The following is a 115,343-nucleotide window of genomic DNA, read 5'->3' as shown; positions in this document are numbered from 1 at the left end:
TGGAGGCAAGTCCAGTCACTCCCGCCTGAACACATAGGGCGGGTAGAGGGAACGTGGGGAAGTGAAACATCTCAGTACCCACAGGAAGAGAAAGCAACCGCGATTCCGTGAGTAGTGGCGAGCGAAAGCGGAAGAGGCTAAACCGATCATGTGTGATAGCTGTCAGGCGTTGCATGGTCGGGGTCGTGGGACTTTTCGGTCAGGACTGACATCCTGACATGGAGTCAAAAATTCGCGTTATAGTCGAAGGGCATTGAAAGGCCCGGCACAGAGGGTGCGACCCCCGTAGACGAAATGACGCGAACTCCAGAGAAGTATCCCAAGTAGCACGGGGCCCGAGAAATCCCGTGTGAATCTGGCGGGACCACCCGCTAAGCCTAAATATTCCCTGGTGACCGATAGCGGACAAGTACCGTGAGGGAAAGGTGAAAAGTACCCCGGGAGGGGAGTGAAATAGATCCTGAAACCGTTTGCCTACAATCCGTTGGAGCCTCCTTGTGGGGTGACAGCGTGCCTTTTGAAGAATGAGCCTGCGAGTTAGTGCTCAGTGGCGAGGTTAACCCGTGTGGGGAAGCCGTAGCGAAAGCGAGTCCGAATAGGGCGATTTAGTCGCTGGGTCTAGACCCGAAGCGGAGTGATCTACCCATGGCCAGGTTGAAGCGACGGTAAGACGTCGTGGAGGACCGAACCCACTTAGGTTGAAAACTGAGGGGATGAGCTGTGGGTAGGGGTGAAAGGCCAATCAAACTCCGTGATAGCTGGTTCTCCCCGAAATGCATTTAGGTGCAGCGTCACGTGTTTCTTACCGGAGGTAGAGCTACTGGATAGCTAATGGGCCTCACCAGGTTACTGACGTTAGCCAAACTCCGAATGCCGGTAAGTGAGAGCGTGGCAGTGAGACTGCGGGGGATAAGCTCCGTAGTCGAGAGGGAAACAGCCCAGACCACCATCTAAGGTCCCTAAGCGTGTGCTAAGTGGGAAAGGATGTGGAGTTGCATTGACAACCAGGAGGTTGGCTTAGAAGCAGCCACCCTTTAAAGAGTGCGTAATAGCTCACTGGTCAAGTGATTCCGCGCCGACAATGTAGCGGGGCTCAAGCACACCACCGAAGCTGTGGCATTGACACTTTGCCCGGCCGTGACATCTGAGGATCCACGGTCCAAGCGTGTTGATGGGTAGGGGAGCGTCGTGTGGCCAGGGAAGCGGCGGAGTGATCCAGCCGTGGAGGCCACACGAGTGAGAATGCAGGCATGAGTAGCGAATGACGGGCGAGAAACCCGTCCGCCGAATAACCAAGGGTTCCAGGGTCAAGCTAATCTGCCCTGGGTAAGTCGGGACCTAAGGCGAGGCCGACAGGCGTAGTCGATGGACATCCGGTTGATATTCCGGAACCGGCGAAGAACCGCCCATGACGAACCTAGTGATGCTAAGCGCCTGAAGCTCGATGACGTCTTCGGACTGATTCGAGTGGAGCGCGCGACCCGATCTAGTACTAGTCAAGCAATGGAGAGACGCAGGAAGGTAGCCTCCGCGTGGCGATGGTAGTCCACGTCCAAGGGTGTAGGGAGTGAGGTAGGCAAATCCGCCTCACACATATCCTGAGACCTGATAGTGACCGCGTATGCGGGAAGAGGGTGATCCTATGCTGCCTAGAAAATCTTCTAGCGAGGTTCGAGCCGCCCGTACCCCAAACCGACTCAGGTGGTTAGGTAGAGAATACCAAGGCGATCGAGTGAATCATGGTTAAGGAATTCGGCAAAATACCCCCGTAACTTCGGGAGAAGGGGGGCCCTGATCGTGACGGCACTTGCTGCCCGAGCGTGATCGGCCGCAGAGACCAGGGAGAAGCGACTGTTTACTAAAAACACAGGTCCGTGCGAAGTCGCAAGACGATGTATACGGACTGACGCCTGCCCGGTGCTGGAAGGTTAAGAGGACCGGTTAGTTCTTCGGAGCGAAGCTGAGAATTTAAGCCCCAGTAAACGGCGGTGGTAACTATAACCATCCTAAGGTAGCGAAATTCCTTGTCGGGTAAGTTCCGACCTGCACGAATGGCGTAACGACTTCTCCACTGTCTCAACCATGAACTCGGCGAAATTGCACTACGAGTAAAGATGCTCGTTACGCGCAGCAGGACGGAAAGACCCCGGGACCTTTACTACAGCTTGGTATTGGTGTTCGGTACGGCTTGTGTAGGATAGGTGGGAGACTTTGAAGCCGGCACGCCAGTGTCGGTGGAGTCAACGTTGAAATACCACTCTGGTCGTTCTGGATATCTAACCTCGGTCCGTGATCCGGATCAGGGACAGTGCCTGGTGGGTAGTTTAACTGGGGCGGTTGCCTCCTAAAAGGTAACGGAGGCGCCCAAAGGTTCCCTCAGCCTGGTTGGCAATCAGGTTTTGAGTGTAAGTGCACAAGGGAGCTTGACTGTGAGAGAGGCATCTCGAGCAGGGACGAAAGTCGGGACTAGTGATCCGGCGGTGGCTTGTGGAAGCGCCGTCGCTCAACGGATAAAAGGTACCCCGGGGATAACAGGCTGATCTTGCCCAAGAGTCCATATCGACGGCATGGTTTGGCACCTCGATGTCGGCTCGTCGCATCCTGGGGCTGGAGTAGGTCCCAAGGGTTGGGCTGTTCGCCCATTAAAGCGGTACGCGAGCTGGGTTTAGAACGTCGTGAGACAGTTCGGTCCCTATCCGCTGTGCGCGTAGGAAACTTGAGAAGGGCTATCCCTAGTACGAGAGGACCGGGATGGACGAACCTCTGGTGTGTCAGTTGTTCTGCCAAGAGCACGGCTGATTAGCTACGTTCGGAAACGATAACCGCTGAAAGCATCTAAGCGGGAAGCGTGCTTCAAGATGAGGTTTCCATGGACTTCGGTCCGAGAGGCTCCCAGCTAGACTACTGGGTTGATAGGCCAGACGTGGAAGTGCGGTAACGCATGTAGCTGACTGGTACTAATAAGCCGATAACTTGACTAACAAAGATGTTACGCGTCCACTGTGTGGTTCCCGAGATACGGTCGGGAATCGATTGAAATCTCCATAGAGTTTCGGCTGTCATAGCGAAGGGGAAACGCCCGGCTCCATTCCGAACCCGGAAGCTAAGCCCTTCAGCGCCGATGGTACTGCACTGGTGACGGTGTGGGAGAGTAGGACGCAGCCGGACATACTTTCAAAAGGGCCATCCCACTCGGGATGGCCCTTTTGCATTGTCTTTTGCGAGGCATTGTCTTTTGCCAGGCACTGTCGAATGCAGTGTCGGAAAGACAGTGCCGCGGTCGCGCCGTGGTGCCGGCTGGCGCGGACCACGGTGTCCCGGCACAGCCACAGTCCGTAGACTGCACACGATTACTGCACAGCGAGGAGCAAACGTGCCCGAGAACCAGCCAGGCCGAGGTGGCCAGAACCGTCGACCCGCATCGGGTGGTGGTCGTCCTCCCGGTGCAGGTGGTGGGCGCTCCTCCGGCCCCCGTCGAGACGGTGGCGCGAGCGGCCGCGGTGACGGCCCGTCGCGTGGCGGTCGCGGTGGCTCGGGTGGTCGACCGGAGCGCGGTGGCGCCGGACGCGGCGACCGGCGCGATGGCGGGCCCGGCGGCGGCGCCGACGGCAGGACGACCGGTCCGCGGCTGGCACCCAAGAAGCCCAAGCTCCCCGAGCCGCGGATCGCCGACGGCGTGACCGGCAAGGAGCTGGACCGCTCGGTCCACCAGCAGCTGCGCACCCTGAGCAAGGAGAACGCCGAGGGGGTGGCCCAGCACCTGGTCATGGTCGCGGCGCTGCTCGAGGTCGACGACCTGGAGAGCGCCGAGGCGCACGCCGAGACGGCGGTCCGTCGGGCCGGTCGGGTGCCCGCAGCCCGCGAGGCCCTCGGTCTGGTCGCCTACCGCAAGGGCGAGTGGGCCCGGGCGCTCAGCGAGTTCCGCACCGCGCGCCGGCTGAGCGGTTCCTCGCACCTGCTGGCGCTGATGGTCGACTGCGAGCGTGGCCTGGGCCGTCAGGAGCGAGCCCTCGAGCTCGCGATGTCGCCCGAGGCCAAGACGCTGGCCGTCGAGGACCGCGTCGAGCTGGCCATCGTCATCTCCGGCATCCGTCGTGACCTCGGGCAGCTCGAGGCCTCCCAGCAGGCCTTGCAGATCCCGCAGCTCAAGGGTTCGGCCCGCAAGCCGTGGTCGGCCCGGTTGTCCTACGCCTACGCCGAGGCCCTGCTGGCGCTCGGGCACGACGACGACGCGCGCGACTGGTTCGCGCGCGCCGCGGACGCCGACGACGAGCTGGAGACCGACGCCGCGGAGCGACTGGCCGAGCTCGACGGGGTGATCCTCACCGACCTGCTCGACGGCGAGGAGGACGACGACGAGGGCGACGTCGCCCCGGCCCAGGGCGCCGCGCCCGGTGGCGATGCCCGCTAGCGGGCCCCACCTGGTCGACCGGTATGCCGCGGTGGTCTGTGACCTCGATGGCGTGGTCTACCGGGGTCCGGACGCGGTGGAGCATGCCGTCTCGGCCCTGTCCGCCCTGACCGTCCCGATCGTCTACGCCACCAACAACGCCTCGCGACCGCCGGACGAGGTCGCGGGACACCTCACCGACCTCGGGTTGCACGTGCGGGCGCGCGATGTCGCGACCAGCTCGCAGGCCGGCGCGGCGGTCCTGCGCGACCTCGTGCCGGCGGGCTCGAAGATCCTCGCGATCGGGGGGATCGGGGTGCGGGAAGCGTTGCAGCACCAAGGGTTCGAGGTCGCCACCCCCGAGCAGACGCGCGAGGCGCTCGACCACGTCGTGGCCGGCGTGCTCCAGGGGTATGGCGCGGCCGTCACCGCCGCTGACCTGTCCGAAGCGGCGTATGCCGTGGCGGCCGGCGCCGTCTGGGTCGCCACGAACACCGACGCGACCCTGCCGACCCACCGGGGCACCGCTCCGGGCAACGGCACCCTGGTGGCCGCGGTCCAGCGGGCCACCGGGCAGGAGCCGAGAGTCGTCGGGAAGCCGTACGCCCCGCTCTACGAGCTGTGTGCTGCCCGGCTGGAGGAAGCCCCGGCCCGGGTGCTGGCCGTGGGAGACCGGCTCGACACCGACATCGCCGGGGCGGTGGCAGCAGGCATGGACTCGGCGCTCGTGCTGACCGGCATCGACTCGGTGACCACGCTGGTGTCCGCGCCGGCAGCGATGCGACCCACCTACCTGCTCGAGGACCTGCGGTCGCTGTCCGCCGCATACGTCCCCGCCGAGACCGACTACTCCTGGTGGGTCTGCGGGCAGGACCGGCGGCGCGTCGTCGATGGAGCCTGGGAGGTGGCCTCGAAGGGGACCACCATCGAGGCCGCCCGCGCTGGCGTGGCGTGCCTCCACGAGGCCCTGGACCTCGGCGACCTGGACGACGACGCGGTGCAGCGGCTCGTTCCCGAGATCGACGCATGGCAGTAGCGTGAGGGGCGCGAGCGACCCCCCGCCGCTTCATCGAGGAGGACCTACCGTGGCTTTCGAATCCGTGCGCAGCTACATCCAGCTCGCCAGCGGGCTGGGCGAGATGACCAAGGCCAAGGCGATGGACGCAGCGCAGGGCCTGCTGGCCCTCCCCGGCGCGGACGAGGTGACCCGGCGGGCGGTGCAGGCCTCGACGCTCGCCGACCAGCTCCTCGAAGCCGCCCGGGCCAACCGGGCCAACCTGCTGACCCTCATCCAGAGCGAGGTCGAGTCGGCACTCAAGAAGGCTGACGTCGCCCGCGTCGCGGACGTCGATGCGGCCCGCACCGCCCTGACCACGGTCACCAAGGAGATCGCCGAGCTGCGGGCGCTCCTGCTGGCGACCGGCGCCTCCGCCGTGGCCGGCGCGTCCCGCAGCTCGATCGGCCGGGCGGTCGGCGGCTCCGGAGCGATCTCCACCAGGGTGCGGCCTTCCGCCCCCGCAGCCGCACCGGCGGCACCCGCCACGAACTCAGCCCCTGCGAAGAAGGCGGCGGCGAAGAAGGCCGCCCCTGCGAAGAAGGCGGCGGCGAAGAAGGCCGCGCCGGCGAAGAAGGCTGCACCTGCGAAGAAGGCTGCACCTGCGAAGAAGGCTGCACCCGCGAAGAAGGCTGCACCCGCGAAGAAGGCTGCACCCGCGAAGAAGGCTGCAGCCACGAGGGCGGCCAAGAAGACCACCGCCACGAAGACCACGGCGAAGAAGGCAGCGCAGTGAGCGACGAAGACCCGACCAACGACCCCACCGTGGACGACGACGCCGTGGACGAGCAGGCTGCCCCGTCGTCGGGTGCTGCCGTCGCCCACGCCTCCCGGCACGACAACCCCACCGACCGGGCCGAGTCGCTCGGCACCGGTCTGGGTGACCAGGCGACCGGCGACATCGTCATCGACTCGGCCCTGCAGGACCTGCAGGACGCTCCCACCGACGACCTCGATGCGCAGATCGACGCAGGTCAGCGCGTGCAGCAGACCCTCCAGGCCCGGCTGTCCGACCTCGGCGGCGAGTGAGCGACTCCACACCGCGCGACCCGACGCCGCGCGACTCCGCGCCGCGTGACCCGGTCCGGCTCGATCTCGAGCTCGTCCGGCGCGGCCTGGCCCGGTCGCGGGGCCACGCTCGCGCGCTGGTCGACGCCGGTGACGTCACCGTCGACGGCAAGCCGGCCCCGAAGCCCTCGCTCCCCGTCACCCCCGGCCAGGTCGTCGAGGTGCGCGAGGAGGGGCCGCGCTGGGTGAGCCGCGCGGCATACAAGCTGCTGGGGGCGCTGGAGACGTTCGGGCCCCGGGGACTGGTGGTCACCGGCAGGCGCTGCCTCGACGTGGGCGCCTCGACCGGTGGGTTCACCCAGGTGCTGCTGCACCACGGGGCGTCCCACGTCATCGCCCTCGACGTCGGGCACGGTCAGCTCGTCCCCGCGCTGGCCGACGACCCACGGGTCACCGACCGGTCGCGCACCACCGTCCGCGACCTGCGGGCCGGTGACCTCGGGGGAGCGGTGGACCTGCTCGTCGCGGACCTGAGCTTCATCTCTCTGACGCTGGTGCTCGAGACCTTCCGAGGCCTGCTGACCGACGAGGGTGACGCCGTGGTGCTGGTCAAACCCCAGTTCGAGGTCGGCCGCACCCGACTGGGCAAGGGCGGCATCGTCCGGGCGCAGGGTGACCGCGCGTGGGCGGTCACTGAGGTCGCCCGTGCGGCGGTGGCCGCCGGCCTGCACCCCCAAGGCCTGGCCCGCAGCCCGATCGAGGGCGGTGAGGGCAACGCGGAGTACCTGCTCTGGCTGACCCCCCGCGACGCGCAGTCGATGGGATGGGAGGCTCTGGTGAGGGCCGCCGACGACGTGACCGAGCCATGACTGACCTCGAAGGGACACCAGACCGTGGGGAGAACACCATGAGTTCAGGGAGCACCGACCCGGGCAGCAGCACGCCGGGTCGCAGGATCCTGCTCGTGGCGCACCCGCGCCGCCAGGAGGCGCAGGACCTGGCGACCGCCGTGGTCGAGCGCCTGCACGCCGCAGGCATCGAGGTGGTCGTCCAGCGGGACGAGGCCACCGCCGTCAACCTGGCCGAGCACCCGGGCGTCACGCTGGTCGACGACGGGGACGCTGCGGCGGAGGGCTGTGAGCTGGTCTGCGTGCTCGGCGGTGACGGGACCATCCTGCGCGGCGCCGAGGTGTCGCGGGGGACCGGCGCCCCGCTGCTGGGCGTGAACCTGGGCCACGTGGGCTTCCTCGCCGAGGCCGAGCGCGAGGACATCGACGCCACCGTCGAGCACATCGTCGCCAAGACCTACTCGGTCGAGGAGCGGATGACCCTCGAGGTCACGGCGCACGTCAACGGCGACCCGGTCTACACGAGCTGGGCCCTCAACGAGGTCACCGTCGAGAAGGCCAACCGCGAACGCATGCTCGAGGTCGTGGCGGAGATCGACGGCCGACCGCTGACCACCTGGGGTTGCGACGGCGTCGTGGTCGCCACCCCGACCGGGTCGACCGCCTACGCCTTCTCGGCCGGTGGCCCGGTCGTCTGGCCGGACGTCGAGGCCCTCCTGCTGGTGCCGATCAGTGCGCACGCCCTGTTCGCCCGACCGCTCGTGCTCGGCCCCAGCTCGCACCTCGCCCTCGAAGTGGTGCCCGACACCTTGGGCACCGGCGCACTCTGGTGCGACGGTCGCCGCGCGGTGGACCTGCCCCCGGGCGCACGGATCGAGGTCGTGCGCTCCCAGACGCCGGTGCGGCTGGCCCGGCTCAGCACCTCACCGTTCACCGACCGGCTGGTGGCCAAGTTCGACCTGTCCATCCACGGGTGGCGCGGTGAGGCCCGTCGCGAGGACGCGGCCCGGGTCGCAGAGGTCCCGCCGCCGGCCTGACCGCCAGCCGCACTGCCGGCCGCACCGCCAGCCTGACCGACCCGGTCGGCCCTGCGTGAGAGGCTGTGCCCGTGCTGTCCGAACTGAGGATCCAGGGACTCGGCGTCATCGACGACGCCGTGCTCGACCTGCACCCGGGGCTCAACGTCGTCACCGGCGAGACCGGCGCAGGCAAGACCATGGTCGTCACCGGACTGGGGCTGCTCCTGGGTGCCCGGGCCGACGTCGGCCTGGTGCGGTCCGGTGCCGGTAGTGCCGTGGTCGAGGGCCTCGTCGACGTCGCCAGCGACCACCCCGCCGCCCTGCGCGCGGCCGAGGCGGGCGCCGACGTGACCGACGGGCTGGTCCTCGTGCGCTCGGTCAGCGCCGAGGGCCGGTCCCGCGCCCACGTCGGGGGCCGCTCCGCCCCGGTGGGGGTGCTCGGCGAGATCGGCGAGCACCTCGTGGCCGTGCACGGCCAGGCCGACCAGTGGCGCCTGCGCCAGAGCGACCAGCACCGCGCCGTCCTCGACCAGTTCGGCGGAGCACCCCTGCAGAAGGCCCTGCTGGCCCACACCGACGTCTACGACGCCCACCAGGCCGCGGCCGCCGAGCTCGCCGACCTGCGCGAGCAGGCCCGCGACCGCGCTCGCGAGATCGAGGTGCTCCAGCACGGCCTCGAGCAGCTCGAGCAGGTGGACCCCCAGTCGGGGGAGGATGCCGAGCTCCGCGTCGAGGACGAGCGGCTCGGCCATGCCGAGGGACTGCGCGGTGCCGCCGCACTGGCGCACGACCACCTCGCCGGGGCGGGGGAGTATGCCGCGGAGCCGGCGCCCAGCGTCGTCGAGCTGATCGCCTCGGCCCGCCAGGCCCTCGCGGGCGAGGTCGACCACGACCCTGCGCTGCGCGAGCTGGACCGCCGGATGGCGGATCTCGGCTACCTGGCGGCGGACCTCGCGGCCGACCTGAGCAGCTACCTGTCCGACATCGAGGTCGACCCGGCCCGGATGGCCTGGGTCCAGCAGCGCCGGGCCGACCTCACGGCCCTGACCCGCAAGTACGGCGAGACCATCGACGACGTGCTGGCCTGGGGCAAGGCGTCGGCCCAGCGACTCGACGCCCTCCTCAACTCCGACAGCCGGATCGAGGCCCTCGAGCCCGAGGTGGCCCGGCTCGACGCCGAGCGCAGCACCACGGCGCAGGCCCTCGGCAAGGCCCGCCGCACTGCGGCCAAGCGGCTCGCCTCCGCGGTGACCGGTGAGCTCGCCCACCTGGCGATGGGGCAGGCGACCGTCGACGTCGCCGTCACCCCACGGCCGGCCGGCCTGGCCCGGCACGGCGGCGACGACGTCGAGATCCTGCTCGCGGCCAACCCCGGGAGCCCGGCCCGCACGGTCGCCAAGGCGGCCTCCGGCGGTGAGCTGTCCCGCGTCATGCTGGCGCTCGAGGTCGTGACCGGTGCTGCCGGCGGCAGCGACGTCCCCACCTTCGTCTTCGACGAGGTCGACGCCGGGGTCGGGGGAGCGGCAGCCCTGGACGTCGGCGCGCGGCTGGCCGCGCTGGCCCGCCACGCGCAGGTCGTCGTCGTCACCCACCTGCCCCAGGTCGCGGCATACGCCGACCGCCACCTGGTCGTCCGCAAGGCCAGCGACGGGCACATCACCTCCAGTGGGGTGCACGCGCTCGACGGCGAGGAGCGGCTGCGCGAGCTCGCCCGCATGATGGCCGGGGTCGACTCGGGCACCGCCCTCGACCACGCCCGCGAGCTCGTCGAGGAGACCAGGGCCCGTCGGGCCACCGCGGTCCACACCTGATCGGTGCGCACCCGTCGCCGGTGGGTGCGCGCATGACGCAGGTCCCACCCGCGTGGGCCGTGCGGCACACCCCTTGCCCCATGGGAGGATGGCCAGGATGCCTTTGAAGTTCACCCGCCAACGTGCCCGCGACCCCGAGACCCCGGGGGTGCGCGGTGTGGTGCGCGTGGACGCCCGCACCAAGAACCTCACCAAGCGGCTCAAGCCCGGCGAGATCGCGGTCATCGACCACCAGGACATCGACAAGGTGAGCGCGGAGGCCCTGCTGGCCTGCCGACCCGCCGCCGTCATCAACGCCGCTCCGTCGATCTCGGGTCGCTACCCCAACCTCGGTCCCGAGATCCTGGTCGACGCGGGGATCCCGCTGATCGACGACGTCGGCAAGGACGTCATGCACGACCTCGCCGACGGCCAGCTCGTGCGGATCGACGGCGACCAGATCTGGGTCGGCGACGAGGTGGTGGCCAAGGGACAGGCCTTCGACCACGAGCTCGTGCAGTCCTCGATGACCGAGGCCAGGGCCGGACTCGCGGTCCAGCTCGAGGCGTTCGCGGCCAACACGATGGAGTACCTGCGCCGGGAGCGCGAGCTGCTGCTCGACGGCGTCGGCGTCCCTGACATCACCACCAAGATCGATGGTCGGCACGCGCTGATCGTGGTGCGCGGCTACCACTACAAGGAAGACCTGCGCATGCTCCGCAGCTACATCCGCGAGTACCGCCCGGTGCTCATCGGGGTCGACGGCGGTGCCGACGCCCTTCTCGAGGTCGGCCTCAAGCCCGACATGGTCGTGGGCGACATGGACTCGGTGTCCGACGCGACCCTGCGCTGTGGTGCCGAGATCGTGGTGCACGCCTACCGCGACGGCAACGCCCCCGGTCTGGAGCGCGTCCACCGGCTCGGGATCGAGCCGGTCGTCTTCCCGGCCACCGGGACGAGCGAGGACGTCGCGATGCTCCTGGCCGACGACAAGGGGGCCGAGCTGATCGTGGCCGTCGGCACGCACGCAACGCTCGTCGAGTTCCTCGACAAGGGCCGCAGCGGCATGGCCAGCACCTTCCTCACCCGGCTGCGCGTGGGCGGCAAGCTCATCGACGCCAAGGGTGTCAGCCGGCTCTACCGCTCCCGCATCTCCAACCTCGCCCTGACGCTGATGCTGCTGGGGGGACTGAGCGCACTGTTCGCGGCGCTCTGGTCCACCACCGGTGGGCGCGCGTTCCTCCAGGTGCTCGGCGCCCGGTGGGACGACCTCTGGTCCTTCGTCGTAGGAATCGTCACGTGATCGACTTTCGTTACCACCTCGTCTCCATCGTCTCGATCTTCATGGCCCTCGCCGTGGGGATCGTGCTCGGTGCCGGTCCGCTCAAGGAGGACATCGGCAACACCCTCACCTCCGAGGTGAAGAACCTGCGCGCCGACAAGGCCTCCCTGCGCAGCGAGCTCGACGCCGCGGAGAAGGGGACCGCGGCTCGCGACGAGTTCACCTCGGCCAGCAACCGGAGCCTGCTCGCGGAGCGGCTCAAGGACACCACGGTGACCCTGGTCGTCCTCCCCGGCGCCGACCCCAACCTCGTGAAGTCCACGCAGGGCACGCTCGCCTCGGCAGGCGCGGTGGTGGGGTCCACGATCTCGGTGCAGGACAACTGGGTCGACCCCGAGAAGGCAGCCTTCCGCGCCACCCTCGGCCAGCAGCTGGCCAGCCAGGTGGGGGTCCCCATCGACCAGACCGGGAGCGACGTCGTCGATGCCGTGCTGGCCCGGTCGGTGCTCGCCAAGGCCGGGTCCACGGCCGCGGGTGCCGCGTCGGCGCTCGAGGCGCTGCGTACCGGTGACCTGATCCGCTACACCCCCGACAACGTCAAGGTCGCCTCGATCGCCGTGGTCGTGGCCGGGGCCGTGACCGGCTCGGACGCCGCCGCGCGCGAGGACCGCGCGACCGGCCTGAGCCACCTCGCGGGGGCGCTCGACGAGGCCGGGGCGGGCGCGATCCTGGTGGCCCCGAGCGTCAGCCCCAGCGCCACGAACACCACGTCCGTAGTCACCACCTCGCGCGACGACAGCGACCAGTCCAAGGTCCTGTCCACCGTCGACGACGCCGAGCTCCCGATGGGGCAGGCGAGCATGGTGTTCGGGCTGCTCGAGCAGGAGGCGGGCAAGTCCGGGCAGTACGGTCTCGCCTCCGACGCGACCGCGGCCTTCCCCCAGCTGGCGACCAAGTAGCCGCCGTGCGCGCACTCGTGTCCGGTGCCGTTGCCGGGGCGCTCGCCGCCTCCGCCCTGCGCCTGCTGCGGGACCGCCCACCGGGCGGCACCGACACGTGGGACCGCACCAACCATGCGGGTCGCACGGTCACGCTCCTCGAGGGTCCCGCGTATGCCGTGGGGGCCGCCGGTGCCGCGGCGCTCCTGGGTGCCGGCCCGGGGCCGGTGGTGGCGGCCGGGTCGTCCGCGGCGTTCGGCGCGCTGGACGACCTCAGGGGCGACTCGAGCAGCAAGGGCCTCAAGGGGCACCTCGGCGCGCTGGCCCGCGGTGAGGTGACGACCGGTGCGGTCAAGATCCTCGGCCTCGGGGTGACCGGACTGGTGTCCGCGGCCCTGATCGACCGCCGGGACCCCAGCCGTACCGCGGCGGACACGCTGGTCGGTGGTGCGGTCATCGCGGGGTCGGCCAACCTGCTCAACCTGCTCGACCTGCGTCCCGGACGGGCGCTCAAGGCGACCATGGTCCTCGGCGCCCTCACCGCCACCTCGTCCCGGAGCGCACCGGCCGCCGGCGCCGCCGTGGGTGCAGCGGCCGGCCTGCTCGGACCCGACCTGGCCGGGGAGGCCATGCTCGGCGACACCGGCGCGAACAGCGCCGGCGCGCTGCTCGGCGCCGCCCTGGTGCAGCGCACCGGCCGGCGCGGTCGATGGGTCGCGCTGGCCGCCCTGACCGCCCTGACGCTCGCCTCGGAGAAGGTCTCGTTCACCCACGTCATCGAGTCCACTCCCGGCCTGCGCGAGCTCGACGCCCTGGGTCGTCGATGACCGCGGTGTCGTCGGTAGTGCGGTGTCGTCGATGACCGCGAGGACGGTCGGCACGTCGGTCGCCAAGGCCGCTGCGCTCATCGCCGTCGTGACGCTGTTGGCCCGGCTCGCGGGCTTCGGGCGCACCATCGTGTTCTCGCGCACCGTCGGTGCGGGCGGGGTGGGTGACACCTACCAGACGGTCAACATGCTCCCCAACGTCGTCTACGAGGTCGCCGCGGGTGGCGCCCTCGCCGCCGTGGCCGTGCCGCTGATCGCGAGCCAGCTGGGCGCGGGCCGCCGTGCGGATGCCGACCGGACCGCCTCGGCCCTGCTCACCTGGGCAGTCGCCGTCCTGGTGCCGCTGTCGGTGCTGCTGGCGCTGACCGCGCCGTGGCTCAGCGACGCCCTGCTCGGCGACTCGACCGTCCCCGGAGCCGCCGAGCTCGGGACGACGATGCTCCTCGTCTTCGCGCCGCAGGTGGCCCTCTACGGGGTCGGGGTCGTGCTGGCCGGCGTGCTCCAGGCGCACCGCAAGTTCCTCGCCGCAGCGCTGGCCCCGCTGCTCTCGAGCCTCGTCGTCATCGCCGCGTACGTCGGCTACCGGCTGGTCGCCGAGCCGGGGACGTCGCCCGCCGACCTCTCCGCCAGCGCGACCTGGGCGCTCGCCGGCGGCACCACCCTCGGTGTCGTCGTGCTGAGCCTGCCGCTGCTGGTGCCGGCGGTGCGGGCCGGGGTCCGGCTGAGGCCCACGTTCAGCTTCCCCGAGGGGGTGGCCCGCCGGGCCGGCTCGCTGGCCGGCGCCGGCGTCATCGCGCTGGTGGCGCAGCAGGCCGCCGTCGCAGCCACGCTGTGGCTGACCCACGCCCCGCGCACCGTCGACACCGGCGTCGTCAACGTCTACACCTACGTCCAGGCCGTCTACCTGCTCCCGTACGCCGTGCTGGCCGTCCCGATCGCGACGTCCGCCTTCCCGGCACTGGCGCACACGAGCGCCGCCGAGGAGCTGAAGAAGCAGGTCGGGACCTCCGCGCGCGACACCCTGGCCGCAGCGCTGCGGGGGATCCTGCTGCTCACCGCGGGGGCGGCCACCGTGCTGATGGCGGTCTCGCGGCCGGTGGGGGTCTTCTTCTCCTCGTTCGACAGCGCGGCCCGCTCCGGAGGGGGAGCGGCGCTGGCCGCCCTGCCCGGGGCCCTGTCGGCGTACGCCCCCGGCCTGGTCGGGTTCTCGGTCGCCGCCCTGCTGACCCGCGCTCTCTACGTGCGGGGTCGTCCGATCCACGCCGCGCTGGCCGTGGCGGCGGGCTGGTCGCTGGCCGCCCTGATCCCCGTGGCCCTGATCCCGGAGGGCTCGGTCGCCGGCACGACGCTCGGCATCCTCGGTGTCGGGTCGACGGTCGGGATGACCGTGTCGGCCGCCGTGCTCGCCCTGCTGGTGCGCAGTGCCTGGGGGCCGGAGGCAGTCCAGGGGTCGGGCCGCACGCTCGGTGCGGCCGTCGTCGCCGCCGCCGTGGGGCTCGCCGTGGGTGACACGGTCGCCCGTGGCCTCTCGCCGGACACGCTCTGGTCGGCGCTCGGCAGTGGCCTCCTGGTCGGGCTGGTGACCCTGCTGGCCTACCTCGGCGTGATGATGGTCGCCGACCGCAAGGCCATGACGGCGCTGCGCGAGCGCGGCCGGGCCCGGCGCAGGGGGACCTCCGCGTGAGGGTGGTGATGCTGCTGGGTCGCAGCGCGGGCGGGATCGGCACCCACGTGGCCGACCTCACCGCCGACCTGCGCGCCCTCGGCGACGACGTCACCGTGGTGACCGACGCCTCGACCGCCGCCCGGTTCGACCTGCCCGGGGCGCGACCGTGGTGGCCGAGCCGGGCCTCCGGTGTCCTCGGCTCGCTCCGGGACCTGCGTCGGCTGCGCGGACTCGCGCGTGGGGCGGACGTGCTGCACGCCCACGGCCACCAGGCGGGTCTCGTCGCGGTCGTCGCTGCGGCGGGCACGGGCACGCCGGTCGTCGTCAGCCAGCACAACGCAGTCCTGGGTGGTGGGGCGCGACGCCGCGTCCTCGACCTGGTCCAGCGCCTGGTCGCCCACGAGGCCACCTTCGTCACCGGGGCCAGCAGCGACCTCGTCGCCGAGGCGCGACGGCTGGGCGCCCGCGATGCCCGCCTCGCCGAGGTGCCCTCCCCGCGGGTCCCCGACCTGCTCACCGCGACGCCACTGCCTGACGCGGAGCGGCGTTTGCTGGTCGCAGAACTGTTGCAGGAGAACGGGATCGGGCCGTTGACCTCCGACACGCCGCTCGTGCTGACCATCGCCCGGATCGCCCCGCAGAAGGACCTCGACACCCTGGTCGATGCGGCGCGGGTTTCGTTCCAATGGGGTGAGAAACCTGCAGGAGGGGCTGTGTGGGTGGTCGTCGGGGGTGGCGACGAGGGCCTGCGCGCAGCCCTGATGCGGCGGATCCGCGACGACGGACTCCCCGTGCACCTCGTCGGCCCCCAGCCCGACCCTGCCCGGTGGCTGCGCGCGGCCGACGTCTTCGTCCTGCCGAGTCGCTGGGAGGCGCGGGCCCTGGTCGTCCAGGAGGCGATGGCGGCCGGCCTGCCCGTGGTGGCGACGGACACCGGGGGACTGCCCGACCTCGTCCGCGGGATCGGGACCCTGGTGCCGGTCAACGACCCGACCCGGCTCGCCGAGGCGGTCGAGGCGTTCCTGCGCGACCCGGCCGCGCGGCATACCGCCTCGGTGAAGGGGCGCGAACGCGCCACATCGTGGGACGACGGCACGGCGACGGCGCGTCGCTGGCACGAGTGGTACTCAGGCATGCTCGGAATGACGTAGGCTTGAACCCCGTGGTGGAGCAGACGAAACACATCTTCGTAACCGGGGGCGTTGCCTCCTCACTCGGCAAGGGCCTGACGGCCTCAAGCCTCGGACATCTGCTCCGGGCCCGCGGTCTGCGGGTCACGATGCAGAAGCTCGATCCCTATCTCAATGTGGATCCGGGCACGATGAACCCCTTCCAGCACGGCGAGGTCTTCGTGACCGACGACGGTGCGGAGACCGACCTCGACATCGGTCACTACGAGCGGTTCCTCGACAGCAACCTCGTGGGCAAGGCGAACGTCACGACCGGGCAGATCTACAACCAGGTCATCGCCAAGGAGCGGCGGGGGGAGTACCTCGGCGACACCGTCCAGGTCATCCCGCACATCACCAACGAGATCAAGGAACGGATGCGGGCGCAGGCCGCCGGCAGCCCCGGGGTCAAGCCGAGTGAGGCTCCCGACATCATCATCACCGAGATCGGCGGCACGGTCGGCGACATCGAGTCCCTGCCGTTCCTCGAGGCAGCCCGGCAGGTGCGCCACGACGTCGGGCGGGACAACGTGTTCTTCCTGCACGTCTCGCTGGTGCCCTACCTCGCCCCGAGCGGCGAGCTGAAGACCAAGCCCACCCAGCACTCGGTGGCCGCGCTGCGCCAGGTCGGCATCCAGCCCGACGGCCTCGTGCTGCGGGCCGACCGTGAGATCCCCGACGGCATCAAGCGCAAGATCTCGCTGATGTGCGACGTCGACACCGAGGCCTGCGCCGCGGCGGTCGACGCCCCGAGCATCTACGACATCCCGAAGGTGCTGCACAAGGAGGGCCTCGACGCCTACGTGATCCGCCGGCTCGGGCTCAACTTCCGCGACGTGAACTGGCACGACTGGGACGAGCTCCTGCGTCGCGTGCACAGCCCGGAGCACACCGTCGAGATCGCGTTGGTCGGCAAGTACATCGACCTGCCCGACGCCTACCTCTCGGTCACCGAGGCGATGCGCGCCGGCGGGTTCCACCACGACGCCAAGGTCTCGATCCGCTGGGTCGCCAGCGACGAGTGCCAGACCGAGTCCGGCGCGCAGAAGGCGCTCGGCGGGGTCGATGCGGTGCTGGTGCCCGGTGGGTTCGGCGTGCGTGGCATCGAGGGCAAGCTCGGGGCCCTGAAGTGGGCCCGCGAGCGCCAGGTGCCCACGCTCGGCATCTGCCTCGGCCTGCAGTGCATGGTCATCGAGTACGCCCGGAACGTCGCGGGCATCGAGGGCGCCAGCTCGACCGAGTTCGACCCGAACACCCCGGCCCCGGTCATCGCGACCATGGAGGAGCAGAAGGCCTTCGTCGAGGGGGCGGGTGACCTCGGTGGCACCATGCGGCTCGGTTCCTACCCGGCCAAGCTGACCGAGGGCTCGGTCGTCGCCGAGGCCTACGGCGCGGTCGCCGTCGACGAGCGGCACCGGCACCGCTACGAGGTCAACAACAGCTACCGCGAGGAGCTCGAGGCCGCCGGCCTGGTCTTCTCCGGGCTGTCCCCGGACAAGAACCTCGTCGAGTTCGTCGAGCTGCCCCGCGAGGTGCACCCCTACTACGTCTCGACGCAGGCCCACCCGGAGTTCAAGTCGCGCCCGCACCGGGCCCACCCGCTCTTCGCCGGCCTCGTGGAGGCCGCGATCGACGCCCAGCGCGCCGCGCGCCTCGTCGAGGTGGAGCGCCCGCGCAGCACGGCGGACGCCACGGCGTGACGCAGGAGTCCGAGGGGGAGGAGCTGGCCGACCGCTACGCCGACCTCCCCGTGCGGCACTCCGAGGTGGCGATGCACGGCCTCGTCTGGGACGTCGTCCGCGACCGCGTCGACCTCGGCGCAGCCGGCGAGGTCACCCGTGAGTACGTCCGGCACACCGGCGCGGTGGCCGTGGCGGCCCTCGACGACCAGGGCCGGATCTGCCTCATCCAGCAGTACCGCCACCCCGTGCGGGCGTACGAGTGGGAGATCCCCGCCGGGCTGCTCGACGTCCACGGTGAGCCGCCGCACGTCGGTGCCGCTCGCGAGCTGCACGAGGAGGCCGACCTGGTGGCCGGCACGTGGCACGTGCTCGCCGACTACGTCAGCTCGCCCGGCGGCCTCGACGAGGTGCTGCGGATCTACCTGGCCCGCGACCTCACCGCGGTGCCCGACCACGATCGCCATGAGCGTGACGGCGAGGAGCTGGGTATGCCGCTGCGCTGGGTGAGCCTCGAGGAGGCCCGCGACGCGTTCCTCGCCGGACGGGTGCACAATGCCACCCTCGGCATCGCCGTGCTCGCCGCCCTCGCGGCGCGGGACCAGGACTGGGCCACCGTGCGACCGGTGGACGCGCCCTGGCCCGGCCACCGCGCGTAGGGTCGGTCGCATGTTTCTCGAGAACCTCGTCTTCGATGCTGCCCAGCCCCAGGTGCGGGGGCACTTCTGGGAGCAGGCCCTGGGCACGCAGACCCTGACCGACGAGCCCGACATCGTCGAGACCCGGCTGTCGGTGGACGGCGGGCCGACCCTCGACCTCTGCTTCCAGCAGGTCTCCGACCCACGGCTGCCCTCGCCCCGGCTCCACCTCGACCTGCACGCCGGTGGCGACCAGGCCGCCACCGTGCAGCGGCTGCTCGACCTCGGCGCCACCCCCCTCGACATCGGTCAGGGCGACGCGCCCTGGGTGGTGCTGGCCGACCCCGAGGGCCACCCGTTCTGCGTGATGGAGGAGCGCGAGGCCTACCGGGACACCGGCCCGATCGCGGCGATCCCGGTCCTGGGCGACGACCCGGCGCGCGACGCGGCGTTCTGGGCGGGGCTCACCGGCTGGCAGGAGTACGCCGGCACGGCGCCCCAGTCGCTGCGTGACCCCTCGGGCCGCGGTCCGATCCTGGAGTTCCTCGTGGCCGACGAGCCCAAGGCGGGCAAGAACCAGCTCCACCTCGACCTGCGGCTCGAGGCCGGGGACGACCTGGCCGCCGTGCTCGAGCGGGTCGAGGCCCTCGGCGCCGTGCGGATCGACCACGACTGGGGCGACCTGCCGTGGACCTCGCTCCAGGACCCCTCCGGCAACGAGTTCTGCTTCCTCCCGTCGAGTTCGTCGTGAGCGCGTTCGGGGTGGTCGCCCACGACCCCGCCTGCGCCGACGCCTGCCCGTGCGGCACCGGCCTGACCTACGCGGCGTGCTGCCGTCCGTTGCACGAGGGTGTGGCCCACGCCGACTCCGCGGTGCGGCTGATGCGCAGCCGGTACAGCGCCTACGTCGTCCACGACGCGGCATACCTCCTGCGCACGTGGCACCCGCGCACCCGGCCGAGCGAGCTGGACGCGTCCGGCGGCCCGGCCTGGCAAGGACTGACCGTGCTCGAGACCGCGGACGGCCGCGACAGCGACTCGGTCGGGGAGGTGGAGTTCGAGGCGGCCCACGCCGACGGCGTGCTGCACGAGCGGAGCCGGTTCGTGAAGCGAGCCGGGCGCTGGGTCTATGTGGATGGCGACGTCGGCTGACGCCCTGAGCGCACCGACAACCGATTCGTATGCCGCGTGGGCCGGTCCGTAGGATGGCCGGGTTCACCACCCGACTGAAACGAAGGATCTCTCGTGCTCCGCACCCATGAGGCCGGCACCCTGCGTGCCGACCACGCCGGTCAGACCGTCACGCTCACGGGCTGGGTCGCTCGTCGGCGCGATCACGGCGGAGTGGCTTTCCTCGACGTGCGCGATGCCAGCGGGATCGTCCAGGTCGTGGCGCGGGACGAGGTCCTCACCGGTGCGGCGCACGACCTGCGCAACGAGTACTGCATCCGGGCGACCGGCGAGGTCGTGGCCCGCAGCGAGCACAACGTCAACCCCGACCTGCCCACCGGTGAGGTCGAGGTCGTCGCGAGCTCGATCGAGGTCCTCAACGCCTCGGCGCCGCTGCCGTTCCAGATCGACGAGCGGGTGACGGTCGGCGAGGAGGCGCGTCTCAAGCACCGCTACCTCGACCTGCGTCGCCCCGGGGCCTCCTCGGCGGGCGCGGCCATCCGGCTGCGCTCGCGGGTCAACGCGGCCGCTCGGTCGGTGCTCGGCGCGCGTGACTTCGTCGAGATCGAGACGCCGACCCTGACCCGCTCCACGCCCGAGGGCGCCCGCGACTTCCTCGTGCCCGCACGCCTGGCGCCCGGCTCCTGGTACGCCCTGCCGCAGAGCCCCCAGCTGTTCAAGCAGCTGCTCATGGTCGCCGGCATGGAGCGCTACTACCAGATCGCGCGCTGCTACCGCGACGAGGACTTCCGCGCCGACCGCCAGCCCGAGTTCACCCAGCTCGACATCGAGATGTCGTTCGTCGAGCAGGCCGACGTGCTCGAGCTCGGCGAGGAGATCGTCAAGGAGGTCTGGAAGCTGATCGGGGTCGAGCTGCAGACGCCGTTCCTCCAGATGACCTATGCCGACGCGATGCGCCGGTTCGGCTCCGACAAGCCCGACCTGCGGTTCGGGAACGAGCTGGTCGAGTGCACCGACTACTTCGCCGACACGCCGTTCCGGGTGTTCCAGGCCGAGTACGTCGGCGCCGTCGTCATGCCCGGTGGGGCCTCGCAGCCGCGCAAGCAGCTCGACGCCTGGCAGGACTGGGCCAAGAGCCGCGGCGCCAAGGGCCTGGCCTACGTGCTGGTCCAGGAGGACGGCACCCTCGGTGGCCCGGTCGCCAAGAACCTCAGTGACGCCGAGCGCGACGGCCTCGCCGGCCACGTCGGTGCCCAGCCCGGCGACTGCGTCTTCTTCGGCGCCGGCCCCACCAAGTCCTCGCGCGCCCTGCTCGGTGCGGCCCGGCTGGAGATCGGCCGTCGCTGCGAGCTCATCGACGAGGACGCCTGGTCGTTCCTCTGGGTGCTCGACGCCCCGCTGTTCGAGCCGTCGTCCGAGGCGGTCGCCGCCGGTGACGTGGCCGTCGGTGCCGGCGCCTGGACCGCGGTGCACCACGCGTTCACCTCGCCCAAGGCCGAGTTCCTCGACAGCTTCGACACCGACCCGGGTCCGGCGCTCGCGTACGCCTACGACATGGTCTGCAACGGCAACGAGATCGGTGGCGGGTCGATCCGTATCCACCGCCGCGACGTGCAGGAGCGCGTGTTCGCGGTGATGGGCCTGTCCGAGGAGGAGGCGCAGGAGAAGTTCGGCTTCCTGCTCGACGCCTTCGCCTTCGGCGCGCCGCCGCACGGTGGCATCGCGTTCGGCTGGGACCGGATCGTCTCGCTGCTCGCCGGCACCGAGTCGATCCGCGACGTCATCGCCTTCCCCAAGTCCGGTGGCGGCTACGACCCGCTGACCGCGGCACCCGCGGCGATCACGCCCGAGCAGCGCAAGGAGGCCGGCGTCGACGCCGAGCCCGAGCCCGCCGAGGCGAAGGTTGGCGCCGGGGCCTGAGCCCCACCACACCCGATCGGTATGCCGCCCGCTCGCCCGAGCGGGCGGCATACCCATCTCTGGTTGGCCGGGAAGTCGGCCAACTGCCCGAGACCACGGGACGCGGAGGCTCGTGACCACTCGGAAGTCGGCCGATTGGCCGAAATTCGCGGCGAGCCACGGTGGACTGGGTGGAACCGCCGCCAGGACCGGCGCCCGAAAGTTAGGCTCCGCGCATGGTCCGGACGCCTGTCCTCATCCCGAGCCCCGAAGGTCGCCATGCCGTGCGCAAGGACATCACCCGGGTGGCGGTGGACGAGGTGCCGATCCTGGGCACCGGCGGTGCTGCGCCCAAGGGGTTGCTCGGTCGCGCGAAGACCGCGCCCGTCGCCGTCGAGCGTCGCTACGGGCTGTGCTACCAGCTGTGGGAGGTCGACCCGGCCAGGTTCCTCGGTCGGGTGGTGGTGGCATGGCTGTCGGTCGAGGACATGCCCGACGCGATGGGCTACTTCCGCGGCGCGGACCGCCGGTACGCCGTCGCCCAGCGGCAGGCGCACTGGGACGCGATCGCCTACACGCTCCTCGAGCACGGCGGTGGTCCGGAGGACGACGGGCCGCCGCCCACGGCCTACCCCGCGTGGTTCCAGGGGGACGAGCGGATGGTCCGTGCGGCGGTGGACGACCTGGACTCCTTGGCGGACGGCTGGGCCGACTTCGCGGCGTGGCAACCCGATGGCCAGGCCTTCTGGGTGCGGACCAACGGGTTCCACACCTGTGTGGGACTCGACGGGTCCGCGTCGCCCCGGCTGTGGCTGGAGCGCAAGGGCCTGATGCCCAACACGTGGGTGCCGTGCGCGGAGTACACCCACCACCTCGAGGGCCTGCCGGACCGTCGGGCCCGCGAGACCTTCGGCGACGGCGCGGCGATCCTCGACGGCGCACCGTCGGTCGAGGTGATGCACCCCGCCATGGTCCCGGTCGAGCGCGACTGCTGGGTCCCCGGCCCGGCAGCGACCCAGGGCGCGGCGGCGACCCACGGCGCGGCGGCGAGCCAGGGCGTGCCGGCGAGCCAGGCCACGCCGCTCGCCCCCGGCGCTCCGGTCGGTCCGGCCGGACCATCGGCCGGCGAGCGCAGCAACCTGATCACCATCACCGTCCCCGCGTGGACCATCGCCGGCGTGACGGAGGCGATCCACGCACTCACCGCCGAGCTGACGCCTGACCTCGCGGAGCGCGCGGAGGACTCCGCGATCGTGCTGCGCTTCGCGGTCGAGGGCCGGCTGATGACCGAGGGCGAGTTCTTCGACCGCGTCGGACTGGAGCTGCCGGCCGCCCTCCCGGCGCTGCGGCACCTCGTCGAGACGGCCGCGGACGCGATGGCCCGCAGCGCGTTCCTCTACTCGGACAGCGCCGCGGGAGTCGGCCTGCTGTCGCGGGCGGTGCGCTGGCTCGGGGTGCTCGACACCAGCACCCTGCCGACCCTGATGGCCTACGGCCGCGTGGTCGACAGGGAGCACGAGTACACCTTCGTCGGCGAGACCGTCCCGGGCATCGTGCGGGTGCACGGCTGGACCGACGAGACGATCGACTTCGTCTTCTGGGTGCTGATCCGCAACTTCTTCAACGGCCTCCAGGACTTCGACGAGGTGTGGTCGGGCCTGCACCTGCGCGGCGCCATCACCCAGCGCGACCCCGTCGCGGTGGCGCACCGCGTGGTGGAGCTCAACCGCGACGACCTCACCTCCCGGCGCTACGCGGTGCCGGGACGGCCGGGCGGGCTCGAGCAGCTGGCCGCAGACATCCCGCAGCCGCACGAGCCCTGGGCCGTCGCCTTCTTCGCCGCGGCGCAGGAGGCCCTCGCCCGCTCCGGCGCGGTCCGCTAGGGAACGGCGCTCGCTCTGGTCAGCCGATCGGCGTCTTCTTTCCGAGGACCGTGCCCGACACCGAGAAGGTGAAGCCGTCCTCATCGGTGTCACTGAACCAGAAGGTGCACCACTGGGCTCCGGCTGCGTTCGCGGACTGCCCCTTCGCAGCTCCGGGGTCGGTCCCCGAGTCGACGACGACGCCGTTCGGGTCGGTGACCGTGAAGGTGCTGGGCCCGAACGCCAACGGGATGAGCGTGCTGGTGCTGCCGAGGTCGTGGGCAGGGGTGAACGCGCCGTTTCCGTTGACCCAGGTCTGGTAGAGGGTCGACCCGCACTGCACGGTGACGAGCCCGGCCCGGGCCGGAGCTGCGGAGGCAGGCACGACGGAGACGACGGCAAGGGGGAGGGTGAGCGCGGCTGCAACGGTCAGGCGGGCAGATGATCGCATCGGACGTCCTTTCGAGCCCCCTGCGAGCAACTGGGTGGGTGAGGACGAGCGTAGGAGCCGGGCGGGCCGGGCAGATCCGGCGTTCTGCCTAGTCTGCAAACGGCGCAGTCCACCACCGGCAGAATGGGCTCGTGGGTGACCAGGCACTGCGGGCTCCGGGCGACGTGCTCGTGCACCTGCGCCGAGCGCGCGACCACGCCGACCGGTGCTACGCCGAGCAGGTCGACGTCGACTCGCTGGCGGCCGTGGCCGGGCTCAGCAAGTACCACTTCCTGCGACTGTTCAAGGCCACCTATGGCGTGACGCCGGGGGAGTACCTGTCGCAGCGGCGGATCGAGCGCGCCCAGGACCTGCTGCGCGCCACCAACCTCACCGTCACCGAGGTGTGCCACGCGGTCGGGTTCACGAGCCTCGGCTCGTTCAGCAGCCGGTTCCGGGCGGTGGTCGGCGAGAGCCCGAGCGACTTCCAGCGCCGGTATGCCGCCGGGGCGCCGCACATCCCCGGGTGCTTCGTGTTCATGTGGGGCCTGGCGGAGAAGCGGGACCCCGCAATCGAGGAGAAGCACGACGAGCCGACCCCCTCCTAGGGTCGACCCATGATCACCAACATCTCCATCGTCAGCGTGTTCGTGAAGGACCAGGACGAGGCCCTGGCCTTCTACACCGACGTCCTCGGCTTCGAGCCCAAGGACGACATCACCCTCGGCGACGGCTATCGCTGGTGCACCGTCGTGCACCCGAAGCAGCCCGAGCTGAACGTCAACCTCGCGGTGCCCGGTCCGCCCCTGGCCCCGGAGATGGTCGAGGCCATCAGGCGCGCGCAGGACGAGGGCGGCATGAACGGCCTCGGCCTGAGCGTCGACGACTGCCAGAAGACCTACGAGGAGCTCAGCGCCAAGGGCGTCGAGTTCATCCAGCCGCCGTCCAAGCGTCCCTACGGAACCGAGGCGCTGTGCCGGGACAACTCCGGCAACTGGCTGGTGCTCGTCGAGGAGAGCAGCTACACCCCGGAGGACTTCCGGGCGTAGCAGGACAGCGACCCTTCGCCTGAGCCGAGCGACGACGTGGGGCTACTTCGCCAAGAAGCCGACGAGGGCCGCGTTGAACTCCTCGGGGTGGCTGGTGATGATGCCGTGCGGACCGTCCGCGACGATCACCAGCTCGCTGCCGTCGACCTCCTCGTGGGTCTTCCGCCCGGAGACCTCCACGGGGACGATGGCGTCGGAGTCGCCGTGGATGACGAGGGTCGGCACCGTGATCCGGGCCAGGTCAGCGCGGAAGTCGGTGAGCCATGACTGGATGCACGCCACCGCCGCGTGCAGGTCGGCCTGGGCGGCGAGGCCCAGGGCCTCCTGGCGTTGCTCCTCGGTGACCTTGAGCACGCCCCCGGCGGAGAAGAAGTTGGTCATGAACCCGTCGAGGAAACCGGCACGGTCCTGGCTGAGCGCCGCCTGGAAGCCGGCCGCCGTCTCGCGGTCGAGGCCACCACCGGGGTTCTCGTCCTCGTCCTTGAGGAGGAACGGCGGGATCGCGCCGGCGAAGACCACGCTGTGCACCCGCTCCTCGCCGTGGGTGCCGACATACCTGGCCACCTCGCCGCCGCCCATCGAGAAGCCCACCAGGGTCACGTCGGTGAGGTCCAGCTCGCGCAGGAGGGCGTCGAGGTCTGTGGTGAGGGTGTCGTAGTCGTACCCGGAGGCCTCACCGGGCTTGTCCGACTCCCCGAAGCCGCGCCGGTCGTAGGTGATGGTCCGGTAGCCGGCCTCCGTCAGCGCGGGGGCGACCAGGTTCCACGAGGCACCGCTGAGCGGCCAGCCGTGGACGAGGACGACGGGGCGGCCCGAGCCGCCGGTGTCCTCGTAGTGGATCTCGACGTCGCCGTTGGACAGGGTGGGCATGTCAGTCCTCTCGCCGGGGGTGCAGGGTCAGCGGTGTTGGTGGGTCAGCACGAATGTAGGCACAACGTGGCCGTTCCCGCAGGTCGGGGTGACCTGGCTCCGGCGCACCGGGCCACGCCCGCGTGACCTCAGTCGGAGAAGCGGCGGCTCGACCACTCGTGCACGTCGCCGTAGCCCAGCCCGAGGTAGAGCCGCCGCGCGACGGCGTTGTGGGAGTACATGCCGAGCGTGCAGACGCCGTCGTCCTCGACCGCCCGACGGGTGAGGTGTGCCGTGACGGCCAGCCCCAGCCCGAGTCCCCGCTGCGCGGGGTCGACGGTGATCCCGGACAGCATCGGGTGACCGGCGAGGCTGCGCTCCCGGACGCCGCAGGCGACCAGCCGGCCGTGGTCGTCGCGCACCCCGACCCAGTGCTGTCCGGGGTCGTGGAACGGGCGGGCGTCGCTGCGGGGGTTGGCAGCGGCCAGCAGGGCTTCGATCTCCTGCTGGTGGCCGCTGGTCAGGGGCAGCAGCCGGGACTCGGCCGCGACCTCGGGCGGGGCAGTGGTGGTGCAGAGCCACTCCCACTCGGTGCCCTCCTGCAGCCGCACGTGGCGGGCGACCGCGTCGAGCAACCCGCGCTGCACGGTGACGGACCGCACCTCGGGGTCGAGCAGGTCTCGTCCGAGGATGGCGCCGACCAGGGGATCGACGTCCTCCGGCGGGCCGAGCACGAGCAGCCCGAGGCGTCGGGTGCGGGTGCGGCGGGGGAGGGCCAGGGCCCGGCCGAGGGCGAAGCCGTCACCCTCGAGCGGCGAGGGCACGTCGTAGCGCACGAACGCGCTGCCGCCGCTCGCCTCGAGCGCCGCCTCGTGGGTCCGGAGCAGCCGCAGCGCCGCGGTCACTCGGTGATCCCGAACCGCGCGTGCAGGCCGCGCAGCCGCGTGGGTGCCCACCAGTTCCAGTCGCCGAGGAGAGTCATGGTGGCGGGCACCAGCAGCATGCGCACGAGGGTGGCATCGAGGGCGACGGCGGTGGCCAGCCCGACGCCGGTCTCCTTGATGATGAGCAGCTGGCCGGCCACGAAGCCGGAGAACACGATGACCACGAGCAGGGCGGCCGAGGTGATGATGCGACCCGAGCGCTGCAGCCCCACGACCACGGCGTCGTCGTTGGAGTAGCCCCGCTCGTGCAGCTCGACGATGCGCGACAGCAGGAACACCTCGTAGTCCATCGAGAGCCCGAACCCGAACGCCAGCACCAGCAACGGGATGGTGGACTCGACGGCTCCCACCGAGGCGAACCCGAGCAGCCCCTCCAGGTGGCCCTTCTGGAAGACCAGCACGACGATGCCGAGCGACGCCCCGAGGGAGACCACGTTGAGCAGCAGTGCCTTGACGGGGATCACGACCGACCCCGTCATCAGGAACAGCAGGACCAGGGTGGCGAGGGCGACCAGGGCGAAGGCGTAGGGCGCCCGATCCCACATCGAGTCGGTGAAGTCCTTGAGGCCGGACGCCGGCCCGACCACGTAGGTGTCGAAGGCCGGGCGCTGGTCGCGGAGCTGGTCGACCAGGTCGCGCGCCGGCTGCTCGAGAGGACCACCCGGCACGTCGATCCGGACCAGGCTCGGGGCCGACCCGCTGCGGCCGGGGCCCTGCAACGTCGTGACGTCGAGGACCCGGCCGCCCTCCGGGAGCCGCAGGTCCGCGGCATACCGCTGCGCCTGGGCGAGCGGCGCCTTGGCGACGACGGTCACGTCGGCCCCACCCAGCACGGGGTAGTCCTCGGCCAACCCGTCGAAGAAGACCCGTTCGGGGGCCGACACGGGGAGCAGCTGCGCCCCCGACGAGGTGAGCCGCAGGTCGAGCGCCGGAGCAGCGAGCGCCAGCAGGGCGGTCGCGACGACGACGATGATCGGGACCGGGAACCGGTGGACCCACTGCGCCAGCCGCGAGAAGACCCCGTGCTCCGGCGCCTGCTCGGTGCCGCGGCGCAGCAGCCGACGGGCCCCGAGCACGCACAGGGCGGGCACCAGGGTGAGCGCGACGAGGACCGCGATGACGACGACCGAGACGCCGGCCGTGCCGATGCCCTTCATCAGCGGCGACTGGAAGACGAGCAGGCCACCGAGCGAGATGGCCACGGTGAGGCCCGAGAAGACCACGGTGCGGCCGGCCGAGTCGACGGTGCGGGCCACGGCGTCCACCACCATCGAGCGGGGGATCTGCGCGACCGGGAGGCCGGCCGCCCGGGCCCGCAGCTCCTCGCGGAAGCGGCTGACGACGAGCAGCCCGTAGTCGATGCAGAGGCCGAGCCCGAGGACCGTCACCACGTTGACGGCAGTGGTGTCGAGGTCGATGAGGTAGGAGAAGCCCAGCAGCGACGCGAGCGCTCCCGCGATGGAGGCGATCGCCCCGAAGATCGGCATGCCGGCGGCGACGAAACCACCGAACACGACGATCATCACCAGGAAGCTCACCGGCAGGGCGATGCCCTCACCGGTGCGGAGGTCGACCTCGAGCTGCCCGGTGATCGCGTCGACGAGGTCGCGGACGCCCCCCGACGTCACGGTCGCCCCCTCGCCGGCCGTGGCCGTCCGGACGGTTGCGGTGACCTGGTCCCCGAGCGCGTGGAAGGCCGCCTCGTCGGGCAGGTTGTCGACCGTCACCACGGTGACGTAGCCGTCGGAGGCGGCGGAACCGTCCTTGAGCATCGTCGCTGCCGCCGGCGACCTGAGCCCGCCCGGCACGACGAACGGCGAGGCCACCCGCGTCACCCCGGGCAGCTCGCCGACCTGCTGGGCGGCGCGCTGCGCCGCCTGCCCGACCGCAGGGCTGGAGACGTCCACCCCGTCGACGCGCACGGTGATGGTCTGGAACCCCGAGCTCCCGGAGTCGGCGATCAGGTCGCGCCCGGTCTCGTTCTCGCCCGGGACGGTCGGCTCGCCCGCGGTGAGCCGGTCGAACAGCCGCTCGTTGCCGAAGGCCCCGCCCGCCGCGGCGAAGCCGAGCAGCACCAGCAGCACCCACGTGACCACCACGACCCCGGGGCGCCGGCCCAGCGCGGCGCCGAGGTGACTGAGCGCCGAGCGCGACCGGTCCGGGTGGGGTGCGCCGTGAGCAGGGGCGTCCTCCTGCTGGACGGTGTGGTCAGCGGCGTCGGGCACGGGGGATAGCCTGCCAGTCGTGGGAGTCGACGCCGGAGGTGACCTGTTCGAGGCAGCCACTGCTGCCAGGGACGGGGACGGCATGCCCACGGGTGCCTCCCTCCCACCGCTCGCCGTCCGCATGCGGCCCAGGTCGCTCGAGGAGGTCCGCGGGCAGTCCGACGTCCTGCGGCCCGGCAGCCCACTGCGGCGGCTGATCGAGGGGTCCGCGGGAGCGGCCGGCCCGTTGTCGGCGATCATCTGGGGCCCGCCCGGCACCGGCAAGACCACGCTCGCCCACCTCGTCGCGACGGCGGCCGACCGCCGGTTCGTCCAGCTGTCCGCGGTCACCGCTGGGGTCAAGGACGTCCGCGCGGTCATGGACCAGGCCGCGCGGGACCGCGACCTGTACGACCGCCAGACCGTGCTGTTCCTCGACGAGATCCACCGGTTCACCAAGGCCCAGCAGGACGCGTTGCTGCCCGGTGTCGAGACCCGGCAGGTGATCCTCGTGGCGGCGACCACCGAGAACCCGTCGTTCTCGATCATCGCCCCCCTGCTCTCCCGGTCGATGCTGATCACCCTCGCGCCGCTCTCCGACGAGGAGGTCCGCGAGGTGCTGGCCTCCGCGGTGACCGACGAGCGCGGGCTGGCCGGGGAGTACGTCCTCGCCGACGACGCCACCGACCACCTGGTCCGCATCGCCGGCGGCGACGCGCGGCGAGCCCTCACCTCGCTGGAGGCCGCCGCCGGGGTGGCGCAGGACGGCATACCGGCCGGCTCCTCGCACGAGGGGCCCGTGGAGATCACGCTCGCGCACACCGAGCAGGCGGTGGCCTTCGCGAGCGTGCGCTACGACAAGACCGGCGACCAGCACTACGACGTGGCCTCGGCGCTGATCAAGTCGATGCGCGGGTCCGACGTCGACGCCGCCCTGCACTACCTGGCCCGGATGCTCGAGGCCGGCGAGGACCCACGGTTCATCGCCCGGCGCATCGTCATCTCCGCGTCCGAGGACGTCGGCATGGGCGACCCCACCGCCCTGCAGACCGCGGTCGCCGCCATGCACGCGGTCGCCCAGATCGGCATGCCCGAGGCGCGGATCATCCTCGCCCAGGCGGTGGTGCACAACGCACTGGCACCCAAGAGCAACGCTGCCTACACCGGCATCAACGAGGCGATCGCCGACGTGCGGGCCGGCAAGGGCGGCCTGGTGCCCCCTCACCTGCGCGGCAGCGGGTATGCCGGCGCCACCCGGCTCGGGCACGGTGACGGCTACGTCTACGCGCACGACCAGGCCGACGGGGTCGCCCAGCAGGACTACCTGCCGGACGACCTGCAGGGAAAGACCGACTACTACCGGCCGACCGACCGCGGGTTCGAGGAGCGCCTCGGACCGCGCTGGGAGTGGCTCAAGGCGCGCATCCGCCGCTCCTGACCTGCGGCGCCACGGGGTAGGGTGCCCGCATGGATTCAGTGAGTTTGGGCGACATCGCGGGCATGATCGCGGCGCTGGCCTTCGCGTTCCTGGTCTTCCGACTGGGCAGCGTCATCGGCAAGGCCGGCAAGATCCTCGACGAGACGAGGGTCAGCCTGCGCAGCACCACGGAGAACGTGCAGCCGACCCTGCTCAAGCTCACCGACACCGTCAGCCTGACCAACGAGCAGCTCGCGCGGGTCGACGGCATCACCACCAACGTGTCGGCGATGACGACCAACGCCAGCGCGCTCACCTCGCTGTTCGCGGCCACCCTCGGCTCGCCCGTCGTGAAGGTCGCGGCGTTCACCTACGGAGTCCGCTCGGCGCTGAGCGCCAGCGGCACCAAGAACGCAGGCGGCCGTCGCCGCCGCAGGGGCTGATCACCGTGGCACGTCTCTTCTGGGTGGCGCTGGGCGCCGCAGCCGGTGTGTATGCCGTGCGCAAGGTCAGCAAGGCGGCCGAGGCCTACACGCCGGCCGGCGTCGCGAACGGCCTGTCCGACTTCGGCGAGGGCCTGCGCGAGCTCGCGGCCGCGGTGCGTGAGGGCATGGCCGAGCGTGAGGGCGAGCTGCGCCTGGCGCTGGGCATCGACGCCGCCACGGCCGACGACCCCGAGGCGAGCGCGGCCCGGCTCGACGCCGCGTCGGCGCGCGCCCTCCTCGACGACCCCACGGGCCCGCGAGCTCGGTAGGGGCGCTGGCGCACCCGCGTCGCCGCCCCGGCACACCCCCGTTGTTTGCCCGTACGATTCGTCATGCCGGCCCGTCGGTGGCCCCGCATGCGCCTAAGGACTGAGTACTTCATGGAAACCGCCGAGATCAGGCGCCGCTTCCTCTCGTTCTACGAGAGCAAGGGCCACACGATCGTCCCGTCGTCACCGCTGGTGTACGACGACCCCAACCTCCTGTTCGTCAACGCCGGCATGGTGCCGTTCAAGCCCTACTTCCTCGGCCAGCAGGAGCCGCTCTGGGACCGCGCCACGTCGGTGCAGAAATGCGTGCGCACCGGTGACATCGAGGAGGTCGGCAAGACCTCCCGCCACGGCACCTTCTTCCAGATGAACGGGAACTTCTCGTTCGGCGACTACTTCAAGGAAGGCGCCATCCGGTTCGCGTGGGAGCTCATCACCACGCCGCAGGGGCAGGGTGGCTACGGCCTCGACGCCGACAAGATCTGGCCCACCGTCTACGAGGACGACGACGAGGCCTACGAGCTGTGGCACAAGACCATCGGCGTGCCCGCGGAGCGGATCACCCGCCGCGGCAAGCTCGACAACTACTGGCACATGGGCGTGCCCGGTCCCGGCGGGCCGTGCAGCGAGCTGTACCTCGACCGTGGCCCGGAGTACGGCCGCGAAGGCGGCCCGGCCGTCGACGAGGACCGTTACCTCGAGTTCTGGAACCTCGTGTTCATGCAGTACGAGCTGTCCGCCGTCCGCGCCAAGGACGACTTCGACATCTCCGGTGAGCTGCCGAAGAAGAACATCGACACCGGCATGGGCCTGGAGCGGATGGCGACCCTGCTCCAGGGTGTCGACAACCTCTACGAGATCGACGAGGTCTACCCCGTCCTCGAGCGGGCGGCCGACCTCACCGGCAAGAAGTACGGCGCCCACTCCGGCCATGCGGCCAGCGAGTCCCACCCCGACGACGTGCGGCTGCGGGTGGTGGCCGACCACGTGCGCTCCAGCCTCATGCTCATCGGCGACGGGGTGACCCCCGGCAACGAGGGTCGCGGCTACGTCCTGCGCCGGATGCTGCGCCGCGCGGTGCGCTCGATGCGCCTGCTCGGGTTCGACGAGCCGAGCCTGCCGCTGCTGCTGCCGGTCTCCGTCGAGCGGATGAAGAACTCCTACCCCGAGCTCGAGGCCGGCTTCGACCGCATCTCCCAGATCGCCTACGCCGAGGAGGAGGCGTTCCGTCGCACGCTCGCCTCGGGCACGACCATCCTCGACACCGCGGTCGCGCGGACCAAGTCGTCCGGGGGCAGCACGCTCGCGGGTGACGAGGCGTTCGCCCTGCACGACACCTACGGCTTCCCGATCGACCTCACCCTCGAGATGGCGTCCGAGCAGGGGCTGGAGGTCGACCGCGAGGGCTTCACGCGACTGATGCAGGAGCAGCGGGAGCGTGCCAAGGCCGACGCGAAGGCCAAGAAGGGCGGGCACGCGAACACCGAGGTCTGGAAGGAGCTGCGCGCGCTCGGTGCCACCGACTGGCGGGCCTACCAGGAGCTGACCTCCGACGCGAAGGTCCTCGGCCTCGTCGTCGACGGCGCCGCCGTCCAGGAGCTCGAGCCGGGCCAGCGGGGTCAGGTCGTCCTCGACCGCACCCCGTTCTACGCCGAGTCCGGTGGCCAGGTCGCCGACGAGGGCCTGATCACTGCCGACGGGGCGCTCCTCAAGGTGGTCGACGTCCAGCGTCCGGTCAAGGGACTGGTCGCGCACACCGTCGAGGTCGTCACCGGCCCGCTTCGGGTGGGGCAGGACGTCTCCGCCGCCGTGGATGCCGACTGGCGGATCTCGGCCTGCCAGGCGCACTCCGGCACCCACGTGGTCCACGCCGCGCTCCGCCAGGTGCTCGGCCCCACGGCCCTGCAGTCCGGCTCCTACAACAAGCCCGGCTACCTGCGCCTCGACTTCGCCTGGGGCAAGGGCCTGTCGCCCGAGACCCGCAGCGAGATCGAGGAGGTGGCCAACCTCGCGGTGCGCCAGGACCTCCCGGTCTCGGCGCAGTACATGACGCTGCCCGAGGCGCGTGAGTTCGGCGCCCTGGCGCTGTTCGGCGAGACCTACGACGAGCAGGTCCGCGTCATCGAGATCGGCGGCCCCTGGTCGCGCGAGCTCTGCGGTGGCACCCACGTCGGCCACTCCAGCCAGATCGGCGCCCTCACGGTCACCGGTGAGTCCAGCGTCGGCTCCGGCGTGCGTCGCCTCGAGGCCTTCGTCGGCATGGAGGCGTTGCACTACCTCGCGAAGGAGCGGGCGCTCGTCGCCGAGCTCACCGACATCGTCAAGGTGCAGCCCGGCGAGCTCAAGGAGCGGGTGGCCGCGCTGGTGACCCGCGTCCGGGACGCCGAGCGCGAGCTCGAGAAGCTGCGCCGCGAGCAGGTGCAGGCCGCGACCGGCAAGCTCGTCGAGTACGCCCACGACGTCGACGGGGTGCGGGTCCTGACCCACGACGCCGGCGACGGCACGACCGCCGACGACCTGCGCACCATGGTGCTCGACCTGCGCAACCGCCTGGGTGATGCGGCACCGTCCGTGGTCGCCCTGACCGGGATCTCCGGCGGTCGCCCGGCGATCGTCGTGGCCACCAACCCCGGCGCCCGCGACCGGGGGATCAAGGCGGGCGCCCTCGTGCGACTCGCCGCGCAGACCCTCGGGGGCGGCGGAGGCGGCAAGGACGACCTCGCCCAGGGCGGCGGCACCGACGCCACCCGCACGGGTGAGGCCCTCGGCCAGGTCGACCGGGCCGTGCAGGCCGCCAGCCAGGGCGCTGGGTGAACCAGCCCACCCCCACCTCGATGCCCACCCGCCCCGGACGGCGGGTGGGCATCGACGTCGGCAGCGTGCGGGTCGGGGTCGCCGCGAGCGACCCGTCAGCCCTGCTGGCCACCCCCGTGCGGACCGTCGCGCGGGATCCCGACGACGCTGCCGCCCACCCCACCGACCTCGAGGAGGTCGCGGCCCTCGTCGCCGAGCTGGCGGCGGTGGAGGTGGTCGTGGGCCTCCCGAGGACGCTCGCTGGTGACGAAGGTGCCGCCGCGGAGGCCGCTCGCACGTATGCTGGGCGGCTGTCGGAGCGCATCGCCCCCGTGCCCGTCCGTCTGGTCGACGAGCGGCTCACGACGGTCGATGCCCACCGCAACCTCCGTGCGAGCGGGGTCGACGGCCGGCGGCAACGTTCGGTGGTCGACCAGGCGGCTGCAGTCCTCATCCTGCAGACGGCGCTCGACGCGGAGCGTAGTTCCGGGCGGCCGCCCGGCGAGCTGGTCAGGACAGGTGGGCGCAAGCCCCGGACGAAAGACAGGCGGCGATGACCGAGCCCCATCTGGAGCACTCGATCTTCGGGGGGCACGAGGACGCGCGCGAGAGCACGCACGAGGCCGAGCAGCCGATCCGCACCCGGGCGGACCGCCACCGCAGCGCCCGCCCGAAGAAGCGCAGGGGCCGGCGGATGGGATGCCTGTCCATCGCCCTGGCGATCGTCGCAGTCGCGGCGTTCGCGGCATACACGGTCCTGCGGCCCGTCGTCGACGGCTTCTTCGAGAGCAACGACTACCCCGGTCCCGGCACCGGTGAGGTGCAGATCGTCGTCAACGACGGCGACACCGGCAGCGCCATCGGCGCGACGCTCGAGAAGGCCGACGTGGTCAAGAGCGCCAGTGCCTACCTCGACGCCGCCGCAGGTGACTCGCGCGCGGCCGCGATCCAGCCGGGCACGTACACGATGAGGAAGCAGATGTCCGGCGCTGGTGCGCTGGCCATCCTGCTCGACCCGAAGAACCGCACCGTGCCCCGCGTGACGGTGCGGGAGGGCCTGTGGAAGAAGGAGGTCTTCGCCGCGCTGTCCAAGGGCACCGGCGTGCCCGTCGCCGAGTACACCGCGGCGATCAAGGACGCGGCTGCGATCGGCCTGCCGTCCGTCGCGAAGGGCAACGTCGAGGGCTACCTCTTCCCGGCGACCTACGAGTTCCCCGCCAAGTCGACCGCGACCCAGCAGCTCAAGATCATGGTGGCCAAGGCCGTCGACGAGCTGCAGAAGGCCGGCGTGGAGGAGGCCGACTACCAGAAGACGCTCATCGTGGCCTCGATCGTCGAGGGCGAGGCCGGCGTGGCCGACCGGGGCAAGGTCGCCCGGGTGATCGACAACCGGCTGGAGAACCCGTCGGGTCCGACCGTCGGGCTGCTCCAGATGGACTCCACGGTGAACTTCGTGCTCAAGAAGCGGGGCAACCTCACCAAGGCCGAGTACGACTCGGCCAAGTCGAACCCCTACGACACGTACACCCACAAGGGCCTCCCGCCCGGCCCGATCAGCAGCCCGGGTGCGGCCGCGATCGAGGCTGCGGCCAACCCGGCCGACGGCCCGTGGTTCTACTTCGTGACGGTCAACTACGACACCGGCGAGACGTTGTTCGCGACCACCCAGGCCGAGCACGACCGCAACAACGCCCAGCGCCAGGCGTGGTGCGAGGAGAACAAGCCGAAGTGCGAGGGCGGTGGCTGAGCCGCGCCGGGCGGCGGTCCTCGGGTCACCAGTGGCGCACTCGCTGTCCCCGGTGCTGCACCGGGCGGGCTACCGCACCCTGGGGCTGACCGGCTGGTCCTACGTGGCGCAGGAGCTGACCGAGGCCGAGCTCCCCGGGTGGGTCGCGGGCCTGGACGCCACCTGGCGGGGCCTGAGCCTGACCATGCCGCTCAAGGAGGCCGCGTTCTCGGTGGCCACCACCGTCACCGAGACGGCCAGGGTCACCGGCTCGGTCAACACGCTGGTGCGGCGCCGGGACGGCGGCTGGGACGCCCACAACACCGACGTCCGAGGGCTCGAGGCGGCGCTCGCCGAGGCCGAGCACGACGGCACCGCCACGCTGCTCGGGGGCGGGGCGACGGCTCGGTCGGCGGTGCTGGCGCTCGGGTCGCTCGGGGTGCAGCGGATCCGGCTCGTCGTCCGCGGCGACGCCCGCCCGGAGACGCTGCGGCTCGCGGTGCACGCCGGGATCGCGGTCGACCTCGTGCCCCTGGCGTCGTGGGGGTCGGCCCACCCCGGTGGGCTCGTGGTCAGCACCCTGCCGCCCGCGGCCGGTGAGCTCGCCGCCCGGGCGCTCGGCACGCGCAAGCGCCGCGGGACCCTGATGGACGTCGTCTACGCCGACTGGCCGACCCCGCTCGCCACGGCTGCGGCGGCGACCGGCATGCACGTGGTGTCCGGGCTGGACATGCTCGTCTACCAGGCCGCGGAGCAGTTCCGGCTCTTCACCGGCCAGCAGCCACCCGTCCAGGCGATGTATGCCGCCGGGAGACAGGCGCTGGGCCGATGAAGGAGTCCGGGTCGACCAAGGGACGAGCCCGGTGATCGAGCTGGCCGACGGCGCCGGGACCGCACCCTGGGCGCTGGTCCTGCTCGCGCTCGCGGGAGCTGTGGTGGGCGGGCTGACCGGACGAGCCCTCGCGACCGGTGGCTACCGCGTCGAGTCCGACCAGGCCGGTGCCGTGCCGCGGCACTGGTGGTGGCCGGCGGTGGTGCTGGCCGCCCTCTGGGCGGTGCTGGGCTGGCGGATCGGCGACTTCGCCGGCTGGGCCGCCCTGCCGGCGTTCCTCTACTTCGGCTGGCTGACCGTGGGCCTGGTCTGGATCGACGCCGACGTGCACCGGCTGCCCGACGGGCTGGTGCTGCCGTCCTACCCGGCGGTGCTGGTGCTCGTGGTGGTGGCGACCGCGGGGCTGGGGGACTGGTGGGCCCTCGTGCGGGCGCTGGCCTGCCTGACCGCCATGTACGCCGTCTACTTCGTGATGATGCTCCTGTCGCCGAGCTCACTGGGCTTCGGCGACGTGAAGCTCTCGGGGCTGATCGGCCTGCTGCTCGGATGGCTCGGGGTCAGCGAGGCGGTCGTGGCCCTCATGGCCGGCTTCCTCGCGGGCGGCCTGATCGCCCTCGTCATGCTCGTCGGCCGCCGGGTGGGGATGCGCTCACACATCGCCTTCGGGCCGTCGATGCTGGTCGGCGCCTTCGTCGGCGTGCTGGTTCAGTACCACGTGGTGACCTAGCGGAAGACGTCGGTGACCTGCGTGGGAGGATCGGCACATGCTCCGTTGGTTGACCGCAGGTGAGTCCCACGGCCCGGCCCTCCTCGCGACGATCGAGGGTCTGCCGGCCGGGGTCGAGGTGACGACCAAGGACGTCGCCGCCGCGCTGGCCCGACGTCGGCTCGGGTTCGGCCGGGGTGCCCGGATGAAGTTCGAGCAGGACGAGGTCGAGTTCCTCGGGGGAGTGCGCCACGGTGTGACGATGGGTTCGCCGGTGGCGATCCGGATCGGCAACACCGAGTGGCCCAAGTGGGAGACGGTGATGTCGCCCGACCCCGTCTCCGACGAAGCGTACGCCGCGGCCGACGACGTCAACGCCGAGAAGGAGGTCGCCCGCAACCGGCCGCTGACCCGACCGCGCCCGGGGCACGCCGACCTCGTGGGCATGCAGAAGTACGGCTTCGACGACGCGCGACCGGTGCTCGAGCGCGCCTCGGCCCGCGAGACCGCCGCCCGCGTGGCCCTGGGTGAGGTGGCGGCCCGCTTCCTCGACCAGGCCTACGGCATCCGGCTGGTCTCGCACACCGTGGCGATCGGTGCGGCCGGCGTCGGCGAGGACGCCCCGCTGCCCACCCCCGACCAGGTCGAGCAGATCGACGCCGACCCGGTGCGCACCCTCGACGCCGCTGGCTCGGCGGCCATGGTCGCCGAGGTCGAGGCGGCCAAGAAGGACGGCGACACCCTCGGTGGCGTGGTCGAGGTGGTGGCCTACGGGCTGCCCCCGGGTCTCGGCTCGCACGTGCACTGGGACCGCCGGCTCGACGCCCAGCTCGCCGCGGCGCTCATGGGCATCCAGGCCATCAAGGGCGTCGAGGTCGGCGACGGCTTCCGCACCGCGGCACGACGGGGTTCGGCCGCGCACGACGAGATGGAGCGGGATGCGGCCGGGGTGATCCACCGGCGCACCGGTCGGGCCGGAGGCACCGAGGGCGGGATGTCCACCGGGGACGTGCTCCGCGTGCGGGCCGCCATGAAGCCGATCTCCACCGTGCCGCGCGCCCTCGACACGGTCGACACGACCGGGGCCGAGGCGGCCAAGGCGATCCACCAGCGCTCCGACGTGTGTGCGGTCCCCGCGGCCGGGGTCGTGGCCGAGGCGATGGTCGCGCTCGTGCTGGCGCAGGCCTGTGTGGAGAAGTTCGGCGGCGACTCGGTCGCCGAGACGTCGCGCAACCACGCGGCATACCTCGCGGCCATCCCCGAGGCGATGCGCACGTGGTGAGTGGCACGACGACTCCCCGGCTGGTCCTCATCGGACCGCCCGGGGTGGGCAAGAGCACGATCGGCCGACGGCTGGCCCGCGCGCTCGACCTGCCCGCCCACGACACCGACCGGGCCGTCGAGGTGGCTGCCGGCCAGTCGATCCCCGACCTGTTCGTCGACCACGGCGAGGCGCACTTCCGCGAGCTGGAGCGCGCCGAGGTGCTGCGCGCGCTGGCCGAGGAGGTGGGGGTGGTGTCACTCGGTGGGGGTGCCCCGATGGACCCCGAGGTGCAGGCCGCCCTGGCCGGGCACACCGTGGTCTTCCTCGACGTCGGCATCGCCGATGCCGCGCGACGCATCGGCTTCGACGCCAGCCGTCCGTTGCTGATGGTCAACCCCCGCGCCAGCTGGACCAAGATGATGAACGAGCGACGCCCGACCTACGAGCGGCTCGCCACCGTGCGCGTCGACACGGCGGGCCGCAAGCCGGCCGCCGTGGTCGAGGAGATCCTGGCGTTCCTCGGCGCACCGACCGGAGACAGCACATGAACGGACCCACCGCATGAGCACCACCCGCATCAGCGTCGGAGGCGACTACGACGTCGTCGTGGGCACCGGTCTGCTGGGAGAGCTGCCCGAGCTCCTCGGAGCGGCGACCCAGCGCGTCCTCGTCGTCCACCCGCGCGCTCTCGCAGCGACCGGTGAAGGCGTGCGAGAGGCGTTGGTGGCCAAGGGTTTCGAGGCGTATGCCGCGGAGGTGCCCGACGCCGAAGAGGCCAAGACCGCGCAGGTCGCCGCCTTCCTGTGGGGTGTCCTCGGGCAGGCCGGCTTCACCCGCACCGATGCCATCGTTAGCGTCGGGGGAGGGGCGACCACCGACCTGGCCGGCTTCGTGGCGGCCACCTGGCTGCGCGGCATCCGGGTGGTCCACGTGCCGACCACCCTGCTGGCGATGGTGGACGCCGCGGTCGGGGGCAAGACCGGCATCAACACGGCGGAGGGCAAGAACCTGGTCGGGTCGTTCCACCCGCCGGCCGGGGTGCTCTGCGACCTCGCGACCCTGGAGACCCTGCCCAAGCACGACTTCGTGGCCGGGCTGGCCGAGGTCGTCAAGTGCGGCTTCATCGCCGACCCGGTCATCCTCGACCTCGTCGAGTCCGACCCCGAGGGCGCCACCCGCGCCGACGGGCCGCACGTCCGAGAGCTCATCGAACGGGCGATCCGGGTGAAGGCCGAGGTCGTGGCGCAGGACCTCAAGGAGGCCGACCTGCGCGAGATCCTCAACTACGGCCACACCTTCGGCCACGCCGTCGAACAGGTCGAGCGCTACGCGTTCCGCCACGGCGCGGCCGTCTCGATCGGCATGGTCTACGTCGCCGAGCTCGCCCGCCTCACCGGCAAGCTCGACGACGCGCTGGTCGACCGGCACCGGGCCATCCTCACCTCGCTGGGCCTGCCGGTGTCCTACCGGGGCGACCGGTGGCCGCAGCTGCTCGACGCGATGAAGCGCGACAAGAAGTCGCGGGGCTCGTTGCTGCGGTTCGTGGTGCTGTCCGACGTGGGTCGGCCCACCCGGCTCGAGGGCCCCGACCCGGCGCTGCTCCAGGCCGCCTACGCCGAGGTCTCCCGCGAGTAGCCCCTCCACCCGACACCTTCACCCCACCAGCCCCAGCTTTATCGGGTCTTGGGACAAGGTTGTGCTTCACCCCGGAACGGTTCCGGGGTGAAGGTCAACGTTCCGGGGTGAAGCCGGGGCCACCGCTCACAGGGACCGCACAGCCAGGGCACACGCCGCGGAGGGTGAGAGCGACCATGGTGGAGCCATGAGCACACACCAGACCCCAGCGGACCACGGCACGGACCACCTCGGTGCCCCACACGACGACCGGCACGACCGCGGGCTCGAGTTCGACCTCGCCACGCTCTTCGACCGGCGTCGCGTGCTCGGGCTGTTCGGCGGCCTGGGGGCCACGGCGGCGCTCGCCGCGTGCGGTGCAAACGGCGACTCCGCGGGCTCGACCAGCTCGACCTCGTCGTCCTCCTCCACCAGCTCGGCGACCTCCGCGACGTCCTCAACCTCCTCCTCGAGCGCTGCCTCGGGGAGCACGCCCCAGGCCGAGGTCCCCGACGAGACCGGCGGCCCCTACCCGGGTGACGGCTCCAACGGGCCCAACGTCCTCGACGACTCGGGCATCGTGCGGTCCGACATCACCAGCAGCTTCGGCTCGTCGACGACCACCGCCCAGGGCGTCCCGCTCACGATCAACCTCACCGTCACGGACGCGGGCAACGGCTACTCCGCCCTGTCCGGTGCCGCCGTCTACCTGTGGCACTGCGACCGCGACGGCCAGTACTCGCTCTACTCCCAGGGGGTCACCGACGAGAACTACCTGCGCGGGGTGCAGGCGACCAGCTCCTCCGGCACGGCGACGTTCACGAGCATCTTCCCCGCGGCATACTCGGGCCGCTGGCCGCACATCCACTTCGAGGTGTACCAGTCCCTGGCGCAGGCCACGAGCAGCGGACAGATCGTCAAGACCTCCCAGATCGCCCTGCCCGAGGCCGCCTGCGCCGAGGCCTACGCGACGGCCGGCTACGAGGCCAGCGTGCGCAACCTGGCGCAGACGTCATTGACGTCGGACAACGTGTTCGGCAACGACGGCGGCATCTACCAGCTCGCCACGGTCACCGGGAACGCCAGCGACGGCTACGTCGCCAACCTGACGGTCGGCGTCTGAGCGGCGGCGTGGGCTAGAGCTCGTCCAGCGCGGCGAGGTCCGCGGCATCCGGCTCCCAGCGGGCCGCTCGCGCGTTGCGGGTGACCTGCGCCGCCGACGTCGCGCCGCTGATGACCGAGGCCACCGCGGGCTGGGCCGCGAGCCCGCCGATCGCGACGTCGATCAGCTCGACGCCACGCTCGTCGGCGAAGCCCTGGAGCGCCTCGACCCGGTCCCAGTCGGCCTCCGCGAGCCACCCGGCGCGGTCCGCCTCGAGCGCCGCTCGCGAGCCCTCCGGCGCCGCGGCGTCCCGCTGGTACTTCCCGGTCAGCAGCCCGCGGGCCAGCGGGAAGAACGGGAGTATGCCGAGCCCGAACCGCTCGCACGCCGGCGTCACCTCGTCCTCGACCGTGCGGTCGAGCAGGGAGTACTCGTTCTGCACCGACACGAAGGACGCCAGCCCCGCCGTCGAGGAGGTCCAGGAGGCGTCGGCGACCTGCCAGCCGTCGAAGTTGGAGCACCCCAGGTAGAGGACCTTCCCCTCGCGCACGAGGTCGGTCAGCGCCTCCAGGGTCTCCTCGAGCGGGGTGAACGGGTCGGGGCGGTGCAGCTGGTAGAGGTCGATGTGGTCGGTCTGCAACCGCCGCAGGCTGGCCTCCACGGCCCGGCGGACGTAGCGACGCGACCCCAGCGCGCCGAAGTCGGGCCCGTTGGCGCCCTGCATGTCCATGCCGAACTTGGTGGCGAGCACGAACTGGTCGCGCTGGCCCTTGAGGGCCTCGCCCAGCATCGACTCGCTCTGGCCCGGGTGGCCGCCGTAGATGTCGGCGGTGTCGAGCAGCGTGACCCCGCTGTCGCGAGCCGCAGTCAGGATCGAGGCGACGCCGTCCTGGTCGACGCGTCGCCCGAACGCGTTGCAGCCGACGCCCGCGACGCTGACCATCAGGCCGCTCGACCCCAGCGGTCGGTAGGTCATGTCCGGGGCGGGAGGCGTGGCAGTCATGCCCTCACCCTAGGCAGGGTGGCAGCTGACGCATGCGGGCGGCACCGGCAGCGATTCGGGGGAGCGTGGACCGCACGGCTAGACTGTCGGCCGACTCCCACCCCGCACCTTTCCGGGACTGCCGCGCGCTCGCACGCCCGCGGCACACCGATGGCCTTTGACCGGCCTGCGCACCTGAACAGAGAGAGACAGTCACGTGGCATCGACCAACGACCTCAAGAACGGCCTGGTCCTCAACCTCGAGGGTCAGCTGTGGACCGTCGTGGAGTTCCAGCACGTCAAGCCCGGCAAGGGCCCGGCCTTCGTGCGGACCAAGCTCAAGAACGTCCTGTCCGGCAAGGTCGTCGACAAGACCTTCAACGCGGGCGTCAAGGTCGAGACCGCGAACGTCGACCGTCGCGACATGCAGTACCTGTACAAGGACGGGTCCGACTACGTCTTCATGGACGGCGACACCTACGACCAGATCCACATCCCCGAGGCCACCGTCGGCGACGTGGCCAACTACCTCCTCGAGAACCAGATGGCCCAGGTCGCGACCCACGACGGCACCGTGCTCTACGTCGAGCTGCCGACCTCGGTCGTCCTCGAGATCACCTACACCGAGCCCGGCCTGCAGGGTGACCGCTCCACCGGTGGCACCAAGCCAGCCACCCTCGAGACCGGTGCGACCATCAACGTGCCGTTGTTCCTCGAGCAGGGCACCAAGGTCAAGGTCGACACCCGCGACGGCTCCTACCTCGGCCGAGTGAACTGAGTGGGCGCACGGACCAAGTCCCGCAAGCGGGCCATCGACCTCCTCTTCGAGGCCGAGAACCGCGGCATGAACGCGCGTGACCTGCTCGCCGAGCGGCTGGCCAAGCCGGTCACCGAGGTGCCCCTGAACCAGTACACCTCCGACCTCGTCGAGGGGGTCGTCGCCCACTGGAACGACATCAACGAGCTGCTCTCGACCTACTCGCAGGGCTGGACGCTCGAGCGGATGCCCAGCGTCGACCGCGCCATCCTGCGGCTCGGGGCGTTCGAGGTGCTCTATGCGACCGAGGTGCCGGAGAGCGTCGCCATCGCCGAGGCGGTCGAGCTGGCCAAGAGCCTGTCCACCGACGACTCGCCGAAGTTCGTCAACGGCCTGCTGGCCCGGCTGGCCGAGGTCAAGCCAACCCTGGCCTGAACGGCACAGATCGACCTCACCGGTCCTGGAGCGCGTCCATTCGTGCCAGTTCTGGCACGAGTTGCCTTTGCTGCGTCCCCCCTTCGGTGGGCCGGTATGCCGCGGGCCCACGACACGAGGTAGAGTCGCCCGCGAACGACATCCTTTAACGACCTGTCCTGTGAGGCAGGGAAGGAGGTCCTGACGCGATGCGTCCTGACTTTGCTGCACCCTCGGCGGTCGAGCCCACGGCTCCCGCCCCCGAAGCCGTCCCCGCCGACGACTCCCGCTCGGTGATGACCGAGTCCGACATCGCCCGCGTGCTGCGGCGGATCGCCCACGAGATTCTCGAGCACAACAAGGGCGCAGCCGACCTCGTGGTCCTCGGCATCCCGACCCGCGGGGTCGCGCTGGCGCGCCGGCTCGCGGCGCTGATCGAGGAGGTCGAGGGCACCCCGGTCGCGGTCGGTGCGCTCGACGTGACCATGCACCGCGACGACCTGCGTCGCCAGCCCACCCGCAGCCCGATGCACACCGACATCCCGCCGACCGGGATCGACGACAAGGTCGTGGTGCTGGTGGACGACGTGCTCTACTCCGGCCGCACCGTCCGGGCCGCACTCGATGCCCTCTCCGACCTCGGCCGCCCCAGGATCGTGCGTCTCGCCGTGCTGGTCGACCGCGGCCACCGTGAGCTGCCGATCCGCGCGGACCACGTCGGCAAGAACCTCCCGACGTCGAGCAGCGAGAAGGTCCGGGTGCGGCTGAGCGAGCCCGACCACGTCGAGGACCAGGTCACCATCGCCGGAGGGGAGACCCGATGACCCCCAGCACCGCCACCACCAGCGCTGCCGCCTCCACCAATGCTGCCGCCCCCACCACGACCGGCCCCACCGCGACGCCCCTCGCTGCGGCGGACGGTCCCCGCGGTCGCCGCCACCTGTTGTCCTCCGCGGACCTCTCGCTCGACCAGGTGCGGGCCATCCTCGACACCGCCGCGGAGATGCACGGGGTGCAGCAACGCGAGGTGAAGAAGCTCCCGACGCTGCGCGGCCGCACGGTGGTCAACCTCTTCTTCGAGGACTCCACCCGCACCCGCAGCTCGTTCGAGATCGCCGGCAAGTGGCTGTCGGCCGACGTCATCAACATCAGCGGCAAGGGCTCCTCCACCTCCAAGGGCGAGTCCCTGCGCGACACCGTCCTGACCGTCGCCGCGATGGGCGTCGACGCCCTGGTCATCCGGCACCACGCCAGCGGCGCGGCCCACCAGGTCAGCCAGTGGGTCGACGCCCACGTCATCAACGCCGGTGACGGCATGCACGAGCACCCGACCCAGGCCCTGCTCGACGCCTACACGATGGAGCGCCGACTCGGCAGCCTCGAGGGGCGGCACGTCCTCATCGTCGGCGACCTCACCCACTCGCGGGTCGTGCGCTCCAACCTGATCACGCTCAAGACCCTCGGCGCCCGCGTCACGCTCGTCGCGCCGCCGACCCTGATGCCCAGCGGCATCACGGCGTGGGCCCGGGCCGAGGGGTTCGACCTCACCCACGACTTCGACGCCGTCCTGCCCAGCGCCGACGCGGTGATGATGCTCCGGGTCCAGCGCGAGCGGATGAGCGGGGGCTTCTTCCCGACCGCCCGCGAGTACACCGTCGGCTACGGCCTGACCCGGCCCCGGCTCGACACCCTCGTCGCCGCGAACCCCGACGTCGTCATCTGCCACCCGGGTCCGATGAACCGTGGCCTCGAGATCGGCGCGGACGCCGCAGACGCCGCGCAGTCGCTCATCCTCGACCAGGTCAGCGCCGGGGTCGCGGTGCGGATGAGCGTCCTCTACCACCTGCTCTCCGGCAACGACGACCAGCGGCGGGTCCCACGCTCCGCGTGGGCGGACACGAGCGACGGACGAGCAAGGCCCGCAGCGCCGAGGAGTGCCGGCGCAAGCACAGCAGAGGAAGGCACCGCATGAGCACGCTGCTGGTCACCGGAGCGGACCTCGCGGGAGCGGGGGCCCAGGACCTGCTCGTCGAGGACGGCCGGATCGTCGAGGTCGGCACGATCCGCTCGGCCAAGGGCGCCGACGTCCTCGACGCCGACGGCCTGGTGGCGCTGCCCGGGCTGGTCGACCTGCACACCCACCTGCGCGAGCCCGGCCGGGAGGACGCGGAGACGATCGCGTCCGGTTCTGCTGCTGCCGCGGTCGGTGGCTTCACCGCGATCCTCGCCATGGCCAACACCAGCCCGGTCACCGACACCGCGGAGGCGGCCGAGCGGATCCTCGACCTGGGCCGGGCCGCCGGGCTGGTCGACGTCGTGCCGGTCGGTGCGGTCACCAAGGGCCTGGCCGGCGAGGAGCTCGCCGAGCTCGGGCTGATGCACCGCTCACGGGCCCGCGTGACGGTCTTCTCCGACGACGGCCACTGCGTGCACGACTCGCGGGTCATGCGCCGGGCGCTGGAGTACGTCCGAGCCTTCGGCGGCGTCGTCTCGCAGCACGCGCAGGACCCCCACCTCGCGGGTCCGCACGCCTGCGCCCACGAGGGCGAGCTCTCCGGCCGGCTCGGGCTGCCGGGCTGGCCGGGCATCGCCGAGGAGTCGATCGTGGCCCGCGACGTCATGCTCGCGCGGCACACCGGCTCGCGGGTCCACGTCGCGCACGTGTCGACCGCCGGCACGGTCGAGGTCATCCGGTGGGCCAAGGCCCAGGGGATCGCCGTCACCGCCGAGGTCACCCCGCACCACCTCGTCCTCACCACCGACCTCCTCACCGGCTACGACCCCACCTACAAGGTGAACCCGCCGCTGCGGCCGCAGGAGGACGTCGACGCCCTGCGCGCCGCGCTCGCCGACGGCACCATCGACGCGGTGGCCACCGACCACGCGCCGCACGCCCGGCACGACAAGGAGCACGCGTTCGTCGACGCGGCGTTCGGCATGCTCGGGCTCGAGACGGCGCTGTCCGTGGTGAGCGACGTGATGGTCGGCAGTGGCCTGCTCGACTGGGCGGGCGTGGCTCGGGTGATGTCGCAGGCACCGGCCCGGATCGCCGGGCTGACCTCCCACGGACAGGCCCTCGCCGCGGGGTCGCCGGCCCACCTGACGCTGGTCGACCCGACCGCCACGGTGACGGTCGACCGCAGCGCCTCGCTCTCGCTGTCCCGCAACAACCCCTGGCACGGCCGCACCCTCCAGGGCGCCGTGCACGCCACGGTCTTCGGCGGCCGCGTCACCGCCCAGAAGGGAGCCATCGCGTGACCCGTCTGCAAGCCGTCGGCGTCATGCTCGTGGCCCTCGGGCTGATCTACGCCCTCCTGTATGCCGCGTGGGTGCGCAAGCGCCACCAGCACGAGTCCGCGGCGATCGCCGCGGAGCGCAGCCGGACGACCCGCGACCACTCCCTCGAGGCGCCCGCCCTGAAGGAGAAGCCCGCGCAGGTCATCGTGGAGGGCACCTACGTCAGCACCACCACGGCCGAGAACCGGCTGGAGCGGGTCACCGTGGAGGGGCTCGGCAACCGCGCCAAGGCCACCCTCATCGTGAGCCGGGGTGACGCCGACGAGCTGGTGCGCATCGACCGACAGGGCGAGGCGACGGTGGTCATCCCCGCGGCCCGCCTGCGCTCGGCCCGGCGCGAGCGGGGCATGGTCGGCAAGTTCGTCGGCGGCAACCGCCTCGTCGTGCTCCAGTGGCGGGCCGAGAACGGCGACCTCTACGAGACCGGCTTCCTGCCCCGCTACAAGGCCGACGTCGAACGGGTCGAGTCGGCCCTGTGGTGGCACACCGGCGACGCCACCGACAGCACCGACCCCACCGACGACGAACTGCCCGGCACCACCGACGACGAACAGCCCGACACCACCGGAAAGACGACATCATGAGCGCCGTTGCCACTGGGTTCGACCTCGGCCTGGACCGGGCCCCCGCCGTGCTCGTCCTCGAGGACGGCCGCACCTTCCGGGGGGACGCCTACGGGGCGACCGGGCAGACCGTCGGGGAGGCCGTGTTCAACACGGGGATGAGCGGCTACCAGGAGACGCTGACCGACCCGAGCTACCACCGCCAGGTCGTCGTGATGACGGCACCGCACGTGGGCAACACCGGCATGAACGACGAGGACGCCGAGTCCGGCCGGATCTGGGTCGCCGGCTACGTCGTGCGTGACCCGGCCCTGCGTCCCTCCAACTGGCGGTCGCAGCGCTCACTCGAGGACGCGCTGGTCGAGCAGGGCGTGGTCGGCATCAGCGGGATCGACACCCGGGCGCTGACCCGCCACCTGCGCGAGCGCGGCGCGATGCGCGTGGGCATCTTCTCCGGCGAGCAGTCGGAGCGGTCCGCGGCCGAGCTGGTCGCGGCGGTCCAGGAGGCGCCGCTCATGAAGGGTGCGGCCCTGGCCGCCGAGGTCAGCACCGACGAGGCCTACGTCGTGCCGGCCGTGGGGGAGCGGCGGTTCACCGTCGCCGCCCTCGACCTCGGCATCAAGGCGATGACGCCCACCCTCATGGCCCAGCACGGCATCGAGGTGCACGTGCTGCCGGCCACCGCCACCATCGACGACATCAGGGCAGTGGGGGAGCACGGCCCGGACGGCGTCTTCTTCTCCAACGGCCCCGGCGACCCCGCCACCGCCGACGCGGAGGTCGCGGTGCTGCGCCAGGTGCTCGACGCGCGGATCCCGTTCTTCGGCATCTGCTTCGGCAACCAGCTGCTCGGCCGGGCGCTGGGCTTCGGCACCTACAAGCTGAAGTACGGCCACCGCGGCATCAACCAGCCGGTGCTGGACCGGACCACCGGCAAGGTCGAGGTGACCGCCCACAACCACGGGTTCGCCGTCGACGCCCCGACCGACCGCGAGGTGACGGCGCCCGCCGATGCCGACGGCACGGCATACGGGCGGGTGAAGGTGTCGCACGTGTGCCTCAACGACGACGTGGTCGAGGGCCTGGAGTGCCTCGACCTGCCGGCCTACTCGGTCCAGTACCACCCGGAGGCGGCCGCCGGTCCGCACGACGCGGCCTACCTCTTCGACCGGTTCGTAGAGCTGATGAGCAACAACGAGAAGGGAAGCGGCGCCTGATGCCGAAGCGGGAAGACATCAAGAGCGTGCTCGTCATCGGGTCGGGGCCGATCGTCATCGGTCAGGCCTGCGAGTTCGACTACTCCGGCACGCAGGCCTGCCGGGTGCTGCGCGAGGAGGGCATCCGCGTCATCCTGGTGAACTCCAACCCGGCGACGATCATGACCGATCCGGAGTTCGCCGACGCCACCTACGTCGAGCCGATCACCCCGGAGGTGGTTGAGGCGATCATCGCGCGCGAGCGTCCCGACGCGGTCCTGGCGACCCTCGGTGGCCAGACCGCCCTCAACTGTGCGATCTCGCTGCACGAGTCCGGGGTCCTGGAGAAGTACGACTGCCCGCTCATCGGGGCCAACGTCGAGGCGATCCAGCTCGGCGAGGACCGCGAGAAGTTCAAGGGGGTCGTCGAGCGCTGTGGTGCCGAGTCGGCCAAGTCGGTCATCTGCCACTCCATGGACGAATGCCTCAGCGCCGCAACGCAGCTCGGCTACCCGGTCGTCGTCCGCCCGTCGTTCACGATGGGTGGCCTCGGGTCCGGCTTCGCCTACGACGAGACCGACCTGCGCCGCATCGCCGGTGCCGGCCTGCAGTACTCGCCCGTGACCGAGGTGCTCCTCGAGGAGTCGATCACCGGGTGGAAGGAGTACGAGCTCGAGGTGATGCGCGACCACGCCGACAACGTCGTGGTGGTCTGCTCCATCGAGAACCTCGACCCGATGGGCGTGCACACCGGCGACTCGATCACCGTGGCCCCGGCACTCACCCTGACCGACCGCGAGTACCAGCGGCTGCGTGACATCGGCATCGCGGTCATCCGCGAGGTCGGCGTCGACACCGGTGGCTGCAACATCCAGTTCGCGGTCAACCCGGTCGACGGCCGGATCATCGTCATCGAGATGAACCCGCGGGTCTCGCGCAGCTCGGCGCTGGCGTCCAAGGCGACCGGCTTCCCGATCGCCAAGATCGCCGCGAAGATGGCCATCGGCTACACGCTCGACGAGGTGCCCAACGACATCACCCGCGAGACCCCCGCGTCGTTCGAGCCGAGCCTCGACTACGTCGTGGTCAAGGTGCCGCGGTTCGCCTTCGAGAAGTTCCCCGCCGCCGACCCGACCCTCACGACGACGATGAAGTCCGTCGGCGAGGCGATGGCGATCGGCCGCAACTTCACCGAGGCGCTCCAGAAGGCGCTGCGCTCGTTGGAGCGCAAGGGCAGCACGTTCCACTGGGAGGGGCTGACCCCCAGCGAGGAGCAGGCCCGCACCTTCCTGCACACGGCGCGGACGCCGACCGACGGCCGGATCGTCACCGTGCAGCAGGCGATGCGCGGTGGGCTCTCGGTCGAGGAGGTCCACGAGGCCACCGGCATCGACCCGTGGTTCCTGGACCAGATGGCCCTCATCAACGCCATCGCCGACCGCGTCGCGGCGGCGCCCGAGCTCACGCCGGCCCTGCTGCGGCTGGCCAAGAAGCACGGCTTCAGCGACGCCCAGCTCGCCTCCCTGAGGGGTATGCCGGAGGCGGTCGTCCGCGGCGTGCGGCACGCCCTCGGGGTGCGCCCGGTGTACAAGACCGTCGACACCTGCGCGGCCGAGTTCGCCGCGACCACGCCGTACCACTACAGCGCCTACGACGAGGAGACCGAGGTCGCGCCGCGCGAGAAGCCCGCGGTCCTCATCCTCGGCAGCGGCCCCAACCGGATCGGCCAGGGCGTCGAGTTCGACTACTCCTGCGTGCACGCCAGCTTCGCCCTCCGCGACGCCGGCTACGACACGGTGATGGTGAACTGCAACCCCGAGACCGTCTCCACCGACTACGACACGAGCAGCCGCCTCTACTTCGAGCCGCTGACCCTCGAGGACGTCCTCGAGGTCGTGCACGCCGAGCAGCAGGCCGGCCCGGTGGCCGGCGTCATCGTGCAGCTCGGTGGCCAGACGCCGCTCGGGCTCGCCAAGGCGCTCAAGGAGGCCGGTGTGCCGATCGTGGGCACCAGCCCCGAGGCGATCGACCTCGCCGAGGACCGTGGGGCCTTCGGGCGGGTGCTCGCCGAGGCGCAGCTGCCGGCGCCCAAGCACGGCACGGCCTACAGCGCCGCCGAGGCGGTCGAGGTGGCGCGGGAGATCGGCTACCCCGTGCTGGTGCGGCCCTCCTACGTGCTCGGCGGACGCGGCATGGAGATCGTCTACGACGACGAGACGCTGGCCACCTACGTCACCCGGGCCACCGTCGCAAGCCCGGAACACCCGGTGCTGGTCGACCGCTTCCTCGACGACGCGATCGAGATCGACGTCGACGCGATCTACGACGGCACCGACATGTACCTCGGCGGGATCATGGAGCACATCGAGGAGGCCGGCATCCACTCCGGCGACTCGGCCTGCACCCTGCCGCCCGTGACCCTCGGGGTCGCCGAGCTCGAGCGGGTCCGCGAGGCCACCCTCAAGCTCGCGCAGGGGATCGGCGTGCGCGGGCTGATGAACGTCCAGTTCGCCCTCGCGCAGGACATCCTCTACGTGCTGGAGGCCAACCCCCGGGCGTCTCGGACGGTGCCGTTCGTCGCCAAGGCCACCGGGGTGCCGGTCTCCAAGGCAGCGGCCCGCGTGATGCTCGGCGCCACCATCAAGGAGCTGCGCGAGGAGGGCCTGCTGCCGCCGCACGGCGACGGCGGCTCGATGCCGAGCCACGCCCCGGTCGCGGTCAAGGAGGCGGTCCTGCCGTTCAAGCGGTTCCGCACCAAGGACGGCCAGGTCGTCGACAGCCTGCTGGGGCCCGAGATGCGTTCCACCGGCGAGGTCATGGGCATCGACCAGGACTTCGGCACGGCCTTCGCCAAGGGCATGCTCGCGGCCGGCTCCGGTCTGCCGCGCGAGGGCAAGATCTTCGTCTCGGTGGCCAACCGCGACAAGCGGGCGATGATCTTCCCGGTCAAGCGGCTCGCCGACCTCGGCTTCACCATCGTCGCAACCACGGGCACCGCAGATGTGTTGCGGCGCAACGGGATCCCGTCCGAAGTCGTCCACAAGCACAGTGAGCGGCTGGACGGCGACTCCAGCATCGTCGACCTGATCCTCGACGGCCAGATCGCCATGGTGGTCAACACGCCGAGCGGCCCCAACGCCCGCGCCGACGGCTACGCGATCCGGGCGGCCACGACCTCGATGGACAAGCCCATCGTCACCACGGTCCAGGAGCTGGCCGCCGCCGTGCAGGGCATCGAGGCCCAGATGCAGGGCGAGTTCACCGTGAAGCCGCTCCAGGAGCACGCCCGCGACCTCGACCTCTACGGGGTCGGCACCGGAGTGGGTGCACCGCCCAGGCAGCCCGTCGCCACGGCAGGGGGTGCCGCGTGAGCGAGGCGAGCACGCGGCATACCCGGGTCGAGGGGTCCGGCGTCGTCCAGGTGACCGGTGAGCTGATCGCCACCCGCCGAGCCGGCGCCTACCACCACCTCACCTTCGTGGCCCCCGGGCTGGCCGAGCTGGCCCGCCCCGGCCAGTTCGTGGCCCTGGCAGTCGGTGGCGACACCAGCGCGAACCTCCTGCGACGGTGCTTCTCGATCCACAAGGTGAGCCCGTCCGGCACCTACGGCGGCACGGTCGACGTGGTGATCTCCGCGGTCGGGGCCGGGACCGAGTGGCTCAGCACCCTGCGCGCCCACGACGAGGTCGACATCGTCGGGCCGCTCGGCCGCCCGTTCCCGCTGCCCAGCGAGCCGGTGGCGTGCGTGCTGGTCGGCGGTGGCTACGGCAGCGCGCCGCTCTTCTGGCTCGCGGGGGCGCTGCGCGAGCGTGGCTGCCATGTCGAGATGGTGCTCGGCGCTGCCACGGAGTCGAAGCTGTTCGGCGTCGTCGAGGCCCGCCGTTTCGCCGACGGCGTGACCGTCACCACCGACGACGGCTCGGCCGGCAACAAGGGCTGGGTGTCCGACGTGCTCCCCATGGTCATCCGGCGGACCGGTGCGGCCGTGGTCTACGGCTGCGGGCCGATGGGGATGCTCAGGTCGATCACCGACATCGCGACGGCCGAGGGTGCCGTCGCGCAGGTCGCGGTCGAGGAGTCGATGGCGTGCGGGGTGGGCGTCTGCATGACCTGCGTGATGCCGGTGGCCGGGAAGGATGGGACGACCCGCATGGTGCGCTCGTGCGTCGAGGGCCCGGTCTTCCGCGGCGACCGGGTGCGCTGGGACGCGTTCTCGGACGGGCTGTGCCGCGTGCCTGCCGACGCCGTCGGTGCTCCTCGGGTGGGTGGTCACTGATGCCGGTAGACATGTCGGTGCCGCTCGGCGCCGCGACCCTGCCGAGCCCGATGATGACCGCCTCCGGCTGTGCGGCGAACGGGCGCGAGCTGGCCCGGTTCTTCGACATCCGTGAGCTCGGCGCCTTCGTGACCAAGTCCGTGATGGCCGACCCGCGCTCCGGGCGCGGCACCCCACGGATGGCCGAGACCCCGTCGGGGATGCTCAACTCCATCGGGCTCCAGGGGCCGGGCATCTCGGCGTTCGTCGACCAGGACCTCGCCTGGCTGAAGCAGGCCGGGGCGCGCACCCTCGTGTCCATCGCCGGCAACACCAGCGGCGAGTTCGCCGACGTGGCGGCGACCCTGCGGGCCAGCGACGCCTTCGACGCCGTGGTGGGCGTCGAGGTCAACATCTCGTGCCCCAACGTCGCCAACCGCGGGCTGGTCTTCGCCTGCGACCCGATGGCCAGCGCCAAGGTGGTCGCCCTGGTCCGCGAGCAGCTGCCGCGCGACGTGCCGATCTTCGCCAAGCTGACCCCCGACGTGACCGACATCGTCAGTGTCGCCCAGGCCTGCGTGAAGGCCGGCGCCGACGGGCTCACCATGATCAACACCCTGCTCGGCATGGTCATCGACACCGACCGGCTCCGGCCGCAGGTGGCCGGGGTCACCGGGGGTCTCTCCGGGCCGGCGGTCCGCCCGGTCGCGGTCCGCGCGATCTGGCAGACCCGGGCAGCGATGCTCGAGGGCCGGCTGCCCACGGTGCCGATCATCGGCGTCGGGGGAGTGCGCACCGGACGCGACGCCCTGGAGCTGGTCGCCGCCGGAGCCAGTGCAGTCCAGGTGGGCACGGCGACCTTCAACGACCCCAGCGCCCCGGTGCGCGTGGGCCGGGAGCTGGCCGGGCTCCTGGAGGACAAGGGATTCGAGCGGTTCACCGACGCCGTCGGTGTGGCCCACGGGAGGGTGGCACGAGCATGAGTGCAAGCACAGACACGACCACGGACACGATCATGACCGGACTGACCTTCGGGCAGCGGCTGCGCGCCACCACCGACACCCACGGCCCGCTCTGCGCGGGCATCGACCCGCATCGCGCGCTGGTCGAGTCGTGGGGCCTCGGCTACGACCTCGACGGCCTGGCGCGGTTCACCGACGCCTGTGTCGAGGCCTTCGCCGGCCACGTGGGCGTCGTGAAGCCGCAGTCCGCGTTCTTCGAGGTCTTCGGGTCGCGAGGCGTCGCCATCCTCGAGGCCGCCATCGCCGCCCTGCGCGAGGCCGGCACCCTGGTCATCCTCGATGCCAAGCGCGGCGACATCGGCTCGACCATGGCGGCCTATGCCGAGGCCTACCTCGGCAAGGACGCCGTCGCCCCCGGAGACGCCCTGACGGTCAGCCCCTACCTGGGCTTCGAGTCGCTGCGGCCGGCCCTGGACCTGGCGGCGCAGACCCACCGCGGGGTCTTCGTGCTCGCGCTCACGTCCAACCCGGAGGGGCGCTCGGTGCAACACGCCCGACTGCGCGACACGAGCGTCGCTGAGAGCATGGTCATTTCGGCAGCCGCCGAGAACGCCGCGGCGGCGGCCCGCGGGGAGCTGGGGAGCGTCGGCCTCGTCGTCGGCGCCACCGTGGGGTCGGCGGTCCAGGAGCTCCAGCTCGACCTCGCCGCAGTCAACGGACCCCTGCTGTCACCGGGTGTCGGTGCCCAGGGGGGCACCACGGACGACCTGCGCCGGGTCTTCGGCGACGCGCTCCCGAACGTCCTGCCGGCCAGCAGCCGTGAGGTCCTGACGGCCGGACCGGAGGTCGCCGCCCTGCGTGACCGCGCCCTGCAGACCAGCGCCTCGCTGGCCGCCTTGCTGCGCTGACGGCCCTCGGCAGGGCGCGCCGGGCCGACCTCGACGCGAAACCCCGCTGGTCGGTTGCTATTGTCGGAAGGCACCACCGCGATACCCATCTGACACGAAGTACGTGCCGATCTGCCTGCAAGGAGTACCACCGTGGCCCTTCCCCCGTTGACCCCGGAGCAGCGTGCCGCGGCCCTCGAGAAGGCTGCAGTAGCCCGCCGTGAGCGTGCGGCCGTCAAGAACCGGCTGAAGTACGCCCAAGGCTCCCTCAAGGAGGTCATCACCGACGGCAAGGCCAACGAGGTCGTCGGGAAGATGAAGGTCTCCGCGCTGCTGGAGTCGATGCCCGGCGTCGGCCGGGTCCGCGCCCGCCAGATCATGGAGGAGGTCGGCATCTCCGAGAGCCGCCGCGTCCGTGGTCTCGGCGCCAACCAGATCTCGGCTCTGCTCACGCGCTTCGACGAGGCGTGAGCCAGCCGGTTCCCCCAGGCGAGGACCGCCCGAGGCGGCTCGTCGTGCTCGCCGGTCCCACCGCGGTGGGCAAGGGCACCCTGTCCGCCTACGTGCGAGACCACTTCCCCGAGGTCTGGCTCTCCGTGAGCGCCACGACCCGCAGTCCCCGCCCCGGCGAGGTCGAGGGCACCCACTACCACTTCGTCGACACCGACGAGTTCGCCCGGATGGAGCGGGACGGCGAGCTGCTCGAGTCGGCCGTCGTGCACGGGTTCAACCACTACGGCACGCCGCGGGCCCCCGTCGAGCAGGCGCTGCGCGACCACCGGATGGCGCTGCTGGAGATCGACCTGCAGGGCGCGCGCCAGGTGCGGGCCACCATGCCGGAGGCCCTGTTCGTCTTCCTCGCTCCTCCCAGCTGGGACGAGCTGGTCCGTCGGCTGGTCGGCCGCGGCACCGAGGACGAGGCGGAACGCACCCGTCGGCTGGAGACCGCGAAGGTCGAAATGGCCGCCGAGGACGAGTTCGACGTGACCATCGTCAACGACGACGTTCGTCGTGCGGCCGAAGAACTCGTATCATTGATGCGATCGCACTGACCTCCGAGGTCAGAAGCCGAGTGAACCGTCTAGAAGCTGAGTCACCCCCAAAAGAATTGAGCACCCCTGTGTCTGGAACCGTCGCCAACCCGATCGGCATCACCAACCCGCCGATCGACGACCTGCTGACCAAGGCCGACTCCAAGTACGCCCTGGTCATCTACTCAGCCAAGCGCGCCCGCCAGATCAACGCCTACTACTCCCAGCTGCAGGAGGGCCTGCTCGAGCACGTCGGCCCGCTGGTCGACAGCCAGGTCCACGAGAAGCCGATGTCCATCGCGCTGCGTGAGATCAACGAGGGTCTGGTCACCTCCGAGCCGATCGAGGGCTGAGCCCCACCCCCATGGCGCGCATCGTCCTCGGGGTCAGTGGTGGCATCGCCGCCTACAAGGCCTGCTCCCTGTTGCGCCTGTTCACCGAGGCTGGACACGACGTCACGGTCGTGCCCACCGCCTCGGCGCTGCAGTTCGTCGGCGCCCCCACGTGGGAGGCGCTGTCGGGCAAGCCTGTGCACACCGGGGTCTGGGACTCCGTGCACGAGGTGCCGCACGTCCGGCTGGGCCAGACCGCCGACCTCGTGGTCGTGGCCCCCGCCACCGCCGACCTGCTCGCCAAGGCCGCCCACGGGCTGGCCGGCGACCTGCTGACCAACGTCCTGCTGACGGCCCGCTGCCCGGTGGTGATGGCCCCGGCGATGCACACCGAGATGTGGGAGCACGCGGCCACCCAGGCGAACGTCTCCACGCTGGCCGAACGCGGCATACACATCATCCCGCCGGCATCGGGGCGCCTCACCGGCGCCGACACCGGTCCGGGGCGGCTCCCCGAGCCCGAGGCCCTGTATGCCGTGTGCGAGCGGATCCTCGCCCATCCCGCCCCCCACACCGGTGTTGGAAGCGAAACACCCGGATCTCCGGACGTTTCGGCACGGACTGAGGCCACCACTTCGGAGCTCGCCGGTCGCAGCGTCGTCGTGTCCGCCGGTGGCACCCGTGAGCCGCTCGACCCGGTGCGCTACCTCGGCAACCGCAGCTCGGGCAAGCAGGGGTACGCCCTCGCTGCCGTGGCCGCGAGCCGGGGTGCCTCGGTGACCCTGGTCGCCGCGAACACCTCCCTCGTCGCGCCTCCCGGGGTCACCGTCGTGCCGGTGTCGACCGCCCTCGAGCTGCAGGCTGCCGTGGAGCGCGCCGCCAAGGACGCCGACGTCGTCGTGATGGCTGCTGCCGTGGCCGACTTCCGCCCGGCGCACTACACCGACGCCAAGATCAAGAAGACGCACGACCCGGCCGACCCCGACGCCGCTCCGACCATCACGCTGGTGCGCAACCCCGACGTCCTCGCCGGGCTGGTCGAGGCGCGCGGCGAGGAGGCCACGCCGGTCATCGTGGGGTTCGCCGCCGAGACCGGTGACGAGCAGGGCGGGGTGCTGCAGCACGGCCGCGCCAAGCTGGCCCGCAAGGGGTGCGACCTGCTCGTGGTCAACGAGGTGGGCCTCGACAAGACCTTCGGCCTCGACGACAACACGGTGCACATCCTGCGCCAGGGGTCGAGCCACGTCGTCGACGCCGGCCCGGCCTCCAAGGAGGTCGTCGCCGCCGCTGTGTGGGACGCCGTACAGGAGATCCTCTGACCTAGGTACACTCTCGGGGTCGCGCAGCCGTGCCCGTCGCCGCGGCCCCTTGTCAGCACCGTACCGACAGCACAGCCAGCATCGACAGCGATTGCCGCCCCGAAGGAGATTTGAGTGTCTGCACGCCTCTTTACGTCCGAGTCCGTCACCGAGGGTCACCCGGACAAGATCTGCGACCAGATCTCCGACTCGATCCTCGATGCCATGCTGAGCCAGGACCCGGGCAGCCGGGTCGCGGTCGAGACGATGGTGACCACCGGCCTCGTGCACGTCGCGGGTGAGGTCACCACCGAGGCCTACGTGGAGATCCCCAAGATCGTCCGCGACACCGTGCTGGGCATCGGCTACGACTCGTCCACCAAGGGCTTCGACGGGGCCTCGTGCGGCGTCGAGGTGTCGATCGGGCAGCAGAGCCCCGACATCGCGCAGGGTGTCGACACCGCCTACGAGAACCGCACCGGTGGCGTGGACCCGCTCGACAAGCAGGGCGCCGGCGACCAGGGCCTGATGTTCGGCTACGCCTGCGAGGACACCGCAGAGCTCATGCCGCTGCCGATCCACCTCGCGCACCGCCTGGCCGAGCGCCTCACCGCGGTCCGCCAGAGCGGCGACGTCGCCTACCTGCGCCCCGACGGCAAGACCCAGGTCACCATCGGCTACGACGGCGACAAGGCGGTCCGGCTCGACACCGTCGTGCTGTCCACGCAGCACGCCGAGGACATCTCGCTCGAGGGCCTCCTGGCCCCCGACATCATCGAGCACGTGATCAAGCCGGTGCTGGCCGAGCTCGCCGACGAGGGCACCGACCTCGACGTGTCGAGCTACCGCACCCTGATCAACCCCACCGGCAACTTCGTCATCGGTGGCCCCATGGGTGACGCCGGCCTCACCGGTCGCAAGATCATCGTCGACACCTACGGCGGCATGTCCCGCCACGGTGGCGGCGCCTTCTCCGGCAAGGACCCGTCGAAGGTCGACCGCTCGGCCGCCTACGCCATGCGCTGGGTCGCCAAGAACGTCGTCGCCGCCGGGCTCGCCCGCCGCTGCGAGGTCCAGGTCGCCTACGCCATCGGCAAGGCGCAGCCGGTCGGTCTCTACGTGGAGACCTTCGGCACCGAGTCGGTGCCGGTCGACAAGATCCAGGCCGCCATCTCGTCGGTCTTCGACCTGCGCCCCGGCGCCCTGGTCCACGACCTCGACCTGCTGCGCCCGATCTACAAGCCGACCGCTGCGTACGGCCACTTCGGTCGCACCGTGGCCGCCGGCGTCGACAACCCCTTCACCTGGGAGCGGACCGACCGCGTCGAGGACCTGCAGAAGGCAGTCAAGGGCTAGTCGGACCCGTTCGCTAGGTTCGCTCCCGTGAGTGGACAGGGCGGACCCGGTGAGCAGGCCGGCGAACAGCTGGCGCTGATCCGCTCTGCCCTGGCCAAGCCCGCCCGCCCGCCCCGCACCACCGACCAGGCCACCGCGTCCACCGACCCGGTGGCCTCGGTCGTGGTCGACACCGGGCTGGCCCACCTCGCGCGTCCGTTCGAGTACCTCGTGCCCGAGGCGCTGGCCGAGACGGCCGTGCCGGGTGTCCGGGTCAAGGTGCGGTTCGCCGGGCAGGACCTCGACGGGTTCGTGGTCGGCAGGCAGCCGCAGGCCGAGCACGAGGGACGGCTCGCGCCCATCCGTCGGGTGGTGTCGGCCGAGCCGGTGCTGACGCCGACGCAGCTGCAGGTGGCCACCGAGGTCGCCGCGGCGTGCGCGGGCACCCTCGGTGACGTGCTCCGACTGGCCGTCCCGCCGCGGCACGCGGCGGCCGAGAAGGCCCTCGCCCTCGAGGCGCCCACCCCCGACCCCCTCCCGGCGCCAGCCGTCGCCAGCCCGGCCTGGAGCAGGTATGCCGCGGGGCCGGCCTACCTGGCCCGGCTCGCGGCGGGGGAGTCCCCGGCTGCCTCGTGGCTGGCGCTGCCGACCGTGTCTCCCGAGCAGGACTGGCCGGCTGCGCTGGCCGCCGCTGCCGCCGCCACCCTGGCCGCCGGCCGGGGCAGCGTGCTGGTCGTCCCCGACCACCGCGACGTCGCCCGGGTGGACGCTGCGCTCACCGCCGCCCTCGGTCCGGGCCGCCACGTCCGCCTCACCGCCGACCAGGGTCCGCAGGCCCGCTACACCGCCTGGCTCAAGGTGCTGCGCGGCCACGTGTCGGTCGTGGTCGGCACCCGGGCAGCGGCCTTCGCACCCGTGCGCGACCTGGGTCTGGTCGCGTGGTGGGACGACGGCGACGACCTGCTCGACGAGCCCCGCGCGCCCTATCCGCACGTCCGTGACGTGCTGCTGACCCGGGCGAGGGTGGAGGGCGCCGCGGTGCTCTCCGGTGGCTTCACCCGCACCGCGGCCGTGCAGCGCCTCGTCGAGACCGGCGACCTGCGCGTCATCGCCGGCGCCTCCGTGCGCGGGGTGGTCCCGCGGGTCCAGGTCGCCGGCGAGGGAGTCGAGGTCGAGCGCGATGCCGCGGCCGCCTCGGCCCACCTGCCGTCGATCGCGTGGCGCACGGCCAAGGCCGCCCTGGAGTCCGGCCCGGTGCTCGTCCAGGTGCCGCGCCGCGGCTACGTGCCCTCCCTGTCCTGCCAGACCTGCCGCACCGCCGTGCGCTGCGGCCACTGCGGCGGCCCGGTCGCGCTGGGCTCCCGCCAGGCCGAGCCGGCCTGCCGCTGGTGCGGTCGCGGCGTGGGTCGGTTCGAGTGTCGGCACTGCGGGGGTCGCGAGCTGCGTTCGTCGGTCGTCGGCGCCCGACGCACCGCCGAGGAGCTGGGCCGGGCCTTCCCCGGGGTGCCGGTGCACACCTCCGGTGCCGGGGCGGTGCTCGAGCGGGTGGCGGCGACACCTGCCCTCGTCATCGCCACCCCGGGTGCCGAGCCCGTCGCCGAGGGCGGGTATGCCGCGTGCCTGCTGCTCGACGGCTGGGCCAGTCTCGACCGGCCCACCCTGGACGCGGGCGAGGAGGCCCTGCGCCGCTGGACCGCCGCGGCCGCCCTCACGCGTGGCGCCCTCGACGGTGGGCAGGTGGTCCTGTGCGGTGCCCCCAGCCACACGACCCTGCCGGTCGTCGAGGCCCTGGTCCGCTGGGATCCCGCGTGGTTCGCGGGCCGCGAGCTCGCCGACCGTCGCGAGCTGGCGCTGCCTCCGACCGTGGCCCTGGCCGCGGTCACCGGTGAGCGCCGGGCCGTCGAGGCGGCTCTCCGGCTGGCCCAGCTCCCTGAGGGAGTCGACCGACTCGGCCCCCTCCAGGTGGCCGACGACGCCGTTCGGATGCTCCTGCGGTGCCCCCTGGACCAGCGGGCGGCGCTCGCCGAGTCGTTGGCGGCGATGCGGTCGATCCGCAGTGCCCGCAAGGAGAAGTCCTCGGTCCAGGTGCGGATGGACCCCCGCGACCCAGCCACCTGAGGATGACCCACACCACCCCCCGCCTAGACTGCTGCGCGTGTCGATCCAGAACATCCGCCTCTTCGGCGATCCCGTCCTCCGCACGCCCGCGGCGCCCGTCGTGGACTTCGACCGGGAGCTGCGTCAGCTCGTGAAGGACCTGACCGAGACGATGGTGGACGCGCCGGGGGCAGGGTTGGCGGCCCCGCAGATCGGCGTCGGGCTGCGGGTGTTCACCTACTGGGTCGACGGCGAGCTGGGCCACCTGGTCAACCCCGACCTCGACCTGTCGACCGAGCTGCAGGAGGGCGAGGAGGGCTGCCTGTCCTTCCCCGGACTCCGGTTCGAGACGCCCCGGGCCTTGCGCACGGTGGCCAAGGGCTTCAACCAGTTCGGAGAGCCGGTGGTGGTCGAGGGGTCCGAGCTGCTGGCCCGCTGCCTCCAGCACGAGACCGACCACCTCGACGGGATCCTCTTCATCGACCGGATGGACCGGGAGCAGCGCAAGGTGGCCATGCGGGCGATCCGCGAGGCCGACTGGGGTGGTGGCACGACCCCCGTGGTCAAGGTCAGCCCGCACGCCACCTTCGGCCGGGGCATGTGATGCGGCTGGTCTTCGCCGGCACCCCCGCGGCGGCGGTGCCGTCGCTCGACGCCCTGGTGGCCTCGCCCCACGAGGTGGTCGCCGTCGTCACCCGCCCTGACGCCCGGGCCGGGCGGGGCCGCGCAGTCGTGACGTCCCCGGTGCGCCAGCGAGCCGAGGAGCTCGGCATCGAGGTGCTGACCCCCGACCGGCCCCGTGACCCCGACTTCCTCGACCGGCTGCGCGAGCTCGCGCCCGACGCGTGCCCGGTGGTCGCCTACGGCGCGCTGATCCCGCAGGTCGCGCTCGACATACCCCGGCACGGCTGGGTCAACCTGCACTTCTCGCTGTTGCCCGCCTGGCGCGGCGCCGCGCCGGTGCAGCACGCCGTGATGGCGGGCGACGAGGTGACCGGTGCTTCGACCTTCCTCATCGAGGCCGGTCTCGACACCGGTCCGGTGTTCGGCGTGATGACCGAGCGCATCCGCCCCCGCGACACGGCGGGCGACCTGCTCGGCCGGCTCGCCGAGGGGGGTGCGGGACTGCTGCTCGCCACGATGGACGGGCTCGCCGACGGCTCCCTGACGCCGGTCCCACAGGCTGCTGACGGGGTGTCGCTCGCCCCCAAGATCGAGGTCGCCGACGCGCAGGTGCGCTGGGACCGTCCGGCGGCGGCCGTCGACCGCCAGGTGCGCGGGTGCACCCCGGCACCCGGCGCGTGGTCGACCTTCCGTGACACCCGCGTCAAGCTCGCTCCCGTGCTCCTCGAGCCCGGGTATGACGGGTCGCCCCTCGCCCCGGGGGAGCTCGCCGCCGGGAAGCATGAGGTGCACGTCGGCACCGCCAGTGGCGTGGTGCGCCTCTCGGCGGTGCAGCCGCACGGCAAGAAGGAGATGGCCGCGGCCGACTGGGCCCGTGGCGTCCGGATCGACGCGGGAGAGCGGTTCAGCCATGAGTGAGCAGGGATCACGCGGCCCCCGACGGGACGGCGACGGCGGTCGGCGCAACGCCAAGGGTCGGCAGCGGCCCGAGCGCGCGCACGGTGGCCGGGAACGCTCCGCTCAGCGGCCGAGCGAGCGGAACCGTGGCGGTGACCCGCAGCGGCTCGCGGCGTACACCGTCCTGCGGGCCGTCGCCGACGGCGCCTACGCCAACCTCGAGCTCCCCAAGGTGCTGCGCGACCGGGGCATCCAGGGGCGCGATGCGGCCTTCACGACCGAGCTCGTCTACGGCGCGGTCCGGATGCACGGGCTCTACGACCCGATCATCGCCGTGGCGGCCGGCCGGACCCTCGACAAGATCGACCCCAACGTCCTCGACACGCTCCGGCTTGGTGCGCACCAGCTCCTGGGCATGCGCGTGCCGACCCACGCGGCGGTCGACGAGACCGTCGGTCTTGCGCGCAAGGTCAACGGTGCGGGGGCGGCGGGGTTCGTCAACGCCGTCATGCGACGGGTCAGCGAACGCGACCTCGACGCCTGGCTGGCGGAGGTCGTCCCGTCGGGCGAGCTCAGCGCCCAGCTGGCCGTCGAGCAGTCGCACCCGGAGTGGATCGTCAAGGCCCTGCGCGCCGCGCTGCTCGGCCACGGCGCCGCGACCGCTGATACCGTCGACGCCGAGCTCACCGCCCTGGTGACGTCGGACAACGCGCCGGCCAAGGTCTCGCTGGTCGCCCGACCGGGGCTGGCCACCGTCAGTGAGCTCGTCGACGCCGGGGCGTCCGCCTCGCCGCTCTCACCGGTCGGTGCGGTGCTCGAGGGAGGCGACCCGGGCGGCATACCCGCGGTGCGTGAGGGACGCGCCGCGGTGCAGGACGAGGGCTCGCAGCTGGTCGCGCTGGCCCTGGCGGCCGTGCCCGTGACGCGCACGGGCGCGCGCTCCGCGAACCCCGAGCAGTGGCTCGACCTCTGCGCCGGACCCGGTGGCAAGGCCGGCCTGCTGGCCGGCCTGGCCATCGAGGCGGGCGCCGACCTGACCGCCAACGAGGTCAGCCAGCACCGTGCCGACCTGGTCCGGCAGACGCTGCGCCCCGCCATCGCCAGGGCGCGCACCGAGGGCCGGTCGGTCACCGTGCGCACCCGCGACGGACGGGTGGTGGGGGAGGACGACCCAGGCCGCTACGACCGGGTGCTGGTCGACGCCCCCTGCACCGGGCTCGGTGCCCTGCGTCGTCGCCCGGAGGCGAGGTGGCGACGCACGCCGGCCGACCTCGCCGACCTGGGCAAGCTCCAGCGCGAGCTGCTCGCTTCCGCGATCGACGCCACTGCTGACGGCGGGGTCATCGCCTACGCGACCTGCAGCCCGCACCTGGCCGAGACGTCGTTCGTCGTGGGTGACGTGACCAAACGACGCACCGACGTCGAGCTCCTCGACGCCCGCGAGTTCGTGCGGGGGGCCGACGGCGGGCAGGTCGTCGTGCCGGGAACGGGGCCGACCGTTCAGCTGTGGCCGCACGTGCACGGTACCGACGGGATGTTCCTGGCGCTCTTGCGCAAGAAGGGCTGACCCGGAGTGGCCGGTCGCCGGCCGGTCCACGCGCGGCCTCGGCTGGTCCGGCGACCGGAATAGCCGCCACCGGTGGCAGGTTGGCCCACAGGTGAACACCCCCGCGCTGTCCGTCCTCGACCTCGTCCCCGTCCGTCAGGACCAGAGCACCGGTCAGGCGTTGGCCGCGACCCGGTCGCTGGCGCGGGTCGCCGACCGGCACGGCTACCGGCGCTACTGGCTGGCCGAGCACCACAACATGCCAGCAGTCGCGGCGACGAACCCGCCCGTGCTGATCGCCATGGTCGCGGCAGCCACGGAGCGGATCCGGGTCGGCTCCGGTGGCGTGATGCTGCCGAACCACGCACCCCTCGTGGTGGCTGAGCAGTTCGCGCTGCTCGAGGCGGCGCACCCCGGACGGATCGACCTCGGCATCGGCCGGGCGCCGGGCACCGATCCGGTCACTAGCTACGCCCTGCGCCACGGTGCCGGGGGAGTGGAGGCCGACGCGGTGGCGCGGTTCCCGCAGTACGTCGACGACGTCATCTCCCTGATGTCGGCCGAGGGCGTCGGCATCCGGGTCGGCGGGGAGGTCCACCCGCTGAACGCCACTCCTCGGGCGGAGTCCGTGCCCGAGGTCTGGCTGCTCGGGTCGTCCGACTACTCAGCGCGCCTCGCGGCCGAGCGCGGGCTGCCCTACGTCTTCGCCCACCACTTCTCGGGCCGCGGCACCGCGGCTGCCCTCGAGCTCTACCGCTCGGGGTACACGCCCACCGCGAGCCACCCGGTTCCGCGGACCTTCCTGACCCTCAACGTCGTCGTGGCGCCCACCCAGGCGGAGGCGGATCGACTGGTGCTGCCCAACCTGGCCTCGATGGTGGCGCTGCGCACCGGCGGGCCGCTGGCACCCCAGCTGCTCGTCGAGCAGGCCGAGGAGGCCGGGATCGCCGATGTGCACCGGGGGCTCGCCGACGAGATGCGCAGCCGCTGGGTGGTCGGCACCCCGGACACGGTCGCCGAGCGGGTGGCTGCGCTGGCGGCCGAGCACGACGTCGACGAGGTGATGGTGCACCCGGTCGCGGGCGCGCTGGCCGGCACGCCGGCCGACCGGGCCCCCGCTCGGGAGGCGACTCTGGCCCTGCTGGCCGAGGCCTTCGGGCAGCAGGCCGCCTGAACCCTCGGCCGCCTGAGCCCTGGGTCGCCTGAGCCCCGGGGTCGGCCGAGCCTTGGTCGACCGTCGCCGACGTCAGGTGCTGCCGTCGGGTGGTGCCGTCAGGTGCTGCCGTCGAGGTCGGCGAGCAGCTCGGCGACCTCGGCGGCAGCGGGCAGCTCTCCCAGCTCGAGGTGACCGGCGCGGGCGTTGGTGAGGTGGCGTCGAGCGTCGTCGAGCCGCCCGAGGTGGAGCGCGACCACCCCTTGGCTGCGTTCGAGCGACGTCGTCAGGCTGGGCGAGCCCACGAGGTCGCCGCGCTGCAGGGCCTCGTCCAGGTGCTCCTGCGCGAGTCGCGGGTCCCCTGACCGGGCGTAGGCCTCGGCGAGCCGGGCATGGACGGCGGCCAGTCCGGGGGCGTTGTCCGAGCGGACCGACAGCAGCGCCAGGGCGGTCGTGAACTGGGCCAGGGCACCGGCCGTGTCGCTCCGCCCCAGGGCAGCCTCGCCGAGGTGGTGGTGGCAGTACCCCGTGTCGACCTCGCGAGCGGCCATGCGGGAGACGGTGTAGGCGGCGCGAGCCTGTCGGACCAGCGCTTCGCCCTCCGCCAACCGCCCCCTGCGGATGTGCAGGTCGCCGAGGATGCGCAGCCGACCGGCCTCCTCGTCCGGGTCGGTGTCCGGGACCTCGAGCAGCCGCAGGGCGGTGGCGTCGTCGCCGGTCTCGATGGCCACCTGGGCACGTTGGTGGCGGACGATGGCGCCGCTCGGGTCGTCGCCGAGCACGGCCACGGCGTCGGCGTAGCGACCCATCGCGACGAGGGCTCCGGCTCGCAGGTGCAGGTCGAGGTCGCCGACCCGGTCGGTCACCGAGGTGGGCACTCGACTCTTGTCGAGCAGACGCAGGGCGAGCTCGTTCCGGCCGGTCAGCAGCGCGCTCGTGGCGCGGAGCCGGTCGGCCAGGGGGCGGTAGGCCTTCGGTGGGGCACGGTGGGTGAGCACCCGCTCGTGCTCGCCGCCCATCAACAGCGTCGTCATTGCCGTGATGGTGCGCCGGGCGTGCCAGTGCACGAGGGCGACGACCAGGAGGCCCAGCAGGGCGAAACCGAGCACTGCGGTGATCAGCGGGGTCACGCTCCGAGTCTGGCGCGTGGGGGAACGAGCTCGTGCGGATCTGGCGCGAGGCCGTCCGTTGGGACTAGGACGGCCCCCTACTACTGTGGCCGCGTGCAGATCTCGCCCAGCATCCTGTCCGCGGACTTCGCCAACCTCGAGGCCGAGCTCCGCCGCATCGCCAACGCCGACTGGGCGCACGTGGACGTGATGGACGGCCACTTCGTGCCGAACCTCACCCTGGGCCTGCCCGTGGTCGAGGCGTTGGCCCGGGTCAGCCCGATCCCCCTCGACTGCCACCTCATGATCGAGGACCCCGACCGTTGGGCGCCGAGGTATGCCGAGGCCGGCGGTTCGTCGGTGACGTTCCACATCGAGGCCGCTCACGACCCGCGCGCCCTGGCGCGAAACCTGCGTGCGCTCGGCGCCCGCGCCGGTATGGCGATCAAGCCCGGGACGTCGTTCGCTCCCTACGAGGAGCTGCTGCCCGACCTCGACATGGTCCTGGTCATGACGGTCGAGCCCGGGTTCGGGGGCCAGTCGTTCATGGCCGACCAGATGCCCAAGGTCACCCAGGTCCGCGAGGCGGTCCGGCGCCACGGTGGTGAGATCTGGGTGCAGGTCGACGGGGGAGTGTCGGCCAGCACCATCGAGCAGTGCGCCGAGGCCGGGGCTGACGTGTTCGTCGCAGGGTCTGCCGTCTACGGGGCCGAGGACGCCGCCGCAGCGGTCGACGAGCTGCGCGAGCTCGCCGCCAACCACCAGTACTGAGCGCAGGGACCACCGCCGCGCCTGGCCGCAGGTCTGGAGTCGTGTCGTGGTGCGGGCCTAGAGTCTGCTCATGGCGGAGGCGGGCAGTCGCAGCCGGCTGGCCAACGCCGCGGTCGCGTTCACCAGCAACGCCCGCAACCCCCAGCTTCGGCGGGCGCAGCTGAGCTTCCTGGGGGCCTGGACCGCGGAGTGGGCGTTCACCGTGGCGCTCGGGATCGTCGCCTACCGCGATGGCGGGGCGACCGCCGTCGGGCTCGTGGGCCTGCTCCGCATGGTCCCAGCGGCGGTGTGCGCCCCCCTGCTCTCGCCACTGGCCGACCGTGGCCGGCGGGAGCGGGTCCTCGTCGCGGTCTCCACCGTACGAGGGGCCGCGACGGCCGGGGCCGCAGTGGTCGCCGCGGGGGCCGGGCCGACGGTCGTCGTGTACGCCCTGGCCGTGGTCTCGACCATCGCGGCCACCCTCTTCAGGCCCGCGCACTCCGCGCTGCTCCCGTCCTTGTGCCACACGGGCAGCGAGCTCGCCAGCGCCAACGTGGTGCGCGGGTTGCTCGACTCCGCGGCCACGCTGGTCGGGCCGCTGCTCGCCGCGGTGCTCCTGGAGGTCGCCGATGTGTCCGCGGTGTTCTGGGTGGCCGCCGCGGCGTCGTGGTGGGCGGCCCTCCTGCTGCTCCGCCTGCGGTACGACGCACCGCCTCGCCCGTCGGCAGCGACCCGCCCCCGCTTGGTCCGTGAGGCCGTCGACGGCCTCACGACGGTTGCCCGCCACGGGGGACTGGCCCTGATCATCGGCCTGGCGGCCGTCCAGTCCTTCACCCGCGGCGCGCTGACCGTGCTGTCTGTCGTCGTCGCCATCGAGCTGCTCGGCACCGGGGAGCCCGGGGCCGGTGCGCTGATGACCGCGGTCGGAGTGGGTGCGCTGCTCGGCTCACTGGCTGCCTCGCTCCTCGTGGGCACCAGAGGTCTGGGGGTCTGGTTCGCGGTCGGGGTCGCCCTGTGGGGGCTGCCGATCGCGCTCATCGGGGTCGTGCCGCACGAGGGCGCGGCGCTCGGCCTCATCGCCCTCGTCGGTGTCGGCAACGCGCTGATCGACGTAGCAGGGTTCACGCTGTTGGCGCGAATGGCTCCCGACGAGGTGCTGGCCAGGGTCTTCGGGGTCTTGGAGAGCATCGTCGCGGTGTCGATCGGCGTGGGCGCGCTGGTCGCGTCATGGGTGGTCGACGAGTTCGGCCCGCGCCCGGCGTTGATCGCCATCGGCCTCGTGTGTCCGGTGCTGGCCGTGGCTTCGTGGTCGCGGCTGCGACAGCTGGACCGGTCGGTGGGCGGGCACGACGTCGATGTCGCGCTCCTCCAGCGGGTGCCGATGCTGCGCACCCTGCCGCTGCCGTCCATCGAACAGCTGGCTCGCGGGCTGGAGCCGGTGGCCGTCCCGGCCGGGCAGGTGGTGTTCAGCCAGGGCGACGTGGGCGACCGCTACTACGTCATCGAGGCCGGCGAGGTCGAGGTCATGGGCGACGGGGCGCTCGTCACCACCCTCGGGCCGGGTGAGGGCTTCGGGGAGATCGCCCTGCTGCGCGACTCCCCGAGGACCGCGACCGTCGTGGCCCGCACCGACGTGCGGTTGCGCGCGCTGCTCTCGACCCGCTTCCTGGCCGTCGTCCTCGGCTTCACCCCGGCGGCCCGGGCAGCAGCGCTGGACGTCGACCGCATGGTCGACCGGTTCGTGCCCAAGGACCCGGGGTCCAGCGACCGGTCGTGAGGACCATCACGCGGACCGGTCGGCGCCGACCCGCTGACACTGCGGCATACTGGGAGCTGACGTGCTCCGGGGTCGGTGCAATTCCGAACCGGCGGTGACAGTCCGCGACCCGACCGCAGCCAGCGGCCGGTTGACTGGGTGGAACTCCCAGACCGACGGTTAAAGTCCGGATGGTAGGCAGCACGCGACAGCGGGACCAGTGGGTCCGCGGTGAGGCACCAGCCTCCCCGCGTCACTGATCTCGCCCAGCAGGCCCGCCCTGCACGACCCCCCGGAGCTCGACCATCGGTCTCGAGCGAGGGCAGGACAGTGGCAGAGCAACCCACCAGCGACACGGCGATGATGAGCCGTGCCGTGGCGCTGGCTGCCCACGGTCCGGACGCCGACGCCAACCCCAGGGTCGGCTGCGTGCTCGTCGACCCCGAGGGTGAGGTCGTGGCCGCAGGCTGGCACCACGGCGCCGGCACCCCGCACGCGGAGGCCGACGCGCTCGAGGCGGCCGGGGAGCGCGCGGCGGGCAGCACGGCATACGTGACGCTCGAACCGTGCAACCACGTCGGGCGCACGCCCTCCTGTGCGAAGGCCTTGTATGCCGCGGGCGTCAGCCGCGTGGTCTACGCCCAGGCCGATCCCAACCCGGTCGCAGCGGGTGGGGCGGCCTGGCTGCGCCGCAAGGGCGTGGCCGTGGAGTCGGGTGTGCTCGCCGAGGAGGCGCTGGCACTCAACCCCACCTGGACGCACCTGGTCACCACCGGCCGGCCGTGGGTCACCTGGAAGCTGGCGACGACCCTGGACGGCCGCAGCGCGGCAGCCGACGGCACCAGCCAGTGGATCACGGGTGACGAGGCGCGGGCCGACGTGCACGAACAGCGGTCGCGGTGCGGGGCGGTCCTCGTCGGCACCGGGACGGCCCTGCTCGACGACCCCCAGCTGACCGCCCGCAAGCCCGACGGCTCGCTCTACCCGCACCAGCCGATCCGGGTGGTGATGGGGGAGCGCGACCTGCCCGCCACGGCACGGGTGCTCGACGACGCCGCACCGACCTGGCACCTGCGGACCCGCGACCCCAAGCAGGTCCTGACGGCGCTGGCCGAGGCCGGTGTGCACCACGTCTGGCTGGAGGGCGGGCCCACCGTCGCCGCGGCCCTCATGGCGGGCGGCCTCGTCGACGAGATCGTCGCCTACGTCGCCCCGGTCCTGCTGGGCCGCGGTCGCCCGTCGGTGAGCGACCTCGGCATCACCACCATCGACCACGCGCTGCGCCTGCGCCCCACCGACATCACGCTGATCGGCCACGACGTGCGGATCACCGCAGCCTTGAAGGAGATCGCCTGATGTTCACCGGAATCGTGGAGGAGCTCGGCCACGTCGTCGCGCTCGAACCCGGCGCCGCGTCGGCCCGGCTCACCGTCGCCGGCCCGCTCGTGACGTCCGACGCGACCCACGGCGCGTCGATCTCGGTCAACGGCGTCTGTCTGACGGTCGTCGAGCACGGCGACGGGCAGTTCACCGTCGACGTCATGGCCGAGACCCTCGACCGCAGCAGCCTCGGTGGCCTCGCGGTGGGTGACCGGGTCAACCTGGAGCGCGCGATGTCGGCCACGAGCCGGTTCGGCGGACACATCGTCCAGGGCCACGTCGACGGCACCGCCGAGATCCTGAGCCGCACTCCCGGAGACCGGTGGGAGGTCGTGCAGTTCACCCTCCCGGAGTCGCTGTCCCGCTACGTGGTCGAGAAGGGCTCGATCACCGTTGACGGCGTGAGCCTCACGGTGTCGGCCCTCTCCGAGCCCACCGACGGCACCCCCGCCACCTTCAGCGTCTCGCTGATCCCCACCACGCTTGCCCTCACCACGTTGGGACACAAGGGAGTTGGCGACACCGTCAACCTCGAAGTCGATGTCCTGGCGAAGTATGTCGAACGCCTGATCACCACCAAGGAGACCTTCGCATGAACTGGCTCGAACAGCTCTTCTCCGCAGAGCTCACCATCGGCAGCAGCCACATCCTGTGGCGCGAGATCGTCGGCAACGCCTTCGGGTTCGCCTCGGCGATCGGTGGCATGCGTCGTCGCGTCTGGGCCTGGCCGGTCGGGATCGTCGGCAACCTCCTGCTCTTCACGGTGTTCTTCGGGGTCGCCTTCAGCAACCCCCAGCAGGAGACCTTGTACGGGCAGGCCGGCCGGCAGATCTTCTTCATCATCACCAGCGTGTACGGCTGGTGGCGCTGGAACCAGGTGAGGGCCCGCCGGCACGCCGGTGACGACGCCCCGGCCATCACCCCGCGGTGGGCGACAGCAGCCGAACGCCTGCAGTACGTGGGCTTCTGGGTGGCCGGCGTCGTCGTCATGCAGTGGGTGTTCGCCTCGATCGGCAGCGGCCCGTTCTGGCAGGCGCCGCGGTGGTACTTCTGGTGCGACGCCTGGATCTTCATCGGCTCGATCGTGGCGACCTATGCCATGGCCCGCGGTTGGAACGACTTCTGGCTCGCCTGGATCGCGGTCGACCTGGTGGGTGTCCCGCTCCTGTGGCACTCGAAGTTCTACCCGTCCGCGATCCTCTATGTCGTCTACGGCGCCCTGGTGATCTACGGGTTCTTCGTGTGGCTCAAGGCCTCTCGCGAGGAGCGCGACCCGGCGCCCGAGCTGAGTGAGGTCTCGGCATGATCGGCCTGGCCACCGTCGAGCAGGCCCTCGGAGCGCTGCGCGACGGCCGCCCGGTGCTGGTCACCGACAGCGCGGACCGCGAGAACGAGGGCGACGTGATCCTCGCTGCGCAGACCCTCACGGACGAGTGGCTCGCCTGGACGATCCGCCACACCAGCGGCTACGTCTGCGCACCGGTGACGGCGGCGACCGCCGACCGGCTCGGGCTCCCGCTCATGGTGGCCGACAACCGCGACCCGTTGCGCACCGCCTACACGGTGACCATCGATGCGGCCGAGGGCGTCACGACCGGGATCAGCGCGGCTGACCGAGCGCGCACCATCCGGCTGCTCGCCGACCCGCTGTCGACCGCCGACTCGTTCGTGCGGCCGGGACACGTGATCCCGCTGAGGGCCAGGGACGGCGGCGTCCTCGAGCGCCCGGGTCACACGGAGGCGGCCGTCGACCTGTGCCGGCTCGCCGGGCTCGCCCCGGCCGGCGCGATCGGTGAGCTGGTCAACGACGACGGCACGATGATGCGGCTGCCGGAGGTGCTCGCGACCGGCGCCGTCCACGACGTCCCGGTCATCACCATCGAGCAGCTCGTCGCCTGGCGTCAGCTGCACGACCGGGTCGAGACGCTTGCGGAGACCACGCTGCCCACCCGGCACGGCGAGTTCGCGACCGTCGGCTTCCGCGACCGGCTGACCGGCCACGAGCACGTCGCGCTGGTCAGCCCGAAGGGCGCTGAGGGCCCAAACCCGTTGGTGCGACTGCACTCCGAGTGCCTCACCGGCGATGCCTTCGGGTCGCTGCGCTGCGACTGCGGGCCGCAGCTCGAGCGGTCGATGGAGCGGATCGCCGCCGAGGGTGGCGTGCTCGTCTACCTGCGCGGCCACGAGGGGCGCGGCGTCGGGCTGGTCTCCAAGCTGCAGGCCTACGCGCTCCAGGACGCGGGGCTCGACACCGTCGACGCCCAGCTCGAGCTCGACCTCCCGGTCGACGCGAGGGAGTATGCCGCCGGTGCCGCCATCCTCTCCGCGCTCGGCTTGTCGTCGGTGCGGCTGCTCACGAACAACCCCGCGAAGGTCGAGGCGCTCTCGCGCTACGGCATCGCCGTGGCGGCCGTCGAGCGCCTCTCGATCGCGCCGAACTCCGCCAACCGCGACTACCTGCGCACCAAGCGTGACCGGATGGGCCACGACCTCGTGGTCGACGCGAGCGACCAGGGAGCCAGCGCGTGAGCGGACACGGTGCCCCTGCTGTCACCGCGGACGGCAGCGGCCTGCGGGTCGCGATCGTGGCCGCCTCCTGGCACACCGAGGTGATGGACGGGCTGGTCGCGGGTGCCCAGCGAGCCCTGGCCGAGGCCGGCGTCGTCGACGTGCCGCTCGTGCGGGTGCCGGGCACGGTGGAGCTCACCGTCGCGTGCGCGCGTCTCGCCCCGGCATACGACGCGCTCGTCGCGCTGGGGGTCGTGATCCGCGGTGGCACACCGCACTTCGACTACGTCTGCTCGGGGGTCACGCACGGGCTGGCCCAGGTGAGCGTGCACACGGGGATCCCCATCGGGTTCGGGGTGCTCACGTGCGACGACGACGCCCAGGCGCTCGACCGTGCCGGGCTGCCGGGATCCAGCGAGGACAAGGGGCACGAGGCCGCGATGGCCGCCGTGGCGACCGCGGTCACCCTCGGCGACCTCGCTCCCCGTACCCTTGGCGCGTGAAGACTTTCGAGGACCTGTACGCCGAGCTGGCCGAGAAGGCGGTGAGCCGACCCGAGGGGTCCGGCACCGTCGCCGCGCTGGACGCAGGCGTGCATGCCATCGGCAAGAAGATCGTGGAGGAGGCGGCCGAGGTCTGGATGGCTGCCGAGCACGAGGGCAAGGACCGCACGGCCGAGGAGATCAGCCAGCTGCTCTACCACCTGCAGGTGCTCATGGTCGCGGCCGACATCTCCCTCGACGACGTCTACACGCACCTCTAGCAACCACCGCCCGCCAGCAACCACCGCCCGCCAGCAACCACAGCCAGTCACCACGTCCAGAGAGTCACGCAGATGTTGCGCATCGCCGTCCCCAACAAGGGTTCGCTGTCCGAGCCGGCTGTCGAGATGCTGCGCGAGGCGGGCTACCGCACGCGCCGCGACACCAAGGAGCTCGTGCTCACCGACACCGACAACGAGGTGGAGTTCTTCTACCTGCGACCGCGCGACATCGCGGTCTACGTCGGCTCCGGCACGGTCGACTGCGGGGTCACCGGCCGCGACCTGCTGCTCGACGCCGGCAGCGCCGCCATCGAGGTGATGACGCTCGGCTTCGGGGGCTCCACCTTCCGGTATGCCGCGAAGCCCGGCACCTGCTCCAGCGTCGCCGAGATCTCGGGTCATCGCGTCGCGACCAGCTACCCGGGTCTGGTCGGCAAGCACCTCGCCGACCAGGGGGTCAGCGCCGAGGTGGTGCGCCTCGACGGCGCCGTCGAGACGGCGATCACCCTCGGCGTGGCCGACGTCATCGCCGACGTGGTCGAGACCGGCACCACCCTGCGCCAGCAGGGCCTGGAGATCTTCGGCGAGGAGATCCTGCGCAGCGAGGCGGTGCTGATCCGGCGCGAGGGCTCGCACGAGACCGCGGCCGTCGAGGTGCTGCGTCGGCGACTGACCGGTGTCGTCACTGCGCGCCACTACGTGATGCTCGACTACGACGTGCCCGTCGCGCTGGTCGAGGCGGCCTGCGCCATCACCCCGGGGCTCGAGTCGCCGACCGTCTCGGCGCTGCAGAACAAGGACTGGGCCGCAGTGCGCGCCATGGTGCCGCGGGCGCGGACCAACGCGATCATGGACGAGCTCTACGAGCTGGGCGCGCGGGCGATCCTGGTGACCGACATCGCCGCCTGCCGGTTGTGACGGCCGTGACCCCGTCGGGTCGGACCCCGCACTCGGCCGCCGGGAGCGCGGACGAGCAGGCGGCCTTCGCGGTGTTCCGTCCGCGCCGCGGGCGACAGGTGGCCTACGGCTTCGCTGCGCTGACCCTGGTGCTGTTCGCGGTGATCGCCGTCCTGCTGCCCGGCCCGGCCGAGGGTGGCACCTGGCGCACCGGCGACAAGATCTTCTTCGTGGGTGTCGGCGTCGCGATCGCGGCGATGCTGTGGAGGTTCGCCGCCATCCGGGCGGTGCCGACGCGTGACGGCCTGACGGTGCGCAACCTCTTCACGACCCGCACGCTGTCCTGGCGAGAGGTGCTCGACGTGCGCTTCTCCGGGGGCGACCCGTGGGTCAGCCTCGCGTTGTCCGACACCGACACGCTCGCGGTGATGGCGATCCAGAAGGCCGACGCCGAGTTCGGGCGGGCCGAGGCCGGACGACTGGCCGCGCTCGTGCAGGCGCTCGGCCCGTCGGCCACGAGCCCCGACGTCACGCTCGACTGACAAGGTCCGGCGCGGTCTCGACGGGCCGTCCTCGGGTCACTCCACCTTGCGCAGGCCCGGGCGGAGCAGGGCCGAGAAGCCGACCTGGGCCAGCATCAGCACCGTCAGCGTCCCCCAGACCGCGGTGAACCCGCCGGTGAGGTCGCGCAGCGCTCCCATGCTCGCGGGACCGAACGACGCGATCGTGTAGCTGAACAGGAACGCCATCCCGGCCAGCCGCGCGCTGGCGGCGGGGGAGCCGGCGTAGTCGACCATCAGGACGAGGCCCAGCGCGAACGACGCGCCCTGGCCGAACCCCAGGACCGTCGCCCACACCCAGGGCGCACCGTGCGGAGCCAGCCACAGACCCGCCTGGCCGAGGAGCCCGAGCACCGACGCCGAGAGCAGCAGCACGCGCCGGTCGTGGATGCGGTCGGTGAGCGCCGGGGCCAGGAGCCCGGAGACCAGCTGTGCGGCGGTGAAGACGGACAGCAGGTAGCCCGCGTCGGTCGGGTCCCAGCCGCGGGCGGTGTAGGACGGGGCGAGCCAGGCCAGCGTGGAGTAGAACTCCACCGACTGGATGGCGAGGTAGCCGGCGACCAGCCAGGCCGTCGCGTGCCGCCAGGGGAGCCGGGCGGGGGCGACGACGGTCGGGTTCGCGGCACGGTGCCGCGCGTGCCCCGTCAGGACCGGCACCCAGGCGAGGACGCCCACCACCGCGAGCAGCGACCAGGACGCGAGCGAGGCCTGCCATGAGCCCAGCCAGCCCTCCAGCGGCACCGACAACGCCGACGAGGCACCGGCCCCGCCCATCATCGCCAGCATGTAGAGACCGGTGACCAGCCCCGCGCGCTGGGGTGGGAAGAGCTCCTTGACCAGGCCGGGAAGCAGCGTGCCGCCGATGGCGATACCGACCCCGGCGAGGAACGTCCCGGCATACAAGGGCCACGTGGCGCCGCCCGCGAGACGGAGGCCGAGCCCCACCGCGACGCACACGATCGACAGCTCGACCGAGGCCGCGGCACCCAGCCGCGCGGCGATCCGCTGCGCACTGGGGGCGAACAGTCCCATGCACAGCACCGGCAGCGTGGTGAGCGCGCCTAGGGCGGTGTTGGACAGCCCCAGGTCGTCGGCGATGGTCTCGGTGAGCGGCGGCACGCTGGCCATCGCGGTGCGCAGGTTGGCGGCGACGGCGACGAGCGCGAGCGCCATCAGCCAGACGGGAGGAAGGTGGGGGTGGCGGCGAGTGGACATCCCCGCCAGTCTCGCAGCCGCGCTCAGTCGTCCTGCGGGCCGGTGGTCATCGACTCGGGCACCATGTCGCGTGCCTCGTCCAGCGGCATACCCGTGAGCATGAGCAGGTCGACGACCATCGACCGGATCTGGGCGCGCATCACCTCACCGGACAGCCCAGCCGACGGGTCGATCACCGCGCTGGCCTCACCGATCCGCTGCAGGCCCACCCGCGCGTTGGTGGGCAGCCGTCGTTCGCCGAGCTCGCGGGCGATGTCCTCGCAGGTCTCGGCCAGTGCGTCGAGCAACCGCAGGTATGCCGTGGGGACCGCCTCCTCGCGCCAGGTCGCGATCGCGGCCCGGCGGACCAGGACCCGTAGGTTGCGGATGGCGCGGTCGAGCGGTTCGAGGAGGTCGGCGATGGCCTGCACGCCCGGGAGGTGACGGCGCCGGAACGGCGACAGCCGCACGACCGCGATGCCCTCGGCGGACAGCGCCCGCGCCTCATCGAGCATGGCCTCGGAGTCCCGGGCGCGGGACAGGGTGGCCGAGGCGAGGTCGGAGTCGCCGGTGCGCAACGAGCGCGCGGTGTCGGCGAGGATCGCGCCGATCTCGTGGACGACGAGGGAGGCCTGCTGACGCGGCCGGCGCAGGGGAGCGGCGGGGGCCACGAGCGTGAAGGCCAGCGCCACGCAGCCGCCCACGACGGCGTCGAGCCAGCGGGTGAACGCCTGCCCCGAGCCGGCGACCAGGGTCGTGACGATCACCGACTGCACGCCGGCCTGGGTGATGAGCAGCATGCCCGCGCCGAGCAGGGCAGCCACGCTCATCGACAGCACGACCACCACGATGATCTGCCAGAACCCCGACCCGAAGAAGTGCACGAAGACATCGCCGACGAAGACCCCCACCGCGACCCCGAGCATCACCTCGGTGACCCTGCGCAGCCGCTGGCCGAAGGACATGCCGAGCGAGATCATCGCCGTGACGGGGGCGAAGAACGGCCGGTCGTGCTGGAGCACGTCGCTGGCCACCCACCACGCGGTGGCCGCGCCGAGGCCGCACTGCACGATGAAGAACATCCGGCTGACCAGCCGGTCGGTGCGCACCCGCGCCTCACGGCGCGAGCGTCGCGCCGCGCGGGCGAGGTCGACGGTGGACACGTCAGCCGTTCTGCGCGTAGGCGGCCTCGAGCAGCGGCCCGAGCGAGCGCAGGTCGTCCTCGTCCGCGTCGGAGGAGAGGTGCAGCCAGTGGGTCGCCTGCGCGAATCCCTTGGCCGGCGAGAGCCGTTCGTCGTCGGGCACGGCACCGCGGAACCGGAAGCCCACGCGCACGGTGTCACGGGGGCCGGGAGCCACCGCCACGAACTGGGTGCGGCGGACCACCGGGATGTAGGTGCCGCGGCCCTCGCGGTGGGCGTCGTCGCCGAGTCCCTCCGCGAGCGTGACGATGGCGTCGTGGATCGGGCGCAGGTGCGCCTTCGCGTCTGCGTAGAGCGCATCGGTGTAGCCGTCGGGGTCGGGTCGCTTCCACCCCGCAGCCGTGGCGGCCGCGTCGGCGATGGCCCACTGGGAGTTCTGTGGCACCCCGTGCACGTCACGCAGCCAGGCCCGCACGGCCCGCTGGTCCAGCGCGTCGACCCCCGACCCGTCGACCAGCACGACCCACTCGTCGAGCGTGTGACCGGTGCGGGCCTGCATCGACTCGGTGACCGCGGCCATCATGTCTGCGGGTTCCATGGCCCCGATTATGTCTGCCGCATGCCCAGCCCGCCCTCCTCCCCACCTGACCTCAGCTTTATCGGGTCAAGCAGGAAGGTTGACCCTCACTCGACTTTCGAAGTGGGGTGAAGGTCAACCTTCTCCCTAGACCCGATAAAGCTGGGGCGCGTGACGGGCTAGCGGCGGTCGTGGGTCGTGTCGAGGAAGAGGTCGGCGCGTTCCCAGGTGCGGTCGGCCTCGTAGAGCCGGCGTTCCTGGGTGGACCAGCGGTCCCAGAACGGCGCGTAGCCGGGGTCGCGCGCCAGCCCTCGGGCCCGGCGCACCGACTCCTCGGCCTCCACCCAGACCAGCACCGAGGCGGCCTTGCCGGCGGGCAGCGCCCCGGCGCCGCAGCCTTCGAGGACGACGACCTCCGAGGACGGCAGCTGCACCCACTCGGCATACCGGCCGGCCGCCCAGTCCCACCGGCGGTACCGGGCGGGCAGGCCCTCGGTGAGCGGGCCCACGACCCACTCCTGGGCGCGGTGGGTGCCGGCCCGCAGGCCGTCCCAGCCCGGGTAGAGGTCGTCCATGTGCACGGTCGGGGCGGCCAGGTCGGCGGCGACGTCGTTGGCCAGCGTGGTCTTGCCGGCACCGCTCGGACCGTCGATGCAGACCAGGTGCGTCGTGCCACAGAGCGGCCGGCTGCCGTCGACGAGCGCGACGATTGTCGCCACCACCGCTCTCTGGTCGACAGGCATGGTCGCTCTCTGGTCGACGGGCATGGGCTCCAGACTAGATCGCTAGGCTCGCCGCGTGAGTGTTGCGACCCGCGTCATCCCCTGCCTCGACGTCGATGCCGGGCGCGTCGTCAAGGGGGTCAACTTCCTGAACCTGCGCGACGCGGGTGACCCGGTCGAACTCGCCAAGCTGTACGGCGAGCAGGGCGCGGACGAGCTGACCTTCCTCGACGTGACGGCCAGCAGCGGCAACCGCGAGACGACCTACGACATCGTCGGCCGGACCGCCGAGCAGGTCTTCATCCCGCTGACCGTGGGCGGGGGAGTCCGCACGGTGGACGACGTCGACCGGCTCCTGCGGGCGGGGGCCGACAAGGTGGGCGTCAACACCGCCGCGATCGCCCGACCCGAGCTGATCGCCGAGGTGGCGGACCGGTTCGGCTCGCAGGTGCTCGTGCTCTCGGCGGACGTGCGGCGGCGGGTCGACGACGCGGGCCACCGCAGCGGGGGCTTCGAGGTCACCACCCACGGCGGCCGACAGGGCACCGGGCTCGACGCGGTCGAGTGGTGCGCCCGTGCCGCTGAGCTGGGGGCCGGCGAGATCCTGCTGAACTCGATGGACGCCGACGGCACCAAGGACGGCTTCGACGTCGAGCTGATCGAGCTGGTGCGCCGCGAGGTGCGGATCCCGCTGATCGCCAGTGGGGGCGCCGGTCGGGTCGAGCACTTCGCCCCGGCGGTCCGAGCCGGCGCGGACGCGGTGCTGGCGGCGAGCGTCTTCCACTTCGGTGAGCTCACGATCGGTGACGTCAAGGACGCACTGCGGCAGGACGGCATACCGGTCCGCTGAGGACCCAGCCGCTCACTCATGCAAAGGGTGAGTTGGCGCCGAGCCGGCCACGGCTGAGTCGCGGGAACGCGGCTAGTCGAGCACCTCGAGGAGCACCGACACGGGGTCCTCCTCCTCGATGGACTCGGCCACGCGCACGGCCTTCTTGACGGGGAGGACGTAGCGGCCGTCGTCGCCGGGGAAGACCGAGGTCGTCCACGTCGTCGCGCCGACCGTGACCCGCACCCGCACCGACCCGAACCCACGGCCGGGAGGCGGTCGCTCGCTGACCACCTCGCTGGCCTCCTCGTCGAGGGTCACGAAGTACCAGGAGTCGCGGGCGCCCCACTCCCACAACGGGGCGGTGAACTCGACCTGTTCTCCCACGGCTCCTCCTGCCTCGTGCCCGCTGTTGCCAGGAATCCGCCGGTTCAGGACAACCCGAGCGGTGCGTCCCAGAGGGCCTGGACGGCCTCGTCGCTGCCGGTCACCTGGAGGTCGGCCACGCGACGGCGACCGTAGGCGGCGAGGACGAGCTCGGTCGCCTCCCCGCGCAGGGTCACGGTGCCGAGCTCGGTCTCGCCCCGGACGGTGAGCGACTTGCCGTCGGTCCGCTCGAGCACCACCCCGACCGGGCTGCGGCGGAAGAACAGCTTGCCCATCCGCTTGAGGGTCTTCCACAGGGCCTTCTGCTCACGGAGCGGCACCTCGCGTCGAGGGCCGACCTGGCCGTCCCCACGCAGGACGTCCTCGTGGTGGATGAAGAACTCCACGAAGTTGACGGCGTCGTCGACCGAGGCCAGCTGGGTCGGCGCCCACGACGGGGGTCCCGAGCGGACCAGGTCGACCAGCTCGGGCCACGGTTTCGCGGCGTAGTCGGCCTGCCCGTCCTCGAGCCGCCCGGCCAGCGGCGGGATCCAGATCCCGGGCGCGAGGTCGGGGCGACGCTCGCGGACGACGAGGTGCGCCGCGAGGTCGGCCGTCGTCCAGGGTGAGCACAGCGTGGGTGCGTCGGGGCCGACCGCCTCGAAGGTGTCGCAGAGGGATTCGCGCTCGGTCCGGGCGAGGTGGGTCATGACGTCATCATGCCTGCCCCGTGAGAGGGTTGGGATTCCCCACCCAGCTCTCGGAGGTCAGCAGTGTCGCTCGACGCGTCAGCCGATGCTGCGCCGTCGCTGAAGCGCAGCCTGCAGATCGTGTGGGTGGGGGTGCGGCGCGAGCCACGCTGGTTCGCGTTCGCCGTCGCGGGGAGCGCTCTCTACGGCGTGATGACGGTGTTGACCGCCTGGGCGATCGGCAAGGTCACCCGCGAGCAGGTGCAGCCGGCCGTGGCTGCCGGGCACGCGACCGCAGCCCAGCTGTGGACCATCTTCGGCTGGATCGCAGGCGTCGTCGTCATCAACGTCGTGGGCGTCGTGATCCGGCGCATCGCGGCCGGCTACACGATGTACAACGTGGCCGCCGGTTTCCGTCGCGAGGTGACCAGGCAGTACCTGCGGCTCCCGCTCGCGTGGCACCACCGGCACCCGTCCGGGCAGCTGCTCTCCAACGCCAACGCCGACGTCGAGGCGACCTGGAACGTCTTCGCGCCGCTGCCGATGGCCATCGGCGTGATCATCATGCTGGTGGCCGGCATCGTGCAGATGGTGCTCGTCGACCCGGTCATGGCGATCATCGGCCTGACCGTCTTCCCGCTGCTGTTCCTCGCCAACATGGTCTTCCAGCGGGCGATGTCGCCTCGGGTCTCGCGCGCCCAGCAGCTGCGCGCCGAGGTCAGCGAGGTCGCCCACGAGAGCTTCGAGGCCGCGCTCATCGTGAAGTCGATGGGTCGCGAGCAGCAGGAGTCCGACCGGTTCGAGGAGGTGACCCGACGGTTGCAGGCGGCCAACGTCGAAGTGGGCCGCACCCGGGGCACCTTCGACCCCGTCATCGAGTCGATCCCCACCCTCGGCACGCTCGCGGTGCTCGCCGTCGGGGCGCACCAGGTCGCGAACGGCGCCCTCACGCCCGCCGCCGTCGTCCAGGTCGCCTACCTCATCTCGGTGCTGGCCTTCCCGGTGCGCGCGCTGGGCTGGGTGCTCGGCGAGCTGCCGCGCACCGTCGTCGGCTGGGACCGCGTCGACGCCGTTCTCAAGGCGCGCGGCGAGCTGGCCTTCGGGTCCGAGGAGCTCGAGCCGCGTGGGGCGTCGCACGCCCGCCTCGACCGGGTCGACTACTCCTACGACATCGTCGACGAGCACGGTGAGGAGTCGACGTTCCAGGCGATCCACGGGGTCTCGCTCGAGGTCGAGGCCGGTTCCACGGTGGCCCTCGTCGGACCCACCGGCTCGGGCAAGACCACCCTGACCAACCTCACGCTGCGCCTCGTCGACCCGCACCACGGCCGGGTGACCCTCGACGGGCTCGACCTGCGCGAGGTCGCCCGCGGCGGGGTGTCGGCGGTGGCCGCGCTGGTGCCGCAGCAGACCTTCATGTTCGACGACACCGTGAGCGGCAACGTCACGCTGGGCGGCTACTACACCGACGAGGAGGTCTGGCAGGCGCTCGAGGTCGCCCAGGCCACCGGCTTCGTGACCGACCTGCCGCTCGGCATCGAGACCCGGGTCGGGGAGCGTGGCACGTCGTTGTCGGGTGGGCAGAGGCAGCGGATCGCGCTGGCCCGCGCCGTGATCCGCGGTCCACGGCTGCTGGTCCTCGACGACGCCACGAGCGCCGTGGACCCGGCTGTGGAGCAGGCGATCCTCGCCGGGCTGCGCAAGACCAGTGCCGGCACCTCGGTGCTCGTCGTGGCCTACCGCATGTCGACGATCACCCTCGCCGACCAGATCGTCTACGTCGAAGGTGGGCGCGTCGTCGACCACGGCACCCACCAGGAGCTCGAGCAGCGGTGTGTCGGCTACCAGCGGCTGGTCACGGCCTACGCGCGTGAGGCCGCCGAGCGGGCTGCTGTCGCCGCGGACGAGGAGGTGGACGCGTGAGCACCTCCATCGACGCCACCTCGTCACTGGGCACCGTCGCCACCCTGAAGCGCGGCCTCGACCTGTCGCCCGAGCTGCGCCGCGGCCTGGGCGTCACCCTCGGCCTCGCCGCCGTGACCACCGTCGGCCGGATCGTCGTGCCCTTCGTGGTCCAGCAGACGACCGACCACGGCCTGCTCGGCAAGGACGGTCCGGACCCCGGCCTCGTGACCCGTTACGTGCTCTTCGCACTGATCGCCGTGGCCATCACCGCCGCGAGTGCGTATGCCGTGAACGTGCGCCTCTTCCGCTCCTCCGAGGCGGGACTGGCATCGTTGCGGCTCAAGGCCTTCCGCCACATCCACGACCTGTCGATGCTCACCCAGAACACCGAGCGGCGCGGTTCTATGGTCAGCCGTGTCACGTCTGACGTCGACACGATCAGCCAGTTCGTCCAGTTCGGCGGCATCATCCTGGTGCTCAGCCTCGGGCAGATCGCGGTCGCCACGGGGCTGATGCTCTTCTACAGCCCGTTGCTCACCGGCGTGGTGTGGCTCTGCTTCGTGCCGCTGCTGTTCGTGATCCGCCGGTTCCAGGCCATCGTCGGCCGGGCCTACACGATCGTCCGCGAGCGGGTCGGCGACCTGCTGGCCGCCGTGTCGGAGTCGGTCGTGGGCGCGGCCACGATCCGCGCCTACGGCGTCGAGGAGCGCACGGCCACCCGCATCGACGCGGCCATCGAGGCGCACCGCGCGGCCTCGATCAGGGCGCAGGTGCGCTCCGTCGTGGCCTTCTCCTCCGGTCAGCTCGTCGCCGGCCTGACGCTCGCGGTGGTCCTGGTCGTCGGCACCATCCAGGCCAGCGGTGGCCACCTCACGCTGGGCAAGCTGCTGGCGTTCCTCTTCCTCGTCAACCTGTTCACCCAGCCGGTGCAGCAGGCCACCGAGATCCTCAACGAGCTCCAGAATGCCGTGGCCGGCTGGCGTCGGGTGATCGGCGTGATCGACACCCCGGCTGACGTGGCCGACCCGGGTGACGACGGCCAGACGTTGCCGCGTGGACCGATCACCGTCGACTTCGACGCCGTGTCGTTCGCCTACCCCGGTGGGGACACCGTCCTGCACGACGTGAACCTGTCGATCGCGCCACGGTCGCGGGTCGCGATCGTGGGGGAGACCGGGTCGGGCAAGTCCACCCTGGCCAAGCTGCTGACCCGGCTGATGGACCCCACCGAGGGCACCGTCCACATCGACGGGGTCGACCTGCGCCACGTGCGCTTCTCCTCCCTGCGCGAGCGCGTCGTGCTCGTGCCGCAGGAGGGCTTCCTCTTCGACGCGACGCTGCGCGAGAACGTCCGATTCGGTCGCCCCGACGCCACCGACGAGGACGTGCGCCTGGCCATCACCGAGCTCGGTCTCGACGCCTGGCTGGCCGGGCTCCCACAGGGCCTCGCGACCGAGGTCGGCCAGCGCGGCGAGTCGCTGTCGGCGGGGGAGCGCCAGCTGGTCGCCCTGGCCCGCGCCTACCTCGCCGACCCCGACCTGCTGGTCCTCGACGAGGCGACCTCCGCGGTGGACCCCTCGACGGAGGTCCGCCTCCAGCGGGCCCTCGAGGGCCTCACCCGCGGTCGCACCTCGATCGCCATCGCGCACCGGCTCTCCACCGCCGAGGCCGCCGACGAGGTCGTCGTCGTCGACCGTGGCCGGATCGTCGAGCGCGGACCGCACCGCGACCTGGTCCGCCAGGACGGGGTGTATGCCGCGCTGCACGCTTCGTGGGCAGCCCAGCAACGCGGCTAGCGAGTCTCGGAACTCGAACGAACGATGAACATCGCCGTGCCCCAGCCTGCAGGCGTGGAGGTCCGACACCTCCGTGCGGCGACGACTGGCTCCCGCAGACTATGGCGGGGGTGGAGGCGCAGGAGCATCCTGACCTCATGGCAGAGAGCTCGTTGGCTGCGCCGACGCCCTCCGGGAGCGTGGCCGTCCCCCTGACCGGATTCGCCGTCGGCGCGGTCGTCGCCGTGCTCGTCGGGGTGTTCGGCAGGGTGCACGACCCGACCCTGGCGGGCACCACGACCCTCGGCTTCCGGACGGTGCTGGCCATGAAGGTGGTCGCCACCGTCGCCATCGGGGTCATCGCCGTGCTCCAGCTCCTCGGTGCGCTGGTGCTCTACGGCAAGCTGGGTGTGAAGGCGCCTGCGTGGCTCGGGACCGCCCACCGGGTCTCGGGCTCGATCGGCGTCGTGCTCATCGTCTTCGTCGCCTACCACTGCCTCTGGGCCCTCGGCCTGGAGTACGGGACGTTGCCCGACGGAGAGCCCGTGTCCGCGCGAACGCTTTTGCACGGCATACTCGGCTGCCTGGTGATCGGCGCCCTGGTGACCAAGGTGGTCGCGGTGCGGTCGAGGCGCGCGCCCGGGTGGTTCCTCCCCGTGGCGGGTGGGCTGCTCTTCACGCTGCTCATGGCAGCGGTGCTGACCTCGGCGGTCTGGTACCTCGGCGCCAAGGGTTGGCCGGCCAGCGGTTACTGACTCTGTGGCAACGGCGGGCGAGGCGTCGGCGCCTGACCACGACGGTGGCGCCTGCGCGATGAGTTCGGGTGGGCCGCCCAGTCAGTTGTGGTGGCGCGCTCGAGCGCGTCGTGCCCCGCGAGGAGGATGACCGACATGACGAGACCGTTCCGGTTCGGGGTAGTGGCCCCGGTGCTCACCGACCTGCCGACCTGGCGGGACCGGGTGCGCCACATCGCTGACCTGGGCTACTCGACCCTGCTCATGCCCGACGTCCCGCTCTGGCAGCCCGCCCCTGCTCCGACCCTCGCCCTTGCTGCCGCGGTCGCACCGGACCTTCGGGTCGGGACCTGGGTGTATGCCGCGCCGTTCCGTCCGGCGTGGAGCCTCGCCTGGGAGGCGCATTCGCTCACGACGCTCACCGAGGGACGCTTCGAGCTGGGCCTCGGCACCGGCCGGCCCGGTATCGAGGACGAGCTGCGCGAGCGTGGCATGCCGGTCACCTCGCCGGGGCGGCGGCTGGGCGAGGTGCGCGAGGCGGTGTCCCAGCTCCGCGAGCTGGACGGACCCGAGGTCCACACGCCCGTGGTGATGGCGGTCCGTGGACCGAAGGCGCAGGCCCTGGCGAGCGAGGTCGCGGACACGGTCACCTTCGTCCTGCGACCGACTGACACTCGCGACGAGGTGGCCGAGCTCGCCCGCGGCTTCACGTCCACCCGCGACGTCGAGCTGGCCCTCCACGTGCCGGTCGTCGGTGACGGGATCGCGGCCTTCATGGCGTCGGCGCGCGAGATCGACCCGGCCGCGCTGCACGAGGCGGACTCGATGCTCGTCCTCCCGGACGATCCAGCCGCGGCCATCGAGGAGGTCCAGCGACGACGTGAGGAGCTGGGGTTCTCGTACGTCGTGATCGGGGCCGACTTCGCCGAGGTGATGGCCCCCGTGGTGGCCGCTCTGGCGGGCCGGTAGCACGCGCTGTTGCTACGGTTCCCTCGATCAGTGCCGACCGGCATACGAGGGGAATGCGATGCAGCTGGACGACGAGGTGGGCCACGCCGCTGAGCCCACAGCGGTGGCGGCAGAGGCGCGCCCCGCGGGTGGCGCAGCGCGCTTCCTCGCACCCCGTGACCGCACGAGGCTGGTCCTGGCCAGCGCGCTCATGCTGTTCGTGGAGCTGGCGCTGATCCGGTGGACCTCGTCCAACAACCTCTACCTCGTCCACATGACCAACTTCGTCCTGCTGGCGAGCTTCCTCGGCATCGGGATGGGCTTCCTGCGCGCCAGGGCCACCCGCGACCTGTTCCCGCTGGCGCCGGTCCTCCTCGCCACGCTGGTGGGCTTCGTCCTCGCGTTCCCCGTCCGGACGGGGACGGGACGCGGCGGCCGGTGGGAGCTGGTGGGGTCCTTCGACTGGCCGCCGCTGCCGCGCTGGCTCAGCCTGACCGTCATCTTCGTCCTCACGGTGGGGACGCTGATGGCGCTGGCACAGGAGGTCGCCCGGACCTTCGCACGGTTCGAACCGCTGGAGGCCTACCGGCTCGACGTGATGGGGAGCCTGACCGGCATCGCCTGCTTCGCGGCACTGTCGTTCCTGCGGCTGCCTCCGCTCGGCTGGGGACTGGTCGGGGTCGCTGTCTTCGTCGTCCTCCTCGGCCGTCGGACGCGGTTGCTGCGCCACGGGCCGGCCATCGCCCTCGCGGCCCTCGTCCTGATGCTCGGTGCCGAGTCTGTTGTGGGCAGCTTCCAGTGGTCGCCGTACTACAAGATCCACACCACCCAGCTGGCCGGCGGGCTCTTCCGGGTCGAGGTCAACAACACCCCGCTCCAGACCGCGCTCCCGGTGGCCGACATCCGGCGCGACTCGCCGTTCTACCTCTACCCGTACACCTACGCGGGCTCGCACGACGACGTGCTCGTCATCGGGGCGGGCACCGGCAACGACGTGGCGGTGGCCCTGGCCCAGGGCGCCAAGCGCGTCGACGCGGTCGAGATCGACCCCGCGATCATGCAGCTCGGCCGCGACCACCACCCGGACCGTCCCTTCGCCGATCCGCGGGTGACCACCCACGTCGACGACGGACGGGCGTTCATGGAGCGCACCGACCGCCGCTACGACCTGATCCTGCTCGCGCTGCCTGACTCGGCGACGATCGTCACCGGCCAGTCCGCGCTGCGGCTGGAGAACTACCTCTTCACCACCCAGGCGCTGACGCAGGCCCGCTCGCTGCTCAAGCCCGACGGCACGTTCGCCATGTACAACTACTACGAGCCATGGCTGCTGGACCGCTACGCCAACACCGTGCGCACCGTCTACGACGCTGCCCCGTGCGTGCAGCTCGGCCCGAGCTACGGACCGCGGCAGCAGGCGGTGCTGACGCTCCGCAAGGACGCCAGCACCGGTGGCTGCACGACGACGTGGTCCCCGCGGACCGCCGCCCTCGAGCCGTCCGTCGACGACCGACCGTTCCCCTACCTCGGCTCCCGCACCATCCCGTCGTTCTACCTCTGGATGCTCGGGCTCGTGCTGCTGGCCTCGGTCGTGGGGGTCCGCACTGTCGCGGGTCCGCTGCGGACCATGCGTCCCTACGTCGACCTGTTCTTCATGGGCGCGGCGTTCCTGTTGCTGGAGACCAAGAACGTCGTCCAGTTCGCGCTGCTCTTCGGCACCACCTGGGCAGTGAATGCGGCGGTCTTCGCCGGGGTGCTCCTCAGCGTCCTCGCCGCGATCGAGGTGGCGCGACGCGTCACCATCCGTCGCCCCATCCTGCTGTATGCCGCGTTGCTGGCGGCGCTCGCGGCCGCCTGGCTGATCCCGCAGGACGCCTTGCTGGACCTGTCCCTGGTGCCGCGGTTCCTGGCCGGGGTGACCATCGCCTTCGCCCCGATCTTCATCGCCAACCTGCTGTTTGCCGTGCGGTTCAAGGGCGCTGGCTCCAGCACCGTCGCCTTCGGAGCCAACCTCCTCGGCGCCATGGTGGGTGGGGCACTGGAGTACCTCGCGCTCATCTTCGGCTTCAACGCGCTGCTGATCGTGGTGGCGGTCCTCTACGGGGCCGCACTGCTGACCGGCCGTAAGCACCTCGTCGCCAGCCGCGCCTGACGGGTACTCGCAGACGAGGCGCAGGGGTGACCGCCTGCCCCTTGTCACGGAGGGGCCCGGCTGGGACCGTGGGGCATCGCGGGTGCTGGATCCTGCCGCTGTGTGACGCCTGCGTGCTGGCTGGCCGACCCTGAGGGTGTCCCGTGTTCGCTCACCGACTTCGAAGAACCACCGTCGTTGCCGTCGTCTCCGCGGGGCTGGTGCTGGTGCCAGCCCTGCCGGCTCGGGCCGCGGATGCCACCATCACGGTGCCGCAACCCGGCAAGTTCTCCACGCAGGACCCGTTCCCGGTCGAGGGCACCTGTCCCGAGGGAAGCCGGACCGCCACCGTGGCCGTGACCAGCGACGACGTGGAGGTCGCGCAGACCGCAACCGATGTGGCTGACGACCTCGGCTTCGCCACGGTGCTCGACATCTCGAAGGCGCTGACGGGCACGGGCAGGGTGACGCTGGCCTGCTTCGCCTACAGCGACCAGGCGCCTCTCGGTACTGCCGAGGTGGAGGTCCTTCTCTTCGGCCCCGACACTGCTGACTACGAGGTGCAGGTCTCGGTGTCGCCGCGCTCCGTGCCCCTCGGAGGAGTCGTCACCGTGTCGGCGACCTGCGATCCGGGGACTGAGATGTCGGTGGTCTACCTGCAGGTCCAGTTCGAGGCGTCCTTCCCCGGTGACGGGTTCATCTTCAGGCAGGCGACCGTGAGACCGCGTCCGAACGGGGACGTGACCGTCAGGCTGCCGATCAGCGCAGATCACGCACGCGGCTTCACCGACCCGGAGGTCGGCCCAGCCCTCGTGGTGCTCGTGTGTGGTGATCCCGAAGCGCAACAACCCGTGCGCGACGGCTACGGCGAGACCGAGTTCACCATCACGGCGGCGGCCGCACCTCGTCCGGCGTTGAGTCCGACCCAGGGCCCGGAGCTGGCCAACACCGGGTCAGCGCCTTCTGGGCTCGTCGGCCTCGCGCTGCTCCTGCTTGGCACCGGCTTGGCCTGCGAGCTGCTCGGCAGGCGTCGGCCGACGGAGGCGAGCCGATGAGCCCGGACGACGGTCGGCGTGGTCGGCCACGAGTCGAGGAGCTGGTCCAACGGGCCAGGATCGAGCTGCGGGACTGGACCGACGCCAACGAGCACGATCCGGGCGTAGCGCTGCTGGAGCTGCTCGCGTACGTCGGCGACCTGCTCAGCAGCTACTCCGAGCAGATCGGGTCCGAGGCGTACCTGGGCAGCGAGCGGCGGAGGTATGGGGTGCACCGGGCCACCGTGGTCGACAACGCGGACCCACTCGGGCGCAGTCGGCTCTTCGTCCGCGTGCCCGACGTGAGCGGGGACGAGTCGGTGTGGGCTGCGGCCTGCCTTCCCGCCACAGGTACCAATGTCGTCCCCGCCATCGGCGCCGACGTCTGGGTCGCGTTCGAGGCGGGTGACGCGACACGGCCGGTCTGGCTGGGGGAGGGCGTCAGCGCCTGAAGCCGACGGGGGGCGCCCGGGGGTGAGGGGCCGCCGGTCCCGTCAGGCGAGCCCCGCTCGGTGCGCGATGACGACCAGGTGCACGCGGTCACGGGCGTCGAGCTTGGCCTGGATGCGCGAGACGTGGGTCTTCACCGTGGTCTCCCCGATGAACAGGCTCGTCGCGATCTCGGGGTTGGTCGCGCCTTGTGCCACGAGCCCGAGCACCTGCGACTCCCGGGGGGACAGCCGACCCACCGCCGCGACCGCCTCCGGGTGCCGTTGGGCGGGTTGGCCGCGCACGAGCTGGGCCAGCACCTGCTTCTCCACGGCGACGTCGCCCGCCGCGACCGCGCGGATCGCCGCGACGAGTGACTCGCGCGGAGCGTCCTTCAGGAGGTAGCCGCTGGCGCCGGCCCGGAGCGCGGCGAGCACGTAGTCGTCTGCGCCGAAGGTGGTGAGGATCAGGATCTTCGTCGCCGAGCCCGACTCGATCACCTGCCGGGTCGCCTCGATCCCGTCGACCTCCGGCATGCGGATGTCCATCAGGGCGATGTCCGGGGCGAGCGTCGCGATCAGGCCGATGGCCTCGGCCCCGTCGGCCGCCGTGCCGAGGACGGTGAAGTCCTCTTCGGCGTCGAGGATCGCGGCGACCCCGTCGCGGATCAGGAACTGGTCGTCGACGACCACGATCGTCGTCACGGGTTGCCGCGCAAGGGAAGGACCGCTCGCACGCGGTAGCCACCACCCGGTCGAGGGCCCGTCGTCAGCAGGCCACCGCAGGCCGCCACCCGCTCCTGCATCCCCGACAGGCCGTAGCCCGGCGAGCCCGCGAACCCATTGGCCTGGCTCGTGAGCTCACTCTCGTTCTGCACGTCGATGACGAGCAGGTCAGCCTGCTGCGTCACCTCGACGGACGTCGGTGAGGTGTGCGCGTGGCGCAGCGCGTTGGTCAGGGCCTCCTGCACGACGCGGTATGCCGTGGCCGACGCCTCCGGGGTCAGCGTCGGGGCGTCGCCGGGAGCGTCGAGCGTGACCTCCAGTCCGGACTCCCGCATCCGCCGCACGAGCTCCGGCACGTCCGGCCAGGTGGGTGCCTGCGCGGTCTGTCCGCCCTGCGTGGGGTCCCGGAGCGACTCCAGCAGGCGGCGCGTCTCCCCGAGCGCCTCGCGGCCGGTGTCCTGCACCCGCCGCATCGCCTCGTCGGCGCGGGCCGGGTCGGAGGTCATGAACAGCCGCGCCAGCTCAGACTGCACCACCACGACGCTCAGGCCGTGCGAGACCACGTCGTGCACTTCGCGGGCCAGGTTGAGGCGTTGTTCGGCCGACTCGGCCTGCGACTGAGCGGCCACGGCCTGCGCGACGTGCTCCCGCAGCAGGCGCTCGTGCTGGAAGGCGGCTCCCAGGGCGAACACCCACCAGGCATTGAGTCCCCACGCCCAGGCGTTGCCGACCTCGATCTCCGGGATGACCGACGTCCACAACAGCACCGGCACCTCGGGTAGCACGAGCGCGGCATACCTGATGGGGCCCCGCCCGTAGCGCCCGCACGCGAACACGGCGACGACCAACAGATAGAGGCCCGACAGCAGGAACGCGTGCAGGTCCTCCCTCGTCGTGAGGGCGAGGGCGCCGACCACCACGAGCAGGGCCGGGACGGGGTACGTGCGGCGGAAGCACACGGCCAGGGCACAGACGGTCAGCGCGACCGCGAACGGCCACCGAGGGCCGTGCACGGCGACCGTCTGCGGGCCGACGACCCACAGCTCGACCTGCCCCGCGGCCCAGAGCGCCGCAGGGACCGCCCAGTCCCGCCAGGTGAGGCGGCGCACCAGCCCCGACATGCACCAAGGCTACGCGGGTGGGTGGCCTCGGGACGTCGTCCTGTGGTCCACACGGAAACCACCCCTGGGGACGACGAAGTCGGGCTGCACCGCCGACGCGGGCATCCGGCGGTCAACGGCACGCTGCAGCCATCCACCCAGAGCAGGGGCAACGAGAGGATCTTCGATGAGACCGCCCACCCTGCTCCCCGTGACGACTGCCGTCGCCCTCGTGCTGGCCCTCGCTGCCTGCGGCGCGGGCAGCAGCTTCGGCACCGGACAAGCGTTGAGCAGCAACGACTTCCGAGCCGCGGTGGACCAGATAGCGGCCACCGGCAAGCCGGCCTACTACCTGGGTTCCTCCTATGACGACCTCCCGCTGACCTGGCTCGACCTCGTCGAGGAGAACGCCCCCTCCTTCCAGGTCCAGGCCGACTACGGCACCTGCGAGTCCTTCGGCGACGGCGGGTGCTCCGACCCGGTCGTGGTCTCCACGAACGACTGGCGACCGGACGTCGACGGCCTGACCTGCCAGCGTCTCGACCCACAGCTCGGCGTGCCCGCCGGCGTGGTCATGGGTGAGCTCACCCTGGTCACCGGTGAGCTCGTCATCACCGTCTCCGACTTCCGCGAGCGTCCCGACGGCGACGGGATCCGGCCGGCCGTCCGGGCACTTGCCACCCTGAGGCGGGTGGGGGAGGCGTCGCCGGTCGGGTCGCTCCCGCCACCGACCCCTGAGGTGGCCGGCTGGATGGACGAGGTCTGCGGCACCACCCCGGGACAGGAGGTGTCGCACGAGCTGGGCGGTGGTCCGGACGCGCTCGACAACTCCACGGTCCCCGACTTCACGGTGGAGCGACTCGGGGGCGGGGAGCTGGCCTGGGCGGACTACCGCGGCAAGCCCCTGGTCCTGGTCGTCGGCACCGGACCCCAGGTGTCTGCGACCGTGCAGCGGCTGAAGCCCCTCATCGCGCGCAACGCCTCGCACCCTCCGTTGCTCGGGCTGGTCAGCGACCCCACCGGCGACAAGTTCAACCCGCGGCCCGTGGCCGAGATCGAGTCGGAGGTGGGCGACCTGGGAGTGCCCGTCGGGTATGCCGCCGTGCCCCTTTCCGCGGTCTGGTTCCTGGACGCCGCGGCCAACAGGGGCAACCAGAACGCGTGGGACGAGGGGGTCGTCGCCTTCGTCGACGCCTCCGGCACGGTCAGCCAGTTCGCCCGCCCGTCGGCACCCGCCGCCCAGCTGGGGGAGTGGTCTCGTGCGCTGGGCTGAGGTGTGGTCACCCGCTGCGGTGGCCCCCAGTCCCAGAGGGGTCGACCACGACCCCGTCCTCACGGCACCGAACGCCATCACTGTCCTGCGGACGGTCCTCTCGCTCGCCCTCGCCATGGCCGCCCTGGCCCACTCCAGTCCCGGTCTGCTGGTCGCCTCCTACCTCGTCTACTGGGTCGGCGACATGGCTGACGGCGAGGTGGCCCGGCGGATGGGCCTCGAGACCCGGATCGGCGCGGTCTTCGACATCGTCGCCGACCGGGCCAACAGCCTCACCTGCGCGGCCTGCTTCGTCGCGCTCGATCCGCGGCTCGCCATCCCCATGGCGATCTACGTCATCGAGTTCGCGGTCGTGGACACGATGCTGTCCCTGGGGTTCCTCGCCTTCGAGGTGTTGGGCCCCAACGACTTCCACGGCGTCGACCTGCTCCTCTGGCGCTGGAACTGGTCCCGGCCGGCGAAGGCGCTCAACACCTCCTGCATCGTGCTGGCCTGCCTGGCAGGTCAGGTCGGGCTGGCGACGGTGTTCGCCGTCGCCGTCCTCGTGGCGAAGGTGTGGTCCTGCTTCCGCCTGCACCTGCTGGTCAGGACGACCGCCATGGACGTGAGCCATGAGCGCTGCAGGTGAGCTGGGGAGTGCTGGACTCCTGTTCGGGGTCCTGGGCGCCGGAACGGTCGCTGGCCTGGTCCCGGTCATCAACGCGGAGGCGGTGCTCACGGCGGCCACCGCAGGCAACCCGCACCTCTGGCTGGGCCTGGCCGTCAGCCTCACAGTTGGGCAGTGCTTCGCCAAGGTGTTGATCTACCTCACGGCTCGCGAGGGACCGCAACGTCTCCACTCGGACGGCCGGGTCGGTCGGCTCGTGGACCGCGTCCGCTCCAGGGCCCGCGCCCGCGCCCGTGCCCGCAGCATCCGGCCCCGCCCGCGGTGGGTGGCAGGGCTCGCGGCACGGACTCCCTCGTGGCTGCGGCCGGAACACCTCCTGAGGCTGCTCGCCCGGCCGCTCGCCGGGACCTCCGTCGTCCTCTTGAGCGCGACGGTCGGCCTGCCTCCACTGGCGGCGGTCAGCGTGGTGGCCGGGACGGCGCGGCTGCGGCTGCCACTGTTCATCGCAGGGTGCCTGACCGGACGGCTTGCCCGCTTCGCGCTGATCGCCTGGCCGGTCGCCCACCTCGTCACCTGAGGACGCACGGCGCGCGGCACCCGCGAGCACGCGGCATACCCGTCGGATGCTGGGCGGGCCGGACCCTTCGGGCCCACGCACGGCAGAATGGCCGGGTGACCTCGCCAGCAGTCCTCGACCCGGCCATCGCGGCGCGCCTCAAGCGTGACGCGCAGGGCCTCGTGGCGGCCATCGTCCAGCAGCACGACACCGGTGAGGTGCTGATGCTGGGCTGGATGGACGACGAGGCGCTGCGCCGCACCCTCGGCGAGGGCCGCGTGACGTTCTGGTCGCGCAGTCGAGGGGAGTACTGGCGCAAGGGCGACACCAGCGGCCACGTCCAGCACGTGCGCTCGGTGGCGCTCGACTGCGACGGTGACGCCCTGCTCGTGCGCGTCGACCAGGTCGGCGCCGCATGCCACACCGGAGACCGCACCTGTTTCGACGCCGGCGACCTCGGGGCGAGCGTGGTCGAGCCGTGACGGACGTCAGCCCCGACCTGTCGTTCGGCACCACCTGGCCGAACCTCGAGACCTTCCAGATCCTGGCCAAGGACCGTCGCGTCATCCCGGTGGTGCGGCGGCTGATGGCCGACGCCGAGACCCCGGTCGGCCTCTACCGCAAGCTCGCCCAGGACGCGCCCGGCACGTTCCTGCTCGAGTCCGCCGAGCACGGCGGCGTCTGGTCGCGCTACTCGATCGTGGGCGCCTCCAGCCGGGCGACGCTGACCGAGCGCGACGGCCGGGCGCACTGGGTGGGTGAGCCGCCGGTGGGCGTCCCCACGGACGGCAACCCCCTCGAGGCGCTGCGTGACACCGTGGCGGCCCTCGCCACCGAACCCATCGAGGGCCTGCCCCCGCTGACCGGCGGCATGGTCGGCGCGATCACCTACGACGCCGTCCGTCGGTGGGAGAAGGTGCCGGCCACCCTGCCCGACGAGCTGGGGTTGCCCGAGATCTCGATGATGCTCGCGACCGACCTCGCGGTGCTCGACCATGCCGACGGTTCGGTGCTGCTCGTGGCCAACGCGGTGAACTACGACGCCACCGACGAGCGGGTCGAGGACGCCTGGGCCGACGCCGTGTTCCGGCTCGACGCCATGACCAGCGACCTGGCCGCCGATGCCGCGTCGACGGTGGCCACCGTCGACCGGGCCGCCTTCGCCGCGGCCCGCGACGAGGTGCGCAGCAACCTGACCCAGGCCGACTTCGAGGAGATGGTCGAGCAGGCCAAGGAGGACATCCGGGCGGGGGAAGTGTTCCAGGTCGTGCTGTCGCAACGGTTCTCGACGCCGTGCCCCGCGGACGCCCTCGACGTCTACCGCGCGCTGCGGTCCTCGAACCCGAGCCCCTACATGTACCTCCTGCGGCTCCCGGCCGGCGACGGCACGACGTACGACGTGGTCGGCTCGTCGCCGGAGGCCCTGGTCAAGGTGACCGGCCGTCGGGCCATCACCCACCCGATCGCCGGCTCGCGCCCGCGGGGCAAGACGCCAGAGGACGACCAGCGGCTGGCCGAGGACCTGCTCGCCGACCCCAAGGAGCGGGCCGAGCACGTGATGCTCGTCGACCTGGGCCGCAACGACCTCCAGCGCGTGTGCGCCGCAGGCACGGTCGACGTCGTCGAGTTCATGAACGTCCGCCGCTACTCGCACGTGACCCACCTCGAGTCGACCGTCGTGGGCGACATCCGCCCCGGCCAGTCCGCCTACGACGTGCTGGTCGCGACCTTCCCGGCCGGCACGTTGTCCGGCGCGCCGAAGCCCCGGGCGCTCAGCCTGATCGAGCACTACGAGCCCAGCCGTCGTGGGGTCTACGGCGGGGTCGTCGGCTACCTCGACTTCCACGGTGACCTCGACATGGCGATCGCGATCCGGACCGCCGTCATCAAGGACGGCACCGCCCACGTGCAGGCCGGCGCCGGGATCGTCGCCGACTCGGTGCCGACGTCGGAGTTCGAGGAGACCGTCAACAAGGCTGCGGCAGCCCTGCGCGCGGTGGCCACGGCCGCAGCGCTGAGGACCGTCGAGTGAACCGCTCTCGGCTGACCTCCAAGCTCGCGGTCGTGCTGCTGGCCCTCGTCGGCTCCGGCATCCTGCTGTCCAGTGGCGGCCGGGTCTGGGTCACCGGCACCGTGGACGATGCGGTGCTCGGGGCGAGCAGGATCTCCGGCACCGGCACCGAGGTGGCCTCGGGCGTCGTCGCCCTGGCGCTCGTGGGAGCCGCGGCTGCGCTGGCCAGTGCGACCAGCGGTGCGCTGGTGCGCCGGCTCACCCTGGGCGTGCTGGCCCTGGCCGGCATCGCGGAGGCGGTCGTGGCCGCCCGCGTCGCCCTGGCGCCCGAGGACCCCCTCGGCGCCATCGCCGCCAAGGCCGCCGGACGCACGGGCTCCATCGAGACGCACGCCACGATCACCACGTGGCCCTGGATCTGTGTGGCGGCCGGCGCGCTGCTGCTGCTCGCCTCGGTCGCGGGCTGGCTGGGTGCCTCCCGGTGGCGGGGGCTGGGCGCCCGCTACGAGGCCCCGACCACCTCCGCCGGAGCGCGGGGCCAGCGCGTCGCCACGGACTGGGACCGACTGGATGCCGGTGACGACCCCACGCTGCGCGACGGCGGCGCGAGCACCTGACAGAATGGGCGCCGACCCGGCCACGACCCGCAGTCCCCGGCCCACCGCGCACGACCACTAACCACCAGCAGGAGCCAAGCCGATGGCAGACCAAGAGATCCACGAAGAAGACCACGGGCACAGTGTTGCCGCGTGGACGGGAGTCGGCGTCATCCTCCTCGGGTCGGCCATCGCTGCCTGGGGTGTCGCCATCGCCAACGTCGCGGTGTTCGTCATCGGCATGGTCATCTGCGTCATCGGTGCAGTGGCTGGCAAGGTGCTGTCGCTCGCCGGCTACGGCGCGACCACGCTCGACGGCCCGGACACCCCCGACAGCAACAAGCCCGAGGTCGGCATCAAGTAGCTGGCGGCGCATGCCCGGCGTCGCCGGGCCGCCGTGCGGTAGAGCGGCAACCCGTCCACCGGCTGACCCCTGCAGGGAGCTCCCAGTTCCGCTGGATAGCCTGTCGACATGCCCACCGTGCTCGACGACATCGTTGCCGGCGTCCGCGAAGACCTCGCCGGCGCACAGGCGGTCGTCGGCCGTGACCGCATCGAGGAGCTGGCGGCAGCAGCCGCCCCTGCCCTCGACGCCGAGTCAGCCCTCCGTCGTCCCGGCCTGGCGCTGATCGCCGAGGTCAAGCGAGCCAGCCCCAGCAAGGGCGCGCTGGCACCGATCGCCGACCCCGCCGCTCTCGCTGCGGAGTACGAGGCGGGCGGAGCCACCGCGGTCAGCGTCCTCACCGAGCGCCGCCGGTTCCACGGCTCGCTCGACGACCTCGACGCGGTGCGCAAGGCGGTGCGGATCCCGGTGCTGCGCAAGGACTTCATGGTCGACGACTACCAGCTCTTCGAAGCCCGAGCCCACGGCGCCGACCTGATCCTGCTCATCGTCGCGGCATTGGGGCAGGACGACCTCGTCCGGATGCACGGGCTGGCCCACGAGCTCGGCATGACCGCGCTCGTCGAGGTGCACGACGAGGACGAGACCCGTCGAGCCGTCGACGCAGGCGCCTCGGTGATCGGGGTCAACGCCCGCAACCTCAAGACGCTCGCCGTCGACCCCGACACCTTCGCTCGACTCACCCCCTTGATCCCCGACTCCTGTGTCAAGGTGGCCGAGTCCGGGGTCGGGGGACCGCAGGACGCCGCCCGGTTCGCGGGTGAAGGCGCCGATGCCGTGCTCGTGGGCGAGGCACTGGTGCGGGGCAGCGACCCGCGCCGCGCGGCATACGAACTCATCGCGGCGGGAGCCACACCATGACCGGTCTGACCCCCGAGCCCCTGGCCCGCCCCGGACGCTTCGGCGACTTCGGCGGCCGCTACGTGCCCGAGGCCCTCATCCCCGCGCTGGAGGAGCTCGACGAGGCGCGCCGCAAGGCGATGGTCGACCCCGAGTTCATGGGCGAGCTCGAGCGCCTGCACCGCACCTACACGGGCCGTCCGAGCATCATCACCGAGGTGCCGCGGTTCGCCGCCCACGCCGGTGGCGCCCGGATCATCCTCAAGCGCGAGGACCTCAACCACACCGGTTCGCACAAGATCAACAACGTGCTGGCGCAGGCCCTGCTGACCAAGCGGATGGGCAAGACGCGGGTGATCGCCGAGACCGGTGCCGGTCAGCACGGCGTCGCGACCGCCACCGCGGCCGCCCTCATGGGGCTCGAGTGCGTCATCTACATGGGAAAGGTCGACACCGAGCGCCAGGCCCTCAACGTGGCCCGCATGCGGATGCTCGGTGCCGAGGTGGTCGCCGTCCCGACCGGCAGCGCGACCCTCAAGGACGCCATCAACGACGCCCTGCGCGACTGGGTCACCAACGTCGGCAACACCCACTACATCCTAGGCACCGTGACGGGACCGCACCCGTTCCCCGAGATGGTCCGCGACTTCCACCGCGTGATCGGGGTCGAGGCCCGCGCCCAGGTCCTCGACCTCACCGGACGTCTCCCCGACGCCGTGATCGCCTGTGTCGGTGGGGGATCCAACGCGATGGGCATCTTCCACCGGTTCATCGACGACGCCGGGGTCCGGCTGATCGGCATCGAGGCCGGGGGAGAGGGCATCGAGTCCGGCCGGCACGCCGCGCGGTTCGCGGCCAGCTCGCCGGGGGTGCTGCACGGCACCTTCAGCTACCTCATGCAGGACGACGACGGCCAGACCCTCGAGTCGCACTCGATCTCGGCGGGGCTCGACTACCCGAGCGTCGGCCCGGAGCACGCCCACCTGCGCGACACGGGTCGCGCCGAGTACCGCTACGCCACCGACGAGCAGACCATGAAGGCCTTCGAGCTGCTCTGCCGCACCGAGGGGATCATCCCGGCCCTGGAGTCGGCGCACGCCCTCGCCGGCGCGATCGAGGTCGGTCGCGAGCTCGGCCCTGACGCCCTGCTCCTGGTCAACCTGTCGGGGCGCGGCGACAAGGACATGCACACGGCCGCCGAGTGGTTCGGCCTCATCGAGACCGACCCGGTCCGGAGCGGCACGGCCGACGAGCCGCGCGCCGAGGGCGACGGAAGGACCCAGCTGTGAGCTCCACGACCACGGGCATCGGGGTCGGCGCCGTCCTCGAGCAGTGCCGCGCCGAGAACCGCGCCGCGCTCGTCGGCTACCTCCCTGTCGGCTTCCCCTCGGTCGCGGGCTCGATCGAGGCGATGGTCGCGATGGTCGAGGCGGGCGTCGACATCGTCGAGGTCGGCATCCCCTACAGCGACCCCCTGATGGACGGTCCGGTGATCGCCTACGCCGCCGACCAGGCGCTCAAGCGCGGGGTCCACGTCGCCGACGCCTTCGCCGCGACGCGAGCGGTCCGCGACGCCGGGGCCCCGCCACTCGTGATGTCCTACTGGAACCTCATCCTGCGCCACGGGCCCACCGCCTTCGCGCGTGACCTCGCAGCCGCCGGTGGCGCCGGCATCATCACGCCCGACCTCATCCCCGACGAGGCGGCCGAGTGGATCGCCGCGAGCGACGAGACCGGCCTCGACCGCGTCTTCCTGGTCGCCCCCAGCTCCACGGAGCAGCGCATCGCCGCCGTGACCGCCCAGTGCCGTGGCTTCGTGTATGCCGTGTCGCACATGGGCGTGACCGGCGCCAGGACGTCGATGGGCGACGCCGCGGCAGTCATCGTCAACCGCACCAAGGCGGTCACCGACAAGCCGGTGTGCGTGGGCCTCGGGGTCTCCGGCGGGTCGCAGGCGGCCGAGGTCGCCGCCTACGCCGACGGCGTGATCGTGGGCTCTGCGCTGGTGCGGTGCCTCACCGAGGCGGACGACCCGGCCGCCGGCCTCGCCTCGCTCCGCGCCCTGGTCGGTGAGCTGGCCGAGGGCGTCCGGAGCGGTCGCTGAGATGAGCCTGCTGTCGACCCCGCGGGTCCGCGACGTCATCGGGCTGCTCGCCCGGCTCATCCTGGGTGGCGTGGTCCTCGTGGCCGGGCTGCTCAAGGTCGGTCACCTCGAGACCTCCGCGCGGTCGGTCCGGGCCTACCAGCTGCTGCCCTACGACGTGGCCGGCTACCTCGGCTACGGCCTGCCGATCCTCGAGGTCGCGATCGGCGTGCTGCTGATCCTGGGGTTGTTCACCCGGTTCAGTGCCGTCGTGGGCGGCTTCCTGATGGTGGTCTTCATCATCGGGATCGCCTCGGCGTGGGCCCGTGGCCTGTCCATCGACTGCGGTTGTTTCGGCAAGGGGGGAACCATTGCGGCCTCCCAGACGCAGTATCCGCAGGAGATCGCCCGCGACGTCGGGCTGCTCGCCTGCGCCCTGTGGCTGACGGTGCGACCTCGGTCCTCCCTCAGCCTCGAGCGGACCCTGTTCGGCGACCAGCACAGTTCGGACCACGAGAGGCAGCCCCACGCATGACCAGCACCAGCGCCAGCCGCAAGGCCAAGATCCAGGCCGCAGCCCCCAAGGGTGGCATCCGCAACGCCAAGGGCGGTGGCAACGGCGGCGCGAACCGCATCGTGGTGGCGACGGTGGTCGTGGTGGTCGTGCTCGCAGCGGTGATCACGGCGGTGATCCTGGGCAGCAGCGACAAGAAGGAGGCCACCACGGCGGGCGGGTCGGCCCTTCCCAAGAACGTGGCGGCGATGGGCGCCGGCATCGTCGTGAACCCGACTGCGCCCGCGAACGTGCCCACCCTGGACCTCTACGAGGACTTCCAGTGCCCGGTCTGTGCGCGGTTCGAGGAGATCTTCGGGCTCCAGATCGTCGACCTGGTCAAGGCCAACCAGGTGAAGCTGGTCGCCCACCCCCTGTCGTTCCTCGACGACAACCTCCGCAACGACTCCTCGAACCGTGCTGCGAACGCCGCCTCGTGCGCCGCTGACGCCGACAAGTTCCTGCAGTACCACGCCGCCACCTTCCAGGGTCAGCCCAAGACCGAGGGCGCCGGCTACACCGACGCCGACCTCAAGAGGTTCGCCGTGCAGGCCGGGCTCGATGGTCCCACCCTGACCACGTGGGAGCAGTGCTACGCGGCCAAGTCGCACAACCAGTGGGTCGAGTCGGTGCAGACCCAGTCGGAGAAGGACGGCGTGAACGGCACCCCGACGGTCAAGCTCAACGGCAAGGTCGTCGACCTCAGCGGCCTCACCCGCGACAAGCTCGCCGCCGAGGTCAAGGCCGCGACCAAGTGACCTCGCTGGCGGCCCTTCCGAGCGCCCTCCCGGGGTCGCTGCCCAGCCCGTCCTCCGGTGTCTGGCACCTCGGGCCCTTCCCGCTGCGTGGCTACGCGCTGTGCATCCTCGCGGGCATCGTGGTCGCCGTCTGGATCACCGGTCGGCGACTCGTCGACCGGGGGCACGCCAAGGAGAAGGCCGTCGACATCTCGGCCTGGGCGGTCCCGTTCGGCATCATCGGCGGCCGGATCTACCACGTCATCACGACGCCGGAGCCCTACTTCGGCGCGGGCGGTCACCCGCTCAAGGCGCTGTACATCTGGGAGGGCGGCCTCGGCATCTGGGGTGCCATCTCCCTGGGTGCGCTCGGCGCCTGGATCGGCGCCCGCCGTCACGGGGTGCCGTTCCTGGACTACATCGACGCCGCAGCCCCCGGGGTGGCCGTCGCGCAGGCGCTGGGCCGCTGGGGCAACTGGTTCAACAACGAGCTCTACGGCCGGCCGACCGACCTGCCCTGGGGCCTGACCATCCACGAGTGGGACCAGTCGGCCGGCCACGCGGTGCGGGACGCGAACGGCAAGGCCATCGTGCTCGGCACCTTCCAGCCGACCTTCCTCTACGAGTCCCTGTGGTGCCTGCTCCTGGCCCTCGTCCTCGTGCTCGTGGACCGCCGGTGGGCGCTGCGCAAGGGCCAGCTCTTCGGCCTCTACGTGATCGGCTACCCGATGGGCCGGATCGTCTTCGAGCTGATGCGCAGCGACGAGGCCAACCTGATCTTCGGCGTGCGGGTCAACGTGTGGACCAGCATCCTGGTCTTCCTGCTCGGCATCGCCATCGTCTGGTTCGGGAGGCGTCGCGAGGTGGCGGTCCCCCGAGAGGTCGCGTCTCAACATACGGAATAGGTCGGCTCACATGGCGGGACAAACGGCCCACCGGCTATCCTTCCTGCAGCCGTGGCCAAGGCCGTCCACGCGCGTGAAATGGTGTGCCCAACTTGGGTTCCACAACGCACTTGACTCCCCCCCAAGGACGGTGACCCGAACGTGACTCCTGCGCGCTTCTCCGCCCAGCCCGCCGACACGGGCCTCTACCGCCGCGAGCACGAGCACGACGCTTGCGGCGTGGCCCTCGTGGCGACGATGCGGGGAAGTGCAGGTCACGACATCGTCGACCACGCGCTGACCGCCCTGCGCAACCTCGACCACCGCGGCGCCACCGGCGCCGACCCGCTGGTCGGCGACGGCGCCGGCATCCTCACCCAGATCCCCGACGCGTTCTTCCGCGAGGTGGTCGAGTTCGACCTCCCGGTCAACGGCGCGTATGCCGTGGGCACCGCCTTCCTGCCGACCGACGAGACCGAGCGGGCCCAGGTGGTGGCCCGGATCGAGGAGCTCGCCGCCGAGGAGGGGCTCACCGTCCTGGGCTGGCGCGACGTGCCGGTCGCCGCCGAGCTCGTGGGCCAGGCCGCCCGCGACTGCATGCCGTTCTTCCGCCAGCTGTTCGTGTCCGCCGCGGTCGGCCGGATGGTCGGGCTGGGGCTGGACCGCCTCGCCTTCTGCCTGCGCAAGCGCGCCGAGCGCGAGACCGAGGTCTACTTCCCCTCGCTGTCCTGTCGCACGCTCGTCTACAAGGGCATGCTCACCACCGGGCAGCTCGAGCCGTTCTTCCCCGACCTGTCCGACCGCCGGTTCGAGACCCAGCTCGCGCTGGTGCACTCCCGGTTCTCGACCAACACCTTCCCGAGCTGGCCGCTCGCGCACCCCTACCGGCTGATCGCCCACAACGGCGAGATCAACACCGTCAAGGGCAACCGCAACTGGATGAGCGCCCGCGAGAGCCAGCTGGTCTCCGACGTCATCCCGGGCGACCTCGACCGGCTGTTCCCGATCTGCACCCCCGAGGCCTCCGACTCGGCCTCCTTCGACGAGGCGCTCGAGCTGTTGCACCTCGGCGGACGCCCGCTGCCCCACGCGGTGCTCATGATGATCCCGGAGGCGTGGGAGAACAACACCGAGATGGACCCGGCCCGACGGGCCTTCTACGAGTTCCACTCGACGTTCATGGAGCCGTGGGACGGCCCCGCCTGCGTGACCTTCACGGACGGGTCCCTCATCGGCGCCGTCCTGGACCGCAACGGCCTGCGTCCCGGTCGCTACTCGGTGACCGACGACGGGCTCGTCGTGCTCGCCTCCGAGTCGGGGGTCCTCGACCTCGACCCGACGCGGGTCGTGCGCAAGGGCCGGCTCCAGCCGGGGCGGATGTTCCTCGTCGACACCGAGCACGGCCGCATCGTGTCCGACGACGAGGTGAAGTCCTCGCTGGCCGCCCAGCACCCCTACGACGAGTGGCTGCACGCCGGCCTCATCCACCTCGACGACCTGCCCGAGCGCGAGCACATCGTGCACACCGCGGCCTCGGTGGCCCGGCGCCAGCAGACCTTCGGCTACACCCAGGAGGAGCTCAAGATCCTCCTCACCCCGATGGCCAGGACCGGGGGAGAGGCGCTCGGCTCGATGGGCACCGACACCCCGATCGCCGTGCTGTCGGACCGTCCGCGGCTGGTCTTCGACTACTTCACGCAGCTGTTCGCCCAGGTGACCAACCCGCCGCTCGACGCGATCCGCGAGGAGCTGGTCACCTCCCTGGGCACCGTCATCGGTCCGGAGGGCAACGCCCTCGCGGCGGGACCGGCGCACGCGCGCCAGGTCGTCCTGCCGTTCCCGGTGATCGACAACGACCACCTCGCCAAGATCGTCCACGTCAACGCCGACGGCGACCTGCCGGGCTACGCGACGCACGTCGTGCGCGGGCTCTACGACGTCACCGGTGGGGCCGCTGCGATGACCGCGCGGCTCGAGGAGATCTTCGCCGAGGTGTCGGCGGCGATCGCCGAGGGTGCCCGCTTCGTCGTGCTCTCCGACCGTGACTCCGGTCGCGACTACGCGCCGATCCCGTCGCTCCTCCTCACCTCGGCGGTGCACCACCACCTGATCCGTGAGAAGACCCGCACCCTCGTGGGGCTCGTCGTCGAGGCCGGTGACGTGCGCGAGGTCCACCACGTCGCCCTGCTCATCGGCTACGGCGCGGCCGCGGTCAACCCCTACCTCGCGATGGAGTCGGTGGAGGACCTGGTGCGCTCCGGCGCCATCGAGGGCGTCACCGCCGACCAAGCCGTCGCGAACCTGATCAAGGCGCTCGGCAAGGGCGTCCTCAAGGTGATGTCGAAGATGGGCATCTCCACCGTCGCGTCCTACCGCGGCGCCCAGGTCTTCGAGGCACTAGGGCTCTCGCAGGAGCTCGTCGACCGCTACTTCACCGGCACGGTGAGCCAGCTCGGTGGCGTTGGCCTCGACGTGCTCGCCGCGGAGACCGCGGCCCGGCACGCCGCGGCATACCCTCCGGACGGGGTGCGGCTCCCGCACCGCAAGCTCGGTGTGGGCGGTGAGTACCAGTGGCGGCGCGAAGGTGAACCGCACCTGTTCGACCCCGACACCGTCTTCCGCCTGCAGCACTCGACGCGGCAGCGGCGCTACGACATCTTCAAGCAGTACACCTCGCGGATCGACGAGCAGTCCGAGCGGCTGATGACGCTGCGTGGCCTGTTCACGCTCGGCGGCCCGTCGCCGCGCCCCGCGGTCCCGATCGACGAGGTCGAGCCGATCAGCGAGATCGTCAAGCGGTTCAACACCGGGGCCATGTCCTACGGCTCGATCAGCCAGGAAGCCCACGAGACGCTGGCCATCGCGATGAACCGCATCGGCGGTCGCTCCAACACCGGTGAGGGTGGCGAGGACATCGACCGCCTGATGGACCCCGAGCGGCGCTCGACGATCAAGCAGGTCGCGTCGGGCCGGTTCGGCGTGACCTCGCTCTACCTGACGAAGGCGGGCGACATCCAGATCAAGATGGCGCAGGGTGCCAAGCCCGGTGAGGGCGGACAGCTGCCCGGCCACAAGGTCTACCCGTGGATCGCCACGACCCGGCACTCCACGCCGGGTGTCGGCCTGATCAGCCCGCCGCCGCACCACGACATCTACTCGATCGAGGACCTCGCCCAGCTGATCCACGACCTCAAGAACGCCAACCCCGAGGCCCGGATCCACGTGAAGCTGGTCTCCGAGATCGGTGTCGGCACGGTCGCGGCGGGTGTCTCCAAGGCGCACTCCGACGTGGTCCTCATCTCCGGTCACGACGGTGGCACCGGCGCGTCCCCGCTCACCTCGCTCAAGCACGCCGGTGGGCCGTGGGAGATCGGCCTCGCCGAGACCCAGCAGACCTTGGTGCTCAACGGGTTGCGCGACCGGATCGTCGTGCAGTGCGACGGTCAGCTCAAGACCGGCCGCGACGTCGTCATCGCCGCGCTGCTCGGTGCCGAGGAGTTCGGGTTCGCCACGGCTCCGCTGGTCGTCAGCGGCTGCATCATGATGCGGGTCTGCCACCTCGACACCTGTCCGGTGGGCATCGCCACCCAGAACCCCGAGCTGCGCGCGCGCTTCTCCGGCAAGCCCGAGTTCGTCGAGACGTTCTTCGAGTACGTCGCCGAGGAGGTCCGCGAGCACCTGGCAGTGCTGGGCTTCCGCAGCATCGAGGAGGCCATCGGCCAGGTGTCGGCGATCGACGCCACCCGCGCCGTCAACCACTGGAAGGCCGCTGGGCTCGACCTGGCACCGATCTTCACCGACGTGGAGAGCCCGGACGGGTCGGCCCGTCGCAACACGACGACCCAGGACCACGGGCTGGAGAAGGCCCTCGACCACCACCTCATCACCATCGCGCGGGAGGCCATCAACGACGGCACCCCGGTGGTCGGCGAGGTCGCGGTCCGCAACGTCAACCGCACGATCGGCACGCTGCTCGGCCACGAGGTCACCAAGGCGCACCCCGACGGGCTGCCCGACAACACGATCGACCTGACCCTGACCGGTTCGGCCGGCCAGTCGCTCGGCGCGTTCCTGCCACGCGGCATCACGCTGCGCCTGGTGGGTGACGCGAACGACTACGTGGGCAAGGGCCTGTCCGGTGGTCGCGTCGTGGTCCGTCCCGACCGCGCCGCGCCGTTGCAGGCCGAGGCGAACGTCATTGCCGGCAACGTCATCGGCTACGGCGCCACCACGGGCCAGATCTTCCTGCGCGGACTCGTCGGCGAGCGCTTCTGCGTCCGCAACTCCGGCGCGACCGCCGTCGTCGAGGGTGTCGGCGACCACGGCTGCGAGTACATGACCGGCGGCACCGTCCTCGTGCTCGGACCGACCGGGCGCAACTTCGCGGCCGGCATGTCCGGGGGAGTGGCCTACGTCCTCGACCTCGACGAGAGCCGGGTCAACACCGAGCTCGTCGACGTCTCCGGGCTCCGCCCCGACGACGAGACGGTCGTGCGCGAGCTGCTCGTCCAACACGTGGCGGAGACCGAGTCGCCCATCGCGGCCCGGCTGCTCGAGGAGTGGGAGTCCGCGAGGTCGCGGTTCACCCTGGTCCTCCCGCGTGACTACCAGCGCGTCCTCGACGTGCGCGCCGCCGCCGAGGCGGAGGGACTAGACGTCAACGGCTCCGAGGTCTGGGAGCGGATCATGGAGGCCTCCCGTGGCTGACCCCCAAGGTTTTCTGAAGACGCGGGAGCGCGAGCTGCCCGCCCGTCGCCCCGTGCCGGTCCGGATCAGGGACTGGAAGGAGGTCTACGAGGAGCAGGAGCTCGGCCAGCTGCAGCGGCAGGCGGGGCGCTGCATGGACTGCGGGATCCCGTTCTGCCACAGCGGTTGTCCCCTCGGCAACCTCATCCCCGAGTGGAACGACCTGGCCTGGAAGGGCGACTGGCGCGAGGCCATCGAGCGGCTGCACGCCACGAACAACTTCCCGGAGTTCACCGGTCGGCTCTGCCCTGCACCGTGTGAGACGGCCTGCGTCCTCGGGATCAACCAGCCCGCGGTGACCATCAAGCAGATCGAGGTCACGACGATCGACCGTGCCTTCGACGCCGGCTACGTCCAGCCGCAGGCGCCCGAGCGGCTCTCCGGCAAGACCGTCGCCGTCGTCGGCTCCGGTCCGGCGGGACTGGCCGCGGCCCAGCAGCTCACCCGCGCCGGTCACACCGTCGCGGTCTACGAGCGCGCCGACAAGCCCGGTGGCCTGCTGCGCTACGGCATCCCCGAGTTCAAGATGGAGAAGTCGGTCCTCGACCGCCGCATCGCCCAGATGGAGGCCGAAGGCACCCGGTTCCGCAGCGGGGTCGACGTCGGTGGCGACGTGACCGGCAAGCAGCTGCGCGACCGCTACGACGCTGTCGTCCTGGCCATCGGGGCCACCGTCCCGCGTGACCTGCCGGTGCCCGGGCGCGAGCTCGACGGCGTCATGCAGGCGATGGACTTCCTCCCGCCGGCCAACCGCGTCGCACTCGGCGAGACCGTCGAGGGACAGGTCACCGCCGAGGGCAAGGACGTCATCGTCATCGGCGGTGGCGACACCGGCGCCGACTGCATCGGCACCTCGCACCGCCAGGGCGCCCGCTCGGTCACCAGCCTCGAGATCATGCCGCAGCCGGGCGAGGAGCGGGTCGCGGGTCAGCCGTGGCCCACCTACCCGATGCTCTTCCGCGTCGCGTCGGCCCACGAGGAGGGCGGGGAGCGCGTCTACGCCACGTCCACCAAGGAGATCCTGGGCGAGGACGGGAAGGTCTCCGGCATCCGGGTCGTCGAGGTCCGCATGGGCGACCAGGGCTTCGAGGAGGTCGAGGGCACCGAGCGCGTGCTGCCGGCCCAGCTGATCCTGCTCGCGATGGGCTTCCTCGGGCCGCAGGGCCCGGGAGTCGTCGAGCAGCTCGAGGTCGAGCTCGACGAGCGTTCCAACGTCAAGCGCGACCAGGACTACATGTCGTCGGTCCCGGGCGTGTTCGTGGCCGGTGACGCCGGTCGTGGGCAGTCGCTCATCGTGTGGGCCATCGCCGAGGGCCGCTCTGCGGCGGCCGGTGTCGACCGCTTCCTCACCGGCGCCACGGCGCTGCCCCGCCCGATCAACCCGAACGACCGCCCGCTCGTCGTCTGACCCGAAAGGCCCCACGCGGCATACCCGGAACTCCGGTGTCCGCAGGGTGACCGGGGTCACGTTCGGGGTGGGTCGACCGATAGGGTCGAGGACATGCGTCGCGCCAAGATCGTCTGCACATTGGGCCCGGCTGTATCCACCCCAGAGGGGATCCGCCAGCTCGTCGACGCGGGGATGGATGTGGCCCGCCTCAACCTCTCGCACGGCGAGTACGCCGACCACGAGAAGATCTACCAGGAGATCCGCCGGGCCAGTGACGAGACCGGTCACGCGGTCGGCGTCCTGGTCGACCTACAGGGTCCCAAGATCCGCACCGCGCGCTTCAAGGACGGCCCGGTCGACCTCGTCAACGGCGCCGAGTTCACCATCACCACCCGCGACGTCGAGGGGTCGGTGACCGAGGTCGGCACGACCTACAAGGGCCTGCCCGGCGACGTCCGCCCCGGCGACCTGCTCCTCATCGACGACGGCAAGGTCTGCCTGCAGGCGACCGACGTCAGCGAGACCGACGTGAAGTGCGTCGTCACCGTCGGCGGCACGGTCTCCAACAACAAGGGGATCAACCTCCCCGGCGTCGCGGTCTCCGTGCCGGCGCTGTCCGAGAAGGACAAGGAAGACCTGCGCTGGGCGCTCGGGCTGCGCGCCGACATGATCGCCCTGTCGTTCGTGCGCTCGGCCGCCGACCTCGACGACGTGCACGCGGTGATGGACGAGGTCGGGGTGCGGCTGCCCGTCATCGCCAAGATCGAGAAGCCCCAGGCGGTCGACAACCTCGTCGAGATCATCGAGGCGTTCGACGGCGTGATGGTGGCCCGTGGTGACCTCGGCGTCGAGCTGCCGCTCGAGGAGGTGCCGATCGTCCAGAAGGAAGCCATCGAGATCGCGCGTCGCAACGCCAAGCCGGTCATCGTCGCCACCCAGGTGCTCGAGTCGATGATCGAGAACCCGCGCCCGACCCGTGCCGAGGCCTCGGACGCCGCGAACGCCGTGCTCGACGGTGCCGACGCGCTGATGCTCTCGGGGGAGACCAGCGTCGGCGCCTATCCGATCCTCGCCGTGCAGACCATGGCCCGCATCATCGAGAGCACCGAGGAGCACGGGCTCGAGCGGATCCGGCCGCTGGGCACCAAGCCGCACACGATGGGTGGAGCCGTGGCGGCCGCGGCCGTCGAGATCGGCGAGCTGCTCGGCGCGAAGTACCTCATCACGTTCAGCCAGTCCGGCGACACCGCGAAGCGGATGTCGCGGATCCGTCCGCGGATCCCCATGCTGGCCTTCACACCGGAGCCGCACACCCGCTCGCGACTCGCCTTGGCGTGGGGCATCGAGACCTACCTGGTGCCGATGGCCCGCCACACCGACCAGATGGCCCAGCAGGTCGACAAGTCGCTGCTCGCCTCCGGACGCGCCCAGGAAGGTGACCTGGTCGTCATCGTCGCCGGTTCGCCTCCCGGCATCCCCGGCTCCACGAACGCGCTGCGCGTGCACAAGATGGGCGACGCCATCAACAAGGTGGCGCCTGCCTACGAGGACCTCGCCGACTGACCCCGGCGGCGGTGGTTGGCTGCTTCCTGGTGCTTGGCTGACCCCTTATCGTCGAAGGCTGTGGAAGAAACCTAGCCAGACCTAGCAGGGTGTGGTTGTATGGCCGCGTTCGAACGGGGCGGGTCTCAGGGGTGAGCTGAGCCGCCCGCAGGTGCCGCTGGGTCGGTGGCTGCGGCGTGGCTCTTCGTGGATGCGTCCCTGCCGGTGGGGCATGCCTGCCTCCCGGTGGCCACATCCATGGAGAGGGGAAACTCATGACATCCATCAAGCGCTGGGCCTCGGTCCCGGTGGTCTGCGGTCTCGGCCTGACGGTGCTGGCGGCACCAGCCTTCGCCAACTACTACAACTGGGGCATCGTCAACGCCTACGAGGGATCGACCCTGGTGGCGCAGGGCAAGGGGACGGTGGGCGTCGACTACGGGCTCGACGTGATCGGGGGACACGCCACCTCGTCCGACCCGCGACCGGGTGGTAGTCCGGCCTACGCCAAGATCCACTACAACTACACGGTCCCGCAGTTCGACGGTCCGCACGATGCCCGTGGGGTCGACAACGCCACGTCTTCCTGGGTCGACAAGTTCGTCAACGGCAACCTCAACACCCAGTACGACGCCGCTGAGCTGCGTGGCGAGGCCTGCCAGAACGACAAGGCCGGCCCCGACGCCTGCAAGGGCAGCGCCTGGACCAACCAGAAGTGGTGACTGCCGACCATCGGCTCGCAGCCGAGGGCGACGAGGGTGACCTCCGTCCTCGGCTGCGGGACGTCACGGTCCGGCGCGGGAGCTTCGTGCTCGCCTGCCCCGGCTGGCGCACCCGGCCCGGGCTGACTGCCGTCGTGGGCCTCAACGGGGCGGGCAAGTCGACCCTGCTGCAGCTGCTCTCCGGGCAGCTCGGCCCCACCCGGGGCGAGGTCGAGCTCGCCGACCGGACGAACGTCCTGCCCCAGGTCGCCCGGCTGTCCAGCGCGTCGTCGGTGGTCGACCTCTACCGCTACCTCGCCGCCCTGCGTGGGGTCCGGCGCCGCGATCGGGAGCCCGAGGTGCAGTCGGCGCTGGAGCTGGCTGGGCTGGTCGAGCACGCCGTCATCCCGATGCGGCAGCTCAGTGGCGGCTGGCAGCAGCGGGCCCTCGTGGGGCAGTGCCTGCTCGGGTCGCCGACGGTGCTGCTGCTCGACGAGCCGACCGCCTCGCTCGACGTCGGGGCGGCGCGCAGCATCTGGGAGCTGATGCGCGAGCTCGCAGGGCGGCTGCCGGTCGTGGTCGCCACCCACGAGGCGTCCGCATCGGTCGAGTTCTGCGACCAGATGGTCACGGTGCAGGCCGGCGTGGTCGGCGCGGCGCTCGAGGGTGACCAGCTGCGCGCCGACCTCGGTCGTGCCTCCCAGTCGGCCGAGAGCTTCCTCCTCGGCCTGATCGAGCCCGAGGAGCGCAGCGCATGAGGGCGCAGCTGCGCGGACGCCTCGTGTGGCTGGTGACCGGCCTGATGCTGGCCGCGATGGCGACGACGCTGTCGCTGCGCGACGCCGACTGGATGGGTGACGCGCTCTGGGGACAGGAGACGATCGGGGTCGCCCAGGTGCTCGTCCTTCCCCTGCTGGCCGGTGGTGCGGCCGTCGTCGGTTGGCGCGACGTCGGGGGCATCCTCACCCTGATCCCCGCCGGCCGACAGCGGTGGCGGCACTTCTGGGCGACGTTCGGGGCGTGGGCCATCCCCGTCGTGGCCTTGTATGCCGTGGGCAACCTCTTCGTGATCGTGGCCTCCTGGTGGAGTGAGCCGTCGATCCCCAACGCCACGCCGTGGCCGGCGATCACCCAGACCGCCGGCGCGCTGCTCGTCTTCGTCGTGGGATACGCCCTCGGGGTGGTACTGAGGTCGTGGCTGGGGTCGGTGGTCGCCGCCCTGCTGACCGCCGCGGTGCTCATCCTCGACCGGATGGGGGCGATCTCCACCGGCCTGGCCGAGTACGCCGCGAGCGGGACGATGCTGGGGGCTGTCGCCAACCCGGCCTACTTCGGGATGCGACTGGTCTGGATGGTGTTCGTCGGCGCCCTCATCGTGGCTCTCCTGGTGACCGTTCCGCGGCGCCGGACAGGTCTGCTCGTGGCGCTGGGCGCTGCCCTGGTCGCGGGACAGCTCACCTTCCCGACCGACGACAGCTACGGCATCCGGCCGAAGCGCGCAGACACCTGCACGGCCACGCCGGTCGTCGTCTGTGCACCACCGGAGTTCCGCGATCGTGCGGTCCGGGCCGCCGAGATGGCCGGTCAGACCGGCGCGGTGCTGCGGGCGCTCGGAGTGAGCTCACCCAGCCGCTTCGTCATGTGGCAACCCGGCCGGGACCACCTGGACAACCTGAGGCTGGTCGACCCCGGCACGTTCCGCGCGCCCCTGACACTGCAGACCGTCGTGGCCGGAGTGGTGGCCCCATTGTCGTGCGGGCTGTGGTCCGGCCCGGAGCCGCCACCGTACTCGTGGTTCTACAGCAAGGCGCTGGTCGAGTCCTTCGTCATGAGCCAGCTGACCGCTCGGATCACCGAGCCCTACGGCCGGCTCCTCACCGCGAAGGGAGCCGAGCAGTCGCGGGCGCTGGTCACGCAGGCAGCGACGGCGCTCCAGGAGTGCGACCTGGCCAAGGTGCCACCATCGTTCAGCAACCAGTAGTGGCGCGGTGATCCGCGGCTGGCTGGCCGACCACGACTGGCGACTGGCGCTGCTGTCCACGGGCCTCGCGGGGCTCGCCTTCGTGACCGGGCAGCCAGTCCTCGCCAGCCCGCTGGGCGAGTCGTACCAAGGGATCACAGTCGGCCTGCTCGCCATGCTGTGCAGCTGCGTCGGCTTCGCACTGAGCCTGCGGTCGCGCGCCGCAGCTGCCTTGGGCGTCCGTTCCGGCGCGCGGTATCGCTTGCTGTGGTTCGTGATCCAGCTCCTGCTCGTGGTCGCGGTCGCGGAGTCGGTGTCGGGTTTCGCGCTCGCACCCCGACGACTGGTCTTCGTGATCGGCTGGGGCGCAGGGCTTTCCGGTCTCCTCGCGCTGGTCTCAGAGGGTGGGTCGACGCTCTACGGCTTCCTGCTGTTCGCTACCTGCGTCCTTTCCCCGCGCGGGGAGCCTGCCCGCTGGTGGGCGCCGCTGGCCCACGCCCCGGTCGGTGATGCTGGGGTGGTGGCCGCGGCGATCGTGGTGCTGGCGTGTGGCGTGCTCTACGTGGCCAACCCCACGCGGCGCGCACCCTTCTGAGCCGGGTGCCGCCTTGTCGTCCGGGCGCACCGCACCGCTATCCTTTCCGAGGCCGCTGAGGTGGCCACAGCCGAAGTGGTGGAATGGCAGACACGGAGCACTCAAAATGCTCTGCTCGAAAGGGCGTGCGGGTTCAAGTCCCGCCTTCGGCACCCAACTGACCTGAGGAAACGACCCCCTGTGAGGGGCGGCCTCCAGGAGCTGTCCACACCCGTCGCCGGCTCAAGCCGCGCATCCGCACCGTGGCCAGATGCATGGGCGCGACGTTGCATGAAGAAATTAGCAATTGATGTAACCTTCATGTTGACGCCTGAAGGCGCCAGCTCGCGACGATCGGAAATGAGGGGCCAACTCGATGAGCGTTCCGCTGTACCAAGCGAAGGCAGAGTTCTTCAAGACACTTGGTCACCCCGCGCGGATCCGCATCCTGGAATTGCTCTCCGAGCGTGACCACGCTGTGCACGAGCTGCTCGAGATGATCGTGATCGAGCCCAGCAACCTCAGCCAGCAGCTGGCCGTCCTGCGCCGGGCGGGTCTGGTCGTGTCTCTCCGGCGCGCTGGGGAGGTCGTCTACTCAATCAGCGTGCCGGAGGTTCGAGACCTGCTCCTGGCGGCTCGCCGCATCCTCTCCGGCGTCATCGCGTCACAGGGCGCGCTGGAGGCCGAACTTTCTCCGTCCACCCGTCCGTGAGCGCCCCGGACCCCGGGTGGCCGGCATCTCTCACGACAACCTTGCGCCAGTTCTCGGCCAGGTCGGGCCAGCTCCTTCCACGCAAGGCGGACTGGTCGGGTGTGCGACCGGGGCGTGACCTGACCGCGGGCCTCATGGTCGGACTGGTGGCCCTGCCGCTGGCCCTCGGTTTCGGGGCCAACTCGGGGCTGGGCGCAAGTGCCGGGTTGGTCACCGCCATCGTCGCGGGGGCCGTCGCGGCGGTGTTCGGGGGGAGCCGGGTCCAGGTCAGTGGCCCGACCGGCGCCATGACAGTGGTCCTGGTCCCCATCGTTGCCACCCACGGAGCAGACGGGGTTCTGGTGGTCGGCCTGCTCGCTGGAGCAGTCCTCATCGGGCTCGGCTACGTCGGTGCCGGGCGCTTCATCCGGTACGTGCCCATTCCGGTGGTCGAGGGCTTCACCCTCGGCATCGCCGTCATCATCGCCCTCCAACAGGTCCCGTCCGCTCTCGGCGTGCGAGTCGACGCGGACAAGGTGCTCGTCGTGGCCGCACACGCCATCGCCGAGTGGGCCAGGTCCCCGGTGTGGGCACCGCTGCTCGTGGCCGCCGGTGTCGGGATGGTCGTCCTCCTGCTGTCACGGATCCGGCCCTCGCTCCCCGGTTCGCTCATCGCGGTGGTCGGCGCCACGGTCGGGAACGCCGTCCTCGGCTGGCGGGTCACACCCATCGGCAGCATCCCGTCGAACCTGCCCGTGCCGTCGCTGCCGGGCGTGCCCGTGGGTGACCTGGGCGCGCTGGTCCTGCCCGCCATCGCGGTCGCCGCGCTCGCAGCTCTCGAGAGCCTGCTCTCCGCCACCGTCGCCGACGGCATGAGCGTCGGGCGACGACACGACCCCAATCGCGAGCTCTTCGGCCAAGGACTGGCCAACCTCGCATCACCGCTGTTCGGCGGGATCCCGGCCACGGCGGCCATCGCGCGCACCGCCGTCAACGTCCGCTCCGGCGCGACATCCCGGCTGGCGTCGCTCACGCACGCCCTCGTACTGCTCTTCGTCATCCTCGTCGCCGCCCGCTGGGTCGCCCAGATCCCGCTGGCTGCACTCGCTGGCGTGCTCATTGCCACCGCGGTCCAGATGGTCAAGGTGTCCAGCCTGCACGCACTCCTGCGATCCACTCGTGGAGACTGCGTCGTCCTCGTCCTCACGGCCTTGGCGACGGTCATCTTCGACCTCGTCACCGCCGTGCTGGTCGGCCTGGTGGTGGCGGGCTTCTTCGCACTGCAACAGGCGGCCCGGGCGGCGCGGGTGGAGGAGGTCCCCCTGGACGAGGGTGACCACACCGATGAGGAGCGCCGGCTGCTCGACGAGCACATCATCGCCTACCGGATCGACGGCCCACTCTTCTTCGCTGCCGCCCACGACTTCCTGCTGGAGCTCGCCGAGGTCACGACCGTGCGCGTCGTGGTGCTCAGAATGTCCCGCGTGACGGCCATCGACGCCACGGGCGCCAGTATCCTGGCCGACACAATCAGCCGCCTCGAGAGGCGCCACGTGACGGTGTTGTTGTCGGGGGTCCAGCCGCAGCACGAGCGGGTGCTGCACGAGCTCGGCGTCTACGGCCACCTCGCCCACGAGAGGCACCTGTTCGCCACAACATCCGACGCGATCGCGCATGCGCGCCTGCACGCCGCCCGGGTGATGCACAGCCCGAACGGTCCGTCCTGAGACGGGCGCGATGTCGAGGCCGAGGCCGAGGCCGAGGCCGTCGAGTGTCTCAACGATGACCGGCTGCCAGAGAGACTGGTGGGTCGTCACGGCGGCGCCGCAGACGCCGCGGAATGACGCACCACCCGGACTGCGGCAGATGAGTGCGTTTCCCGAGTCAGCCTTTAGTAGCGCCACAGCAGCGCCAGGGTAGGCCAGGGCGTGGATCGGGGTGATCCCCGATGTTGATCGCGGCTACACGAGCGCATGCTGTGGCCGTGAACAAGGTTCCGCTGACGGCCCGAAGGAGTAAGAGATGAGATCGCCGCAAAGCGACAAAGCTGTGGAGTCCCAGCATGTGCCTGCGAGCGCGGCAGTGGCCACGAGGGGACCGATCCCGACCCCTGCGTTCGGGGAGCGGGTCGTGGGCGCGGCGGCGATCGCGTTGGTAGCGTCGTTGGTCATCCAGAACGTGATGTTTGGTTGGGCCGGAGCGCCCGGCTACGGGGACCCGATCAAGGACGTGCTCGCCTGGCACCAGCAGAACCGGGACGTGGTCGCGATCGCGGTCGGCTCAGAGGCGCTGAACCTGCCGCTGCTGCTCGTGTTCCTGAGCGGTCTCCACGGGCTGGTCGGGCGTCGCGGGGGTGCGGGCGCCGACTGGTCGCGCCTCGCGGTGGCCGCGGGCGCGACTACCGCGGCGGTCTTCGCGCTCTACGCCGTTCTGTGGAACGGAGTCGTATTGTCCGCCCGCGAGCTCGCTGAGCCGAGCCCGCTGCTCCAGCTCGTCTGGCAGCTGCATGCAGGAGCATTCGCTCTGGCGCTGTCGGCGCTCGGCACCACCTTCATCGGCGCTGCGCTAGCTGTACTGACCGGAGAGGTTGGTCAAGCGGGTGATGGGTGGCTTGTTCCCGCAGGCGGTGTGGGGTCGGTGGTGGTTGTACTCGTGGATCCATG

The 115,343-nt window shown here is 71.5% G+C and carries 108 protein-coding genes, 1 tRNA gene, 2 rRNA genes and 1 riboswitch (1 of these 112 running past the window's edge); of the genes, 96 read left to right on the top strand and 15 right to left on the bottom strand.

Annotated features, from left to right (window positions below; genetic code table 11):
* The 20 genes from ASG91_RS14560 to ASG91_RS14465 form a co-directional block, all read left to right on the top strand.
* Positions 1-2,981 (top strand): 23S ribosomal RNA (locus ASG91_RS14560) (it extends 133 nt beyond the left edge of the window).
* Positions 2,982-3,051: 70 nt separating this feature from the next.
* Positions 3,052-3,168: ribosomal RNA gene (gene rrf, locus ASG91_RS14555) — 5S ribosomal RNA — on the top strand.
* Between the two features lie 205 nt (positions 3,169-3,373).
* The gene (locus tag ASG91_RS14550) at positions 3,374-4,411 is read left to right on the top strand and encodes a lipopolysaccharide assembly protein LapB (protein ID WP_235545648.1); all 1,038 of its coding nucleotides are present in this window, start codon (positions 3,374-3,376) and stop codon (positions 4,409-4,411) included.
* Complete coding sequence (locus tag ASG91_RS14545) at positions 4,401-5,426, top strand: HAD-IIA family hydrolase (protein ID WP_056923773.1); 1,026 nt, start codon at positions 4,401-4,403, stop codon at positions 5,424-5,426. The genes ASG91_RS14550 and ASG91_RS14545 overlap by 11 nt, the downstream gene beginning before the upstream one ends.
* Positions 5,427-5,475: 49 nt before the next feature.
* Positions 5,476-6,180: a hypothetical protein gene (locus ASG91_RS20720; RefSeq protein WP_157606368.1), complete on the top strand. Its 705-nt coding sequence runs from the start codon at positions 5,476-5,478 to the stop codon at positions 6,178-6,180.
* Positions 6,177-6,473, top strand: coding sequence for a hypothetical protein (locus tag ASG91_RS14535; RefSeq protein WP_056923372.1), 297 nt, complete (start codon positions 6,177-6,179; stop codon positions 6,471-6,473). Before ASG91_RS20720 ends, ASG91_RS14535 begins: the two co-directional genes overlap by 4 nt.
* Positions 6,470-7,321 carry a TlyA family RNA methyltransferase gene (locus ASG91_RS14530; protein WP_056923371.1) on the top strand — a complete coding sequence of 284 codons (852 nt, stop codon included), beginning with the start codon at positions 6,470-6,472 and terminating at the stop codon, positions 7,319-7,321. The genes ASG91_RS14535 and ASG91_RS14530 overlap by 4 nt, the downstream gene beginning before the upstream one ends.
* Positions 7,322-7,359: 38 nt before the next feature.
* The gene (locus ASG91_RS14525; protein ID WP_056923370.1) at positions 7,360-8,337 is read left to right on the top strand and encodes an NAD kinase; all 978 of its coding nucleotides are present in this window, start codon (positions 7,360-7,362) and stop codon (positions 8,335-8,337) included.
* A gap of 71 nt (positions 8,338-8,408) precedes the next feature.
* A complete protein-coding gene (gene recN / locus ASG91_RS14520; protein WP_056923772.1) occupies positions 8,409-10,130 on the top strand; it encodes a DNA repair protein RecN in 1,722 nt (573 codons plus the stop codon).
* 97 nt (positions 10,131-10,227) lie between these two features.
* Positions 10,228-11,412, top strand: coding sequence for a putative cytokinetic ring protein SteA (steA, locus tag ASG91_RS14515; RefSeq protein WP_056923369.1), 1,185 nt, complete (start codon positions 10,228-10,230; stop codon positions 11,410-11,412).
* The gene (locus ASG91_RS14510) at positions 11,409-12,350 is read left to right on the top strand and encodes a copper transporter (RefSeq protein ID WP_056923368.1); all 942 of its coding nucleotides are present in this window, start codon (positions 11,409-11,411) and stop codon (positions 12,348-12,350) included. Before steA ends, ASG91_RS14510 begins: the two co-directional genes overlap by 4 nt.
* Before the next feature lie 5 nt (positions 12,351-12,355).
* Positions 12,356-13,156, top strand: coding sequence for a hypothetical protein (locus tag ASG91_RS14505; protein ID WP_056923367.1), 801 nt, complete (start codon positions 12,356-12,358; stop codon positions 13,154-13,156).
* 31 nt (positions 13,157-13,187) lie between these two features.
* Positions 13,188-14,840, top strand: coding sequence for a murein biosynthesis integral membrane protein MurJ (gene murJ / locus ASG91_RS14500; RefSeq protein ID WP_056923366.1), 1,653 nt, complete (start codon positions 13,188-13,190; stop codon positions 14,838-14,840).
* Positions 14,837-15,973: a glycosyltransferase family 4 protein gene (locus ASG91_RS14495; RefSeq protein ID WP_235545646.1), complete on the top strand. Its 1,137-nt coding sequence runs from the start codon at positions 14,837-14,839 to the stop codon at positions 15,971-15,973. The genes murJ and ASG91_RS14495 overlap by 4 nt, the downstream gene beginning before the upstream one ends.
* 11 nt (positions 15,974-15,984) lie before the next feature.
* Entirely contained in the window at positions 15,985-17,691 is a 1,707-nt protein-coding gene (locus tag ASG91_RS14490; RefSeq protein ID WP_056923771.1) for a CTP synthase, read from the top strand.
* On the top strand, positions 17,688-18,329 hold the full coding sequence (locus ASG91_RS14485; RefSeq protein ID WP_056923364.1) for an NUDIX hydrolase: 642 nt from the start codon (positions 17,688-17,690) through the stop codon (positions 18,327-18,329). Before ASG91_RS14490 ends, ASG91_RS14485 begins: the two co-directional genes overlap by 4 nt.
* A gap of 10 nt (positions 18,330-18,339) precedes the next feature.
* Complete coding sequence (locus ASG91_RS14480) at positions 18,340-19,059, top strand: VOC family protein (protein WP_056923363.1); 720 nt, start codon at positions 18,340-18,342, stop codon at positions 19,057-19,059.
* Entirely contained in the window at positions 19,056-19,460 is a 405-nt protein-coding gene (locus ASG91_RS14475) for a YchJ family protein (protein WP_200961331.1), read from the top strand. Before ASG91_RS14480 ends, ASG91_RS14475 begins: the two co-directional genes overlap by 4 nt.
* Before the next feature lie 93 nt (positions 19,461-19,553).
* The gene (gene aspS / locus ASG91_RS14470; protein ID WP_056923362.1) at positions 19,554-21,359 is read left to right on the top strand and encodes an aspartate--tRNA ligase; all 1,806 of its coding nucleotides are present in this window, start codon (positions 19,554-19,556) and stop codon (positions 21,357-21,359) included.
* Between the two features lie 215 nt (positions 21,360-21,574).
* Positions 21,575-23,221 carry a hypothetical protein gene (locus ASG91_RS14465; RefSeq protein ID WP_157581886.1) on the top strand — a complete coding sequence of 549 codons (1,647 nt, stop codon included), beginning with the start codon at positions 21,575-21,577 and terminating at the stop codon, positions 23,219-23,221.
* 19 nt (positions 23,222-23,240) lie between these two features.
* On the opposite strand, the gene ASG91_RS14460 is transcribed toward ASG91_RS14465, so the two are convergent.
* Entirely contained in the window at positions 23,241-23,651 is a 411-nt protein-coding gene (locus ASG91_RS14460) for a hypothetical protein (protein ID WP_056923360.1), read from the bottom strand.
* Positions 23,652-23,782: 131 nt separating this feature from the next.
* Here ASG91_RS14460 and ASG91_RS14455 point away from each other — a divergent pair, with 131 nt between their 5' ends.
* A complete protein-coding gene (locus ASG91_RS14455) occupies positions 23,783-24,238 on the top strand; it encodes a helix-turn-helix domain-containing protein (RefSeq protein ID WP_056923359.1) in 456 nt (151 codons plus the stop codon).
* A gap of 9 nt (positions 24,239-24,247) precedes the next feature.
* Entirely contained in the window at positions 24,248-24,679 is a 432-nt protein-coding gene (locus ASG91_RS14450; RefSeq protein WP_056923358.1) for a VOC family protein, read from the top strand.
* Between the two features lie 42 nt (positions 24,680-24,721).
* Here the strand turns inward: ASG91_RS14450 and ASG91_RS14445 are convergent, their stop codons facing one another.
* From ASG91_RS14445 to ASG91_RS14435, 3 genes are all read right to left on the bottom strand, one after another.
* The gene (locus tag ASG91_RS14445; protein WP_056923357.1) at positions 24,722-25,549 is read right to left on the bottom strand and encodes an alpha/beta fold hydrolase; all 828 of its coding nucleotides are present in this window, start codon (positions 25,547-25,549) and stop codon (positions 24,722-24,724) included.
* 128 nt (positions 25,550-25,677) lie between these two features.
* Positions 25,678-26,433 carry a GNAT family N-acetyltransferase gene (locus tag ASG91_RS14440; RefSeq protein ID WP_056923356.1) on the bottom strand — a complete coding sequence of 252 codons (756 nt, stop codon included), beginning with the start codon at positions 26,431-26,433 and terminating at the stop codon, positions 25,678-25,680.
* Positions 26,430-28,697 carry an MMPL family transporter gene (locus ASG91_RS14435; protein WP_235545643.1) on the bottom strand — a complete coding sequence of 756 codons (2,268 nt, stop codon included), beginning with the start codon at positions 28,695-28,697 and terminating at the stop codon, positions 26,430-26,432. Before ASG91_RS14435 ends, ASG91_RS14440 begins: the two co-directional genes overlap by 4 nt.
* Positions 28,698-28,779: 82 nt before the next feature.
* Between ASG91_RS14435 and ASG91_RS14430 the strand changes: the two genes are divergently transcribed.
* From ASG91_RS14430 to ASG91_RS14375, 12 genes are all read left to right on the top strand, one after another.
* The gene (locus ASG91_RS14430; protein ID WP_056923768.1) at positions 28,780-30,114 is read left to right on the top strand and encodes a replication-associated recombination protein A; all 1,335 of its coding nucleotides are present in this window, start codon (positions 28,780-28,782) and stop codon (positions 30,112-30,114) included.
* 38 nt (positions 30,115-30,152) lie between these two features.
* The gene (locus ASG91_RS14425; RefSeq protein WP_056923355.1) at positions 30,153-30,536 is read left to right on the top strand and encodes a DUF948 domain-containing protein; all 384 of its coding nucleotides are present in this window, start codon (positions 30,153-30,155) and stop codon (positions 30,534-30,536) included.
* A gap of 5 nt (positions 30,537-30,541) precedes the next feature.
* On the top strand, positions 30,542-30,847 hold the full coding sequence (locus tag ASG91_RS14420) for a DUF6167 family protein (protein WP_056923354.1): 306 nt from the start codon (positions 30,542-30,544) through the stop codon (positions 30,845-30,847).
* 111 nt (positions 30,848-30,958) lie between these two features.
* Positions 30,959-33,661 (top strand): alanine--tRNA ligase, encoded by a 2,703-nt coding sequence (gene alaS, locus ASG91_RS14415; protein ID WP_056923353.1) that lies wholly within the window; start codon positions 30,959-30,961, stop codon positions 33,659-33,661.
* A gap of 20 nt (positions 33,662-33,681) precedes the next feature.
* Positions 33,682-34,197, top strand: coding sequence for a Holliday junction resolvase RuvX (gene ruvX / locus ASG91_RS14410; protein WP_056923767.1), 516 nt, complete (start codon positions 33,682-33,684; stop codon positions 34,195-34,197).
* Entirely contained in the window at positions 34,194-35,387 is a 1,194-nt protein-coding gene (gene mltG / locus ASG91_RS14405; protein ID WP_056923352.1) for an endolytic transglycosylase MltG, read from the top strand. Before ruvX ends, mltG begins: the two co-directional genes overlap by 4 nt.
* Complete coding sequence (locus ASG91_RS14400; RefSeq protein WP_056923351.1) at positions 35,380-36,198, top strand: shikimate dehydrogenase; 819 nt, start codon at positions 35,380-35,382, stop codon at positions 36,196-36,198. The genes mltG and ASG91_RS14400 overlap by 8 nt, the downstream gene beginning before the upstream one ends.
* Before the next feature lie 31 nt (positions 36,199-36,229).
* Positions 36,230-36,925 (top strand): A24 family peptidase, encoded by a 696-nt coding sequence (locus tag ASG91_RS14395; protein ID WP_056923350.1) that lies wholly within the window; start codon positions 36,230-36,232, stop codon positions 36,923-36,925.
* A gap of 37 nt (positions 36,926-36,962) precedes the next feature.
* Complete coding sequence (aroC, locus tag ASG91_RS14390; RefSeq protein ID WP_056923349.1) at positions 36,963-38,186, top strand: chorismate synthase; 1,224 nt, start codon at positions 36,963-36,965, stop codon at positions 38,184-38,186.
* A complete protein-coding gene (locus ASG91_RS14385) occupies positions 38,183-38,716 on the top strand; it encodes a shikimate kinase (RefSeq protein WP_056923766.1) in 534 nt (177 codons plus the stop codon). Before aroC ends, ASG91_RS14385 begins: the two co-directional genes overlap by 4 nt.
* A gap of 13 nt (positions 38,717-38,729) precedes the next feature.
* Positions 38,730-39,803, top strand: a complete 1,074-nt coding sequence (gene aroB / locus ASG91_RS14380; RefSeq protein WP_056923348.1) for a 3-dehydroquinate synthase — start codon at positions 38,730-38,732, stop codon at positions 39,801-39,803.
* Between the two features lie 187 nt (positions 39,804-39,990).
* Positions 39,991-40,905 (top strand): 3,4-dioxygenase subunit beta, encoded by a 915-nt coding sequence (locus tag ASG91_RS14375; protein WP_056923347.1) that lies wholly within the window; start codon positions 39,991-39,993, stop codon positions 40,903-40,905.
* 13 nt (positions 40,906-40,918) lie between these two features.
* Here ASG91_RS14375 and ASG91_RS14370 read toward each other — a convergent pair whose 3' ends face one another.
* Positions 40,919-41,887 (bottom strand): aldo/keto reductase, encoded by a 969-nt coding sequence (locus tag ASG91_RS14370; RefSeq protein WP_369820369.1) that lies wholly within the window; start codon positions 41,885-41,887, stop codon positions 40,919-40,921.
* Positions 41,888-42,083: 196 nt separating this feature from the next.
* Between ASG91_RS14370 and efp the strand changes: the two genes are divergently transcribed.
* The 21 genes from efp to ASG91_RS14265 all read left to right on the top strand — a co-directional run bounded on the left by efp (position 42,084) and on the right by ASG91_RS14265 (position 64,531).
* Positions 42,084-42,644 carry an elongation factor P gene (efp, locus tag ASG91_RS14365; RefSeq protein WP_056923345.1) on the top strand — a complete coding sequence of 187 codons (561 nt, stop codon included), beginning with the start codon at positions 42,084-42,086 and terminating at the stop codon, positions 42,642-42,644.
* Positions 42,645-43,058 (top strand): transcription antitermination factor NusB, encoded by a 414-nt coding sequence (gene nusB, locus ASG91_RS14360; RefSeq protein WP_056923344.1) that lies wholly within the window; start codon positions 42,645-42,647, stop codon positions 43,056-43,058.
* Between the two features lie 188 nt (positions 43,059-43,246).
* Positions 43,247-43,861, top strand: a complete 615-nt coding sequence (gene pyrR, locus ASG91_RS14355; protein WP_082594212.1) for a bifunctional pyr operon transcriptional regulator/uracil phosphoribosyltransferase PyrR — start codon at positions 43,247-43,249, stop codon at positions 43,859-43,861.
* Complete coding sequence (locus ASG91_RS14350) at positions 43,858-45,009, top strand: aspartate carbamoyltransferase catalytic subunit (RefSeq protein ID WP_082594211.1); 1,152 nt, start codon at positions 43,858-43,860, stop codon at positions 45,007-45,009. The genes pyrR and ASG91_RS14350 overlap by 4 nt, the downstream gene beginning before the upstream one ends.
* On the top strand, positions 45,006-46,295 hold the full coding sequence (locus ASG91_RS14345; RefSeq protein WP_056923343.1) for a dihydroorotase: 1,290 nt from the start codon (positions 45,006-45,008) through the stop codon (positions 46,293-46,295). The genes ASG91_RS14350 and ASG91_RS14345 overlap by 4 nt, the downstream gene beginning before the upstream one ends.
* Positions 46,292-46,918, top strand: a complete 627-nt coding sequence (locus ASG91_RS14340; RefSeq protein WP_056923342.1) for a hypothetical protein — start codon at positions 46,292-46,294, stop codon at positions 46,916-46,918. Before ASG91_RS14345 ends, ASG91_RS14340 begins: the two co-directional genes overlap by 4 nt.
* Complete coding sequence (carA, locus tag ASG91_RS14335) at positions 46,915-48,114, top strand: glutamine-hydrolyzing carbamoyl-phosphate synthase small subunit (protein WP_056923341.1); 1,200 nt, start codon at positions 46,915-46,917, stop codon at positions 48,112-48,114. Before ASG91_RS14340 ends, carA begins: the two co-directional genes overlap by 4 nt.
* A complete protein-coding gene (gene carB / locus ASG91_RS14330; RefSeq protein ID WP_056923340.1) occupies positions 48,114-51,464 on the top strand; it encodes a carbamoyl-phosphate synthase large subunit in 3,351 nt (1,116 codons plus the stop codon). Before carA ends, carB begins: the two co-directional genes overlap by 1 nt.
* Complete coding sequence (locus ASG91_RS14325; protein ID WP_082594210.1) at positions 51,461-52,369, top strand: dihydroorotate dehydrogenase electron transfer subunit; 909 nt, start codon at positions 51,461-51,463, stop codon at positions 52,367-52,369. Before carB ends, ASG91_RS14325 begins: the two co-directional genes overlap by 4 nt.
* Positions 52,369-53,331 carry a dihydroorotate dehydrogenase gene (locus ASG91_RS14320; RefSeq protein WP_056923339.1) on the top strand — a complete coding sequence of 321 codons (963 nt, stop codon included), beginning with the start codon at positions 52,369-52,371 and terminating at the stop codon, positions 53,329-53,331. The genes ASG91_RS14325 and ASG91_RS14320 overlap by 1 nt, the downstream gene beginning before the upstream one ends.
* Positions 53,328-54,218 (top strand): orotidine-5'-phosphate decarboxylase, encoded by an 891-nt coding sequence (pyrF, locus tag ASG91_RS14315; RefSeq protein ID WP_371262055.1) that lies wholly within the window; start codon positions 53,328-53,330, stop codon positions 54,216-54,218. The genes ASG91_RS14320 and pyrF overlap by 4 nt, the downstream gene beginning before the upstream one ends.
* 132 nt (positions 54,219-54,350) lie before the next feature.
* Entirely contained in the window at positions 54,351-54,668 is a 318-nt protein-coding gene (mihF, locus tag ASG91_RS14310; RefSeq protein WP_056923337.1) for an integration host factor, actinobacterial type, read from the top strand.
* A gap of 44 nt (positions 54,669-54,712) precedes the next feature.
* Positions 54,713-55,249, top strand: coding sequence for a guanylate kinase (gmk, locus tag ASG91_RS14305; protein WP_235543675.1), 537 nt, complete (start codon positions 54,713-54,715; stop codon positions 55,247-55,249).
* Between the two features lie 68 nt (positions 55,250-55,317).
* A complete protein-coding gene (rpoZ, locus tag ASG91_RS14300; RefSeq protein ID WP_056923335.1) occupies positions 55,318-55,581 on the top strand; it encodes a DNA-directed RNA polymerase subunit omega in 264 nt (87 codons plus the stop codon).
* A gap of 11 nt (positions 55,582-55,592) precedes the next feature.
* Positions 55,593-56,879, top strand: coding sequence for a phosphopantothenate--cysteine ligase family flavoprotein (locus ASG91_RS14295; protein ID WP_056923334.1), 1,287 nt, complete (start codon positions 55,593-55,595; stop codon positions 56,877-56,879).
* Positions 56,880-56,993: 114 nt separating this feature from the next.
* A complete protein-coding gene (metK, locus tag ASG91_RS14290) occupies positions 56,994-58,214 on the top strand; it encodes a methionine adenosyltransferase (protein WP_056923333.1) in 1,221 nt (406 codons plus the stop codon).
* Between the two features lie 27 nt (positions 58,215-58,241).
* Entirely contained in the window at positions 58,242-60,311 is a 2,070-nt protein-coding gene (locus ASG91_RS14285) for a primosomal protein N' (protein WP_082594209.1), read from the top strand.
* Positions 60,312-60,348: 37 nt separating this feature from the next.
* Entirely contained in the window at positions 60,349-60,894 is a 546-nt protein-coding gene (gene def / locus ASG91_RS14280; RefSeq protein WP_056923332.1) for a peptide deformylase, read from the top strand.
* A complete protein-coding gene (fmt, locus tag ASG91_RS14275) occupies positions 60,894-61,832 on the top strand; it encodes a methionyl-tRNA formyltransferase (protein WP_056923331.1) in 939 nt (312 codons plus the stop codon). Before def ends, fmt begins: the two co-directional genes overlap by 1 nt.
* Positions 61,825-63,378 (top strand): RsmB/NOP family class I SAM-dependent RNA methyltransferase, encoded by a 1,554-nt coding sequence (locus ASG91_RS14270; RefSeq protein WP_056923330.1) that lies wholly within the window; start codon positions 61,825-61,827, stop codon positions 63,376-63,378. The genes fmt and ASG91_RS14270 overlap by 8 nt, the downstream gene beginning before the upstream one ends.
* 91 nt (positions 63,379-63,469) lie before the next feature.
* On the top strand, positions 63,470-64,531 hold the full coding sequence (locus ASG91_RS14265; protein WP_200961330.1) for an LLM class flavin-dependent oxidoreductase: 1,062 nt from the start codon (positions 63,470-63,472) through the stop codon (positions 64,529-64,531).
* A 98-nt stretch (positions 64,532-64,629) separates the two neighbouring features.
* On the opposite strand, the gene ASG91_RS14260 is transcribed toward ASG91_RS14265, so the two are convergent.
* Entirely contained in the window at positions 64,630-65,640 is a 1,011-nt protein-coding gene (locus tag ASG91_RS14260; protein ID WP_056923329.1) for a lipopolysaccharide assembly protein LapB, read from the bottom strand.
* Positions 65,641-65,733: 93 nt separating this feature from the next.
* On the opposite strand from ASG91_RS14260, the gene rpe reads away from it, so the two are divergent.
* The 10 genes from rpe to ASG91_RS14210 all read left to right on the top strand — a co-directional run bounded on the left by rpe (position 65,734) and on the right by ASG91_RS14210 (position 74,215).
* Positions 65,734-66,390 carry a ribulose-phosphate 3-epimerase gene (rpe, locus tag ASG91_RS14255; RefSeq protein WP_056923328.1) on the top strand — a complete coding sequence of 219 codons (657 nt, stop codon included), beginning with the start codon at positions 65,734-65,736 and terminating at the stop codon, positions 66,388-66,390.
* Positions 66,391-66,460: 70 nt separating this feature from the next.
* Positions 66,461-68,146, top strand: a complete 1,686-nt coding sequence (locus tag ASG91_RS14250; protein ID WP_056923327.1) for an MFS transporter — start codon at positions 66,461-66,463, stop codon at positions 68,144-68,146.
* Between the two features lie 57 nt (positions 68,147-68,203).
* A riboswitch (FMN riboswitch) is annotated at positions 68,204-68,334 on the top strand.
* Positions 68,335-68,455: 121 nt separating this feature from the next.
* The gene (gene ribD / locus ASG91_RS14245) at positions 68,456-69,481 is read left to right on the top strand and encodes a bifunctional diaminohydroxyphosphoribosylaminopyrimidine deaminase/5-amino-6-(5-phosphoribosylamino)uracil reductase RibD (protein WP_235545641.1); all 1,026 of its coding nucleotides are present in this window, start codon (positions 68,456-68,458) and stop codon (positions 69,479-69,481) included.
* Positions 69,481-70,101: a riboflavin synthase gene (locus ASG91_RS14240; protein WP_056923326.1), complete on the top strand. Its 621-nt coding sequence runs from the start codon at positions 69,481-69,483 to the stop codon at positions 70,099-70,101. The genes ribD and ASG91_RS14240 overlap by 1 nt, the downstream gene beginning before the upstream one ends.
* Positions 70,098-70,811 (top strand): nicotinamide riboside transporter PnuC, encoded by a 714-nt coding sequence (gene pnuC / locus ASG91_RS14235; RefSeq protein ID WP_056923325.1) that lies wholly within the window; start codon positions 70,098-70,100, stop codon positions 70,809-70,811. The genes ASG91_RS14240 and pnuC overlap by 4 nt, the downstream gene beginning before the upstream one ends.
* Entirely contained in the window at positions 70,808-72,034 is a 1,227-nt protein-coding gene (locus tag ASG91_RS14230) for a bifunctional 3,4-dihydroxy-2-butanone-4-phosphate synthase/GTP cyclohydrolase II (RefSeq protein WP_200961329.1), read from the top strand. Before pnuC ends, ASG91_RS14230 begins: the two co-directional genes overlap by 4 nt.
* Positions 72,031-72,516, top strand: coding sequence for a 6,7-dimethyl-8-ribityllumazine synthase (gene ribH, locus ASG91_RS14225; protein ID WP_056923324.1), 486 nt, complete (start codon positions 72,031-72,033; stop codon positions 72,514-72,516). The genes ASG91_RS14230 and ribH overlap by 4 nt, the downstream gene beginning before the upstream one ends.
* On the top strand, positions 72,513-72,776 hold the full coding sequence (locus ASG91_RS14220) for a phosphoribosyl-ATP diphosphatase (RefSeq protein ID WP_056923323.1): 264 nt from the start codon (positions 72,513-72,515) through the stop codon (positions 72,774-72,776). Before ribH ends, ASG91_RS14220 begins: the two co-directional genes overlap by 4 nt.
* Before the next feature lie 72 nt (positions 72,777-72,848).
* Entirely contained in the window at positions 72,849-73,694 is an 846-nt protein-coding gene (hisG, locus tag ASG91_RS14215; RefSeq protein ID WP_056923322.1) for an ATP phosphoribosyltransferase, read from the top strand.
* A complete protein-coding gene (locus tag ASG91_RS14210) occupies positions 73,691-74,215 on the top strand; it encodes a PH domain-containing protein (protein ID WP_235543685.1) in 525 nt (174 codons plus the stop codon). The genes hisG and ASG91_RS14210 overlap by 4 nt, the downstream gene beginning before the upstream one ends.
* A gap of 36 nt (positions 74,216-74,251) precedes the next feature.
* Here the strand turns inward: ASG91_RS14210 and ASG91_RS14205 are convergent, their stop codons facing one another.
* From ASG91_RS14205 to ASG91_RS14190, 4 genes are all read right to left on the bottom strand, one after another.
* Positions 74,252-75,448 carry a CynX/NimT family MFS transporter gene (locus ASG91_RS14205; protein ID WP_235545639.1) on the bottom strand — a complete coding sequence of 399 codons (1,197 nt, stop codon included), beginning with the start codon at positions 75,446-75,448 and terminating at the stop codon, positions 74,252-74,254.
* 23 nt (positions 75,449-75,471) lie between these two features.
* A complete protein-coding gene (locus ASG91_RS14200) occupies positions 75,472-76,590 on the bottom strand; it encodes an aromatic acid exporter family protein (RefSeq protein ID WP_056923321.1) in 1,119 nt (372 codons plus the stop codon).
* 1 nt (position 76,591) lies between these two features.
* The gene (locus tag ASG91_RS14195; protein ID WP_056923320.1) at positions 76,592-77,167 is read right to left on the bottom strand and encodes a DUF5655 domain-containing protein; all 576 of its coding nucleotides are present in this window, start codon (positions 77,165-77,167) and stop codon (positions 76,592-76,594) included.
* A gap of 158 nt (positions 77,168-77,325) precedes the next feature.
* Positions 77,326-77,889, bottom strand: a complete 564-nt coding sequence (locus ASG91_RS14190; RefSeq protein ID WP_056923756.1) for a hypothetical protein — start codon at positions 77,887-77,889, stop codon at positions 77,326-77,328.
* 55 nt (positions 77,890-77,944) lie between these two features.
* Between ASG91_RS14190 and hisF the strand changes: the two genes are divergently transcribed.
* Positions 77,945-78,718 carry an imidazole glycerol phosphate synthase subunit HisF gene (hisF, locus tag ASG91_RS14185; protein ID WP_056923319.1) on the top strand — a complete coding sequence of 258 codons (774 nt, stop codon included), beginning with the start codon at positions 77,945-77,947 and terminating at the stop codon, positions 78,716-78,718.
* Between the two features lie 72 nt (positions 78,719-78,790).
* Here hisF and ASG91_RS14180 read toward each other — a convergent pair whose 3' ends face one another.
* Both ASG91_RS14180 and ASG91_RS14175 read right to left on the bottom strand, forming a co-directional pair.
* Complete coding sequence (locus ASG91_RS14180; protein WP_056923318.1) at positions 78,791-79,084, bottom strand: DUF1905 domain-containing protein; 294 nt, start codon at positions 79,082-79,084, stop codon at positions 78,791-78,793.
* A gap of 44 nt (positions 79,085-79,128) precedes the next feature.
* Entirely contained in the window at positions 79,129-79,773 is a 645-nt protein-coding gene (locus ASG91_RS14175; protein ID WP_056923317.1) for a TIGR03085 family metal-binding protein, read from the bottom strand.
* Between the two features lie 63 nt (positions 79,774-79,836).
* Between ASG91_RS14175 and ASG91_RS14170 the strand changes: the two genes are divergently transcribed.
* From ASG91_RS14170 to ASG91_RS14140, 7 genes are all read left to right on the top strand, one after another.
* Positions 79,837-81,675, top strand: coding sequence for an ABC transporter ATP-binding protein (locus ASG91_RS14170; RefSeq protein ID WP_056923316.1), 1,839 nt, complete (start codon positions 79,837-79,839; stop codon positions 81,673-81,675).
* Positions 81,672-83,453, top strand: a complete 1,782-nt coding sequence (locus tag ASG91_RS14165; protein ID WP_056923315.1) for an ABC transporter ATP-binding protein — start codon at positions 81,672-81,674, stop codon at positions 83,451-83,453. Before ASG91_RS14170 ends, ASG91_RS14165 begins: the two co-directional genes overlap by 4 nt.
* Positions 83,454-83,590: 137 nt before the next feature.
* On the top strand, positions 83,591-84,187 hold the full coding sequence (locus tag ASG91_RS14160) for a DUF6529 family protein (RefSeq protein ID WP_056923314.1): 597 nt from the start codon (positions 83,591-83,593) through the stop codon (positions 84,185-84,187).
* A gap of 135 nt (positions 84,188-84,322) precedes the next feature.
* Positions 84,323-85,135: an LLM class flavin-dependent oxidoreductase gene (locus ASG91_RS14155; RefSeq protein ID WP_056923755.1), complete on the top strand. Its 813-nt coding sequence runs from the start codon at positions 84,323-84,325 to the stop codon at positions 85,133-85,135.
* Between the two features lie 58 nt (positions 85,136-85,193).
* Positions 85,194-87,266, top strand: a complete 2,073-nt coding sequence (locus ASG91_RS14150; RefSeq protein WP_082594207.1) for a methyltransferase domain-containing protein — start codon at positions 85,194-85,196, stop codon at positions 87,264-87,266.
* A gap of 143 nt (positions 87,267-87,409) precedes the next feature.
* The gene (locus ASG91_RS14145; protein WP_157606366.1) at positions 87,410-88,300 is read left to right on the top strand and encodes a hypothetical protein; all 891 of its coding nucleotides are present in this window, start codon (positions 87,410-87,412) and stop codon (positions 88,298-88,300) included.
* Positions 88,297-88,731 carry a phage baseplate assembly protein V gene (locus tag ASG91_RS14140; RefSeq protein WP_056923312.1) on the top strand — a complete coding sequence of 145 codons (435 nt, stop codon included), beginning with the start codon at positions 88,297-88,299 and terminating at the stop codon, positions 88,729-88,731. The genes ASG91_RS14145 and ASG91_RS14140 overlap by 4 nt, the downstream gene beginning before the upstream one ends.
* Before the next feature lie 42 nt (positions 88,732-88,773).
* On the opposite strand, the gene ASG91_RS14135 is transcribed toward ASG91_RS14140, so the two are convergent.
* Positions 88,774-89,412, bottom strand: coding sequence for a response regulator transcription factor (locus ASG91_RS14135; RefSeq protein WP_056923311.1), 639 nt, complete (start codon positions 89,410-89,412; stop codon positions 88,774-88,776).
* Positions 89,409-90,554, bottom strand: a complete 1,146-nt coding sequence (locus tag ASG91_RS14130; RefSeq protein WP_056923310.1) for a sensor histidine kinase — start codon at positions 90,552-90,554, stop codon at positions 89,409-89,411. The genes ASG91_RS14135 and ASG91_RS14130 overlap by 4 nt, the downstream gene beginning before the upstream one ends.
* Positions 90,555-90,720: 166 nt before the next feature.
* On the opposite strand from ASG91_RS14130, the gene ASG91_RS20915 reads away from it, so the two are divergent.
* The 23 genes from ASG91_RS20915 to ASG91_RS14015 all read left to right on the top strand — a co-directional run bounded on the left by ASG91_RS20915 (position 90,721) and on the right by ASG91_RS14015 (position 114,407).
* Entirely contained in the window at positions 90,721-91,806 is a 1,086-nt protein-coding gene (locus ASG91_RS20915) for a hypothetical protein (protein ID WP_056923309.1), read from the top strand.
* Positions 91,793-92,434: a CDP-alcohol phosphatidyltransferase family protein gene (locus tag ASG91_RS14120; RefSeq protein WP_056923308.1), complete on the top strand. Its 642-nt coding sequence runs from the start codon at positions 91,793-91,795 to the stop codon at positions 92,432-92,434. The genes ASG91_RS20915 and ASG91_RS14120 overlap by 14 nt, the downstream gene beginning before the upstream one ends.
* The gene (locus ASG91_RS14115) at positions 92,418-92,990 is read left to right on the top strand and encodes a hypothetical protein (protein ID WP_056923307.1); all 573 of its coding nucleotides are present in this window, start codon (positions 92,418-92,420) and stop codon (positions 92,988-92,990) included. Before ASG91_RS14120 ends, ASG91_RS14115 begins: the two co-directional genes overlap by 17 nt.
* Before the next feature lie 95 nt (positions 92,991-93,085).
* Complete coding sequence (gene hisI / locus ASG91_RS14110; RefSeq protein ID WP_056923306.1) at positions 93,086-93,451, top strand: phosphoribosyl-AMP cyclohydrolase; 366 nt, start codon at positions 93,086-93,088, stop codon at positions 93,449-93,451.
* Positions 93,448-95,001, top strand: a complete 1,554-nt coding sequence (locus tag ASG91_RS14105; protein ID WP_056923305.1) for an anthranilate synthase component I — start codon at positions 93,448-93,450, stop codon at positions 94,999-95,001. Before hisI ends, ASG91_RS14105 begins: the two co-directional genes overlap by 4 nt.
* Positions 94,998-95,597: a Trp biosynthesis-associated membrane protein gene (locus tag ASG91_RS14100; protein ID WP_056923304.1), complete on the top strand. Its 600-nt coding sequence runs from the start codon at positions 94,998-95,000 to the stop codon at positions 95,595-95,597. The genes ASG91_RS14105 and ASG91_RS14100 overlap by 4 nt, the downstream gene beginning before the upstream one ends.
* 82 nt (positions 95,598-95,679) lie before the next feature.
* On the top strand, positions 95,680-95,940 hold the full coding sequence (locus tag ASG91_RS14095; RefSeq protein WP_200961328.1) for an HGxxPAAW family protein: 261 nt from the start codon (positions 95,680-95,682) through the stop codon (positions 95,938-95,940).
* Between the two features lie 108 nt (positions 95,941-96,048).
* Positions 96,049-96,840, top strand: a complete 792-nt coding sequence (gene trpC, locus ASG91_RS14090; RefSeq protein WP_056923303.1) for an indole-3-glycerol phosphate synthase TrpC — start codon at positions 96,049-96,051, stop codon at positions 96,838-96,840.
* Positions 96,837-98,108: a tryptophan synthase subunit beta gene (gene trpB / locus ASG91_RS14085; RefSeq protein WP_056923302.1), complete on the top strand. Its 1,272-nt coding sequence runs from the start codon at positions 96,837-96,839 to the stop codon at positions 98,106-98,108. Before trpC ends, trpB begins: the two co-directional genes overlap by 4 nt.
* Positions 98,105-98,923, top strand: a complete 819-nt coding sequence (gene trpA, locus ASG91_RS14080; RefSeq protein ID WP_235545637.1) for a tryptophan synthase subunit alpha — start codon at positions 98,105-98,107, stop codon at positions 98,921-98,923. The genes trpB and trpA overlap by 4 nt, the downstream gene beginning before the upstream one ends.
* A gap of 1 nt (position 98,924) precedes the next feature.
* Complete coding sequence (locus tag ASG91_RS14075; protein ID WP_157606365.1) at positions 98,925-99,437, top strand: DoxX family protein; 513 nt, start codon at positions 98,925-98,927, stop codon at positions 99,435-99,437.
* Positions 99,434-100,213, top strand: coding sequence for a thioredoxin domain-containing protein (locus ASG91_RS14070; RefSeq protein ID WP_056923301.1), 780 nt, complete (start codon positions 99,434-99,436; stop codon positions 100,211-100,213). Before ASG91_RS14075 ends, ASG91_RS14070 begins: the two co-directional genes overlap by 4 nt.
* Entirely contained in the window at positions 100,210-101,097 is an 888-nt protein-coding gene (lgt, locus tag ASG91_RS14065; RefSeq protein ID WP_056923300.1) for a prolipoprotein diacylglyceryl transferase, read from the top strand. Before ASG91_RS14070 ends, lgt begins: the two co-directional genes overlap by 4 nt.
* Before the next feature lie 141 nt (positions 101,098-101,238).
* The gene (gene gltB, locus ASG91_RS14060; protein WP_056923299.1) at positions 101,239-105,783 is read left to right on the top strand and encodes a glutamate synthase large subunit; all 4,545 of its coding nucleotides are present in this window, start codon (positions 101,239-101,241) and stop codon (positions 105,781-105,783) included.
* Positions 105,776-107,230, top strand: coding sequence for a glutamate synthase subunit beta (locus ASG91_RS14055; RefSeq protein WP_056923298.1), 1,455 nt, complete (start codon positions 105,776-105,778; stop codon positions 107,228-107,230). The genes gltB and ASG91_RS14055 overlap by 8 nt, the downstream gene beginning before the upstream one ends.
* 93 nt (positions 107,231-107,323) lie before the next feature.
* On the top strand, positions 107,324-108,775 hold the full coding sequence (gene pyk / locus ASG91_RS14050) for a pyruvate kinase (protein WP_056923297.1): 1,452 nt from the start codon (positions 107,324-107,326) through the stop codon (positions 108,773-108,775).
* A 254-nt stretch (positions 108,776-109,029) separates the two neighbouring features.
* Entirely contained in the window at positions 109,030-109,476 is a 447-nt protein-coding gene (locus tag ASG91_RS14045) for a hypothetical protein (protein ID WP_056923296.1), read from the top strand.
* Positions 109,473-110,213 (top strand): ATP-binding cassette domain-containing protein, encoded by a 741-nt coding sequence (locus tag ASG91_RS14040; RefSeq protein WP_162257545.1) that lies wholly within the window; start codon positions 109,473-109,475, stop codon positions 110,211-110,213. Before ASG91_RS14045 ends, ASG91_RS14040 begins: the two co-directional genes overlap by 4 nt.
* Entirely contained in the window at positions 110,210-111,436 is a 1,227-nt protein-coding gene (locus tag ASG91_RS14035; RefSeq protein ID WP_056923294.1) for a hypothetical protein, read from the top strand. Before ASG91_RS14040 ends, ASG91_RS14035 begins: the two co-directional genes overlap by 4 nt.
* Before the next feature lie 7 nt (positions 111,437-111,443).
* Positions 111,444-112,010 carry a hypothetical protein gene (locus tag ASG91_RS14030; protein WP_056923293.1) on the top strand — a complete coding sequence of 189 codons (567 nt, stop codon included), beginning with the start codon at positions 111,444-111,446 and terminating at the stop codon, positions 112,008-112,010.
* 69 nt (positions 112,011-112,079) lie between these two features.
* A tRNA-Leu gene (locus ASG91_RS14025) sits at positions 112,080-112,162 on the top strand.
* 203 nt (positions 112,163-112,365) lie between these two features.
* Positions 112,366-112,701, top strand: coding sequence for a helix-turn-helix transcriptional regulator (locus ASG91_RS14020; protein WP_056923292.1), 336 nt, complete (start codon positions 112,366-112,368; stop codon positions 112,699-112,701).
* Positions 112,698-114,407, top strand: a complete 1,710-nt coding sequence (locus tag ASG91_RS14015) for a SulP family inorganic anion transporter (RefSeq protein WP_082594203.1) — start codon at positions 112,698-112,700, stop codon at positions 114,405-114,407. The genes ASG91_RS14020 and ASG91_RS14015 overlap by 4 nt, the downstream gene beginning before the upstream one ends.
* Positions 114,408-115,245: 838 nt before the next feature.
* Here the strand turns inward: ASG91_RS14015 and ASG91_RS20715 are convergent.
* Positions 115,246-115,343, bottom strand: a 98-nt coding sequence (locus tag ASG91_RS20715) for an integrase core domain-containing protein (RefSeq protein WP_157606364.1), incomplete at its 5' end; no start/stop codon positions are given.

Source organism: Phycicoccus sp. Soil802, assembly GCF_001429605.1.
Taxonomy (GTDB): Bacteria; Actinomycetota; Actinomycetes; order Actinomycetales; family Dermatophilaceae; genus Pedococcus.
Note: the sequence above shows the minus strand (reverse complement) of the source record. Positions and strands in the feature narration are given on the sequence as shown.

Excerpts from the sequence above, each read along its gene's own strand:
- ASG91_RS14545 (WP_056923773.1), top strand. The coding sequence starts at position 4,401 with ATGCCCGCTAGCGGGCCCCACCTGGTCGACCGGTATGCCGCGGTGGTC.
- ASG91_RS14525 (WP_056923370.1), top strand. The coding sequence starts at position 7,360 with ATGAGTTCAGGGAGCACCGACCCGGGCAGCAGCACGCCGGGTCGCAGG.
- steA (WP_056923369.1), top strand. The coding sequence starts at position 10,228 with ATGCCTTTGAAGTTCACCCGCCAACGTGCCCGCGACCCCGAGACCCCG.
- murJ (WP_056923366.1), top strand. The coding sequence starts at position 13,188 with ATGACCGCGAGGACGGTCGGCACGTCGGTCGCCAAGGCCGCTGCGCTC.
- ASG91_RS14480 (WP_056923363.1), top strand. The coding sequence starts at position 18,340 with ATGTTTCTCGAGAACCTCGTCTTCGATGCTGCCCAGCCCCAGGTGCGG.
- ASG91_RS14465 (WP_157581886.1), top strand. The coding sequence starts at position 21,575 with ATGGTCCGGACGCCTGTCCTCATCCCGAGCCCCGAAGGTCGCCATGCC.
- ASG91_RS14460 (WP_056923360.1), bottom strand. The coding sequence starts at position 23,651 with ATGCGATCATCTGCCCGCCTGACCGTTGCAGCCGCGCTCACCCTCCCC.
- ASG91_RS14450 (WP_056923358.1), top strand. The coding sequence starts at position 24,248 with ATGATCACCAACATCTCCATCGTCAGCGTGTTCGTGAAGGACCAGGAC.
- ASG91_RS14445 (WP_056923357.1), bottom strand. The coding sequence starts at position 25,549 with ATGCCCACCCTGTCCAACGGCGACGTCGAGATCCACTACGAGGACACC.
- ASG91_RS14430 (WP_056923768.1), top strand. The coding sequence starts at position 28,780 with ATGCCCACGGGTGCCTCCCTCCCACCGCTCGCCGTCCGCATGCGGCCC.
- alaS (WP_056923353.1), top strand. The coding sequence starts at position 30,959 with ATGGAAACCGCCGAGATCAGGCGCCGCTTCCTCTCGTTCTACGAGAGC.
- ruvX (WP_056923767.1), top strand. The coding sequence starts at position 33,682 with ATGCCCACCCGCCCCGGACGGCGGGTGGGCATCGACGTCGGCAGCGTG.
- mltG (WP_056923352.1), top strand. The coding sequence starts at position 34,194 with ATGACCGAGCCCCATCTGGAGCACTCGATCTTCGGGGGGCACGAGGAC.
- aroC (WP_056923349.1), top strand. The coding sequence starts at position 36,963 with ATGCTCCGTTGGTTGACCGCAGGTGAGTCCCACGGCCCGGCCCTCCTC.
- aroB (WP_056923348.1), top strand. The coding sequence starts at position 38,730 with ATGAGCACCACCCGCATCAGCGTCGGAGGCGACTACGACGTCGTCGTG.
- ASG91_RS14375 (WP_056923347.1), top strand. The coding sequence starts at position 39,991 with ATGAGCACACACCAGACCCCAGCGGACCACGGCACGGACCACCTCGGT.
- ASG91_RS14370 (WP_369820369.1), bottom strand. The coding sequence starts at position 41,887 with ATGACTGCCACGCCTCCCGCCCCGGACATGACCTACCGACCGCTGGGG.
- pyrR (WP_082594212.1), top strand. The coding sequence starts at position 43,247 with ATGCGTCCTGACTTTGCTGCACCCTCGGCGGTCGAGCCCACGGCTCCC.
- ASG91_RS14350 (WP_082594211.1), top strand. The coding sequence starts at position 43,858 with ATGACCCCCAGCACCGCCACCACCAGCGCTGCCGCCTCCACCAATGCT.
- ASG91_RS14345 (WP_056923343.1), top strand. The coding sequence starts at position 45,006 with ATGAGCACGCTGCTGGTCACCGGAGCGGACCTCGCGGGAGCGGGGGCC.
- carA (WP_056923341.1), top strand. The coding sequence starts at position 46,915 with ATGAGCGCCGTTGCCACTGGGTTCGACCTCGGCCTGGACCGGGCCCCC.
- carB (WP_056923340.1), top strand. The coding sequence starts at position 48,114 with ATGCCGAAGCGGGAAGACATCAAGAGCGTGCTCGTCATCGGGTCGGGG.
- ASG91_RS14320 (WP_056923339.1), top strand. The coding sequence starts at position 52,369 with ATGCCGGTAGACATGTCGGTGCCGCTCGGCGCCGCGACCCTGCCGAGC.
- pyrF (WP_371262055.1), top strand. The coding sequence starts at position 53,328 with ATGAGTGCAAGCACAGACACGACCACGGACACGATCATGACCGGACTG.
- ASG91_RS14295 (WP_056923334.1), top strand. The coding sequence starts at position 55,593 with ATGGCGCGCATCGTCCTCGGGGTCAGTGGTGGCATCGCCGCCTACAAG.
- fmt (WP_056923331.1), top strand. The coding sequence starts at position 60,894 with ATGCGGCTGGTCTTCGCCGGCACCCCCGCGGCGGCGGTGCCGTCGCTC.
- ASG91_RS14270 (WP_056923330.1), top strand. The coding sequence starts at position 61,825 with ATGAGTGAGCAGGGATCACGCGGCCCCCGACGGGACGGCGACGGCGGT.
- ASG91_RS14250 (WP_056923327.1), top strand. The coding sequence starts at position 66,461 with ATGGCGGAGGCGGGCAGTCGCAGCCGGCTGGCCAACGCCGCGGTCGCG.
- ASG91_RS14240 (WP_056923326.1), top strand. The coding sequence starts at position 69,481 with ATGTTCACCGGAATCGTGGAGGAGCTCGGCCACGTCGTCGCGCTCGAA.
- pnuC (WP_056923325.1), top strand. The coding sequence starts at position 70,098 with ATGAACTGGCTCGAACAGCTCTTCTCCGCAGAGCTCACCATCGGCAGC.
- ASG91_RS14230 (WP_200961329.1), top strand. The coding sequence starts at position 70,808 with ATGATCGGCCTGGCCACCGTCGAGCAGGCCCTCGGAGCGCTGCGCGAC.
- hisG (WP_056923322.1), top strand. The coding sequence starts at position 72,849 with ATGTTGCGCATCGCCGTCCCCAACAAGGGTTCGCTGTCCGAGCCGGCT.
- ASG91_RS14205 (WP_235545639.1), bottom strand. The coding sequence starts at position 75,448 with ATGTCCACTCGCCGCCACCCCCACCTTCCTCCCGTCTGGCTGATGGCG.
- ASG91_RS14195 (WP_056923320.1), bottom strand. The coding sequence starts at position 77,167 with ATGGAACCCGCAGACATGATGGCCGCGGTCACCGAGTCGATGCAGGCC.
- ASG91_RS14190 (WP_056923756.1), bottom strand. The coding sequence starts at position 77,889 with ATGCCTGTCGACCAGAGAGCGGTGGTGGCGACAATCGTCGCGCTCGTC.
- ASG91_RS14175 (WP_056923317.1), bottom strand. The coding sequence starts at position 79,773 with ATGACCCACCTCGCCCGGACCGAGCGCGAATCCCTCTGCGACACCTTC.
- ASG91_RS14160 (WP_056923314.1), top strand. The coding sequence starts at position 83,591 with ATGGCAGAGAGCTCGTTGGCTGCGCCGACGCCCTCCGGGAGCGTGGCC.
- ASG91_RS14155 (WP_056923755.1), top strand. The coding sequence starts at position 84,323 with ATGACGAGACCGTTCCGGTTCGGGGTAGTGGCCCCGGTGCTCACCGAC.
- ASG91_RS14150 (WP_082594207.1), top strand. The coding sequence starts at position 85,194 with ATGCAGCTGGACGACGAGGTGGGCCACGCCGCTGAGCCCACAGCGGTG.
- ASG91_RS14140 (WP_056923312.1), top strand. The coding sequence starts at position 88,297 with ATGAGCCCGGACGACGGTCGGCGTGGTCGGCCACGAGTCGAGGAGCTG.
- ASG91_RS14130 (WP_056923310.1), bottom strand. The coding sequence starts at position 90,554 with ATGTCGGGGCTGGTGCGCCGCCTCACCTGGCGGGACTGGGCGGTCCCT.
- ASG91_RS20915 (WP_056923309.1), top strand. The coding sequence starts at position 90,721 with ATGAGACCGCCCACCCTGCTCCCCGTGACGACTGCCGTCGCCCTCGTG.
- ASG91_RS14115 (WP_056923307.1), top strand. The coding sequence starts at position 92,418 with ATGAGCGCTGCAGGTGAGCTGGGGAGTGCTGGACTCCTGTTCGGGGTC.
- ASG91_RS14095 (WP_200961328.1), top strand. The coding sequence starts at position 95,680 with ATGGCAGACCAAGAGATCCACGAAGAAGACCACGGGCACAGTGTTGCC.
- trpC (WP_056923303.1), top strand. The coding sequence starts at position 96,049 with ATGCCCACCGTGCTCGACGACATCGTTGCCGGCGTCCGCGAAGACCTC.
- trpB (WP_056923302.1), top strand. The coding sequence starts at position 96,837 with ATGACCGGTCTGACCCCCGAGCCCCTGGCCCGCCCCGGACGCTTCGGC.
- ASG91_RS14075 (WP_157606365.1), top strand. The coding sequence starts at position 98,925 with ATGAGCCTGCTGTCGACCCCGCGGGTCCGCGACGTCATCGGGCTGCTC.
- ASG91_RS14070 (WP_056923301.1), top strand. The coding sequence starts at position 99,434 with ATGACCAGCACCAGCGCCAGCCGCAAGGCCAAGATCCAGGCCGCAGCC.
- pyk (WP_056923297.1), top strand. The coding sequence starts at position 107,324 with ATGCGTCGCGCCAAGATCGTCTGCACATTGGGCCCGGCTGTATCCACC.
- ASG91_RS14045 (WP_056923296.1), top strand. The coding sequence starts at position 109,030 with ATGACATCCATCAAGCGCTGGGCCTCGGTCCCGGTGGTCTGCGGTCTC.
- ASG91_RS14035 (WP_056923294.1), top strand. The coding sequence starts at position 110,210 with ATGAGGGCGCAGCTGCGCGGACGCCTCGTGTGGCTGGTGACCGGCCTG.
- ASG91_RS14020 (WP_056923292.1), top strand. The coding sequence starts at position 112,366 with ATGAGCGTTCCGCTGTACCAAGCGAAGGCAGAGTTCTTCAAGACACTT.